Source organism: Enterobacter cloacae complex sp. 277I4, from assembly GCF_050031465.1.
GTDB lineage: Bacteria > Pseudomonadota > Gammaproteobacteria > Enterobacterales > Enterobacteriaceae > Enterobacter > Enterobacter cloacae.
The window spans coordinates 2,624,623-2,739,965 of record NZ_JBLGWC010000001.1 but is presented as its reverse complement, the minus strand read 5'-3'; the positions used below and the strand labels follow the sequence as shown (position 1 = coordinate 2,739,965).

The following is a 115,343-nucleotide window of genomic DNA, read 5'->3' as shown; positions in this document are numbered from 1 at the left end:
GTTGTGGTTATCGGATTAATGACGCTACGCGGTATTACTAGTTTTATCTCCAGCTATTGTGTCTCCTGGGTCTCGGGCAAAGTGGTGATGGATGTGCGCCGGAAATTGTTCCGCCATTTGATGGGCATGCCTGTGTCGTTTTTTGACAAACAGTCAACCGGGACGTTGCTGTCGCGGATTACCTATGATTCCGAACAAGTCGCATCTTCGTCATCAGGTACGCTGATAACGGTCATCCGTGAGGGCGCGTCAATCATCGGCTTGTTCGCAATGATGTTCTACTATAGCTGGCAGCTCTCAATCATCCTGATTGTACTGGCACCTGTTATATCCGTGACTATTCGTATGGTGTCCAAACGCTTTCGCACTATCAGTAAAAGCATGCAGAATACGATGGGGCAGGTCACGGCGAGTGCTGAGCAGATGCTTAAAGGCCATAAAGAAGTATTAATTTTCGGCGGTCAGGACGTTGAAACAAAACGCTTTGATAAGGTCAGCAATAAGATGCGTTTGCAGGGAATGAAAATGATGTCCGCATCGTCAATCTCCGATCCTGTTATTCAGCTTATTGCCTCCCTGGCACTCGCGTTTGTTCTTTATGCTGCCAGCTTCCCGAGTGTTATGGCGACCCTGACGGCGGGAACGATTAGCGTCGTTTTCACATCGATGATTGCATTGATGCGGCCTCTTAAATCCCTGACCAATGTGAACGCACAGTTCCAGCGCGGGATGGCCGCTTGCCAGACGCTGTTCACTATTCTTGATTCCGAACAGGAAAAAGATGAAGGTCAGCGCGTACTTGAACGCGCTAAAGCGGACGTTGCATTTCGCAATGTGACGTTTACCTATCCGGGACGTGAGGCCCCAGCGCTACGCAATATCAGCCTGAACATACCTGCCGGTAAGACTGTTGCCCTTGTCGGACGTTCCGGCTCGGGTAAATCAACCATCGCCAGCCTGATGACGCGATTTTATGATATTGATGAAGGTGAAATTCTGCTGGACGGCCACGACCTGCGAGAATATACCCTTCAGTCGCTTCGTAACCAGGTGGCGCTGGTGTCGCAAAATGTCCACCTGTTCAACGACACGGTAGCCAACAACATCGCCTACGGTCGTACGGAGCAGTACACCCGTGAACAGATCGAGAATGCCGCGCGTATGGCAAATGCGATGGACTTTATCAACAAGATGGATAACGGTCTTGATACCATCATCGGTGAAAACGGGGTACTGCTTTCTGGTGGGCAACGGCAACGTATCGCTATTGCACGCGCACTGTTGCGGGACAGTCCAATACTCATCCTTGATGAAGCAACGTCAGCCCTGGATACGGAATCGGAACGCGCTATACAGTCTGCGCTCGAGGAACTGCAAAAGAACCGTACGTCACTGGTGATTGCGCATCGTCTGTCGACTATCGAAAAAGCTGACGAAATCATTGTTGTTGAAGATGGCGTTATCGTTGAACGCGGAAGCCATGCGGAATTGGTGACTCACAATGGGGTATACGCACAGCTTCACAAAATGCAATTCGGTGCGTCAAACAGTTAAGTCACATTCACGCTTTTTACCCCGCTTGCAAAAGCGGGGTATCCCGTAATGTCACCCAAACCTGATTCATGCGCAAGATACCGTATAATGCCTTCTCTGAATACGCTTACATATCCTGCGAATGGACCTAACACATTGAATAAATTTTGTTTTTTTCTGCTGCTCTGTACTGCTATCGGCAGTCTCTTTTCCGCCTGGCCCGTAGCCATATGGTTCCTGCTCATTAACGTCCTGACTATGGTTATTTACGGCGCCGATAAAATGGCAGCACGGAAAGGAATGCGCAGAATACCTGAAGTAACCTTACTGGTCTTCGGCGTTGTGGGCGGGTGGCCCGGCGCCATTATGGGTCAACAGATCTTTCGCCATAAAACGCAAAAGCAGCCGTTCAAAACCTGGTTTTTGATGTCTGTGGTCGTGAGCATCTTGGCCACGTTGGCGCTGTATCATTTTGGTTTTGTTGTTCGCTATTGAGCATCATTACTGCCAATAGTAGTAGGCCAAATCCTGGTGGGTTGCTGTTTTTTGTCCGTTCTGAATAATACGTGCAACAACACGGATGACAGCATCTCATGAAAATAAAATGTATTACGCTGGCAGCGCTGATGTTTTATTCAGCGCCTGGCTGGTCGACGTTTCAGGAGCGGGAATATAATACCTGGTATATAAAAAATGCCGTTCTTTATGACATGACGCAGACGTCGGAAGGTTTTCCGGTAATGGTGAGCGTATCTCAGCCCGGGAAAAAATCCGCTAATCTGGTGGTTTCATACATCACCGAAGGGCAATGCGGAAAAAATACGCTGCCGCTTAATGTGAATGGTAAAGTGCTGCCCGCCAGCTATTACTGTGTTCAGGTTGGGTCGAACAGAATTGAACATTTTTCAGTGGTCGATGCAAACAGCGTCAATGCCCTGGTGACGCATCTGAATTCAGATTTCACCCTTCTCCTGCAAAACGATATCAAGATTTGGGCCGCAAATATCAAATCGCCGAAATACGGTCTGACACCGCGTTTTTAAAATCCTGCTACGCTTGTTTGTGGTATCAGGAGCATGAACATGAAGAACAAAGATGAACAAACCGGGTTAGTTGGGCTGGCGATTGGTGCTGCCGTTATCGGGCTTGTTTCGGCACAGAAACCGATCGATCGTAACAGCATTGTTGATGAACTGCTAAGACTCGGCAGGCAAAAGGGTGACGGCGTAGAGGATGAGGTGTTCGTCAAGGCCGCTGAACTGGTAAGAAAAGGGGTGTAAACGATGGCAGAAATCCGTCATGCCCGATGCCATTGTGGTGCAGTGGCATTCACCGTTGCGTTAACCGATGGGTTAAATACCGCCCGTCGCTGTAGCTGTTCTTTTTGTCGGATGAGAGGGGCGGTTGTGGTCTCTGCACCGTTAACCGGTATAACCGTCACCAAAGGCGAGGATAAACTTACGGAGTACCGCTTTAACACCGGTACAGCCCGGCATTTCTTCTGCTCGGTCTGCGGGATTTATACCTTCCATCAGCGGCGTTCTAATCCCAATGAATACGGTGTAAATGTCGCCTGTTTTGAAAACGTCTCTCCGTTCGATTTCCCGGAAGTGACGGTGATGGATGGGGTTAACCATCCTGCGGATGGCGAAAGTGGGGTCTTTGGCTATCTCTCTTTTCGCAAACGCGCGCCAACACAAGCGTCCTAGCCGCCTGGCCACATTGTGCTAACGCTGGCTATAGTGGGAAGTGGGTATCTTAAAGAGGAGACATTATGCTTAGTGTTGAAAAAGACGACCCACGTGAGGCGCCTGAATCAGGGGATAAAAAGCCTCAGCCCGTGAAAAAATAGCATTCACGAAGGGTATCACGGCCACCGGCACTGCTGGTGGCTTTTTGTTTTCAAAGGCTCACTGTTAATGCCTGTCGAGATGATTTAAGAGCGTGCCGAGGTGCCCAACAATATCTCGGAAATCGAAAATTAACGCCATCCACAAACACGCTAAAAGAGCCAGTAGGGCAAGGGATACACGACCAAACAACACAGTTATCCTTAATGATGAGGGGGATATCTGCGCAGTCTAACCCGCAGTCTTTCAACTTATCCTCAACAATCTCGCGATAGCGTGCTGTTGTGCGACTAACCTCAAAAAAGGTGAGCCCGCATGATGCTGCGGGCTCTGATCATCAGAACTGGTAAACCAGGCCTAATGCAACGACATCATCGGTACCGATACCGTTGTTTTTGTAGAAGCTGTCATCTTCATCCAGCAGGTTGATTTTATAATCCACATAGGTGGACATGTTTTTGTTGAAGTAATAGGTTGCGCCTACGTCGGCATATTTAACCAGGTCCTGATCGCCCTGACCGTTGCCCAGGTCTTTACCTTTCGACTGCAGGTAGGAAATTGCCGGACGCAGACCAAAATCGAACTGGTATTGTGCGGTTACTTCGAAGTTCTGGGTTTTATTCGCCACGGCGCTTTCGTTGTCGCCGTAAGGGGTCATATTGCGGGTTTCAGAATACATGGCCGCCAGATAGATATTGTTGGCGTCATATTTCAGACCCGCGGTCCAGGCATCCGCTTTATCCCCGCCCGCGGTGGTATTTCTCACCTGATCGTTGGTACGGTCAGAAGAGGTATAGGCCGCCCCCGCTGAAATTCCCATACCGAAATCATAGGTGGTAGAAATACCGAAGCCGTCACCGTTCTCATGACGCGTGTCGCGACCATTATTGGTCCCTTCCTGGTTATTGCTGGCATCTTCGTTATTACCCTGATACTGCAGAGCAAAGTTCAGACCCGGCACCAGGCCATAGAAATCGGTGTTGCGGTAGGTTGCTACGCCATTGGCACGACCGGTCATAAAGTTATCGGCATAGGTGTAAGAGTCGCCGCCGAACTCTGGCAGCATATCGGTCCAGCCTTCCACGTCGTACAGGACGCCATAGTTACGGCCGTAGTCAAAGGAACCGTAGTCACCCACTTTCACACCGGCGAAGGCCAGACGTGTCCAGGACTGGTTGTCAGACCCTTCGGTGTTATTTGCCTGAATGTTGTATTCCCACTGTGCGTAGCCGGTCATCATGTCGTTGATCTGGGTTTCGCCCTTGAAACCCAAACGCATATAGGTCTGATCGCCGTCTTTAGACGTGTCATCAGAGAAGTAGTGCAAACCATCTACTTTTCCGTACAGATCTAATTTATTGCCATCCTTATTATAAATCTCTGCTGCATGCGCAGCGCCAGCCATTAACAGAGCCGGAATCATCAGGGCCAGTACTTTTCTTTGCATTATGGTATTCCTTTGCGGTTGTTTTTATTTAATTACCTGTTGAACTTTCCTTTGCGGAGAGTTGTCACATGCTAAATCACTCCGCTGAAAGAGTAATAAATTATAATTGTTACGAAGTGAGTAAAATCTAAAGGGAATTGTTCTGCGGAAATGTTAATTTGTTTGATGAATGTTTTAGTGAAAAACATAATAAATTAAAATTATTAATCATGCGGTAAATCAGGTAATGTCTGCCCCGTTATATGCCTTTAAGATTATTATCCATAATTCCCATGAATATCATTTATTCATTTAACGTGATGCTCAGGGATTATTTGGTCTGGCCCGGTGTGAATACACCGGGCTTTTTTTATGGCATAAAAATGCCCGGACAAGCCGGGCATGGGGATTATTCGCTGGTGGATTTTTCCGCTTTCCCGGCCATTTGCGCCAGGAAGTCGTACCGTTTTTGCAGATCGGCGGCGGCATCTTTCCACAATTGCTCAGCCACTTCTGGCTGTTGCGCATTGAGGCGACGGAAGCGCTGCTCCTGCAGCAGTGTCTCAGCCAGGGCATCTGACGGAGGACGTGAATCGAGCGCCAGCGGCAGCTTGCCTTCCTCTGCCCGGCGAGGATCAAAGCGGTACAGCGGCCAGAAGCCCGTGGCGGTCAGCTGACGCATCTGGTCGTGGCTGAGCGCCAGATCGTAACCATGCTCTTCGCAAGGGCTGTAGGCGATGATAAGCGATGGGCCCGGATACGCTTCCGCCTCCTGAATCGCTTTCACCGTCTGGTTAAGCTGCGCGCCGAGCGAGATTTGCGCAACGTACACGTGTCCATACATCATCATGCTGACGCCGAGATCTTTACGCGCCTTGCGTTTCCCGTGCTCGCCAAATTTTGTTACCGCTCCTAACGGCGTGGCTTTTGACGCCTGTCCGCCGGTATTGGAATAACACTGGGTATCCAGCACCAGGATGTTCACGTTCTCGGTCAGGCTCAACACATGATCCAGCCCGCCAAAGCCAATGTCATACGCCCAGCCATCGCCGCCAATCAGCCAGATCGATTTTTCAACCAGGGCGTCAGCGTCGGTCACCAGTTGTTCTGCGCCGTCAACGCCCTGAAGGGCATTACGAAGCGCCGTAACCTGTTCGCGACGAACCTCAGGGGTGGCTTCAGCGTGCAGCGCAGCGTGCAGGTCGGCAGGGATGTTATCGGCAAACTGATCCAGCAGGCGCATCACGCGTGCGCGGTGCTGATCCACCGTTAAGCGGAAGCCAAGACCAAATTCGGCGTTATCCTCAAACAGCGAATTCGCCCATGCCGGGCCGCGGCCGTTGGCGTCGGTGGTGTATGGGGTGGACGGCAGGTTACCGCCATAGATAGACGAACAGCCGGTCGCGTTGGCGATCAGCATCCGGTCACCGTACAGTTGCGTCAGCAGTTTGATGTACGGTGTTTCCCCGCAGCCGGAGCAGGCACCAGAGTATTCGAACAGCGGCGTGATCAGCTGTGAGGTACGGATATCAATACGTTCCAGCTTGCTCCGATCGATTTCCGGCAGGTTCAGGAAGAAGTCATAATTCACTTTCTCTTCTTCCACGTGTTCCAGCCGCGACATCATATTGATGGCTTTGATATCCGGGTTCTGTCGGTCTTTGGCCGGGCAGACCTCGACGCAGAGGTTACAGCCGGTGCAATCTTCGGGTGCAACCTGCAGAACGTATTTCTGTCCGCGCATATCGCGGGATTTCACATCCAGCGAATGCAGGCTGGATGGGGCCGATTCCATCGCGTCCGGAGAAACGACTTTGGCCCGGATGGCAGAGTGCGGGCACGCTGCCACACAGTGATTGCACTGGGTACACAGCTCTTCCTTCCAGATTGGGATCTCTTCGGCGATGTTGCGTTTTTCCCAGCGGGTGGTGCCCATCGGCCAGGTGCCATCCGGCGGCAGGGCGGAGACGGGAAGGGCATCGCCCAGCCCCGCCAGCATGGCCGCCGTTACGGTTTTAACAAAATCTGGAGCCGCATCAGAAACCACCGGAGGACGGTTCGGGCTGCTGGCATTCACCGGCTGGAGCGGTACTTCAGACAGCGACTCGCGCGCCAGCGCCAGTGCCTGCCAGTTGCGTTCAACCAATTCCTGGCCTTTACTGCTGTAACTTTTGGCGATCGCGCCCTGCAGTTCCATTAAGGCGCTGTCGCCCGGCAGAATGTTTGTCAGGTGGAAGAACGCCATCTGCATGACGGTGTTGATGCGCGCGGCAAGACCACATTCGCGGGCAATCTTCGCTGCGTTGATGACAAAAAGCCGCGCTTTTTTCTGATTAAGCACTGCCTGCACTTCCTGCGGCAGGCGCGCCCAGACTTCATCCGCACTGTACGGTGTGTTGAGCAGGAAAATACCGCCAGGTTTGAGACGTTCGGCCATCTGGTATTTATCGATAAACTGCAGCTGGTGACAGCCGACAAAATCAGCCTGCGAAATGAGATACGCGGAGCGGATAGGGTGTTCGCTGACGCGCAGATGGGACACGGTCAGCCCGCCGGCTTTCTTGGAGTCATAGACGAAATAACCCTGTGCATACCACGGTGTGGAATTACCGATGATCTTGATGTTGTTCTTGGTTGCCGAAACGCTGCCGTCGCTGCCCAGACCGTAGAACAACGCCTCAAGTTTCGCGCCGGAGGGCAGGGTGTTTTCCGGCAAGGCCAGTGAGAGATGAGTGACATCGTCATAAATACCGACCGTAAAGCGAGGCTTCGGCTTCGTTTCACTCAGCTCATTAAACACCGCCAGCACGCAATCCGGACCGAACTCTTTGGACGACAAACCATAACGCCCGCCAATGACACGCGGCAGCGTTTCGCGCTCGCCGTTACTGAAGGCTTCCGCCAGTGCGGTCATGACGTCCAGATACAGCGGTTCTGCGTGTGCGCCTGGCTCTTTGGTACGATCGAGCACGGCCACGCTACGTGCGCTCTCCGGCAGCGCAGAGAGCAGATGTTTCGCTGAGAACGGGCGGAAAAGGCGAACTTTCAGCACCCCAACTTTCTCGCCGCGCGTCAGCAGTTCATCCACGACTTCTTCACAGGTGCCAATGGCTGAACCCATCAGCACAATCACGCGTTCCGGCTGTGGATGGCCATAATATTCAAACGGTTTATATTCCCGTCCGGTGGCGGCAGCGAAATCGTTCATCGCCTGTTCCACATGATCGTACACCGCGTTGTACCACGGGTTCGTTGCCTCGCGGGACTGGAAGTAAGTATCCGGGTTGGCCGATGTCCCGCGGATCACCGGATGTTCCGGGTTGAGTGCGCGGGCGCGATGGGCATCAATGTCCGCCTGCGGCAGAAGCGAGAGAAGGGTGTCATCTGCCAGGGGCACGATTTTGTTGATTTCGTGGGAGGTGCGGAAACCATCAAAGAAGTGAATAAACGGCACGCGGCTTTTCAGCGTCGCGATATGGGAAATTAACGCGAAATCCTGGGCCTCCTGGACGCTGCTGGCGCACAGCATGGCGCAGCCGGTCTGACGCACGGCCATCACGTCGGAGTGATCGCCAAAAATGGAGAGCGCGTGGGTAGCAACGGTTCGTGCCGCGACGTGCAGGACAAACGGGGTAAGTTGACCGGCCAGTTTGTACAGCGTCGGGATCATCAGCAGCAATCCCTGCGAGGAGGTGAACGATGTGGAGAGCGCCCCCGTCTGTAGCGCACCATGCACCGCGGCAATCGCACCCGCTTCGGACTGCATTTCGACGACTCTCGGGACATCGCCCCAGACATTTTTTAACCCGTTTCCTGCCCAGGCATCTGCCTGTTCGGCCATTGTAGAACTTGGCGTAATCGGGTAGATGGCGATAACTTCGCTGGTGCGAAACGCGACCGACGCGACTGCACCATTACCGTCAATAGTTTGCATAGGACGACACCCTTACATTGCGCAAAAAAAGAGGGGTCCGTAAACCTGGTCAGACCCTGAATATTATTCCCTTATTTTAGCAAAGGCCGGATTTTGCGATTTTCGCATTTGTGTCCTCGGTATTCTCACCATCAATGAGTAGATCAAACTTTTGGCGAAAAACCCTTCTAAATCTTAAATAATTCAGTTCCAGTATTCATAAGTCGCTGTCATGGCTGCTTTATGTTTGTACTCAAAAGCCTTGCCTTTGTCGTTATCTGGTGAGGAGATAGTGATGTCGATATCCGCCTGGATACATTCCCCGTTAGTGTCCCATTCCTTACAGGTATTCACCGTTTTTTCGATAGTGTAATAGGTCTCGGTGTTCGTCCAGGTCAGCTGGCGACCTGCATCATCGTAAACATACTCATCCACGACGTTAGGTGTATACCTTTTTGTCAGGCGATGATGCGTGTCGTACTCGTACTCCGTGCGGTAATTCTCAATCGCCAGGTTACTTTTGTTTTCTGAACGGGTAAGAGCCCCTGTTGTATTGAGGGTATACAGAATGGTGCCCATGCTGGTTCGATCTTTCTCCCCCGGCGTTGTGGCAGTAATGGTGCCGCGATTAACTGCTTTACTGATAATCCCTTTTTTGTTTAGCAAATACATACCTTCAACATTATGACGGAATAACAGTGTCGATTTTTGGTTGCGCTTGTCCGTTCCGATGCCTTTGCCATCGACAAGGATGCGCCAGCCGTAATCCGCTTTACTGAGTTTTATCGCACTGGTAATCACAAGAACAGATTGAGGATAGGTTGCTGTTTTTACCTCCAGCATACTGCCGCCAAGAAGTTCGCCACAGCGGTTGTAACTCGCATTTATTGTTGTACGGATGTAACCGTCCAGACTCTCAATCCTGGTCTCAATCGTTTTAGGTATTGCTCCATTAATTTGCTGTTGCAGTAGAATGAAATTATTGGTTTTATTTTTGTTTACGCTTTCGGGTGAGCACTGCTCAGCCCGGGCATGAAAAGAACACAGTGCGAGCACGGCTACGCAAAACGACTTATTGTAAATCGGCATTGATTATTATCCTTATGAACCAGCCTGTTAACGCAATCCCAAAGAGCAAAGCAGTAATATACTGCCAACAGCTTCAGGTTCAACAATATCCAAAAAAATTGCGAGAAATTGTTTCAGCAGCGCATAAATACGCACTTCCGCTCTCGACGGCACGGGATGTGATGCCTATTATGCATAGGTTTCGCATTATTCATGGGGGAGAGAGAGCATGCGTTCAGCGTTTTGGGTAGGGTGTGCCGCGTTATTGCTGTCGGCCTGTAGTAACGAACCTGTTCAGCAGGCCACGGCGGCACACGTAACGCCGGGAATGAAAGCCGCGATGTCCAGTTCTGGACAAGCCAACTGCGCGATGATTGGTGGCTCACTGTCGGTTGCCCGCCAGCTCGATGGCTCTGCGATCGGGATGTGCGCCTTGCCAAACGGCAAACGCTGCAGTGAACAGTCGCTTGCCGTTGGATCCTGCGGTAGCTACTGATTATTCAGCGCGTTTAAACATCAGCGTTTTGTCGGCTGTCGCCAGCGTTAACTGGTCTTCAGTCAGGTCGACCTGCGCTCCTTTGCGCAGCATGTCGCCGATGGCCTGATCCAGCTCGTTCAATTGTGGTTCGGTACAGAGTTTGCGCGTCATCGCCAGCCCTTTAACCTTAAGTTCCCCTTCGGACAATTTTCCCTGTCCGTTGAAGCGGTTACACATCACGCCGGAAATGCTGATGTTATTAACCAGGCTGATATCGGGCAACGCGCTAAAACTGATCTCAGGTTGCGTTGTCGTGGCCTTCACGGCTTTCCCGTCCACATTTTCCAGCACAAAGCGGTGGTTCTTAAGCTGCTCCGGCTGAACAGACGCTTTACCCGGATTAACGCAGCCGGAGAGGACAAGACTGATAACACTTAACGCAATGAGTTTTTTCATTTTTCTTCTCGAACTATAAATACTGTGAATCATTTACCAGTGTAACGATACGCTGGCGTGCGTTAATGGGGTTTATCTGAAAGTGCGGGAAGAAGACCGGGCAACGCAGCGGTTGCCCGGGACAAGATCAGTGAGATTTAAACCCGGCGGCCGTCATCAGCATGCGGAAGAACATACTGACAGCTGCCAGCGCCAGTACGCTGCCGCCCCAGATAATGGCCAGCCACAGCAATCGTTTCCAGACAGGCTGTTGCATCAGTGATAACCCTCCCCATGATGTACTTTTCCGCGAAATACGTAATAACTCCAGAAGGTGTAGACCAGAATCACGGGAATGATCAACAACGCACCTACCAGCATAAAGCCCTGACTTTGTGTCGGCGCGGCCGCCTGCCAGAGGGTGATCGACGGTGGAATAATATGCGGCCAGATGCTGATCCCAAGCCCGCTAAAGCCGAGAAAAATAAGCCCCAGCGTCAGGATAAATGGCCGGTTATGGCTTTGCCGATTATTCAGGCAGCGCCACAGATACAGACTCAGCAGGACGACCAGAGCCGGAACCGGCAACAGGTAAAACAGGTTCGGCAGCGTAAACCAGCGCGCGGCGATGGCCGGGTGCGCCAGCGGGGTCCAGAGACTGATCGCCGCGATAACGGCCAGCAGCACAATTAAGAGCGTTTTAGAAACTTCGCGCATCCGCTGTTGCAGGGCATTTTCACTTTTCATCACCAGCCAGGTGGCGCCCAGCAGCGCATAGGCCACCACCAGACCCGCGCCACAGAACAGGTTAAACGCGGTAAACCAGTCAAAGGGACCGCCGGTATAGGCACGCCCGGTGACGGCAAACCCGTTTATGACGGCACCCACCGTGATGCCCTGGGTAAACGTCGCCAGAAGTGAACCGCCAATAAAGGCTTTATCCCAGAACGGACGGTGCGCTGGCGTTGCTTTAAAACGAAACTCAAACGCCACGCCACGAAAAATAAGACCGATCAGCATTAATGTCAGCGGAATGGTGAGGGCATCGATAATCACCGCGTAGGCCAGCGGAAAGGCACCGAAGAGGGCAGCACCACCCAGCACCAGCCAGGTTTCATTCCCGTCCCAGACCGGGGCGACGCTGTTGACCATCACATCGCGATCGTCCGGGTTTTGCGTCATCGGGAACAGAATGCCGATCCCCAGATCAAAACCGTCCATCACGATATACATCAGCGTCGCGAAGACGATGATGACAAACCAGATAATGGAAAGATCGATACCCATTATGGCTGCTCCTTATTGCCAGTGGTAACTGCGGAAAGCGGGCGTGCCGGACGTCCATCGGCCTCGGTGGCGAACGATTCGTGAGGCTGAGGTCCTTTTTTAATCAGGCGCACCATATAGCTGTAACCGACGCCGAAGACCGAAGTGTAAACGACGAAGAAAGCCAGCAAACTGACGCTCATATGCAGATCGCCATGAGCGGATACCGCATCCCGGGTACGTTGAAGCCCATAGACGACCCACGGCTGGCGTCCCACCTCGGTGGTCACCCATCCGGCCAGTATGGCGATCAACCCTGAAGGCCCCATCAGCAGGGCAAACCACAGGAAGGGGCGCGAGGTGTAAACGCGCTTTTTATAGCGCAACCAGATCGCCACCACGCCGAGGAGCAGCATTAGCATGCCTAAGCCCGCCATAATGCGGAACGACCAGAAGACAATGGTGGAATTTGGACGATCTTCCTTCGGGAACTCCTTGAGCGCCGGAACCTGTTTATCCAGACTGTGCGTCAGGATAAGGCTGCCAATAGCGGGGATCTCCAGGCCAAAACGGGTGCGCTCCAGTTCCATATCCGGCCAGCCAAACAGCAGTAGCGGGGTAGGTTCCCCCGGTGGGTTTTCCCAGTGCCCCTCAATGGCGGCGATTTTGGCAGGCTGATGCTTTAAGGTATTCAGCCCATGCATATCACCGACCATTGCCTGGATGGGGGCCACAATCAGGGTCATCCACAGCGCCATAGAAAACATAGCGCGGATGGCAGGCGTATTGTTTCCGCGCAGCAGATGCCATGCCGCCGATGCGCCAACAAACAGGGCGCTACTGAGGAAGGCGGCTATCGACATATGCAGCAGACGATAAGGGAAGGAGGGGTTAAAGACCACGGCAAACCAGTCTACCGGGACGACCTGCCCGTTGACGATCTCATAGCCCTGTGGGGTCTGCATCCAGCTATTGGAAGAGAGGATCCAGAAGGTGGAGATAATTGTCCCCAGCGCCACCATACAGCTGGCGAAGAAGTGCAGCCCAGGTCCGACTTTATTCCAGCCGAACAGCATCACGCCGAGGAATCCGGCCTCAAGGAAAAAGGCGGTTAGCACTTCATAGGTCAGAAGTGGGCCGGTAATGCTGCCCGCAAACTGCGAAAATCCACTCCAGTTAGTGCCAAACTGATACGCCATCACCAGCCCGGAGACCACGCCCATGCCAAAGTTAACGGCAAAAATCCTGGACCAGAAGTGGTACAGCGATCGCCAGACCGGATTTTTTGTTTTCAGCCACAGCCCTTCAAGCACAGCAAGATAGCTTGCCAGGCCGATAGTGATTGCCGGGAAAATAATGTGAAAGGATACGGTAAAGGCAAACTGTATCCGTGCAAGGTGAAAAGCATCTAAACCAAACATGCACAGCCTCAATGTCAAACGGTGTGCTGTTATGGTACAGAGGCGCAGATCGGACTATCAGACGCAGAAACGCGAAATTTAACCATAACAGTTGGCAAAAAGCTCCCGCTTTTGCCATCTGATATACTTACTTATAGGGCATAAAAATATTTTTTTAATGAATTTTATGCATTAAACCGCTTGCTTTGTCGTCGGCACCGTGCGTTAATGGTCTTCTGGTTTTGAGTCCAAATAAATATCTGACGTAGTTTTATAAAGCAGTTCTCATCACGTTGTGCCTCTCCGCAGCCTCTCTTGGGTCTTTATCTACATTCCGATTAGTTTTGTTTCAAACCATTATCGCCTGATCGGCTCATGAGTAATTTACGTTTTTACGTTTACAGGAGAATCCTATGACTTCTTATATCCATTTTCGCTGCCCATGCTGTCATGGCTCGCAGTACCGTACTTCAGCCTTTGATGTGTCTGAGAAAAATCCCTTCGGCGCAAAATGCATCTTTTGCAAATCGCCAATGATTACACTCGACCATCTGGCCGCGGCGCGTCTCGCACACAATCATGTGACCGAGTACCGTAAGTAATTCATTTCATAAACCATAACAGTTAGCAAAATCTTCTCTTTTTCTCCTGCTGATATACACTGTCGGCAATAAGGAGAATCTGATGAAAAAATACCAGCGTCTGGCGCAACAAATTATCTCGCAGATTGAGCTTGGCGTATGGTTGCCGGGCGATAAGCTGCCTTCTCTGCGAGAGCAGGTGGCGAGCAGCGGCATGAGTTTTATGACCGTGGGCCACGCGTATCAGATGCTGGAAAGTCAGGGGCGCATTGTCGCCAGACCGCAGTCGGGCTATTACGTTGCCTCGCGCCCGACCGCACAACAGCCAGCGCCACCTGCACAGGTCATGCGCGACGAAGCGGTGGACATCAACACCTATATCTTCGACGTTCTGCAGGCCAGCCGCGACCCGTCGGTTGTTCCTTTCGCTTCCGCTTTTCCCGACCCGCGTCTTTTCCCGCTTCAGCAACTCAACCGCTCGCTGGCGAACGTCAGCAAAACCGCGACGGCGATGAGCGTGATTGAAAACCTGCCGCCGGGTAATGTCGATTTGCGCCACGCCATTGCCCGCCGCTATGCACAGCAGGGGATGAATATCTCACCGGAGGAGATCGTGATCACCGCAGGCGCGCTCGAAGCGCTGAACTTGAGTCTCCAGGCGGTGACCGAGCCGGGGGACTGGGTGATTGTTGAAAACCCCTGTTTCTACGGCGCGCTGCAGGCGCTGGAACGCCTGAAGTTGAAGGCCCTGTCGATTGCGACGGACGTGCGCGAGGGGATCGATCTCAATGCGCTTGAACAGGCGCTGAATGACTACCCGGTCAAGGCCTGCTGGATAATGACCAACAGTCAAAATCCGCTTGGCTTTACGCTCAGCCCGGAGAAAAAAGCGCAGCTTGTGGCGCTGCTGACGAGGCACAACGTCACGCTGATTGAAGATGATGTCTACAGCGAGCTCTATTTTGGCCGTGAAAAGCCGCTCCCGGCGAAAGCATGGGATCGTCAGGACATGACGCTGCACTGCTCCTCGTTTTCGAAATGTCTGGTGGCCGGTTTTCGTATCGGCTGGGTAGCGGCGGGTAAGCATGCGCGGCGCATTCAGCAGCTTCAGTTGATGAGCACGCTCTCTACCAGCTCCCCGATGCAGCTGGCGCTGGTGGATTACCTGGCGACCAAACGCTACGACGCCCATCTTCGCCGCCTGCGACGCACGCTGGCCGAGCGTAAACAGCAGGCGTGGCAGTCACTTTTGCGCCATATGCCGCCGGGCGTCAAAATCCATCATAACGACAGCGGCTACTTTTTGTGGCTGGAGCTTCCGGCACAGCTGGATGCAGGACTGTTAAGCGAACAGGCGTTACGCCATCACATCAGTATTGCCCCAGGCAAGATGTTTTCCACCTCAGATGTCTGGACACCTTTTTTCCGTTTTAATACCTCCTGGGCATGGGGAGAGCGGGAAGAGCAGGCCGTTATTCAGTTAGGGAAATTAATCAGCAGCATGTTGAAATAACGATTCCGGTCTCTCGCTAAATAATCATTGCTTATCTTTTTGCCGCCGCGGCGACCATTTTGCCGCGTCGCATCATACGAAATCTGCATACCACCTCTCACGCCTAACCCCTTGTCTATAATCCAGTTAACGGGGAATGCGCCCTCGGTCACACCTTGATGAAATTTCCTTAAGCCGCACGGTGCGGGGCATTTGCGCGGTCTACGTTTAATGAGGGAGATATTTTTACGGCACGGCTGCCGCTAAATTTTCATTGCGACTGGAGTAATGTTTATGAGCAAAAAATTTGCCCGCAGCAGCCTGTGTGCGCTTGGTATGGCCATAATGACCGCGCAAGCCGCCGAGCCACCGAAAGCGATTGGCGACGGAGAGGGTCGGCTGGATATTATTGCCTGGCCGGGTTACATCGAGCGGGGACAAACGGATAAAAATTATGACTGGGTAACCCAGTTTGAAAAAGAGACCGGCTGTGCGGTAAACGTCAAAACCGCCGCCACGTCGGACGAGATGGTGAGCCTGATGGCGAAAGGCGGGTATGACCTGGTCACCGCGTCCGGAGATGCGTCGCTCCGTCTGATTATGGGCAAACGCGTTCAGCCGATTAACCCGGAACTCATCCCCAACTGGAAAACCCTCGACCCGCGCCTCGTTAAAGGTGAATGGTTTAATGTGGGCGGCAGCGTCTACGGCACGCCGTATCAGTGGGGGCCAAACCTGCTGATGTACAACACCAAAACCTTCCCGACACCGCCGGACAGCTGGAGCGTGGTGTTTGTAAAACAGGACTTACCGGACGGTAAAACCAACCAGGGCCGCGTGCAGGCCTATGACGGGCCGATTTACATTGCCGATGCGGCGCTGTTTGTGAAGGCTACTCAACCCCAGTTGGGTATTAACGACCCCTACCAGCTGACGGAAGAACAGTACGCAGCGGTTCTGAAAGTGCTACGCGCTCAGCACGCCCTGATCCACCGCTACTGGCATGACACCACCGTACAGATGAGCGACTTTAAGAATGAAGGCGTGGTGGCGTCCAGCGCCTGGCCATACCAGGCGAATGCCCTGAAAGCCGAAAACCAGCCGATCGCGACCGTCTTCCCGAAAGAGGGCGTCACGGGCTGGGCAGACACCACTATGCTTCACGCGCAGGCAAAACACCCGATGTGTGCTTACAAATGGATGAACTGGTCGCTGACGCCAAAAGTGCAGGGCGATCTGGCGGCGTGGTTTGGCTCTCTGCCGGTGGTGGCGCAAGGGTGTAAGGCCAGTACGCTGCTGGGTGAGAAAGGCTGTGGAACCAACGGTTACGACGCCTTTGACAAAATCAAGTTCTGGAAAACCCCGATCGCCGAAGGCGGCAAATATGTGCCTTACAGCCGCTGGACGCAGGATTACATCGCCATCATGGGTGGCCGTTAATCATCCGGGAGCAGAACATGACGTACGCGGTAGAGTTTAATGACGTTTCCCGTCTGTACGGCGACGTACGGGCGGTGGATGGGGTGAGCATTGCCATTCGTGACGGGGAGTTTTTCTCCATGCTGGGGCCGTCGGGCTCCGGCAAAACCACCTGCCTGCGGCTGATCGCCGGTTTTGAACAACTCTCCGGCGGGACAATCACAATCTTCGGTAAAGAAGCGAGTGAGCTTCCTCCGTGGGAGCGAGACGTCAATACGGTGTTCCAGGACTACGCGCTGTTTCCGCATATGTCGATTCTCGATAACGTCGCTTACGGGCTGATGGTCAAAGGCATCGACAAGAAAAAACGCCATGCACTGGCGCAGGAGGCGCTGGAAAAGGTCGGGCTGAGCTTTGCCATTGCACGCAAGCCGTCGCAGCTTTCTGGCGGCCAGCGTCAGCGCGTTGCCATTGCGCGTGCGCTGGTCAATGAACCCCGCGTGCTGTTGCTGGATGAACCGCTGGGCGCGCTCGATCTGAAACTGCGTGAACAGATGCAGGTCGAGCTGAAAAAACTTCAACAGGCACTCGGGATCACCTTTATTTTTGTGACCCACGATCAGGGGGAAGCCCTGTCAATGTCCGACCGGGTCGCCGTTTTCAACAACGGACGCATTGAGCAGGTGGATACCCCGCGTGAGCTATACATGCGTCCGCATACGCCGTTCGTGGCCAGTTTTGTCGGCACCTCGAACGTTTTCGATGCGGCACTGGCGCAGAAAGTGTGCGGCATGGAGGGCGCTTATTCGCTTCGACCGGAACATATCCGACTCAATGAGAGCGGTGAGGTTCAGGTTGAAGGCGTGGTTCAGGCTGTCCAGTATCAGGGTGCGGCAACGCGCCTGGAGCTGAAACTTGCCGGGGGGGCAAAACTGCTGGTGAGCCAGGCCAATCTCAGCGCGGACACACTGAACACCGGCGTTGAGCCGGGGCAGGCGGTGCTGGCTTCATGGTCGCGCGACGCCATGATCCGCCTGCATGAGGAAGGGTGAAATGGCGATGAGCGTCTTACATCCTCCCGCACCGCGCGGTACCCTAAGCCGCATTACCGCGTATTTCTGGCGCCAACCGTCGCTGGGGATATTCCTGCTTCTGCTGGCACCGCTAATGTGGTTTGGCATCGTCTATCTGGGATCGCTCCTTACGCTGCTGTGGCAGGGCTTTTATACCTTTGATGACTTCACCATGTCGGTTACTCCGGACCTGACGCTGGCGAACATTCAGGCACTTTTTAACCCGGCAAACTACGACATTATTATCCGTACGCTGGTGATGGCGATTGCGGTCACCCTCGCCAGCGCCATTCTGGCCTTCCCGATGGCCTGGTACATGGCGCGTTACACCAGCGGCAAATGGAAAGCGTTCTTCTATATTGCCGTTATGCTACCGATGTGGGCGAGCTATATCGTCAAAGCGTACGCGTGGACGCTACTGCTGGCGAAAGATGGCGTGGCGCAGTGGTTTCTCAGCCATCTGGGGCTGGAGCCGATTCTGGTCTCTGTTCTGACGCTCCCGGCGATTGGCGGGAACACGTTATCGACCTCCGGGCTGGGGCGGTTTCTGGTCTTTGTCTACATTTGGCTGCCGTTTATGATCTTGCCCGTGCAGGCGGCGCTGGAACGGCTGCCTGCCTCGTTGTTGCAGGCCTCTGCCGATCTCGGTGCGCGTCCGCGTCAGACCTTTCGTTATGTTGTTCTGCCGCTGGCGATCCCGGGTATCGCGGCGGGCTCGATATTTACCTTCTCTCTGACGCTCGGTGATTTTATCGTGCCACAGCTGGTAGGGCCGCCTGGCTATTTCATTGGCAATATGGTCTATGCCCAGCAGGGGGCCATCGGCAATATGCCCATGGCCGCCGCCTTCACCCTGGTGCCGATTGTGCTTATCTCGCTTTATCTGGCGTTCGTGAAACGTCTGGGAGCATTCGATGCACTCTGAACGCGCACCGTTGTTCCTGAAAGTGGCCGCCTGGGGCGGGGTGATCTTCCTCCATTTCCCCCTGCTGATTATTGCCATCTACGCTTTTAATACTGAGGACGCGGCCTTCAGCTTCCCGCCGCAGGGGCTGACGTTGAAGTGGTTTAGCGTGGCGGCGGGGCGTGGCGACATCATCGATTCCGTGACGTTGTCACTTAAAATTGCGACGTTAGCGACGGCTATTGCTCTGGTACTTGGCACGCTTGCTGCGGCGGCGCTGTGGCGTAGCGCGTTTTTTGGCAAAAACGCCATTTCGCTGTTGCTGCTGTTACCGATAGCGCTGCCGGGCATCATCACCGGTCTGGCGCTGCTGACCGCTTTCAAAACCATCAATCTGGAGCCTGGTTTTTTTACCATCGTTGTCGGGCACGCCACGTTCTGCGTGGTGGTGGTGTTTAACAATGTGATTGCCCGGTTCCGACGCACCTCCTGGAGCCTGGTTGAAGCGTCGATGGATTTAGGGGCCGATGGCTGGCAAACCTTCCGTTACGTGGTCCTGGCCAATCTTGGGTCGGCGCTGCTGGCCGGGGGCATGCTGGCGTTTGCTCTGTCGTTTGACGAAATTATCGTCACAACCTTTACCGCGGGACACGAGCGCACGTTACCGCTGTGGTTGCTTAACCAGCTCGGACGTCCGCGTGACGTGCCGGTCACCAACGTGGTCGCACTGCTGGTGATGCTGGTGACAACCTTCCCCATTCTGGGAGCCTGGTGGCTAACCCGCGACGGCGAGAACAGCGCCGGGAGCGGGAAATAACATTGATTTCAACGGGACAATGCTATGCAAAAAAGACTGCTGATTAATGGTGAACTGGTGAGCGGCGAGGGGGAAAAACAGCCGGTCTATAACCCTGCCACCGGAGAGGTTCTGCTGGAGATTGCTGAAGCATCAGCCGCGCAGGTCGACGCGGCCGTGCAGGCAGCCGATCGGGCGTTCGCACAGTGGGGGCAAACCACGCCCAAAACGCGTGCCGAATGCCTGCTGAAACTGGCTGACGTTATTGAAGCGCATGCGGACGAGTTTGCCAGACTCGAATCCCTGAACTGCGGTAAGCCGCTGCACTGCGCGCTGGGCGATGAGATCCCCGCGGTGGTCGATGTGTTTCGGTTCTTTGCTGGCGCGGCCCGCTGCCTGAACGGACTGGCGGCGGGTGAGTATCTGGACGGGCATACCTCGATGATCCGTCGCGATCCGGTCGGGGTTGTCGCCTCCATCGCCCCCTGGAACTACCCGCTGATGATGGCGGCGTGGAAGCTGGCACCGGCGCTGGCCGCCGGGAACTGCGTGGTCATCAAGCCTTCTGAGATTACGCCGCTGACCGCCTTAAAACTGGCCGAACTGGCGAAGGATATTTTCCCGGCTGGCGTGCTGAACGTGCTGTTCGGGCGCGGAAAAACGGTAGGCGATCCGCTGACCGGGCATGAGAAAGTGCGCATGGTGTCACTCACCGGCTCAATTGCAACCGGGGAGCACATCATTGGCCATACCGCCTCATCCATAAAACGTACCCACATGGAGCTGGGCGGCAAGGCACCGGTTATCGTCTTTGATGACGCCGATCTGGATGCGGTCGTCGAGGGTGTGCGGACGTTTGGTTTCTACAATGCCGGGCAGGACTGCACTGCGGCCTGCCGAATTTATGCCCAGAAGGGCATTTATGCTGCGCTGGTGGAAAAACTGGGCGCAGCGGTGTCCAGCCTGAAGATGGGGGCGCCGGAAGAGGCCTCTACCGAGCTGGGGCCGCTGAGCTCGCAAGCGCATCTGTCGCGCGTCTGCCAGGCTGTGGAGGAGGCCAAAGCGCTCAGCCATATCCGCGTGGTGACGGGCGGCAGTAAAAAAGAGGGAGCGGGTTATTACTTCCAGCCAACCCTGCTGGCCGGAGCAAAACAGGAAGATGCCATTGTGCAACGTGAAGTCTTTGGCCCGGTGGTGAGCGTCACTGAATTTGACGACGAAGACCAGGTGCTGGCCTGGGCTAACGATTCACAATATGGCCTGGCCTCGTCCGTCTGGACCCAGGATGTGGGGCGCGCTCACCGGCTGAGTGCGCGTCTGCAATACGGCTGCACCTGGGTGAATACCCATTTTATGCTGGTAAGCGAAATGCCACACGGTGGCATGAAGTTATCCGGTTATGGGAAAGATATGTCGGTGTACGGGCTTGAGGATTATACCGTTGTCCGGCATGTGATGATAAAACACTAGGAAGTCATGCCCGGCAGCTTCTATTGCCGGGCGTTTTTTTACCAGCCACAAACGTCATGTTCATTTTCTGTATCGTATGCGCGAACGGTATTCACCAGATCTTTCACTACGTTTGCGGCGACATCGGGAATGAGCAACTCCATTGGGGTTTCTGTTTCATAATCCACCGAGACACCGTTACTGTTGTTGGTAACGGTCACGGTGTAAGTTGATTTGCCCACGCCGTTACTCCTTATGTGTATTGACCACTTTACCGATGCCTGCGCCCTGAAGCGTAACGTCGGGGTCGGCAAAAAAGTCGATATTGAAATACGTATCGTCAGTCAAAAGTTCAATACGGTGCCATTTTTCCGGCGGTGAGATACCAAACGATCCGGCTTCAATCACCAGCTCCAGATCCGGTTCGGTCGCGTCTGCGTCCGGGAAGCCAAAATAGCGCACCGCCCCCTGCATCACCGACAAACGGCCATATACGCTGGCTTTCGTATTATGGTGGGTGAAGAGGGCTTTGGGCGCGGTGTCTTTGTTCCAGAATGGCGTGGAGCGGGTATGAACAAAATTCTCAGGAATGCGTAGCATAATGGTTTCCTCTTAAGTGTCAGGTGCTTAAAGCGATTTCAGCACCTCTGGCTCGACGAAAAACTCGATATTAAACAGCGTGTCGTTGGTCATCACCTCGATGTGATGCCATTTCTCAGGCGGAAAAACACCGAAATGCCCGGCCTCGATAATCAATGTGCTGTCAGGCTCGGGAGTCAACGCATCGGCATAGCTTAAGTAACGCACGGCACCCTGCATCACGCTCAGCCGAGGATAAATGCCCGGACGGGTACCCGTGTCGAGATGACGCTGAAAAATTCCGGCGGGGGCGGTGTCTTTATTCCAGAATGGGGTGGAACGGGTATGAATACAGCGCTGTGGAATACGTAGCATGTTGCCTCCCATGAATATCTGTCTTTATTAGACTCCTAATCGTGAGAGGGAATTTGTCAAAATGTGCATTTAAAATACATCTTATTAATGAATGTTATTGCCAGACCTTATTGATTGTTATGTAAGATACTCATTTGTTATTAGCCTTAATATTTAAGTGGTTATTGTGTAACGAAAAAACTTGATCTGTATCAACATATGACGCATATTGCGTGCGGTTATTTTTTCGGCTCTGGAATACAGAATGACGTTGTATCAAAAGATGTTGGTTTTTTACGCAATCATGGCTTCTATCTGCGCATTAATCACCTGGTTCCTGTCTAAAGATCGTAAACGCATCCGCCTGCTCAGCGCGTTTCTGGTAGGGTCGACCTGGCCGATGAGCTTCCCCGTTGCGCTGCTGGTCTCGCTTTTCTGAAGCACGCTTCCATTTTTAAACGATGAACATGGCATTCCCGCTACGATAGCTGTATAAATAAACAGTGCATCGTAAAAGGAGTGCTTATGAACAGTTTTTACTCGCAACATGCGGGTTGCACCGTCCGCTGGCATGATTTGCCCGGCACCGGCGATCCCGTTGTCTTCATCCACGGATTGGGCTGCGCCTCGTCCTATGAATATCCCCGCGTCGTTCGTGACCCTCAGTTTGGCGGGGGCAGAACGATTCTCATCGATTTACCCGGCAGCGGTTACAGCGATAAGCCTGAGCACTACAGCTACAAAACTACCGATCAGGCCCGCGTTGTGGCTGAACTGATGGATCATCTCAAGCTCGATGCCTTCTGGCTGTACGGTCACAGCATGGGCGGCAGCATCGCCATTGAAGCGGCGGGGCTGCTGGCATCGCGTGTTAAAGGGCTGATGGTGTCGGAACCCAATTTTCATGCCGGGGGTGGGATGTTCAGCCGCTCGATTGCCGCACAAACGGAACAGCAGTTTCTGGAACAGGGATATCAGGCCATGCTCTGTGCAGAAAAAACGGCTTGGGCCGGGTGCCTCCAAAGTAATGCACCTTATGCTGTCTGGCGCGGCGCATCGAGCCTGGTGGCGGGCGTTGAGCCAGACTGGGAAACGCAATTTCTGTCGCTGCCTTGCCCGGTGACGTTGATTTTCGGCGAGCTCTCTTTGCCGGATGACGATGTGGAGCGCCTGAAGCAGAAGGGCGTTGAGGTCAAAATCATCCCTGCTGCGGGGCACTCGATGTCGTGGGAAAACCCGTCGGCACTGGCGCAGACGTTAGCGGAGTGTATGGCGGCGTGATTATCGTTGCGAAATGTTGGCCGGGTAAGCGCAGCGCCACCCGGCAACAAAGACTGCTACATGATTAAAGCCTGTAATGCCCGACGTGCGTCAGGCTGAACATCATGCGGGTGCTGATAATCAATGTTCTCTATTGCCCGGCTATAGAGGGCAACCAGCCAGTCGTATACGTATGCGGTGGCCGCATGGACAGGTTGTTCCCCCAGCTGCGTCAGGCGCGGCGCAGCGCTGCTAACCACGGGCGTAACAAAGATTGCCTGCCCCTTACGGATACGGCTTGCCGGACGTTCAGCAACAGGCGTCTGGTCGTAACCCAGCCAGCCAACGAAATTACCTATCACCGCATGCAGCTGTGCGGCGCTGCTCTTGTCGGTTTCGACAATACGCTGAAGCTGCTGAGGCAGGTTAAGACGGTAGCTGGCGACCACCAGAACCTCGGCAATTTGCTGTAACACCGCAGGCTCAAGACCCAGGCGTGTGGCCGCTGCGTCATTGCGACTCCACTGGCGCAAATGGTTCATCCACACTTTATGCGCCAGGCGCGCTTTATCTTTTGTCTGGAACGTGCTGGCACTTTCCTGCGCATTATCGGCAAACAGATCGATGGTATCCGTAAACAGACCGTTGACCTGCTCCTCGCGCGGTTGCTGGACGGCCAGAAGCGTTTCGAAGGCTTTAAGCGGAGGCAGAAGCCCTTCGAGCAATTCGCCGTGGCGGGCAGCGCTGCTTTGCAGGGTACGAACCATGTTCTCGGCCTGAGTTCGTCTTGCTGCAGGCTCCTCAACCAGTGGTGCCAGATAGCTGTGCATTAAAGCCGACAGATCCTGGCGCAGCGCCGTTTTCAGCGTGTTGAGACGTTTCTGTCGCTGGGCAGGTAACGTGGCCTGAGACAGCCACTCGATGACGCGCTGCATGCTGTGGCTGTCCAGCGCCTGCAGCGTGCCCCAGCGCAGGCCCGGTTTACCCAGCAGATGCTGGACCGCTTCATCGAGGTTTTGCCGGGTGGTAAAACGCGCGTCGTGAGGCGTAATCGCCCACACCAGACCCGGCAGGGCTGATTCCTCCGCAGGCTGCGTCTCTTTGACCCAGTTCATCAGTACCTTTGCTTTTTTTGCCGTCTGGTCGTGCTGCGCGGCCGCATTGCAGATAACCAGCACATCTGGCTGCAGCTGCTGGCGATAGTGTTCCAGCAGCCACTGACATTTGGCCTGGCTTAGCGGATCGGCGCTGTTGTCTGCAAAGACCGGGATATCAATAATATCGACGTTATCCAGCGCGCTGCTCTCGACAGGCAGTACCAGTTCACGCGTCAGGAATGCCAGTACATCGACGGGGAGGCTAATAGCATTAAGCATCTCGCCGTTGTTCAGGGGATGCAGCAGCGTCTCCTGAGCGTCCGGAAGGGTAAAGGTGCCATGGGTCAGGAAGCCTTCGCCAGGCAGACCAAAGTTATCCACCAGCAGGCTGAGCGGGGCGGCAAGTTCGCTGGCGTGGCTGGTCTGGTGCAGAACATGGGCGAGCTTTAACCACTGCTGGGTCAGTTCCTGTTGCTCACCCCATAAAAGCGACCAGACGCTGGCCCGGGTGGTGAGGTCAAGCGATGGCACCAGTTGCGCAAACTGATGCCACAGCACATCATCAATTTGCTGTCTGGCGGCAGGTACCGTGCTCTGCCAGAAGCGGGCAATCGCGCCCACTTCCTGCGCCGTTATGCCCGGTACACCCTGCGGCTGACGCAGGCCGCGCCACTTCTCAAGGCGCGTCTCGATAACGGCCTTATCCACGGCGCGGATCTGCGGGTGTAAGGTGGTGCGGGCAATAAACAGCTGCACCAGCTCGGCCTCGGTGACCAGGCTCAGACGTAGCGGGAAAGCCTCATCGTCCACTGCCGCGCTTTCAGTGGTGAAACGCAGTGCCATGTTGGTCAGGGCATGTCCCGGGTTGATATGTGAGAAGTAGTCGAACGTGCGTTGCCCGGGAATAACGTTCAGCCGCCCGTTACCGTTGCCGCACAGGGACAGCAACAGATGCGCTTTGGCGCTTTGGGAGTGGCCATACAGACCAATGCTGCTCCGCCGGGTCAGGGCCTGTTCAATGGCCTGCTCCCGCGCCTGCGCCGCATTGATACGGGCCAGCAGGGCGTCGGCATCGTTATCCAGCACCGGGGCGTGCAGGCGCGTCTCGTTAATCCACCCGATTAAGGCCTGCGTGGTGGTCATCGTTGCACTCATTTCAGGTATACACTCCCGCTGTCGATCCAGTAGTGGCTACCGCTATGACGGCGATCGGCCAGGGTATTCAGTTTGAAGGTTAAGGCGTCAGGTGGGACAGGGGTTCCATCCTGCAGCCAGGCGTCGCTCAGCTCGAAAGATTCCGGGCCTTCGTGCTTGCTGCCTCCGCAGAGCTTAAGCCGCACGTTCAGCACGCCGTCGCCAGCAATCGCTTTGGCCAGTTCCGCCGAGTTGATACTCAGGGTGTACAGCGGCGTCGCTGGCCAGCGTGCGTTCGCCAGCTGGCGGAAGCCAAGCGTGACGTTCCCACGCAGCGGGAAATGCAGGCGGGCGTCGAGTTTTGCGCCAGGTTTATCCAGGTCGATATCCTCATACCAGACGTTCTCCTCACGCAGCGTGTTAACGGTGTTATCCAGCACGCCCAGATAGCGCACGGTGGAATAAGCGCCAATATCGGCCGCCTTAAAGTTAAAGCGCGGCAGACGCAAATCGAGCGCCAGGCTGCAGAGCATGGCCCCCACGGCGGCGGTCGATTTCGGGTTGCCGATGCGACCCTGCTGGCTGAACGGATACCACTCATGAACCTGGTATTTATCCAGCCATACGATGCGATTAACCGGCACGGGCTGGAGATGGCGGATCAGCGCCTGCACGCCCGGCAGGCACCCCGGACGACCGGTGATCAGCAAAATATCGCAGCTGTAATGAGAGATCGCTTCGCATACCGCATGGAGCGGAGAGGCCAGGGTGAACTGACCTGCCAGCATCGCATCCTGCATTTCGCGGAAATTCACATGCAGCGGCACGGCAAACAGGTCGAAGGCTTCAGAGCCAGCAGGCAGAGCGTGGTCGACTGCCTGCTGCAGGTAGTTCATCACGTTGCGGGTCGGCTTCTGCTGCAGCAGATCGCCAAAGGTGGCATGCAAACCGGCCAGCGGATCGTCAATGTCGCTGGATTCCCACGCGGCAAGGATCGCATGACCGATCGGCATAAAGAGCTGAAGTGCGGTCTGCTGGCGCAATACCGCCTGGGTATCAATACGCCCGGAGTCACCGAACAACGACGCCATCAGCAGAGACGCGTCCGCAATGCCGGACTTCTGCAACTGCGTTTGCAGGGCTGGCAACACATAGCGCTGGATAACGTCCAGCAGCGTGTCGTCGCCGGCCACTTTAAACCCTTCGCGGAAGAGAAGCTGTGGCGTGATTTTGACGTTATTCCCGGAGCCGTCATCCAGCTGATAGTGGGTGATCGCCATATCTGTGGTGCCGCCGCCAATGTCGATAGAAGCGACGCGCAGCGCGCGACCCGGCTGGACACCAGGCTCAGGTTCACGATCCGGGCGGGCGAGGGAGGCGAAGAAGGCTTCCGTCTGACCACCAAAACGGGAGATCGCTTCGTTGTAAAGCCAGACCAGTTGCCCGCAGCTCGCTTCATCCCACTCCATCTGGATCTCAGGCACCGGCACCACGCTTTTATCCTGCTGCTTGCGGGTGGCAAAGTCTTCATCCTGCGGATGCCATCCCATCGCTTTCCAGACGATGGCAATAGCTTCAAACATGCGGCGACGGAAGATCTCGCGCTCCTGCTTCGGCATCGCCGAGGGCAGTGTGAGGATCAGCGTGCGCAGCTGGCGCGGAGACGCCGGGAAGCCCAGACGCAAGCGCGTGGCGACGCTGTTGATCTGGCCCAGCGCCTGTGCCAGCAGCTCGCACAGCATATGGGTCATCAGGGTGCTGCGGCTGTACTGCGGGGAGAAAACCGGCAGACGCTCGTCCTGGGGCAGCGTAAACAGCGGTTCGCCGTCATCATTCATCAGGTTCATCAGCGGGAACGCGGTCGCCAGCGGCTCGCGTTGGGTTTTGCTGTTCATCTGGCTGAAACGCCAGTCCTGCACCACCGGCGTCTCATCCCACAGGTAGCGACGCGGGCTGGAGATACCGCTGTTACCTTCGGTCCCCAGACGCTGCATGGCCAGCTTACGCGCCTCATCGCCAACCCGGACAATAGAAGGCCAGACGAAGGCATCCTCGCGACCGCTTTCAACCGAGAAGTGCTGTTTGCCAAAGCGAGCTTCCGAGAACTCCAGGCGGCTGGTAAACAGGGGCTCATTGAGGAACTGCGGCTCGCTTAAAGAGCGCACCTGCAACTCGGCCGTCTGGCGCAGACCGTCGTTGGCGTCGCCGTGATCTTCAATAATCACGCCGCAGGTATGGGTGTTGCCCACGTCGAGGATCAAATCGACCGGAATGGCAGGCGTGCTGAGCGTATGGGTGACAAATTTGACTTCCGGCACGGTGAGTTGTTCACCAAGCATGGTCAGCACATTCAGCCAGTGTGCCTGATACTCAAAGCTGCGCATGGCCTGCTGCAGATCGCGTTCTGAACGGTGTTCAACGTCCGAGGCGTACTGCGTGAACGCTTCGCGCAGCCAGCCGTCTATCCACGTCTGGTCGAGGAAATTTTCTACTTCGGCATCGCGCCAGGCCAGCGCGAAGCGGGTCCCGTTGAGGATGTCGTTTTCCACCGGCGACAGCGCGGAGGTGGCATGCTCCGCAATCTGGCTGTCGAGGGCGAGGGTGACGCGATGGGTGTTGCCTGCGGTGTCCGGCGTCTCCAGCTTGCGGACCTGAACGCGCGCCCAGTTGTCCGGGCCGTCAACAAAGGTACGCGGGGGATTGAAACGCAGGAACGGAACGGGGAGCCAGACGCCATCCAGCACGGCCAGGGACTGATGCAGCGCGATGGTTGTCTCAGGCTTGACCACCTCAGGCTGGCCGCCGTCCGTGCCGGGCAGGGTGTAACGCCCGTTAACCAGGTCGAAATCAAGGCGCAAAAGCGGGCCGTTCGCGGTTTTACGCACGAAACGTCCATTGCTGGCGGTGTCCTGCGGGGTCAGGCCGAAATCGAGGAACTGTACACCGCTGTTGGCAATAAGCGTAACGCTCTGTTTATAGTCGCAAAGATTTACCAGCATAGGATCAGGCACCTGCTTTCTTAAACGTCAGTGGAACGACGGTTTTTGCATCATAACGGGCATTGCATTCGGCGACATCGCTGGTGCCTGCTTTACAGGAGACTTCCGGCATCGGGTAGCGGGAACCGTCTGTGCAGCGTGCATTGCCGCGACTCTTAATCATCAGCTCGCCATTGCTGTGCAGGCCGGAGAAAACCTCTACGCGGCACACAACGTTATCGCCATACACAACACGGGCGAAGCCTTTGTTGTTCTGGATCTGATAGCGCAGTGACGGCGGTTTGCCGGTCACCGGATCTTTTACGTCAAGAATGGCGCGCCAGGTGCCGTTCAGGAAACGCGTCGAGCCCGCTTTGACCTGACCGGCCTCCATGACCATGGCATCTTTCGGGATCGCGGCAATCACCACCGGGGCAGACATCGGAGCGGGATCGGGTTCCTTCGCTTTACTCTCTACCACCTCAGCCTGATGCAGCGGCAGGTTCATCGCCAGTGGTTCAACCGCTTTAATCGGTTTTGGGGCAATCGCCACGGGTTGCGGTGCCGGGGCGGCGGCTGGCGCGGGCTCTGCCGAAGGGGCCTGTTTTGGCCACAGCAGCGGGGCGGCAATGGCGGCAACGATCACAGCGGCAACCGGCAGCGACCATAAGGGCACGCGACGCTTTTTCACGACGGGCGCAGGAGCAGGCTCTTCAACAGGCGGCGCAACGGCTGGCGCGGGCTCGGGCTCATACAGCGCTTCCGGCGTAATGCGCACAACCGTGGCCGGGGCGATCAAAGGTTCGTCAGCGTGTTCAAAGGTGACGGCCGGGGTCGGTTCAGGTTCCGGTTCAGGATCTTCAATCACCACCGGCGCGGGCTCAGGGATCAGCGATTCGCGCAGGCAGTCGAGTACGTCATCGCGTGCATTTTCGTTCAGGTTTACAAATCCCCAGAACGCAATGACCGGTTTACCGTCGACCAGATAAAGGAAATTTTCGCTCGGGAACTGGAAGGCTTTCGACAGCAAGGAGCCAAAAAGCTGTTGTGCGGTTTTAGGCGACTGGAGGCATTTCTTACTCAGCGATTCAACGCTGGCAAGGGTATTTTCCAGATAGCGCAGGGCACGAAAACGGTCATCTTCAGTGGCCGTTTTCCAGCTGGTGACGCTACCTTCCACCGGGGAGTACCAGTCCACGCGGTCACCGCCGTCGTTGACCTGCGGAATGGCCAGACAGTCGACAATGGCCTGCTGTTTGCGCAACCGGAGTGCTTCACGTATTTGCAACGCTGATTCAAAAACGGCTTGTCCGCCGCCGCCAACGGCCTGAAAATCATCCAGATTACCGCTGCGTAAAAGAGTTTTTGCCACGATTTGATCCCATATACTTCTTCACACCGTTACTTTAACGAAACCGGAAAGCAAACAAACGGAGGAAGAGACGCTAAAAGCGCCGATTTCTTGCGGCATAGATCGTGACGGTTGTGCTTGACGGATAATGGAACTTAAGACAAATCGCCTTTTTCGGCACTGGCTGTAAAACCAGCGAAAAACGCGGCTTTAGAATAACCTGATAGTGTTTCGTTATTTGCCAGCTTATAGCGGCTGTGCTGTTATTACTGTCCTATATAATAAAACTGTCAGGGTTATAACCATGTCTACAGGGAAAACACTGCTCGCCCTTGCGCTGAGCGCTATTTTACCAGCCGGTGCCGCATGGGCGGCAAACAACGACACCCTTATTTACTGTTCTGAAGCGTCCCCCGAGTCGTTCAACCCGCAAATTGCCAGCTCAGGCCCGTCATTCGTCGCCAGCTCTCAGGTACTCTATAACCGCCTGATCAATTTCGACCCGGTGAAAAACACCCCGGTTCCGTCTCTGGCGGAATCCTGGACGATTTCACCGGACGGCAAGACCTATACCTTTACGCTGCGTAAAGGGGTGAAGTTCAACAGCAACAAATATTTCAAACCTACGCGCGACTTTAATGCCGATGACGTTATTTTCTCGGTCATGCGTCAGAAAGACCCTAAACATCCGTATCACAATGTGTCGCAGGGCAATTACGAATACTTTAACGACGTCGGCCTCGATAAGCTGATCCAGGACGTTAAAAAGGTCGATGATTATCATGTTCAGTTCACCCTCAGTGAACCGAACGCCGCTTTCCTGGCCGACTGGGGCATGGATTTTGCCTCCATTTTGTCTGCCGAATATGCGGATGCGATGCTGAAAAAAGGCACGCCTGAGAACGTCGACACCTGGCCAATCGGAACCGGCCCCTATGTACTCCAGCAGTACAAGGTGGACTCTCTGATCCGCTATGTGGCTAACCCGAACTACTGGGAAGGCACGGTCCCGACCAAACACCTGATCTTCTCCATCACGCCAAACGTGGAGACCCGTCTGGCGAAACTGCAAACCAATGAGTGCCAGATCATTCCTGCGCCATCTCCGGTGCAGTTTGACGTCATTAAGAACAACAAAGACCTGACGCTGCACTCCGTCGATGCGCTGAACGTGGGGTATCTGGCGTTCAATACCGAGAAAAAACCGTTTGATAACGTGCTGGTGCGCCAGGCGCTGAACTACGCCACCGACAAAAAGGCCATCGTTAACGCCGTCTTTATGGGCTCCGGTACGGTCGCGAAATCTCCAATTCCGCCAAATATGATGGGCTTTAATAAAGATCTGAAGGATTACAGCTACGACCCGGAAAAAGCGAAAGCCCTGCTGACGCAGGCCGGACTGGAGAAGGGCGTGGAGGTCACGCTGTGGTCAATGCCGGTACAGCGTCCGTACAACCCGAACTCCCGCCGTATTGCCGAGATGATCCAGAGCGACTGGGCGAAAGTGGGCGTGAAGGCCAAAATCGTCTCTTACGAGTGGGGAGAGTATCTTTCCGGAATGCGTAAAGGCGAGCACGACTCCGCGCTGTTCGGCTGGATGTCGGATAACGGCGACCCGGATAACTTTGCCGATGTGCTGCTGGGCTGCAATAGCATCAAAACCGGCTCCAACGCTGCGCGCTGGTGTAATAAGGATTATGATGCCCTGGTGCAGAAAGCCAAACTGACCAGCAACCCGGACGATCGTGCGAAGCTGTATAGCCAGGCGCAGGAGATTTTCTATCAGCAGGCGCCGTGGATTGCGCTGGCAAACGGCAAAACGTTCTATGCAACCCGCAGCAACGTCACGGGTTACAGCGTGAGCCTGATGGGCAGTGATTTCTCAAAAGCGAAGCTGAACTGATTGTGTGCCCGGTAAGCGCAGCCGCCACCCGGCAACGGAAAAGGAGTGACAATGTCACATTTAAACGAAGTTATCGCCCGTGTGGATGCCGCGATTGACGAAAGCGTCATTGCGCATATGAACGAACTGCTGATTGAACTGAGCGATGATGCTGAGCTGAGCCGCGAAGAACGCTATACCCAGCAGCAGCGCCTGCGTACCGCGATTTCGCACCACGGTAAGCAACATAAAGAAGAGATGGAGGCGCGCCAGGAGCAGCTCACCAAAGGCGGCGTTATTCTGTAATGTTCAAAACTGGCGTCGGGCCACCAGCCACGCGCCCACCACCAGCATTACTGCACCGAACACCGGGCCGATCAGCGCCCGCAGCGGGATGCCATGGCTTTTTAGCACGTCCATTATCAGCCCGCCGATGAGCTGGCTTGCCACCAGCACGGCGATGGTTGTCGCCGCGCCAACATTCTGGTAACCGCTGATGCTGGCAAAAACAAAAAATGAACCCAGCAACCCGGGGATCAACGTCCACCAGCGCACCGTGGATGCCAGCTCACTAAACCCCGCGACCCCTTGTTTAAACAGCAGAATGCTGACAAACAACACAATGCCGACCAGCGAGTTCAGCAGCATCGCAATGAGTATGGTGGAGGAGGACTGGGTGATGCGCACCATCAGGGTATTTTGCACCACCAGGCCAATGCCCGCCGCCACCAGAAAAGCCAGCGTCAGTGATTGGTTCATTTAATCGCATCCGGATCGCTGCGCTCATCAAGCTGCAGCTGCATAAAGGTTAAGTCCAGCCAGCGGCCAAATTTGGTGCCCACCTGCGGCATCTGACCCGTTGTAACAAAGCCAAGCGTCTGATGAAGATGGATGGAGGCGTGGTTCTGCGCTTCAATCCCCGCCACCATCACATGCTTGCCGATGTCACGGGCTTCAATAATCAACGCCTTCATCAGCATACGGCCAATGCCTTTGCCCTGGTGATCCGGGTGGACGTAAACCGAGTGCTCTACTGTATGACGAAAACCGTCAAAGGCGCGCCAGTCGCCGAAGGAGGCATAGCCAGTGATGATGCCATTCTCTTCGCTTACCAGCACCGGATAACCTGCGAGGGTGCGGGCCTCAAACCATGCGATACGGTTATCAGTATCGACCGTGGTATCGTTCCAGATCGCGGCGGTGTGCAGCACCGCGTGGTTGTAAATTTCACCAATAGCGGCGCAGTCTTCTTTGCAGGCATGACGAACGATCATGATGGAACCCCTGAATGTGTTGTTTACTATGTTATTACGTTATTGCTACGATATTACACAACAACCCGGACAGATGGCTACGGTATAAGCCCGATTTTTTTGTTATTAAAACCTCATTGAAATACCGTTCATACACTATAGTATGACGTCATGAACACCATAACAGACACGATGAATCAACGGATTAGCGCAAGAATTCGCCTTGAACGCGAATCACGCGGATGGTCGCTGAGCGAACTCGCCGATCGGGCAGGCGTCTCGCGCGCCATGATCCACAAAATTGAGCGCGGCGACAGCAGCCCGACGGCAACGCTGCTTGCGCGCTTATCCGGCGCGTTCGGCATCAGCATGTCAACGCTGATAGCAAGAGCGGAGATGCAGGAGGGTAAACTGCTGCGCCTTGCTAACCAGCCCGTCTGGCGCGATCCGCAAACCCATTACCTGCGCCGCCACGTTTCACCGCGCACCGATCTGCCCATCGATCTTGTCCAGGTTGAACTGCCCGCCGGAAGCGATGTGCCGATGCCCGCATCGTCCTATGCGCTGGCCCGCCAGCTGATCTGGCTGCAGTCCGGGGAGCTGGTCTTTCAGGAAGGCGACACCCGCCACGAAATGCAGGCCGGGGATTGTCTGGAGCTCGGGCCGCCCAATGACTGTCGGTTCATTAACGAAACCAATGAACCCTGCGTCTATCTGGTGGTTCGTCTTAACCAGTCTGGCTCGTAATGTTAAGGCGCTCAGGCGGATCATGAGCCAGGATCAATGGACATCTGTACCATAAGGAGTCTCTGATGAATCAATCTGTTTCGCAAAATCGTCGCTGGGTACTGGCTTCGCGTCCACACGGCGCGCCGGTCGCGGATAACTTTCGTCTCGAAGAGCAGCCGGTTCCGGTACCGGCGGCAGGACAAGTTCTGCTGCGTACGATCTGGCTTTCGCTTGACCCGTACATGCGCGGCCGCATGAGCGATGCGCCATCCTATTCACCGCCGGTTGAAATTGGTGCGGTGATGGTCGGCGGAACGGTCAGCCGCGTTGAGCAGTCAAGTCATCCGGATTTTAAAGCAGGGGAATGGGTGCTGGGATACAGCGGCTGGCAGGAGTACGACCTCTCTGACGGCAGTGGTCTGGTCAAACTGGGCGAAAATCCCTCCCATCCTTCCTGGGCGCTGGGCGTTCTGGGAATGCCGGGCTTTACCGCCTATATGGGGCTGCTGGATATCGGGCAACCCAAAGCGGGTGAGACTCTGGTGGTTGCCGCGGCAACGGGGCCTGTAGGTGCGACGGTTGGGCAAATTGGTAAAATCAAAGGCTGCCGGGTCATCGGTGTGGCCGGAGGCGCAGAAAAATGCCGCCATGCCGTTGAGGTGCTGGGCTTTGACCAGTGTCTGGATCATCATGCCGATGATTTTGCCACGCAGCTTCAGAACGCCTGCCCGAACGGTATTGATGTCTATTATGAAAACGTTGGCGGTAAGGTCTTTGACGCCGTGCTCCCGCTGCTTAATACCTCCGCGCGGGTGCCGGTATGTGGTCTGGTGAGCGGCTACAATGCCACCGGTCTGCCTGAGGGGCCGGATCGTTTGCCGCTGTTAATGGGCACCATCCTGAAAAAACGCATTCGTATGCAGGGTTTTATCATCGGCCAGGATTACGGACACTGCATCAAAGAGTTCCAGGAAGAGATGGGGCGCTGGGTGCAGGAGGGTAAAATCCACTATCGTGAACAGGTGACCGACGGGCTGGAAAACGCACCGGATGCGCTGATTGGCCTTCTGGAAGGCAAAAACTTTGGCAAAGTCGTGATTCGCGTCGCGGCAGACAATAAATAAACAAGATTATGGCGGGGTAACCCGCCATATTTATTTGTGAAGATACGATATATTGTCTTTAATTAAACCTACACAGCTTTCGTGCCTTCCTTGCGGATGAGCCAAAGAGCGATAAAAAACCGTGTTTGTACTTTTTGATGTTTATACGCATTTCCCACCACCAGGCATGACGATACAGGATATATCGGACCAACGTCGTTTATTTAAACTGACGTTAATAAATAGCATTAAGTTTTAGCTACAGGAATTGAACATGCTTGATTTGGATCATTTAGAGAAAGCGCAAAGAATCAGTCTTACTATGCAAGTTGAAATCAGTTTGAAAGGGGCATTAATTACAGGCTCGTTGAAACCTGGCGCTCGACTGATTACCAAAGAGATTGCCGATAAATTAGGAACCAGTATCACACCGGTTCGTGAGGCACTTTTGCGTCTGGTCTCCTCAGGGGCGCTGCAGGCCACACCGGCGCAGGCGTTTCTGGTGCCAGAGGTCACGCTGGAACGCTATAACGAGATCACCGCTATCAGGAAACAACTGGAACCAATGGCGGTAGCGGCCGCCTGTCAGCATATGACGCCAGCTAAGCTTGAGACGTTGCGCAAAATGTCGGATGCCTTTCATGAGGCGATGCGCAACGGCAATGTTCAGCAGGCGCTGCACGCGAATCGCGTGTTTCGGTTCACCCTTTATCAGTATGCGGAGATGCCAACGCTCAGCGCATTAATTGAGCAGCTATGGATACGCATCGGGCCCTGTATTAACTATCTGCATCAGGAGCTCAACGACATCAAAGCGTCGGCGTATCACAACGAGGAGTTACTTGCGGCACTGGAAAGAGGGGATGTTGAAGCCAGCCAGAAAGCGTTGGATAAACTGATTGATGAAGCTAATTCACTTTTACAGCGTCAATATTTTAGCTGAGGAATTATTTAGTAGCCAATCTATATTTCCGTCGTAAAACATTCACTCCATGAATAAGTCCTGATGGCTCTACGCCATCAGGAACGATATTTAAGATTACGAAAGAGAAAAACAGGCAATAAAATGCCTGTTTTAGTCCTACTCGAAACGATAAGCAACCGACAGGCCAACGCCGTAGTTACGACCCGGAGCAGGTTCGTAATAACGTCCGTTGGATTCGTTGACAATCACCGAGCCGGCATACGTTTTGTCGAACAGGTTATCAACGCGACCAAAGAGATCCAGGCCCCAGTTGCCATAGTTGAACTTATACCCGGTATTCAGACCGACCACCGTGTAAGACGGAGCCTTTGCCGTGTTTTCGTCGTCGGCCATGATATCGCTCATGTAACGCACGTCGGTACCCGCATACCAGCCTTCCTCAGGCTGCCAGCCAAACGAGGCAAAGCCCATATTGCGGGCAATACCCGGCATCCGGTTGCCGTTACAGTTGTCATCACCGCAGACGTTGGTGCGGTAGGTGGCGTCCAGATATGTCCATGCCATTTTCAGCTTCCAGTTTTCAGCAAACTGCTGATCGAGTGAAACTTCCACCCCCTGACGACGGGTTTTACCGGCGTTTTTGTAGCTGGTACGTCCGCCAGAGCTGGCATCCACCACAATTTCATCGTCGGTGTCGGTGCGGAACAGGGCCGCGGTCAGCAGGCCATTGCCGATGCGGGTTTTGCTACCCACTTCATAAGTATTGTTGGTGGACGGTTTCAGGCCAATGTTCAGCCCACCCTGGTTATCCGCGCGGTAGGAGAGTTCATTGATGGTGGGGGTTTCAAATCCACGACCTGCCGCAGCGTAAAGGTTCCACGCGTCGGTCACGGCATACTTCACCGCCCCGGCCGGGAGCCACTTGTGATAGCTCGCGTCGCCGCTGTCGTCACCGTTGCCTGGCGTAACGTAATGATCGTTGGAATCAAACCAGACGGAGCTGTAACGCACCCCGGCATCCACAGAGAGTTTCTGGGTTAACTGCCAGCGGGTTTGCAGGTAAGGATCGACGTTCCACATCAGGTTACGTTCGTTGCGGCGCTTGTCGCCTTTTACGCCGTACTCCGGTACGCCGTTGTTCATCACGAAGTTCTCATACCCGCGACGATCTTCGCTCATGTTTTCGTAGTTCAGGCCGGTGGTAAAGGTCACCGGCACCAGCAGTTCGCCGCGGTGCGTCCAGCGTGTATCGATGCCCTGATAGTGACGTTGCATATCAATCACACCGCCAGAGTGGGAGGGGCGCAGCTGTGGCTGATAAGGGATCGACTGGTACTGGGTCATTTCACGCTCGCCGGCGTACATCATGACGCTGAGATCGTCCTGCGCGCTGAGCTGGCGGTCATAGCGCAGCCCGGCCTGGGTCTGCTTGATGGTTTTGCGCGTGTTGTACTGATCGCCACGCGGAGACTGGCGCGGGTTATCCTGCCACTCCTGGTAATTCAGTCCACCCGGATCGTTGGCTTTCATGTCCACGCTGTTCAAGATCAGCGTCAGCTTGCTGGCATCGTCAATCCGCACGCCCAGTTTGGCATTGGCGAGATTCTTCCGCGCACCGCTGTGATCGCGGTAGCCTTTGGTGGTGAAGCGGGTGGTGGATACGGTGTAATCCACATCGCCCGCGTGTGTGCCGTCGCCCATCGCGCCGGTGGCTTTCATCCCGTAGCGCCAGGTACCGTAACTGCCGTAATAGCTGCTGGCCTCAATGGTCGGCGGCTGTTGACCGGTCTGGGTGTTGATGTTGATCACGCCGCCGGAGGCGTTGCCATACAGGGCAGAGAAGGGGCCGCGCAGCACTTCCACGCTCTCAACGCTGGAGAGATCGATGTTAGAGGTCTGGCCCTGGCCGTCTGGCATGGTCGCCGGGATCCCATCCACGTACATTCGAATACCGCGCACCCCGAAGGTGGAGCGGGCACCAAAGCCACGCATCGACAGCTGCAGATCCTGGGCGTAGTTCTGGCGGTTCTGAATTTGCAGGCCCGGGACGCTACCAAGCGATTCCGAGAGGTTAATGCGTGGCGCGGCGTGACGCATATCATCGCCGTTCACGACGCTGACCGCCGCCGGGGTATCAAGCTCCGATACCGTTTGTGGGGTGGCGCTGACGATCAAGGTCTGTTCATCCGCGCCCATCGCGGTGAGGGGCGAAAAGATAACAGGAGCCAGCAGCAGTGGAAGCGTAGCCCTATGGGCAGAAATGATTTTCATGAAATAAACCGGTTAAGGATAAGAAACGTACCAAATGGAACATGTGCATATATGTTAAAACTTTTGTAAATGCTTTGAAAACTATAACCGCACATTGCGTTAAGGAAAGGCGAAACGGAAAAGAAAAACTCCACATTTTGCTGATTAATGATTACTATTCTCATTAACAAAACGGCAATGCCATGACGTTGCCGACCGGAAGTGATGTCAGCAGTACACCCCCTCTTGTGAAAAAGGAATTGTTATGTCTTTACGTCATCTGTGCTCGCCGCGTCTGCGTCGTTCTCTGTTGTGTAGCGCTTTACTGCTTGCCGGTACCTTCCAGGTGCATGCTGGCGAAGAGATGTTGCGCAAAGCGGTAGGCAAAGGCGCGTATGAAATGGCCGTGAGCCAGCAGGAGAATGCGCTGTGGGTTGCGACATCACAAAGCCGTAAAATGGATAAAGGCGGAATTGTGTATCGCCTCGATCCGGTCACACTGGACGTGACGCAGGTTATTCATAACGATCTTAAACCGTTTGGCGCCACCCTGGATTCGGCCTCCCAGACGCTGTGGTTGGGTAACACCATCAATGGCGCCGTAACCGCCATTGATGCCAAAACGGGCGAGGTGAAAGGGCGCCTGGTTCTGGACGACCGCAAACGCAGTGACACGGTCAAACCGCTGCAGCCACGCCAGCTGGTGGCGGATGATGCCACCCACACCGTGTACATCACCGGGGTCGGTAAAGAGAGCGTGATCTGGGTGGTGGATGGCACAACGCTGAAGCTGAAGGATACCATTGCCAATACCGGTACTTACGGCACCGGCCTGGCGCTGGATGCGCAGGCGAAACGACTCTATACCACCAACGCCGATGGCGAACTGGTGACAATTGATACCGCCAGCAACAAAATCATCAGCCGCAAAAAGGTGCAGGATGATGGCAAAGAGCACTTCTATCTGAACCTGAGTCTGGATACGGCCGGGCAGCGTGCCTTCCTGACCGATTCAAAACAGCCGGAAGTGCTGGTGGTGAGCCTGAAAGATGGCAGCGTGATTGAGAAGATTGCGACGCCAGAGTCGCTGGCGGTGCTCTTTAACCCGACGCGCAACGAAGCGTACGTGACGCATCGTGAAGCCGGAAAGGTGAGCGTGATTGACACCAAAACCTACAAAGTGACGAAAACCTTCGACACGCCGGTCTATCCAAACAGCCTGGCGCTCTCTGCCGATGGCAAAACGCTGTACGTGACGGTGAAACAGAAATCCACCCGTCAGCAGGAAGCGACCCAGCCTGACGATGTGGTACGTATCGCGCTCTAATGCGGGCTTTGCCCGGTGGCGCTGCGCTTACCGGGCCTACAAAACCCTGAAATGTAGGCCGGGTAAGGCGAAGCCGCCACCCGGCTTTTTTATTAACGCGAGGTCTCTTCCACCAGCGGGCCGTCGTGTTTTTCATCGTCATGATGAACCGGCGCGGTGCTGTGGATTTCATGCACGCGCTTACGCACGCCAAACCAGCCGGCAATCAGCAGAACGGCCAGCAGCGGAATGGTGGCGATGGTATAGGTGCCGTTCGGGTAGTCGAACGCCATCAGTACCAGCACGCTGAACAGGAACAGCAGGGTGAGCCATGAGGTCACCGGAGCACCCGGCATCTTGAAGCTCACGTCAGCCGCTTTGCCCTCTTTAATGGCTTTGCGCAGACGCATCTGGCAGACCACGATAAAGGCCCAGGAGGCGATAATCCCCAGTGCGGCCACGTTCAGCACGATCTCGAACACGCGGGACGGCACCAGGTAGTTCAGGAACACGCCAAACACGTAGACCACCAGCGTCGCCAGGATACCGGCATATGGTACCTGCTGCTTGCTCATCTTCGACATAAACTTCGGCGCAGAGCCGCCCATCGACATGGAGCGCAGAATACGGCCGGTAGAATAGAGGCCAGAGTTGAGGCTGGAGAGCGCCGCGGTCAGCACCACGATGTTCATGATACTGCCCACGTATGGCACGCCGAGCTTAGAGAAGAAGGTCACAAACGGGCTCTGACCCGCCTGGTAGGCGTTCCATGGCAGCAGCAGAACCAACAGCACCACAGAACCCACATAGAACAGACCGATACGCCAGATCACGCTGTTAATGGCTTTTGGCACCATGGTCTGCGGGTCTTTACATTCGCCTGCCGCCGTACCCACCAGTTCGATAGAGGCAAAGGCGAACACCACGCCCTGCACCAGAACCAGTGCCGGCAGCAGACCGTGCGGGAAGAAGCCGCCGTTATCGGTTATCAGATGGAAGCCGGTTGCATTGCCGTCCAGCGGCTTACCGCTGCCGAGGAAGACGGTACCGACGACCAGGAAAATCACAATCGCCAGCACTTTTACCAGTGCAAACCAGAACTCCATCTCGGCGAACCACTTCACGCCGATCATATTCATAGTGCCGACAATCGCCAGGGCGCCAAGCGCAAAGACCCACTGCGGGATATCGCCAAACGCGCCCCAGTAGTGCATATACAGCGCAACGGCAGTGATATCGACGATACCGGTCATCGCCCAGTTAACGAAGTACATCCAGCCAGCGACATAGGCGGCTTTTTCACCGAGAAATTCGCGGGCGTAAGAGACAAAGCTGCCGCTGGAAGGGCGATGCAGTACCAGTTCGCCCAGCGCGCGAAGAATGAAGAAGGAGAAGATCCCGCACACCAGATAGACGAGGGCGAGAGCCGGGCCAGCCATCTGCAGACGTGCACCAGCACCTAAAAACAGACCTGTACCGATAGCGCCGCCGATGGCGATCATTTGAACCTGACGGTTGCCCATCGCTTTGTGGTAGCCCTCTTCATGGGAGTTTAACCAGCGACGTTTAGCAGCATGATGATCGGCTGCGCTTTTATTGCTTGTTTTCATTGAGTTACCTGTTTGCCTGTCTGAACCATTATCGTGATAGTCCTGCCTGGCAGAGAGCATACAAACGATTGCTTCTGCGCAAACACATGTCGCCTTCCCAGTCATTCTGCGTATGGATAAGGCGAAACATGGCGAGGCATCCTACCTGCAATTGATAAGCGACGCAAAATATAACCGTGCCGAAAGTGATGCACGTCGAAGGAAATCGTGTGGTCAGAGCAGACGGGGATCACAACGCGCTGAATCGTGGTGAGTTTTTAGACAAAAGATTCGCGGATTGATGATTTAAACATCAGTGGTGCTTATCAGTTGCTCAGTGGAACTAGCGGAAGGTAAACGCTATGATCGGTTTGGTTTTTATTCTGCCAGAACGAGGCTAACGGTGAAAATTAATGTAATCGGCACCAGCGGAAGTGGAAAAACCACGCTGGCAAGACGGATCGCTGATGAGCTGGCTATTCCTTATATTGAGATGGACAGGCTTTACTGGCGCCCGAACTGGCAGGGCACAGCAGATGATGCGTTTCTGGAAAAACTGGAGCATGCATTAAGCGCTTCTCAAAACTGGGTGCTCGATGGCAACTATAACCGCACGCGCCCTGTTAAATGGCGCAATGTGGATCTGGTCGTCTGGGTGGACTATGGATTTGTCCGTACGCTGTATCAGGCCGTTATCCGGGCGATCAAGCGGGCCTGGCATCAACACGAACTCTGGCCGGGAACGGGCAATAAAGAGAGTTTCCGGCGCGCCTTCCTCAGCAGAGAGTCCATTATCATCTGGACGATTAAAACCTGGCGCAACAACCGCAGGCGTTATCAGGTCGATATGCAAAACCCGGACTACGCACACATACGCTTTATCCGTATTACCCGCCGCGCTCAGGCAGAAACGCTGATTTCCTCCCTAAAGTCTTATTCTTAACAGGGTTTTATATATCTGATTTCCGGCAAACCAAATGTAAATTAATTGTTTCTCAGCGGTGAAATACGCCTTTATTAATAACGACATGTTAAGTCAAACGAGAACGCAACATGTCCTGGCGAATCAGCATTCTGGATAAAAGCCCCATCGCTGAAAATGAAACAGCCGCCGATGCGCTGGCGCGAACCCTGGCGCTGGCGCAACAGGCGGAAACTCTCGGTTATCACCGTTTCTGGATTGCCGAACACCACAACACCCCGCAGCTGGCCAGCCCCTCGCCGGAGTTATTGATTGCCTGGATCCTCGGGCAGACGACGCGTATCCGGGTGGGATCGGGCGGTGTCATGCTGCAACACTACAGCCCGTATAAAGTTGCAGAAAATTTCAATCTCCTGGCTGCCCTGGCTCCCGGACGCGTGGATCTGGGCGTTGGAAAAGCGCCTGGCGGTCTGCCGCTCTCCACCCGCGCGTTGCAACGCGGTCTGAATCAGCAGGAAAAGGGCAGCTTTGCCGAACAGCTGGCGCAGCTCGATAGCTGGATCCGTCCTGAAAATCAGTCCGCGGAGGAGGCGGTGCGCGCCACGCCGTTGCCGCCGGTTCCGGCGCAGGGATTCCTGCTGGGAGCGAGTGTCGAAAGTGCTCTGCTGGCCGCAAAGCTCAACTGGCATTTTGTCTTTGCCGCTCACCTGAATGGCGATCCCGACCTGCTGCGCGAGGTCATCACCACCTGGCGGGAACACAGCGCCCGGGAGGTGATTGTGGCGGTGCAGGTCATTGTGGCGGACTCTCAGGCCCAGGCGCACTCGCTGGCACAAAAGGTTGAAGTCTGGGGCGTGGAGCTGGCAAACGGCCAGCGCGTTACGGTGGCCAGCGAAGAGCAAGCCTATGCGTTTGCGCGTCAGGCAGGCAGCGAGCCGCTGCGTATAGCGCGTCGCGCGCAGTCGCTGGTGGCCGGGACCGCTGAGTCGGTACTGGCACAACTGGACGCTCTGCATCACCAGTGGGGGATTGACGAATTCATTATCGACACACCGGTTGCGGACGGCGCCGCGCGCGTGCAGTCCCTGCGTCTGCTGGCGCAGGCGCGACTTAACAGGGAGGTCAACGTATGCGTTTTGGCGAACAACTGATTGCCTGGCGTCGTGAGCTACACGAGCACCCGGAGCTGTCGGGCCAGGAGGTGGAAACAACCGCCCGTTTGCACCAGTGGCTGACCCATGCCGGTATTACGCCGCTACCTTATGACTTGCCTACCGGGCTGGTGGCGGAGATCGGCAACGGCAACAAACTGATTGCCCTGCGGGCGGATATTGATGCCTTACCGATCGAAGAGCGCAGCGGGGTGGCGTTTAGCTCGCAGCGTGCAGGAGTGATGCACGCCTGCGGTCACGACATCCACACCAGCGTGATCCTCGGGGCGGCATTAAAACTAAAAGAACGTGAAGCGTTGCTCAACGGCCGCGTGCGGATCCTGTTCCAGCCTGCCGAAGAGAACTTTGGCGGTGCGAAGAGCATGGTGCGGGCCGGGGCGTTACGTGACGTCAGCGCCATCTTCGGGATGCACAACGAGCCGGGGTTGCCGGTAGGTGAGTTTGCCACCCGCGGCGGGCCGTTCTATGCCAACGTCGATCGGTTTGTGATCCGCATTACCGGCAAAGGTGCTCATGCCGCACGGCCTCATGAAGGCAACGACGCGATTGTGCTGGCAAGCCAGCTTGTTACCGCGTTGCAGAGCGTCGCCAGTCGCAACGTGAATACGCTGGACTCCGTTGTGCTGAGCGTAACGCGCATTGCGGGCGGCAATACCTGGAACGTCCTGCCGGAAAGCGTTGAGCTGGAAGGGACGCTGCGCACGCATCGCACGGAAGTTCAGCAGAACGTCAAAGCGCGCGTCGGTGAAATCGCTGCCGGATTCGCCAGCGCCTTCAGTGCCCGGATTGATATCACCTGGTATGCCGGGCCGACTGCGCTGGTCAATGACGAGCATTGGGCGGCGTTTGCCACCTCGGTTGCCCGGGAAGCGGGGTATGAAACGCAGCATGCCGAGTTGCATATGGGCGGAGAGGATTTTGCAGTCTATCTGCAGCAGATCCCCGGCGCGTTTGTCAGCATTGGCAGCAATAGCCCGTATGGTTTACATCACCCGGCCTTTAATCCGGACGAAGCATTAATTGAGCCGGCTGCCCGTTATTTTGCACAGCTTGCGGAAAAAGCCCTGCAACACGTTTAATTCAGAAGAGGTGAATATGTCTGCAACCCGACAATTGCGGCTGGGGACCATTTTGCACGGTGCTTCCGGGAATATGTCCGCCTGGCGCCATCCTGCGGCGGTGGCCGATGCCAGTATTAATTTTGATTTCGTCAAAGCGACGGCGTTAAAAGCAGAGGAGGGCAAGCTCGACTTTTTATTCGTAGCCGATGGCCTCTACATAAATGAGAAGTCGATCCCGCATTTTTTAAATCGCTTTGAGCCGTTAACGGTGCTCTCCGCGCTGGCGAGCATTACCTCGCGTCTGGGGCTGGTGGGCACGTTATCCACCTCCTACAGCGAACCCTTTACCGTGGCGCGCCAGTTTGCCAGCCTGGATCATCTCAGCAACGGCCGCGCGGGCTGGAACGTCGTGACCTCGCCGCTGGAGGGGTCGGCAAGGAACTTCTCGCGTGAAAAACACCCCGAGCACGCGCTGCGCTACCGCATTGCGGATGAGTATCTCGATGTGGTGAAAGGGCTGTGGGACTCGTGGGAAGGCGATGCCTTTGTGCGCAACAAAGAGAGTGGTCAGTTTTTTGACCCCGCCAAACTGCATACCCTGGATCACCGTGGTGATTTCTTCCAGGTCGCCGGGCCGCTCAATATTGGTCGCACGCCGCAGGGACGTCCGATAGTGTTCCAGGCGGGCGCATCGGACGACGGTAAAAAGCTGGCTGCGAAGCATGCCGATGCGATCTTCACCCACCATGAAACTCTCGAAGAAGCACAAGCGTTCTACCGCGATGTGAAGCAGCAGCTGGAAAACAACGGTCGTCGTGCTTCTGATTTGCACATCTTCCAGGGCGTGAGCGTGATTGTTGGAAAAGATGCCGAAGATGTGGAAAACCAGTACCAGACCACCGCGGCGCTGGTGTCGGTTAAGGATGCCCTCAATTATCTCGGACGCTATTTCGAACATCACGATTTCAGTCAGTATCCGCTCGACGAGCCGTTCCAGGACCTCGGCGATCTGGGGAAAAACAGCTTCCGCAGCACCACGGATGAGATAAAGCGTAATGCCCGCGAACGTCAGCTGACGCTGCGTCAGGTCGCGCTGGAAGCGGCCTCACCACGCCCCCGTTTTTCCGGTACGCCGGAGCAGGTGGCGGACGGCCTGCAGGCGTGGTTCGACGGCTATGCAGCCGACGGCTTCATCATCCAAGGCGGGACGCCAGATACCTTCCCGCGCTTTGTTGACCAGGTGGTGCCGGTGCTACAGGCCCGCGGCCTGTTTCGCACTGACTACCCCGGGACCACGCTGCGCGACAGCCTGGGCCTGGACGAACCCAAAAATCAGTTCACACAACAATAAAAGAGAACCCGCTATGCAGAAACCATCGCTTATTCTGGCGCTCGCTCTGGCCTTTACCCCTGCCGTCTGGGCAGAGAATGTGAACATTAACGGCACCGGCGTGAGTATTGAGGCCAACAAAACGCCGATCAATACCGCCAAAAACGGCGATGCCATCGCGCAGTTGCCGAAAGATTATCGCTTTGCCGTGCCGGGGAAATTCACCGTCGCGGTGGCGGGCCTCAATCAACCGCCGCTGACGGTTTTCTCGGATGACAACAAAACGCTTCTGGGAAGCGAAGTTGACGTGGCCCGTCTGGTGGCGGACAGCCTCGGGCTGGAGCTGAACGTGGTGCCAACCTCCTGGGAGGACTGGCCGCTGGGGGTGGCCTCCGGGAAATACGATGCGGCGATCAGCAACATCACCGTGACTAAAGCGCGTAAGGAGAAGTTTGATTTCGCCACCTACCGTAAGGATTCGCTCGGTTTCTATGTGAAATCAACCAGTCCAATCACATCCCTGCAGAAGGCGGAGGACATTGCCGGGCTGCGGATTATTGTCGGCTCAGGCACTAACCAGGAGGCCATCCTGCTGGCATGGAACGCCGAAAACCTTAAGAAGGGACTGAAACCGTTTACCCCGGTCTACACCAAAGATGACGCGGCACAAACGCTGGCGATCCAGTCCGGGCGTGCGGATGCGTATTTTGGCCCAAACGTGATTGGCGCGTGGAAAGCGGCGCTGACCGGTAAAACCAAACTGGTGGGAAGCGTTGACGGCGGCTGGCCGAAGGCGGCGCATATCGCGGTGACGCTGAAAAAAGGCAGCGGCCTGGTGGAACCGGTGCAGACCGCGCTTAATGGCGTGATCAAAAACGGCGATTACGACAAAGTGCTGAACCGCTGGGGAGAAGGGGTGGAACGCATCCCGCAGTCGGAAGTCAACCCGGCCGGTCTGGGTGATTAAGGAGGCGCTATGAGCGAACAATTTCGTGACGTTTCGCCGGACGATGCTGACCTTCAGCCCATCATCAATGGGCTGTTCGGTGAATACGCTGCCCGCTACGGTGACTATTTTTCGAAAGATGCCGAGGTCGAGCTCACCGAGTGGTATCTGGCGCCGCAGGGGCTGTTTATCGTCCTGGAGCGTGACGGGAAGATTATTGCCACCGGCGCGTACAAACCCTTCGACGAACGCACCGCAGAAATCAAACGCATCTGGACAGACAAAAGCCTGCGTCAGCAGGGGCTTGCCGGGCGCGTGGTGCAGGAGCTGGAGCGCCGGGCGGTGCTGGCAGGCTACAGCCAGATCTACCTGACCACCGGATTTCGCCAGCCGGAAGCGGTACGGCTCTATCTTAGCCAGGGTTACCAGCCGCAGTTCGATCTTAACCGCGATCCGGAAGAGTACAGCCAGCCCCCGTTTGATGGTCGGTTGCGTTTCACCAAAACGCTGGTTCGTGAAGCGTTAAGTAAAACCGCATGAGGTACGATGATGAGCAACGTTGAAACCATAAAAGTGGTCCCGGCGCGTTATCCGCTACGGGCCGTCGGTGCCGTGGTGGCGCTGTTTGTCCTGGCGGTCGTTGTCCAGTCCGTCGCCTTTAACCCGCGCTGGGAGTGGTCTGTGTTTGCCCGCTGGTTCTTCGACCCGGTGATCCTTGAAGGCGTCGGCCAGACATTACTGCTGACGCTGATCGGCACCGCGCTGAGCGTGATTTTGGGCGGTATGCTGGCGTTGGCGAGACTCTCGTCATCCTGGCTGCTAAGCAGCCTGGCCTGGGGCTATATCTGGCTGTTTCGCTCGCTGCCCCTGATTGTAGTGCTGATCATCCTTTATAACTTTTCCTATCTCTACGACACGCTCTCGCTCGGGGTGCCGTTCACCGGCATGACCTGGGGCAGCTTTGAAACCATCAATGTGCTGGGGCAATTCTCTACCGCCGTTGTCGGGCTAACGCTGGTGCAGAGCGCCTATACCGCGGAGATCATTCGCGGGGGCTTCCTCGGCGTGGATCATGGTCAGTATGAAGCGGCCGCTGCGCTGGGGCTACCGGCCTGGCGTCGTACGGTGCGGATCATTCTGCCGCAGGCACTGCGCACCATACTGCCGTCCGGGTTTAACGAAATCATCAGTCTCGCGAAGGGGACGGCGATGGTTTACGTGCTGGCCATGCCGGAGCTGTTCTACACCATCCAGATGATTTACAACCGCACGCAGGAGGTGATCCCGCTGCTGATGGTGGGTGCCGCCTGGTACCTGGTGATTACCACCGTGTTGTCCGCTATCCAGTATGGTGTTGAGCGGGGACTGGCCCGCAGCGAACGTCGCTCGGCGGTGAATCAGAACCGTACCCTCAGCCGTACCCGTTCCCGTTCCGTCACCACCACACCCGCACAGGAGCCCGTCCATGCAAGCCTCTCATGAAGGACATATTTCCATTACCGGCGTCAGTAAATTCTTTGGTCGCCATAAAGCGCTCGATAACGTGTCGCTTGAGATCCCACCGGGATCCGTCACGGTGATCCTCGGACCGTCCGGCTCCGGTAAATCGACCCTGCTGCGCACCATCAACCACCTTGAGCGCGTCGACGAAGGGTTTATTCAGATTGACGGGGATTACATCGGCTATCGCCGTCGGGGTGACAAACTCTACGAGTTAAAAGAGAAAGAGATCCTCAAACAGCGCGTCAATGTGGGTTATGTGTTCCAGAACTTTAATCTCTTCCCGCATCTCACGGTGCTGGAAAACCTGATTGAAGCGCCTGTCGCCCATAAAAAACTGAGCAAAAAAGAGGCCGTTGAGCAGGCGTATAGCCTGCTGGATGTGGTGGGGCTGCGTGATAAAGCGGATGCCTGGTCGCGCCATCTCTCCGGCGGGCAGCAGCAGCGCATCGCCATTGCCCGCGCGCTGGCGCTGCGTCCGCGCGTCATACTGTTTGATGAACCCACCTCGGCGCTAGACCCGGAGCTGGTGGGCGAAGTGCTGGATGTCATCAAGAAACTTGCCCGTTCCGGCACCACGCTGGTGGTGGTCACCCATGAGATCGGCTTCGCCAGAGAAGTGGCTGATCAGGTGGTGTTTATGGTCGACGGTAAAATTGTGGAGCAGGGCAGCAGCGACGAGGTGCTGAACCGGCCATCGCACGCGCGAACGCGTCAGTTCCTTTCACGAGTCCTGTAAGGAGTACCCATGAAATATGGACTTCTGGCAGGGCTGGCCTTTACCGCCGCCAGCCATGCCAGTATTGATTTAAAAGCCAACGAGCAGCCGCTGCCGGTGACGGTGGATCAGCAGGCGGTGGCGAAGATCCCCGCTCATTACAAATTTGTCGAGCCGGGAACCCTCACTGTGGCCATTTCTGCGCTTAACTCACCGCCGCTGGCCCTGCTTGCCAGCGACAACCGTACGCGAATCGGCAGCGATCCGGATATCGCCCGGCTGCTGGCAGGCAGCCTGGGGCTAAAACTGAAGCTCGTTCCCACCGCCTGGGAAGACTGGCCGCTGGGGATCACCTCCGGGCGCTATGACGTGGCGCTGGTGAACATTGCGGTGACCGAACAGCGCAAAGAGAAGTTTGATTTTGCGACCTATCGCGTCGATTCGCTGGCGTTTACGGTGAAATCCACCAGTCCGGTGCGGTCGATTAACGGTCCTGAAGATCTTGCGGGTAAAAAGGTTATTGTCGGATCCGGCACCAATCAGGAGCGCATCCTGTTAGGCTGGAACGAGGAGAATAAAAAGGCCGGGCGTGAGCCCGCGCTGCCGGTGTACCTGACGGATGATGCCTCGGGCAATCTTTATATTCAGTCCGGGCGGGCGGATGTGTTCTTTGGACCACAGTCGGTCGCGGCGTATAAAGCCGCGCTGACCGGTAAAACGCGCGTTGTCGGGCTGGGCCCGAAAAAAGCGTATGTCGCCACGACCACCAAAAAAGGCAATCAACTGGTCTACGCCCTGCAGGCCGCGCTGGACGGCGCGATCACGCGCGGGGAGTATCAGAAGGTGCTGGCGCGCTGGGGAGAGCAGGGCGAAGCGGTGACACACTCGGAGGTTAACCCGCCTGGGATCACGTATTAATTGTGCTCTACACTTAGGATTTTCACTCCTGAGAGGGCAACATGATCAAACTTTATGGTGCACCCGGCTGGGGCTCGGCAATCAGCGAAGTGATGCTGACTCTGGCAGACATCCCTTACGAGTTTATTGATGTGGACGGGTTTGATGCGCCCGGTCCGCAGCGCGAATTGCTGCAAAGACTCAATCCATTGTGTCAGGTGCCGACACTGGCGCTGGAAAATGGCGCGATCATGACCGAAACAGCCGCCATCGCCCTGATGGTGCTCGACAGGTGTCCCGATCTGGCGCCGCCCGTCGGACAGGCAGAACGTCAGCAATTTCAGCGCTTGCTTATCTGGTTTGTCGCGAACGTCTATCCGACCTTTACCTATGCCGATTATCCCGAACGCTGGGTGCCTGACGCACCGGAACAGTTGAAGAAAAATTGTATCGAATACCGCAAATCCCTCTATTTGTGGTTCGATAGCCAGCTCAAAGCGGCCCCGTTTGCGCTGGGTGAACAGCTTACGCTACTCGACGTCTATATTGCGGTCGCACGTACCTGGGGGCCACGGCATGCGTGGTTTGCCGAGAATACGCCAAAGATAACGGCCATTGCAGACGCCGTGTGTCAGCTTCCTGAACTGCACAAGGTGTTAAAGGCAAACGGCATTATCTGATAACGTGTAAACCTGATTCATAACAGGAAGCCTGCACATGCCACATGTAGATATCAAATGTTTTCCCCGGGATTTAAACGACGAACAAAAAAACGCGCTGGCGGCTGATATTGCCGAGGTGATAATTCGTCATTTCAACAGTAAAGACAGTTCAGTGTCGGTGGCGTTAAACCAGGTTAATCCTGAAGACTGGAAAGCGCAGGTCTGGGACAGCGAAATTGGCCCGAAGCTGGATTCGTTGATTAAAAAGCCCGGCTATTCGATGTAATTTTATTTGCCGGGCAGCGGCCTCGTTGACCCGGCATTTAAGTTTCTCCCGACATTTCGCAAAAATCGATAATACGATCCTGTGACGTTTCCGTTACACTTTCCCTCTCTAAAACTTTCACGAAATCATCTGGTAAGCACAGCAGTTGCGTTAAATTCAGTACAGGATAATTTTCTCATGACAAAATTACCTCAGTTCTCACTCGCCTTTTTTCATCCTCGTTACTGGCTCAGCTGGACAGGCATTGCAGCGCTCTGGTGCATTGTGCAGCTCCCGTATCCCCTTTTATTAAGAATCGGACACGGGCTTGGTCGTCTGGCCATGCGTTTGCTTCCCCGTCGTGTGGACATCGCTCGCCGCAACCTTGAGCTCTGTTTTCCCGACATGAAAAAGGATGAGCGCGAAAAGCTACTGCAGCGTAATTTTGAATCGGTTGGCATGGGCGTCATCGAAACCGGGATCGCCTGGTTCTGGCCTGACTGGCGTGTGCGTAAATGTTTCAGCGTCAGCGGATATGAACATATGGAAGAGGCCCGGGCGCGCGGAAATGGCGTGGTGCTCATCGGTATGCATTTTCTCACGCTTGAACTGGGGGCGAGGATCTTTGGCATGCTCAACCCGGGTGTCGGTGTTTATCGCCCTAACAATAATGCGCTGCTGGACTGGCTGCAGACGCGCGGCCGTCTGCGCTCAAATAAAACCATGCTGGATCGCTACGACCTGAAGGGCATGATCCGCGCCCTGAAGCAGAATGACATTCTCTGGTACGCCCCGGATCACGACTACGGCAAAACCAACAGCGTGTTTGTACCGTTCTTTGCGGTTCCTGATGCCGCGACAACCGCCGGAAGTTATATGCTGGTGAAGAGTGCCAGACCGGCGGTGATCCCGTTCGTTCCACGCAGAAAGGCAGACGGCAGCGGTTACGAACTGATTATTCTTGAAGATATCGGCGAAACGCTGCAGGGCGGTGATAAAGCGTCGGTAGCCACGCAAATGAACAGGGCGATTGAGCGCGCGGTGCTGATGGCGCCGGAGCAATATATGTGGTTGCACCGACGCTTCAAAACCCGTCCTGAAGGCCAGCCGGACAGATATGCGCGCAAAAAAAGCGTGGTCACTTCCAACAGTACTGTATCTACAGGCGACATGCCTGAACAGTCAGGCATTCAGCACTAAAGTATGCCCTCACCGTAACGTGAGGGCAGGCTGACGGCTACAGCGCAGCCCTGCGGTACGGCGCATAATCTGCTTGCCACCAGGTCTCTTCAATCCGCGCCAGCAATATCTCATCCTCCATGGCTGGCGCAACACCTTGCTCAATGGCCGCTCTGGCGACGGCAAACGCGATATGGCGTGACACCGTTTCTATATGATCCACCGGCGGCAATAATCCACCTTTTTCGGTTGTCACCAGCGGCGACTGCGCGGCCAGGCTGCGGCTTGCCGCCATCAGCATCTCCTCGGTGACCCGGCGTGCATGGCAGGCCAGAATACCCAGCCCCAGCCCGGGGAATACATAGGCGTTATTACACTGGGCAATATCGTACTGCTCGCCCTGCCAGAACACCGGCGCAAACGGGCTGCCGGTGGCGACGAGCGCGGCGCCCTGTGTCCAGGCAATGAGATCCTGCGGTTGCGCCTCCGCGCGGGATGTGGGGTTAGAAAGCGGCATAATCACCGGACGCGGGCAGTGGCGATGCATCTCTTTCACAATCTCTTCGCTGAAGAGGCCCGGCTGGCCTGAGACCCCAATCATTACCGTCGGATGCGCGTTTTTAACCACGTCCAGCAGCGAAATATTGTTCGACTCAACCTGCCAGTCGCGGATCGCCTCGCGCGCCGTGAGCAGGTTTTTCTGGAAGTCGAGGAGGTTGGTCATATCGTCAGTCAGCAGGCCAAAGCGATCGACCATAAAGACCCGACTGCGGGCTTCGGCTTCGGTTAGCCCGTCATCCATCATCAGCGCCACGATTTTTTCGGCAATGCCGCAACCGGCGGATCCGCTCCCCAGGAAGACCACGCGCTGATCGCGAACACGGGTCCCGGCAGCATGGGCGGCAGCAATCAGCGTGCCCGCGGTCACGGCGGCGGTACCCTGGATATCGTCGTTGAAACAGCACAGCTGGTCGCGGTAGCGCTGCAGCAGTCTAGTGGCGTTTTTCTGCGCGAAATCCTCAAACTGCAGCAATACATTGGGCCAGCGCTGCTTCACGGTACTGATAAACATGTCCATAAACTCGGCGTACTGATCGTCGCTGATGCGTGGGTGACGCCAGCCCATATACATGGGATCGTTCAGATGCTGCTGATTATTGGTACCGACATCGAGCATAATCGGCAGGGTAGACGCCGGGTGGATCCCACCACAGGCGGTATATAACGAGAGTTTTCCAATGGGTATTCCCATCCCACCAATTCCCTGATCGCCAAGCCCCAGAATACGCTCTCCGTCGGTCACGACGATGACGCGAATATCATTGCGTGAGAAGCTTTGCAGCATTTCATCAATACGGTGACGATTGGGCCAGGAAATAAACAGCCCACGCGCGCGGCGATAAATAGTCGAGAAGTGTTCGCACGCTTCTCCTACCGTGGGGGTATAGATAATGGGTAACGTCTCTTTCAGGTGCGAACGCAGCAGGTTGTAAAACAGCGTCTCATTAGTATCCTGGATATTACGCAGATAAACGTGGCGGGAAATATCGCTTTTAAAATGACAGAATTGTACCCAGGCGCGTTCGGTTTGTTCCTCGATGGTTTCAACGTTGTGTGGCAACAAACCGTGCAGATTAAAGTTATCACGTTCTTCTTTAATAAATGCGAGCCCTTTATTTAATAACGGATTTTCCAGTAATACGGCGCCGCTATAAGGGGTATACAGTACTTCTTTGCGAGACATGAATGACTCCTGAATTTCAATAATCGGATAAGGTTCAGTTGCAGGCGCAGGTTTATTTATGTCTTTGGTTTCGCGCTAATCTAGCGGTTAAGGATCATAGGCGTAGTGATAACGGTCACAGTCTTTCTGGTTTAATTAATTTCAAAACACCGACGCAGCGATTAAAAACTTTAGTTACGAAAAGATGAATTAAGTTATTTAAAAACAAATTCTCGTGCTGTTCACATTTCCGGCGAAATCGCCATGCTAATTTCTCGGTGTACCATTTTTATAAATGGCAATTTGAATACGATTAAATATTAAAGCTTTATTAAGTACAGGCCAATTACGATTTATTTCTGTTTATTGATATCCGAACCTACTAATCCGGTGATTATATGAAAAATAATTCTGTAACCACGTCTCCAGTCGCTTCACGTTTTGCTTTTGGGTTGAGCAATGCTGAAGTTGGCGCGGTCCCGTTGATGCTGTTTGTCGGGATCGCGGCCATTGTGGCCACCTCCGCGTGGGCGGAGCTGCTGCCGAAAAACATGATCGGTGGACTCGCGGTGATCATGACGCTCGGTTTCGCCTTTGCCAAAATTGGCCGACAGATCCCGCTGCTGAAAGATATTGGTGGCCCGGCAATATTGTGCCTGATGCTGCCCTCGGTGCTGGTCTATTTTGGCGTATTCGAGAAACACACCCTGGATACGGTTCACCTGCTGATGAAAGAGGCCAATTTGCTCTATTTCGTCATCGCCTGTCTGGTGGTGGGGAGCATTTTGGGGATGAACCGCGTGCTGTTGATTCAGGGGATGATCCGCATGTTCGTTCCGCTGGTGGTGGGTACCCTGATGGCCGTGCTGACCGGCTTACTCGTTGGTTCGCTGTTTGGCTATACGCCGTATCACACCTTCTTCTTCATCATCGTACCGATTATCGGCGGAGGGATTGGCGAGGGGATTTTACCGTTGTCGCTGGCCTATTCGGCGATACTGGGTCAGACACCTGACGTCTACGTGGCGCAACTGGCACCGGCCGCCGTAGTGGGGAATATCTTTGCCATTATTTGTGCGGGTACGCTGGCGCGCCTCGGGGCAAAACGTCCCTCGCTTTCAGGCAATGGCATGTTAACCCGCAGCAAAGATGACACAAGCCTGTTTGCCAGCGCGCAGAGCGTACAGCAGACGGATTTCCATCTGATGGGGGGCGGGTTGCTGATGGTGTGTGCGTTTTTTATCGTTGGCGGACTGTTTGAGAAGCTGGTGCATATTCCCGGCCCGGTGCTGATGATCCTCATCGCCGTGCTGTGCAAATACTTCAAGGTGATCCCGGCCTCCATGGAGCAGGGCGCGCACAGTTGCTATAAATTTGTCTCCGCTGCGCTGGTCTGGCCGTTGATGATTGGTCTCGGCATGCTGTACGTGCCGCTCGAGAGCGTGGTGTCGGTCTTTTCGGTGGGATACGTGGTGGTGTGCGGTTCGATCGTCATCGCAATGGCGCTGAGCGGCTATTTTATTGCGTCGCGCCTGAATATGTACCCGGTGGAAGCGGCGATTGTCACCTGCTGTCATAGCGGGCTGGGCGGGACAGGAGATGTGGCAATTCTTTCCGCGTCTAACCGCATGTCGCTGATGCCGTTTGCCCAGATTGCGACCCGCATTGGCGGTGCGTCGACGGTGATTTTCGCCACGCTTCTGATGGGCTGGTTAATGGCGCACTGATCCCGGATGTCAGAAGACTGAATCGCAACGACATTTTCAGCACGCCGCTGCGGTTCAGTTCTTTATAAATATCCCTGCGCTGGATAGAATTACCGCATTCACAGCGACGGGAAACCGCACGATGACCGGAAGAGTTGATTACCAGATTGAAAAATTTCTCTTTACCGAAGCCGCCGAACCGGAGCGTCTGACGCGCCAGTGGGCGGAGGTACTGGAAGAGTGTCGGGAGCAACAGGCCGGTGCAGAAGAACGCCTGCGACTTGCGCTGCTGAATGTGGATTACGTCACCAGCTTTGAGCTTCCTTTCCGGTTACTCCTCACCCGCGCCCCGCAGTTAATTGACGGCCTCAGAAAAGAGCTTCAACTCAGCCAAAAAAATGTGCTTTTTAACGGCAAGCGCTTCGGCTGTGTTTATAGCCTGAAAATGAATCTGGACGGGATCCCCGATGAATTTAACTACCACCTGAAAACGCGTATCCAGCGCAGTGATAGCGAAGGGGGGAGCGAAGTGCCGTACCGGCAAATCGCCCAGCAGGTGAAAGCGCCCCGTGAGCGATTAAAGTTAGCGCTGGAAAACGGGCTCGCGGTCACCGCACTCGACGGGCTTTTCTGGTTCGGCATTCAGCGCATCGCGGCCGATGTGCAACGGTTGCGCAAAACGGGGATGAGAATAACCACCTCCGGGACCGAGGTCTTTGATACCCTGACCAGGACCCGACGGCAGATCCCGGTCTATCGTCAGGAGAAAGCGTAGCGTTGCCACGGATATTAACGTAACCGCAGGGCTACTCAGTCCGCAGCAATATCGCCATCAGCCCAGGAAAACGGGCATCCAGATCGTCTCTTCGCAGTGAAATCATATTCTCTCGCCCCTGCGGGCGCTGCCAGATTACACCGCTGTCGCGCAGTACGCGCCAGTGGTGGGTCATGGTGGATTTCACCACATCGTCCGGGCGCAGCGCGTTGCAGCTCAGTTCACTGCCATCGGCCAGCCTGCGGATAATCGATAGCCGGAGCGGGTTGCCGAGAGCAAACAGCACATTTTCCAGCAGTATTTGTTCAGGTTCGGGGTGGTTTGGGATCATCGTTTTCCTGCGTCAACGTTCAGATTGAGCTATATCAACAATAGGTCAACCGTGAAAAAATAGTTCGATAATACTCGTACAATAGGACTATTATAGCAAACGAACGCACAGGCGACCATCCCGGTCGTCACAACTCAGTCTTACAGACTTAAGGAAATATTATGCCCCGACCCATCCCTCTCGAACGTTATCGCAACATCGGTATTTCCGCGCATATCGATGCCGGTAAAACGACAACCACCGAACGCATCCTGTTTTACACCGGGATGAGCCACAAGCTGGGTGAAGTACACGATGGCGCGGCAACAACCGACTGGATGGCGCAGGAGCAAGAGCGCGGGATCACCATTACCTCCGCGGCCGTCAGCTGCTTCTGGCCGGGTATGGACAGAGGGTTTGAACCGCACCGGATCAATATCATCGACACCCCGGGGCACGTGGATTTCACCATTGAGGTGGAACGTTCCATGCGCGTGCTGGACGGTGCCGTCATGGTGTACGACTCCGTGGGTGGCGTGCAGCCACAGTCAGAGACCGTCTGGCGTCAGGCGAATAAATATCATGTGCCGCGCCTGGCGTTCGTCAACAAAATGGACCGTCCGGGTGCCGATTTCTTCCGCGTCGTACGGATGATGCAGGAACGCCTGAAGGCGAATCCGGTGCCCATTGTGATCCCTGTGGGCGCGGAAGAGCATTTCACCGGCGTGGTGGATCTCATCAAGATGCGTACCATTGTGTGGGATGATGCCACGCAGGGCATGGTGTTTAACTATGCGCCGGTACCGGACGAATTGCTGAGCACCGCGCAGGAGTGGCGGGAAAAAATGGTCTCTGCGGCAGCAGAAGCCAGCGACGCGCTGATGGATAAATACCTGGAGACGGGCGACCTTGATGAGGCTGAGATCATCAAAGGGCTGCGTACTCGGACCATCTCCGGTGAAATCCAGCCGATGCTGTGCGGCAGCGCCTTTAAAAACAAAGGGGTACAGCGCATGCTCGATGCGGTGATTGAGCTGATGCCATCGCCGCTGGATGTACCGGCCATCGACGGTGTGGACGAAAAAGGGCAGCATGCGGAGCGTCATCCAAGTGATGAAGAACCGTTTTCTGCGCTGGCGTTCAAACTGATGAGCGATCCGTACGTCGGGCAGTTGACCTTTATTCGCGTTTACTCTGGCGTGTTGAGAAAAGGCGACGCGGTGTATAACCCGGTGAAGGGCAAGAAAGAGCGTATCGGACGCATCGTGCTGATGCATGCCAACGATCGTCACGAGGTGGACGAGCTGCGCGCCGGTGATATTGCGGCCTGTGTGGGTCTGAAGGATGTGACCACCGGGGACACGCTCACCGATCCGAATGCGATCATCACGCTTGAGCGAATGGAGTTCCCGGACCCGGTGATCTCCCTTGCCATCGAGCCAAAAACCAAGGGCGATCAGGAGAAGATGGGCATTGCCCTGCAACGCCTGGCGGCGGAAGATCCGTCGTTCCGTCTGCATACCGATGAAGAGTCCGGCCAGACGATTATCTCCGGTATGGGTGAGCTACATCTTGAGATTATCGTCGATCGCATGAAGCGTGAGTTTGGCGTCGAGGCGAACATCGGCCGTCCGCAGGTGACCTACCGCGAGACGCTGCGCAAAGCGGTGAAAGATATCGAAGGCAAATTTGTCCGGCAGTCCGGCGGTAAAGGGCAGTACGGGCATGTGGTCCTGAGCCTTGAGCCGTTAGAGCCTGGTAGTGGCTTCAAGTTTGAAGATGCCACGAAGGGTGGCGTGGTGCCGCGTGAGTATATTCCCTCTGTGGAAAAAGGGCTGCGCGAAGCCATGAACAGCGGCGTGCTGGCGGGGTATCCGGTTGTCGATGTAAAAGCGACCCTGACCTTTGGGTCGTATCACGACGTCGACTCCTCGGAAATGGCGTTCCGCATGGCGGCGATCCTCGGGTTTAAAGAGGGCGCTCGCAGAGCGGATCCGGTGATCCTTGAGCCGGTGATGCATGTCGAGGTGGAAACGCCGGAAGAGTACGCCGGTAATATTATGGGCGATCTCTCATCCCGTCGTGGCATGGTGCAGGGCATGGAAGAGCAGTACGGCAGCCAGATTATCCGCGCTGACGTGCCGCTGGCAGAGATGTTTGGATACGCCACCACGCTGCGCTCGATGTCGCAAGGCCGCGCGACCTACACGATGGAGTTCCACCATTTTGCGGAAGCGCCGCGCAATGTGGCGGATGAGATTATTGCTCGGCGAGCGAAGTAATACATTCACCCTCTCCCCGATGGGGGGAGGGTTTATCAATCCAGCGCCTTCACCATTTTCCCACTCGTCACAAACGTCCCGGCTCCCAGATGGTGCAGGGTATTCAGCTTATCCCCGTCAAACTGCCAGCGTCCGGCGACAAACGCGCGTTCATCGGCGGCGGCTGAAACCACTTCCCCGAACAGCGTATCGTACTTTTCTGCCGCGGATGTAACGGGTAATAACCGGCACTCCATCCACGCCAGACATTTCTCTTCAATGACGGGCAGGCCGAGTGCCGGACCGTTCACCACCGGGATGCCGTAGCAGTTGAATTTGTCTTCGTCGCGCCCGCTAACGCTACCCACCGCGTAGGTCCAGTTGGCGGCGGACACGCCGGGAATGACGATGCCAAATTGCCCACTGCGTTCAATCAGTTCACGCGACCAGGTGCTTTTATCCACCACAATGGCGATACGCGGTGGTTCAAACTCAACCGGCATCGACCACGCGGCAGCCATAACGTTACGCCTGTCCAGGGTTTCATCCCGACTGGTGATAAGCACGGTGGGACCATGGTTTAAAAGACGGCTGGCATGACGTAATTCAACAGGACGAAAGTGGTTCATAGGGTCTCCTCATCAATAACGATGAGTATGACGAAAAAGCACGGAAATCAAAGTGGACACGTAAAATTAGTTTATAAACAGAACATCACTGTTAAAGGAAACTGATGCATGTCCCCATTTCTGACTGCCTATTTCGCCCGCATCGGCTGGAAACAACCGGCTACTGTTGATATCGACACCTTGCGCGCGCTGCATTTACATCACAACTGTGCGATCCCGTTTGAGAATATCGATGTCGTTCTGCCGCGCGAAATACAGCTCGACGATCAAAGCCTTGTCAACAAACTGGTTAAGGCGCGTCGCGGGGGGTATTGCTTTGAACAAAATGGCTTGTTTGAGCGCGTGTTGCGCGAAGTTGGGTTTACGGTGCGCAGCGTGCTGGGACGTGTGGTATTAGCGAATCCACCGCAAATGCCGCCGCGCACGCATCGCCTGTTGCTCGTCGAACTAAACGGCGAACGCTGGATTGCCGACGTTGGGTTTGGCGGCCAGACGCTGACGGCATCGATTCGTCTGCTTGCCAACGAAGAGCAGGAGACGCCGCATGGGCTGTATCGTCTGCTGAGCGAGGGGAACGACTGGGTACTGCAATTCCGTCACCATGAGCACTGGCAGTCGATGTATCACTTTGACCTGACGACACAATATTTCAGTGATTACGTCATGGGGAATTTCTGGTCAGCGCACTGGCCGCAGTCCCATTTCCGCCATCATCTGCTGATGTGTCGCCATCTGCCTGACGGCGGCAAACTGACGCTGACCAACTTCAACTTTACCCATTGGCAAAAGGGCCATGTGGAGGAGCAAATCCATCTACCCGATGCTGCGGCGCTGTATCAGTTGATGCAGGAGCGCTTCGGGCTGGGTGTTGACGATCCGAAGCACGGTTTTTCCCTGGCAGAGTTGACGGCGGTGATGGCAGGGTTTGATACACATCCTCAGGCCGGGAAATAGCCCGGTGGCAGCTACGCCTTACCGGGCCGACAGGTGCTTGAACGTAGGTCGGGTAAGGCGCAGCCGCCACCCGACAAAATCAACGGCGCGATCTCACCACCTGATACCGACGGGTAAAATATTCAAACGGCGCGCTCCACACGTGTACCAGACGGGTGAACGGGAAGATAAGGAAGATTGTCATCCCCAGCACCAGATGAACGCGGAAGATGGGGGCAACGCCACTCAACATTTCCGATGAGCCGCCCTTAAACGTCACAATTCCCTGCGCCCAGCCGACCAGCTTCATCATCTCACTTCCGTCAGGATACTGGGCGGAGAAAGGAATAGTCGATAGCCCCAGAATGCACTGTATCAGCAGGATACTCATGATGATGATATCCGGCGTGGTGGAAGTGGCGCGCACCCGCTGGTTGAACAGGCGGCGAATCAGCAGCATGGACCCGCCAATCAACGTCAGCACGCCGCAAATCCCCCCTGCAATCATGGCTAACTGCTGCTTAACCGCGACGGGTAAAAACCAGGCATACATCCAGTGCGGGGTTAGCATGCCGAACAGGTGGCCGAAGAAAATCCCCAGGATCCCAATATGAAACAGGTTAGAGGCCCAGTTCATACCGCGTTTGCTGAGCATCTGGCTCGATGAGGCGCGCCAGGTGTATTGCCCGTAGTCGTAGCGCAACCAGCTGCCGAGGAAAAACACGGTGGCGCAGATGTAGGGGTAAATGTCATAGAAAAAGACGTTCAGGTAATGTGTCATTTTAGGCCTCCGGCGCTGACGTCCACATACTGCGGCGCGACGTCCTGGCTAAAGCGTCGTTGATAGTGCTGCATCGGCGAGCTGTCGCACGATGTGGCGTTGTCTTCGATAAACTTGACCTGTTCCTCTTCCCAGACGGCGTCCAGCGCCTGGCGGGTGTCATCGCGTTTCTCCGTGGCCACCTGTTTCGCCACGCTGTCGCTGGAAAGCCGCGTTCCGGCCAGCACCAGCAGGGCATCGAACAGCTGATAATGGGCCACGCCGCGCTGCTTCAAACGCCCGCCAATCAGCGCCAGGATAGGCGCGACGTTCTGCAATCCTTCGCGCGCCTCGTCGTCCGTAACGATACTGAGGTACTCCAGATAGAGCGGCAGATAGTCCGGCAGTTCGCGGCAGTCGAGCTGTAGCCCGGCTTTCTCATACTGGCCCATCAGGTCAACCATCGCCTGACCGCGATCGCGGGATTCAGCGTGAACATGCTCGAATAGCAGCAGCGACGTCGCGCGGCCACGCTCAAATACCTCGCACCACTCGGCCTGTTTATCCAGCAGCGGGGCGCTCAGGTGCTGACGGGCAAACGACAGCAGCATGGGTGCGTCCTGCTCAATGAGCGAAAGCGCTTCCTCGCGATTTTCCCACAGAGTCTCATCGGGATACTCAATCAGCAGCGCGATGATTTTGAGGATCTGCATTACTCTCCCTCCCCATGTTCGCGCACCTCGGTGATGTTGATGGCATCAATCCGGCTGCTGTTGAAGAGGTTAAATTTGGTGTCAGAGCCGTGGCAGCCGTCGCCAAAAGTGAAGCCGCAGCCGTTACGTTCCGGGAAGGCATCGCGCGCCATTTCACGGTGGCTGGTGGGGATCACGAAACGATCCTCATAGTTGGCGATGGCCAGATAGCGGTACATCTCTTCAACCTGTTCCACGGTAAGGCCTACCTCCTCAATCGCACGGGTGTCCGTGACGCCTTCTACCGTCTGGGAGCGCTTGTAGTGTCGCATCGCCATCATGCGTTTAAGGGCGCGCAGCACCGGGCCGGTATCCCCCGCGCTGAGCATGTTCGCCAGGTACTGCACCGGAATGCGCAAGCTCTCCACGGCAGGCAGGACGCCGTCGCTCTGTGGCAGGCCGCCTGCGTCAGCGTAGGACTGGATCGGTGACAGCGGCGGCACATACCAGACCATCGGCAGGGTGCGGTATTCCGGGTGCAGCGGCAGGGCCAGCTTCCAGTCCATCGCCATTTTGTAGACCGGGGAGCGCTGGGCCGCATCAATCACGTTCTGCGGAATACCCTGTTTCAGCGCTTCTTCAATCACCGCCGGGTCGTTCGGGTTGAGGAACACGTCGCACTGGCGTTCGTAGAGATCGGTTTCATGCTCGGTGCTGGCGGCCTCCTCAATACGGTCCGCGTCATACAGCAGCACGCCGAGATAGCGGATGCGCCCGACGCAGGTTTCCGAGCAGACGGTCGGCTGGCCGGATTCAATGCGCGGGTAGCAGAAGATGCATTTTTCTGACTTGCCGCTCTTCCAGTTGAAGTAGATCTTTTTGTACGGACAACCGCTGATGCACAGACGCCAGCCGCGGCATTTGTCCTGATCAATCAGCACAATGCCGTCCTCTTCGCGCTTGTAAATGGCGCCGCTCGGGCAGGTGGCGACGCAGCTTGGGTTCAGGCAGTGCTCGCACAGGCGCGGCAGGTACATCATGAAGGTGTTTTCAAACTGGCCGTACATCTCTTTCTGGATCTTCTGGAAGTTACGGTCGCGGGCGCGTTTTTCGAATTCGCCGCCCAGCAGCTCCTCCCAGTTGGGTCCCCAGACGATTTTATCCATCCGCTTGCCGTCAATCAGCGAGCGCGGGCGAGCGGTAGGGAGGTGATCCCCCTCCGGCGCGCGGTGCAGGTCCTGATAGTCAAAGGTAAAGGGCTCATAGTAATCGTCAATCTGCGGCATGACGGGGTTAGAAAATATTTTCGACAGCACCCCCATTTTGCCGCCGAGACGCGGCGTCAGCTTACCGTGAATACCGCGGATCCAGCCGCCTTGCCACTCTTCCTGATCTTCCCAGTTTTTCGGGTAGCCGATCCCCGGTTTGGTTTCGACGTTGTTAAACCATGCATACTCCATCCCTTCACGCCCGGTCCAGACGTTTTTACAGGTGACCGAGCAGGTGTGGCAGCCAATGCATTTATCGAGATTCAGTACCATGCCAACCTGTGAACGTATTTTCATTTTTTCGTCTCCTGTACCTGATCCCGACCTTCGCCATCCAGCCAGTTAATGTTTTTCATTTTGCGGATCATAATGAACTCGTCGCGGTTGGAGCCAACGGTGCCGTAATAGTTGAAGCCGTAAGCCAACTGCGCGTAACCGCCAATCATGTGCGTCGGTTTCGGGCAGACGCGGGTCACCGAGTTATGAATACCGCCGCGCCGTCCGGTCACCTCGGAACCCGGAATGTTAAGAATGCGCTCCTGGGCGTGGTACATCATGGTCATACCCGGCGGCACGCGCTGGCTGACCACCGCGCGGGCGGTGAGGGCGCCGTTGGCGTTGAAGGCTTCAATCCAGTCGTTGTCCTCAATGCCCAGCTCACGCGCGTCGGTTTCACTGATCCAGACAATCGGCCCGCCTCGCGACAGGGTCTGCATCAGCAGGTTTTCGCTGTAGGTAGAGTGGATGCCCCATTTCTGGTGCGGCGTCAGGAAGTTGAGCGCTTTTTCCGGGAAGCCGTTCGGCGGGATCTCGCGCATATGGCTGACGCTGCGGGTATCAATCGGCGGACGGTAAGCCACCAGACTTTCGCCGAAGGCGCGCATCCATGGGTGATCCTGATACAGCTGCTGACGGCCGGAGAGGGTGCGCCACGGGATCAGCTCGTGAACGTTGGTATAACCCGCGTTGTAGGAGACATGCTCGCTTTCCAGACCGGACCAGGTCGGGCTGGAGATGATTTTACGCGGCTGCGCCTGAATATCGCGGAAGCGGATTTTTTCATCTTCTTTATTCAGCGCCAGGTGGGTGTGGTCGCGTCCGGTCAGTTCGCCCAGCGCCTCCCACGCCTTCACTGCCACCTGACCGTTGGTTTCCGGTGCCAGCGCGAGGATCACTTCGGCGGCATCAATGGCCGTCTCGATACGCGGACGGCCTTTCGCCGGACCGTCGAGCTTGACGTAGTTCAGCTTGCCGAGGAACTCGACCTCGTTTTGCGTGTTCCACGAGATCCCTTTCCCGCCGTTGCCGAGCTTGTCCAGCAAGGGGCCGAGGGAGGTAAAGCGCTCCCAGGTTTCCGGGTAGTTACGCTCGACGACCGCAATGTTCGGCGCGGTTTTGCCGGGGATCAGATCGCATTCGCCTTTGCGCCAGTCCTGAATATCAAACGGCTGGGACAGTTCCGCCGGGGAGTCGTGCTGCAGAGGCTGCAACACGACGTCCGTTTCCGTACCAAGATGGCCGACGCACACGTCAGAGAAAACTTTGGCGATGCCTTTGTAAATCTCCCAGTCGCTGCGCGATTCCCACGCCGGGTCGACGGCGGCAGACAGCGGATGAATAAACGGATGCATGTCGGAGGTGTTCATGTCGTCCTTTTCATACCAGGTGGCGGTGGGCAGGACGATGTCAGAGAACAGGCAGGTGCTGGACATACGGAAATCGAGCGTTACCAGCAGGTCGAGTTTGCCCTCAATGGCGTTAGTCTGCCAGTCGACCTCTTCAGGCTTCACGTCATCGGTCGAGCCTAAATCTTCTCCCTGGATCCCGCTTTCGGTGCCGAGCAAATACTTGAGCATGTACTCGTGGCCTTTGCCGGAGGAGCCAAGCAGGTTCGAGCGCCAGACAAACAGATTGCGCGGGTGGTTTTTACCGCTGTCGGGCTGCTCGCAGGCGAAGCGGATATCGCCCGATTTCAACGCCTGAACGGTGTACTCCTGCGGCGACAGGCCTGCTGCCTCAGCGCGGGCTTTGATGTGCAGCGGGTTGAGGTTGAGCTGCGGCGCCGACGGCAGCCAGCCCATACGCTCGGCGCGGACGTTGAAGTCGATCAGGTGACCGGTGAATCGGGATGCATCCGCCAGCGGAGAAAGCAGCTCCTGCGCTGTCAGCTTCTCATAGCGCCACTGGCTGGCGTGGTTGTAAAAGAATGAGGTGCTGTTCATCTGGCGCGGCGGGCGGTTCCAGTCCAGCGCGAAGGCCAGCGGCAGCCAGCCGGTTTGCGGACGCAGCTTCTCCTGGCCCACGTAGTGCGACCAGCCACCGCCGCTTTGGCCTACGCAGCCGCAGAAGACCAGCATGTTGATCATGCCCCGGTAGTTCATGTCCATGTGGTACCAGTGGTTTACCCCGGCACCGAGAATGATCATCGAGCGTCCATGCGTTTTGTGCGCCGTGTCGGCAAACTCACGGGCAATTTTTTCAATCAGATACGCGGGGACACCGGTGATCTGTTCGCCCCAGGCCGGTGTATACGCTTTGATCTCACCATAATTTTCAGCCGCGTTACTGTCTTCCAGACCACGATCGAGACCGTAGTTGGCAAGCACCAGATCGTACACGCTGACCACATGTTTCTGGCTGCCATCGGCAAGCGTCAGGGTTTTACTTGGCACGCGGCGGGTCAGCACCGGCTCCTGCTTCACGCTGCGAAAATGCGGATTCTCATTGCCGCCAAAGTAGGGGAAGGCGACATCCGCCACGCTGTCGTGGGTGATCAGCAGGGAAAGGGTCAACTCCGTTTCCTGACCCGCAGCCAGCGATTCCAGGTTCCATTTGCCTTTTTCGCCCCAGCGGAAGCCAATGGAACCGTTAGGAACCACCAGATTACCGGCAATATCAAAGGCGACGGTTTTCCACTCCGGGTTGTTGGCTTCGCCCAGCCCGTCAACAAGGTCGGACGCCCGCAGCATGCGTCCCGGCACCAGACGACCATCGGCCTGCTCATCCAGCAGAACCAGCATCGGCATGTCGGTGTAGCGGCGGCAGTAGTTGAGGAAGTAGTCGCTTGGGTTATCGAGGTGGAACTCTTTGAGGATCACATGTCCCATGGCCATCGCCAGCGCGCTGTCGGTCCCCTGTTTGGGGGCGAGCCACTGGTCGCTCAGTTTGGCAACTTCTGAGAAGTCCGGCGTGATGGCAACGGTTTTGGTCCCTTTATAACGAACCTCGGTAAAGAAATGGGCGTCGGGGGTGCGCGTCTGGGGAACGTTAGAGCCCCAGGCGATGATATAGCTGGAGTTGTACCAGTCGGCGGACTCCGGCACGTCGGTCTGCTCGCCCCAGGTCATGGGCGAGGCGGGAGGCAGGTCGCAATACCAGTCATAGAAACTCAGGCAGGTACCGCCGAGCAGAGAGAGATAGCGGGTACCGGCAGCGTAAGAGACCATCGACATCGCCGGAATAGGCGAGAAACCGGCCACGCGGTCCGGGCCGTAATTTTTGATGGTCCAGACGTTGGCGGCGGCAATCAGCTGGTTCAGCTCTTTCCAGTTCGAGCGGATAAACCCGCCTTTACCGCGTGCCTGTCGGTAGCTCTGCGCTTTTTGCGGATCGTTTTGAATGGCATCCCAGGCGAGTACCGGGTCGCTGTGCTGCGTCAGCGCCTCGCGCCAGAGTTCAATCAGCCTGCGGCGCACCAGCGGATATTTGAGGCGGTTGGCGCTGTAGAGATACCAGGAGTAGCTTGCGCCGCGTGGGCAACCGCGTGGCTCATGGTTAGGCAGGTCCGGGCGAGTGCGGGGGTAATCGGTCTGCTGGGTTTCCCAGGTCACCAGTCCGTTTTTGACATAAATCTTCCAGCTGCAGGAGCCGGTACAGTTCACGCCGTGGGTGGAGCGCACAATCTTGTCGAACTGCCAGCGCTGGCGGTAGCTGTCTTCCCAGTCCCGGTTGGTGTGATACACCTGCCCGTGCCCATCGGCGAAACTGTCGCCTTTTGTTTTGAAGTAACGAAAGCGGTCCAGCAGTTTGCTCATGACATTTCTCCTGCTTCGATAGCATGGCCGGAGGGTGCTGCATCACGCTCCGGCGAAGATGTAGTTATTATTTTTGTGAGGATTTACGGCCGTACACCAGCCAGGTGACGAGCACGCAGACGATGTAAAACACGAGGAAGACTTTCATGGCGCCGACCGGCGATCCGGTCATTGCCAGCGAGGTGCCGAAGGCTTTAGGGATAAAAAATCCGCCTACTGCGCCAATGGCAGAGATAAAGCCCAGCGCGGCAGCGGTGTCCGTCACGGCTTCATGCTGCGCCTGTTCATCGGTGCCACCTTGCTTCCTCACCCGGTCGATGGTGATTTGGCGAAAGATAATCGCAATCATCTGGAAGGTTGAGCCGCTGCCCAGCCCGGCGGTGAGGAACAGCCCCATAAAGACCAGATAAAACGCGACAAAGCTGCCGGAGCCCGAGCCGGGCAGGGTCAGGAAGATCAGGGCGCTAAAGATGGCCATAAAGACAAAGTTGATGAGCGTGACGCGCACGCCGCCCAGCCTGTCGGAGATCATCCCGCCCGCTGAACGCGCCAGCGCACCAATCAGGGGGCCAAAGAAGGCAAGGTGAAGAATGTTAACGTCCGGAAACTGGGTTTTCGACAGCATGGCAAAGCCTGCCGAGAAACCGATAAACGAGCCGAAGGTCGCCAGATAGAGCAGGCTCAGCAGCCAGAGATGAAACCGCTTAAGCACAGGAAGCTGGCTGGCGATAGAGGCTTTTGAGCTGGCGATATCGTTCATGCCAATAAACGCCGCAATTGTTGCCAGCAGCAGAAGCGGAGCCCAGATCCAGGCGGCATTCGCCAGCCACATGGTGGACCCGTCCTCCAGAGGCACACCGTTTACCCCCAGAAAGGTGAACATCGGCAGAAAAATGACCAGTGGCGCAATCAACTGCATCACGCTGACGCCCAGGTTTCCCAGCCCGCCGTTGATTCCCAGCGCGCTACCCTGTCTGGATTTCGGGAAGAAAAAGCTGATATTCCCCATGCTGGAGGCAAAGTTAGCGCCCGCAAATCCGCAGAGCAGGGCAATGACGATAAAGACCCAATAAGGCGTCGCGGTGTTCTGAATGGCAATCCCCAGCCAGACGCAGGGGATAATCAGGATCACGGTGCTCAATACTGTCCAGTTACGTCCGCCAAATATCGGCACCATAAAAGAGTAGGGGACACGCAATATTGCGCCGGAGAGAGAAGGTAATGCCGTTAGCATAAAAAGCTGATCGGTAGTGAAATTAAATCCGACTTTATTGAGGTTAACCGCAATGGCACTAAATAACATCCAGACGCAAAAGGCCAATAGCAGGCAAGCCACAGAAATCCATAGGTTTCTTCGCGCGATATGTTTGCCTTTATTCTCCCAGAATTGCGGATTTTCCGGTTTCCAGTTACTTAAAAGATGGTGATGACTTTTCTCACTTTGTTGTGACATATCGCCCTCTTGCTTACCCAAATGAAGATAATAAATAAGTAAAAACAGCTAGATATGAGAAGGTCTGGTATTGTGGTTATTGGAAGTATTGAGATACATCTGAAAGGATAGATAAAAAAGCGAACCCCAGAGTTTGGAAATGAAATAGGGGTTCGCCTAATGTGTTACTAATTGTAACGGTGGGATTTAATTACTCAGAAGGGAGTATTAAAACAACTCCAGAGAAATTAATTTATCAAGATGATTATTAAACGCAGCGTCATCCATTTCAGGCATGTTTAATAGATATATGCCGTCAAGGCCACACACCAGGCCAATTAAACGCCAGGCAATACTTGCTGCCGGGTCTCCGGAACGGAATACGCCTGCATTCCTGCCAGCTTCAATAAGGGCAACCGTTTCCTGATGCCACATCTCCATTGTCAGCACATACGCGCCCTTGATCTCCGCGTCGCGGGTTGCGAGGATTTGCGCTTCTCGCCAGAGGCGAATGTAGGGTTCAAACCTGCCGTCATCGCTGCCGAGCATGGCATGTAAACGTGCCCGCCAGCTGGCGTGTTCCCCGAGCACATCCGCATCCAGCAGTTCGCGGATCAGCCGGATAAAGGCCAGCGATTTTAACTCACCGCCGGAGGTGAAATGGTGATGCACTTGCCCGGTAGCGACACCGGCTTCGGACGCGATGCGGCGCACCGTCATGGCGGAAAATCCCTCGGCCAGCGCCACGCGCATAGCGGCCTGTAAGATCTCTTCCCGTCTTTCATCCCTGGTCAGATAACCCATTTTCTCTCACTCTTAAATAGCAATGAAACGAGTGTAACAAAGAGCTGGACAAGTGTTCAACATTCCGTAGGATCGCATTCTGGACATGTGTCCATTTTTATATAAAAAGGAAATTTATGTTTCGTCAGTGGTTAGCGTTAGTGATTATCGTGCTGGTGTATATCCCGGTGGCGATTGACGCGACGGTGCTGCACGTGGCGGCGCCGACATTGAGCATGACGCTGGGCGCCAGCGGTAACGAATTATTGTGGATCATCGATATCTACTCGCTGGTGATGGCGGGTATGGTGTTGCCAATGGGCGCGCTCGGCGACCGCATCGGTTTTAAACGGCTGCTGATGCTTGGCAGCACGCTGTTTGGCCTGTCATCGCTGGCGGCGGCCTTTGCCCCCTCTGCGGGCTGGCTGATTGCCGCGCGCGCCTCGCTGGCAATTGGCGCGGCAATGATCATACCGGCAACCCTTGCGGGTATACGCACCTTGTTTATTAACGCGCGGGATCGCAACATCGCGCTTGGCGTCTGGGCCGCGGTCGGGTCCGGCGGGGCGGCGTTTGGCCCGCTGATGGGCGGTATGCTGCTGGAGCATTTTTACTGGGGATCGGTCTTTTTGATCAACGTGCCGATTGTGCTGGTGGTGGTGTCGCTGGCCGCGGTCTATGTTCCGCGTCAGCAAGGGCGCCCGGAGCAGCCGCTAAATATTAGCCATGCCGTCATGCTGATTGTGGCAATTTTGCTGCTGGTCTACAGCGCCAAAACCGCGCTGAAAGGCGGGCTTTCACCATGGCTGGTGGCCTGTACGCTGCTCACCGGCGCGGTATTGCTGTTTATCTTCGTGCGTATTCAGCTTCGCGCCCGTGTGCCGATGATCGACATGCGCCTGTTTTGCCATCGCATCATTTTAAGTGGGGTGGTGATGGCGATGACCGCCATGATCGCCCTGGTGGGGTATGAATTGTTGATGGCCCAGGAGCTGCAGTTTGTGCATGGCTTTACCCCGTTTGAAGCGGGCATGTTCATGCTGCCGCTCATGGTCGCCAGCGGGTTCAGCGGCCCGATTGCCGGGATACTGGTTGGTCGTCTGGGGCTGCGCATGGTAGCGGCAGGCGGAATGGGGCTGAGCGCCGTCAGCTTTATTGGCCTGTCGATGCTCGACTTCAGCACGCAGCAGTGGCAGGCGTGGTGCCTGATGGTGCTGCTTGGCTTCAGTGCGGCGAGTGCGCTGCTGGCCTCCACCTCGGCAATCATGGCGGCGGCGCCGAAAGAGAAAGCCGCCGCTGCCGGGGCGATTGAAACCATGTCCTACGAACTGGGCGCGGGCCTGGGGATCGCGATATTTGGTCTGTTGCTGACCCGCAGCTTCTCGGCGTCGATTGAACTACCGCAGGGCTTACCTTCAACGCTGGCTGATAAAGCCTCGTCATCCATTGGCGAAGCGATGAAGGTCGCGCAGGATCTCAGTCCGGCGCTCGGTGAAACCGTCATTGAGGCGGCAAAAACGGCGTTTATCACGTCGCACAGCGTGGCGTTAGGCAGCGCCGGTGGGATGTTATTGCTGCTGGCGATTGGGATTTGGTTTAGCCTGGCGAACGCGCCGCAACAGTAAATGCAAGCCCGAAGGCGCTGCACCTTCGGGCTTTTCACTTCTTCTTCAGCGGCGCGGTGTCGTTATCGCGTCAGCCGATAGTGCGATTGCACCAGACCCGACGGGAAGCTGCGGGTGGATAAAAGCATTAAATCGATATCCCGGGGCAGCGAGCCGAACAGTGGCTTGCCTGAGCCGATCAGGACAGGAACAGTGGTGATAACCATATCGGCCACCAGTCCTTCGCGCAGAAACGACTGGATCACCTGTCCGCCATCAATATAGACGCGGTGTGCGTTCTGCGCCGCCAGCTCAGCAAGCGCTTCCTTTGGGGTACAGCGGGAGAACTGCACTTTACCTTTCAGCGCCTCGGGCACCTCGGTGTCAGCCAGCTGACTGGAGAGCACCAGCACGGGTCGGTTATAGGGCCATTGGTCAAAGGTCAGCACTTTCTCATAGCTTCCCCGGCCCATCACAATCCAGTCTTTGTCGGCAATGAACGCATCATAACCATGATCTTCCGTTGGATCATCGCGCTGGAGTAGCCAGCCGATATCGCCATCCTGGCGGGCAATGTAGCCATCAAGACTGACAGCGATAAAAACGTGGGTGGTAATCATCGAGGGCTCCCTGTTCAGGCTGTGACGTTAGGACAGTGACGACAGAGCAGTATACCGGAACCAGGGGATGACGATCAGGGGAGCGGGCAGAGGGGCAAAAAAAAGCCAGCCGCAGGGGCTGGCTTTCTGGTGTGACAAATCTTAGAACTGGTAGGTCAGACCTACAGCAACGATATTGTCGGTAGCGATTTTAGCGTCTTTGGTGAACGCATTGTCGTCCAGCAGGTTGATTTTGTAATCAACATAGGTGGACATGTTTTTGTTGAAGTAGTAGCTCGCGCCAACGTCAACGTATTCCACCAGATCCTGGTCGCCGTAAGAACCGATGTCTTTACCTTTGGATTTCAGGTAAGCGATGGACGGACGCAGACCGAAGTCGAACTGGTACTGAGCCACAACTTCGAAGTTCTGTGCTTTGTTTGCAACGTGACCGTCACCGAAAGCTGTCATGTTACGGGTTTCAGAGTAGGTGGTTGCCAGGTAGATGTTGTTCGCATCGTACTTCAGACCGGCTGCCCATACTTCTGCGTTCTCGCCACCTGCGTTCAGGTCGCTTGCTGCACGAACCTGACGGTCAGTACGGTCAGATTTCGCGTAGGTTGCACCCGCTGCGAAGCCGTCGAATTCATAGGTAGAAGAGAGACCCCAGCCGTCACCGTTAGATTCGGTGATGTCGTTACGGTCGTTTTTACCCTGGTACTGAGCGGCAACGTTCAGACCGTCAACCAGACCGAAGAAGTCGGTGTTACGGTAAGTCGCGACGCCAGTTGTACGGCCAGTCATAAAGCCATCAGTCTGGGTCCAGGTATCGCCACCAAATTCTGGCAGAACGTCAGTCCATGCGCCGATGTCGTACGCCACGCCGTAGTTACGGCCGTAGTCGAAGGAACCGAATTCGTTGAATTTCAGACCTGCGAACGCCAGACGCGTTTTGTTACCGTCAGCACCCTGGGATTCAGAGCGGTTGCCCTTGAACTCATATTCCCACTGGCCATAACCGGTCATCTGGTCATTGATCTGAGTTTCGCCTTTGAAGCCCAGACGAACGTAGGTTTTGTCGCCGTCGTTGTCAGTATCATCAGAAAAATAGTGCAGACCTGTGACTTTACCGTACAGATCCAGCTTGTTACCGTCTTTGTTAAAAACTTCAGCCGCGTTTACAACGCCTGCTGCCAACATGGAAGTGACCGCCACTGCAACTAATTTAAGTTTCATCTTAAATATTCCTTATAATTTTCTTGGGTATTTCCTGAACCACTTCGAACGATTTCCAAACGAGGCTGTTCGTCAATGGCAAGCTATTTTTAAAAATCTTGTAGCCTGCTTTCAATAATAAGTTTCAAAATATTAAAGATAATTTCAATTAGTGTGATCGTGATCGGGTAAATTTCAGATTTAACGAATAAATTGCCTGAAAATTATGCATTTTGTGCGCGTTTTACCGCCATTTTCGTTGCGGGGAATATAATTATTACCATTTTTATTTCATGGCGTTAATTATCGTTTTTTTCGTGCTTTTGCAATCGTCGATGAAATTTATATGCATTAAAATCAGTGGCTTATAAGATTAATCGCACTTTGATTTCGATGTGTGAAGTGAATGTTTTGCAGTGAATTATATTATTTCATGCTTTTTCTGACGTGACTGTTTGCTATGCAGTTATTACGTTCCGGTGTCAGTTTATGTCAATTTGCGCGCCATATCTTTACGAACGAGAGTTAATATAAACAGAAACTAAACCGCTTTCTATTATTTTGCTAAAGAGTGAATGGGCGATCACATTTTAAATTTATGTTAATTATGTGGCCGGGTTGTAATTAACCCGGCATCAGGAAAAGATTATTTTCGTGTGGCGTACCAGCACAGCAAAGAACCCACACAGACCATGATGGCGCCTTGCCAGAAGGAGAAGGAAAGTGGGGCGCTCAACAACAGCGCCGCCAGCGCAGCGGATAAGACCGGGGTAAAATAGGACACGGCTGCCAGCACCGTGACGTTACCGTGAAGGATCCCAATATTCCACGACGCATAGCCCAGCCCCAGTGCGACGCCGCACATGAGTAATTTCACCACCACCGGAACGCTGAACACCATTTCCGGTTGATCGCTTAGGGTATATTTCACCCACAAACTCAGCGCGGTAAGCAACACAAAGAGCGTGATCCCGTTTTGTCCTTTGGCATATTTACTGGTTACCGTGCAGTACGCCGCCCAGATAAACGCGCCGGCAAATGCAAGGGCATAGCTGAGGGGGCTGGAGACAACATTGCGGATAATCTCATTCACCTGCAACCCCTGTTCGCCGCCCAATACCCAGCACACACCGAGTAAAGAGAGGGCTAATCCGGGGATCACCCACAGGGACGATTTCTGCCCGTTAAACAAAATGGCAAACACAATGGTCAGACTTGGCCAGAGATAATTCACCATGCCGACTTCAATCGCCTGTGAACGCGTAGCCGCATACCCTAACGACAGCGCCAGACAAATTTCGTAGCTCACAAACAGGAGGCTGCCGGCAATAAGATAGCCGGGAGTGAAGCGCCGGATTTGAGGAAATCCTACCGTCACCAGACAGAGTAAGCCGCTGACGGTATAGATCATGGCGGCACCCCCCACAGGCCCAAGCCCTTCACTCACGCTGCGAATGAGCCCCACCATGGTACTCCATAACAAGATTGCTGCCAGCCCAATCAGCGTTGCTCTTTTTCTGTCCATATCCTTGCCATTACTCTCAAAACCAAAGGCAAAACTTATAGCACCGATCGCGCCCCGGTCGCGAATTATTCTCTTAAGCCGTTAATCAAAAAGAGGTATTTAAATGCGAGATGGCTGACTATTAAGGGGGCGAACACCGGCGACCTTGATTTGACGCAAAAAAAACAGGGACTTTGCTGTTAGTTTGCGGCGCGAAGTCTTATCCGTAAATGAGGACAACAATGGACGTCAGCCGCAGACAATTTTTCAAAATCTGCGCGGGCGGTATGGCCGGAACAACAGCCGCGATGCTGGGATTCGCTCCCAAAATGGCGCTGGCTCAGGCGCGCAACTATAAACTGCTGCGTGCCAAAGAGATCCGTAACACCTGCACATACTGCTCCGTGGGTTGTGGGCTTTTAATGTATAGCCTGGGCGATGGCGCGAAGAACGCCCGAGAGGCCATTTATCATATTGAAGGGGATCCGGACCATCCGGTGAGCCGTGGGGCACTCTGCCCGAAAGGGGCGGGACTGCTGGACTACGTTCACAGCGATAACCGTCTGCGCTACCCGGAATACCGCGCGCCGGGTTCCGACAAATGGCAGCGTATTTCCTGGGATGAAGCCTTCTCCCGGATTGCCAGACTGATGAAAGCCGACCGCGACGCCAACTTCATTGAGAAGAACGCGCAGGGCGTGACGGTGAACCGTTGGCTCTCTACCGGCATGCTGTGCGCCTCGGCGGCCAGCAATGAAACCGGCATGCTAACGCAAAAATTTGTTCGCTCCCTCGGGATGCTGGCGGTTGATAACCAGGCGCGCGTCTGACACGGACCAACGGTAGCAAGTCTTGCTCCAACATTTGGTCGCGGTGCGATGACCAACCACTGGGTTGATATCAAAAACGCCAACGTCGTGATGGTGATGGGTGGCAACGCCGCTGAGGCCCATCCGGTGGGGTTCCGCTGGGCGATGGAAGCGAAAAACAATAACGATGCGACGCTTATCGTCGTCGATCCGCGCTTTACGCGTACGGCATCGGTGGCCGATATCTATGCACCGATCCGCTCCGGTACGGACATTACGTTCCTGTCGGGCGTGCTGCTCTATCTGATTGAAAACAATAAAATCAACGCGGAGTACGTAAAACACTACACCAACGCCAGCCTGCTGGTGCGGGATGATTTTGCCTTCGATGAGGGGCTGTTCAGCGGCTATGACGCGGACAAACGTCAGTACGATAAATCGTCCTGGAACTATCAGTTCGATGAAAACGGCTATGCCAGACGCGATGAAACCCTGAGTCATCCACGCTGCGTGTGGAACTTGCTGAAACAGCACGTTTCCCGCTATACGCCGGACGTAGTAGAAAACATCTGCGGTACGCCAAAAGCCGACTTCCTGAAAGTGTGTGAGGTGCTGGCCTCTACCAGTGCCGCCGACAGAACCACCACGTTCCTGTACGCGCTGGGCTGGACGCAGCACACCGTTGGTGCGCAGAACATCCGCACCATGGCGATGATTCAGCTGCTGCTCGGCAATATGGGTATGGCGGGAGGCGGGGTAAATGCCTTGCGCGGTCACTCCAACATCCAGGGCTTAACCGATCTGGGTTTACTCTCGACCAGCCTGCCAGGTTACCTGACGCTGCCGTCGGAAAAACAGGCCGATCTGCAAACCTATCTCACGGCGAATACGCCAAAAGCGACGCGTGCGGAGCAGGTGAACTACTGGAGCAACTATCCGAAGTTCTACGTCAGCCTGATGAAATCGTTTTATGGCGATGCGGCGCAGAAAGAGAACGACTGGGGCTTTGAGTGGCTGCCGAAATGGGACCAGGCCTACGACGTCATCAAGTATTTCAACATGATGGATAAGGGCAATGTCACGGGCTATATCTGCCAGGGCTTTAACCCGGTAGCGTCCTTCCCGGACAAAAACAAAGTGGTTCGCAGCCTGAGCAAGCTGAAGTACATGGTCGTTATCGATCCGCTGGTGACGGAAACGTCTAACTTCTGGCAGAACCACGGCGAGATGAACGATGTGGATCCCGCATCAATTCAGACCGAGGTCTTCCGCTTGCCGTCTACCTGTTTTGCCGAGGAAGACGGTTCGATCGCCAACTCCGGTCGCTGGTTACAGTGGCACTGGAAGGGGCAGGATGCGCCGGGTGAAGCGCGTAATGACGGTGAAATTCTGGCCGGGATTTACCATCGCCTGCGTGAGATGTACCGCACCGAAGGCGGCAAAGGCGCTGAACCGTTGCTGAAGATGAGCTGGAACTATAAGCAACCGGATCATCCAGAATCCGAAGAGGTGGCCAAAGAGAACAACGGCGTGGCGCTGGCCGATCTCTATGACGCCAACGGCAATCTGGTGGCGAAGAAAGGCCAGCTGCTGAACAGCTTTGCGCTCCTGCGCGATGATGGTTCCACCGCGTCGTCCTGCTGGATCTACACCGGCAGCTGGACCGAGCAGGGCAACCAGATGGCCAATCGCGATAACGCTGACCCGTCCGGGTTGGGCAATACGCTGGGCTGGGCCTGGGCATGGCCGCTAAACCGTCGGGTGCTGTACAACCGTGCGTCGGCGGATATCAACGGTAAACCGTGGGATCCGAAACGGATGCTGATCGCGTGGAACGGCGTGAAATGGGCGGGGAATGATATTCCTGACTTCAACACCGCGCCACCGGGCAGTGAGACCGGGCCGTTTATTATGCAGCCGGAGGGGCTGGGACGCCTGTTTGCCCTCGACAAGCTGGCAGAGGGGCCATTCCCGGAACACTACGAGCCGATGGAAACGCCGCTCGGCACGAATCCGCTACACCCAAATGTTATCTCCAGTCCGGTCGTGCGTATCTACGCTGACGACGTGTTGCGTTTAGGCAAAAAGGACAAATTCCCATATGTGGGAACCACCTATCGCCTGACGGAGCATTTCCACACCTGGACCAAGCACGCGCGGCTTAACGCCATCGCGCAGCCGGAACAGTTTGTGGAGATAAGCGAAACGCTGGCGAAAGCGAAAGGGATTGCCAATGGCGATCGCGTGACGGTGAGCAGCAAACGTGGCTTTATCCGTGCGGTTGCGGTGGTCACTCGTCGTCTGCAGACGTTGAACGTGAATGGTCAGCAGGTGGAAACCGTGGGTATCCCGCTGCACTGGGGCTTTGAAGGTGTGGCGCAGAAAGGCTATCTCGCCAATACCCTGACGCCAAACGTTGGCGATTCCAACTCGCAAACGCCGGAGTACAAGGCGTTTCTGGTCAACATCGAGAAAGCGTAAGGAGCGAGTAAATGGCGATGGAAACACAAGACATTATTAAACGCTCCGCGACCAACCCGATAACGCCCGCGCCGCGCGCGCGGGATTATAAGGCCGAAGTCGCCAAGCTTATCGATGTCTCTTCCTGCGTTGGCTGCAAAGCCTGCCAGGTGGCTTGTTCGGAGTGGAATGATATCCGCGATGAGGTAGGGCACTGCGTTGGCGTTTACGACAACCCGGCCGATCTGAGCGCCAAATCCTGGACGGTGATGCGTTTTAGCGAAACTGACCAGAACGGCAAGCTGGAGTGGCTGATTCGAAAAGATGGCTGTATGCACTGTGAAGATCCGGGCTGCCTCAAGGCCTGCCCGTCTGCAGGCGCCATCATCCAGTATGCGAACGGGATCGTCGACTTCCAGCAGGATAACTGTATCGGCTGCGGGTATTGCATTGCGGGTTGTCCGTTTAACATCCCGCGCCTCAATAAAGAGGATAACCGGGTATACAAATGCACCCTGTGCGTAGACCGCGTCAGCGTCGGGCAGGAGCCTGCCTGCGTCAAGACCTGTCCAACCGGGGCCATTCACTTCGGCACCAAGAAAGAGATGCTGGAGGTGGCGCAGCAGCGCGTGGACAAACTGAAAGCGCGCGGCTACGACAAGGCGGGCATTTACAACCCGCAGGGGGTGGGCGGTACGCACGTGATGTATGTTCTGCATCACAATGATCAGCCGGAGCTGTACCACAATCTGCCGAAAGATCCGGCGATCGATACCTCCATCAACCTGTGGAAAGGGGCGCTAAAACCGCTCTCGGCGGCGGGCTTTATCGCCACCTTTGCCGGGCTGATTTATCACTACATCGGTATCGGGCCGAATAAAGAGGTGGATGACGACGAGGAGGAGCATCATGAGTAAGTCGAAAATGATAGTGCGCACAAAGTTTGTCGATCGCGCCTGTCACTGGACGGTGGTGATCTGCTTCTTCCTGGTGGCCGTATCCGGAATTTCGTTCTTCTTCCCGACGCTGCAATGGCTGACGGAAACGTTCGGCACGCCGCAGATGGGGCGTATTCTGCACCCGTTTTTTGGCGTACTGATTTTTGTGGTGCTGATGTTTATGTTTGTGCGTTTCGTCCATCACAATATCCCGGACAAGCAGGATATTCCCTGGCTGAAGGGCATTATTGAGGTCCTGAAGGGGAACGAACATAAAGTCGCGAAGGTCGGTAAATACAATGCCGGACAGAAGATGATGTTCTGGAGCATCATGAGCATGATTTTCGTCCTGCTGGTGACCGGTGTGATCATCTGGCGTCCTTATTTTGCGCAGTACTTCCCGATGCAGGTCATCCGCTACGCGCTGCTGATCCACGCAACCTCAGCCATCATTCTGATCCATGCCATTTTGATCCATATGTATATGGCGTTCTGGGTTAAAGGGTCGATTAAAGGCATGATTGAAGGGAAGGTGAGCCGCCGCTGGGCGCAGAAACACCACCCACGCTGGTACCGGGAAGTGGAGCGACAGGAAGCGAAACAGGAGAGTACGGAAGGGATGAAGTAAAACGTCCTGCGCCGTCGGCTTTGCCCGGCGGCGCTTCGCTTGCGCGGGCCTACGTTATGTGTTCGTCACTAACGCATCTATCGCTGCAATGACGGTACTTCTTGCGCTGCGAAGATTACATACAAAATTTTTATTATTTAATTTCTTTTTCTCCACGTGTGTTATGCCAGCGGTGTTGAGAAAATATCTCTCAAATTCAATGTTTATTAATGGTGTGGCGGCGTTGTAATGCCCATGTAAGTAATTATGATAGCTTAAAGGAACAATCAGTCTTGTTGATAAATCATCATAATAGTCATGTTGAATTATCATAAAATAAGGCTGATATTCGCGCGTTTTGTCTGAGGGGTTACGATAAACATCGAACTGAAAGCACATTAAAGCCCTCCAAAATAAGGGTCATCTGATAATAATCCCGCTTTAGCAGTAAATTCATTCATGGCTTTTATGAATTCCTGATCCTGATGGTGTTGGCGTTTGCGTTCCTCTGGAGTCAAGGCCTGACGCGGTATTCTCTCTGTCCGGGGTGGTCTGCCACTGCAGTTTTCTGTTCGGTTTGGTTTCATTTTTAGCCTCCTTTGTTGGTGCGGTCATTATCAACCGCAGCCAACAAAAAACAATACCGTTTCCCCTGGTAATCTTCATTATGCGAGCCGTCTTCCAGCTTATCAGAATTTCTCCGCAATATATCGGAAAGGATATTTTGTCGGTTTGACTTTGCCAATTTTTCGCTTCGGTAAATCCACTTTTTCAACGTGAAGTTCTTTATACGGGATCTGCGAAAGCAGATGGGAGATAATATTCAACCGCACGCGTTTTTTATCTTCCGAGCGCGCCACAAACCACGGTGCCCAGGCAGTGTCCGTGGAGGCAAACATGGCATCCCGCGCTACGGTGTATTCATCCCATAAATTGAACGATTTAATATCCATAGGCGATAATTTCCAGATCTTGCGGCCATCGTTAATGCGATCGCGTAGCCTGCGTTCCTGCTCTTTCGGCGTCACTTCAAGCCAGTATTTCAGCAAAATGATCCCGGCATCGACCATCGCTTTTTCCATCACCGGTGCGCCATCAAGAAACTTTTCAACCTGTTCCGGCGTGCAGAACCCCATCACCCGTTCAACGCCTGCGCGGTTGTACCAGCTGCGGTCAAAAATAACGATTTCGCCGGCAGCGGGCAGGTGCGGAACATAACGCTGGAAATAAAGCTGCGTTTTCTCTTTCTCTGTAGGCGCAGGCAGCGCGACAACCCGGAATACGCGCGGGCTGACGCGTTCGGTTATCGCTTTTATGGTGCCGCCTTTACCGGCCCCGTCGCGTCCCTCAAACACGATGCAGACTTTCAATCCTTTGGCGACAACCCATTGCTGGAGTTTGACCAGTTCAACGTGAAGGCGACGAAGCTCTTTTTCATACTCTTTTGTTTTCAGAGGGGCATTTTTAACGACATCAACAGCGACGCTGGTTTTCTTGTTACTTGCCATGATTGTCATCCTCAGGTTGTCCGGTCGCGGGGAAGAAGCGAGGCCGCATTAAGAAGTGTAATTCACCTGAATTAATGGATTAACGTGTCAGTCTGCTGATTTGAACTGGCTCACCATACAAGATTATTCAATAATGCCCGCTGCGAATTTTCACTCGTGGTTGTGGTATGAAAAAGACAATTTTCTCGTTAGCCCTTAGCACGTTTGGCCTGGGCATGGCTGAATTTGGCATTATGGGTGTCCTGACGGAACTGGCGCATGATACCGGTATTTCCATTCCCTCCGCCGGAAATATGATTTCGTTTTACGCCTTTGGCGTGGTGATTGGCGCGCCGATTGTGGCGCTGTTTTCCAGTAAGTTCTCGTTAAAAACCACGCTGCTGTTTCTGGTTGCCCTGTGTGCGGTGGGTAACGCGATGTTTACCTTTTCCACATCCTATTTTTGGCTGGCGGCAGGGCGCTTAATCTCGGGGTTCCCGCACGGCGCAATTTTCGGCGTGGGGGCGATTATCCTCTCGAAAATAGCGCCACCGGGTAAGGTGACGGTGGCCGTGGCGGGGATGATCGCCGGGATGACCGTGGCGAATCTGGTGGGGGTTCCGTTTGGAACCTGGCTGGGGCATACATTCAACTGGCGTTATACCTTTTTCCTGATAGCCCTGTTTGACGCGCTGGTGATCCTCTCGGTGCTGGTGTGGGTACCAAACCTTCATGACGCATCAGAAATAAAACTCACCGAGCAGTTTCACTTCCTGAAAAAACCAGAACCGTGGCTGATCTTTGCCGCCACCATGTTTGGCAACGCTGGCGTTTTTGCGTGGTTCAGTTTTGTGAAGCCGTTTATGGTCAATGTCTCTGGCTTCTCCGAGGGGCTGATGACGATCATCATGATGTTGATGGGCCTCGGCATGGTGCTGGGTAACCTGCTGAGCGGGAAACTATCGGGTCGTTTCAGCCCGCTGCGTATTGCTGCCACCACCGATATGGTGATTGTCGCCTCACTGTTATTGCTTTTCGCCTTTGGTGAACAGAAAACCTCGTCGCTGGTGATGGGGTTCATCTGCTGTGCCGGGCTGTTCGCACTCTCTGCACCACTGCAAATTCTGCTGCTGCAAAATGCGAAAGGAGGGGAAATGCTTGGTGCCGCAGGCGGACAGATGGCGTTTAACCTGGGCAGTGCGATTGGCGCGTATTTTGGCGGAATGATGATTACGCTCGGTTTTAGCTGGAGCTATGTCACGCTACCGGCGGCGATATTATCCTTCCTGGCGATGAGCGCGCTGCTGGCGTATGGCTATCTGCGCGCCCGGCGGGCTCAGTCTGATGCTCGTGCGCTGGCCTGAGTGCCGGAATATGGTCATAAAAAACCGCCCCATAAACGGAGCGGTTAGTGGGTACGGACCGTTACGAGCGTAAATCAATCACCATACGGCCGCGGATCTGGCCCTGTTCCATCTCTTTGAAGATGGCGTTGATATCTTCCAGCGGGCGCATCGTCACTTTTGGCACCACTTTGCCTTCGGCAGCGAACTGGAACGCTTCCTGCAGATCCTGACGGGTACCAACCAGCGAGCCGACCACCTGGATACCGTCCAGCACCAGACGGGGGATATCAAGGCTCATGGCTTCCGGCGGCAGGCCAACGGCCACCACGCGGCCACCGGCACGCACCGCGTCCACCGCCGAGTTAAACGCTGCTTTCGCGACCGCCGTTACCACAGCCGCATGCGCGCCGCCGGTTTTTTCCTGCACGATTTTAGCGGCATCTTCGCTGCGGGAGTTGATGGTTAAGTCTGCCCCCATGCTCGCTGCCAGCTTCAGCTGTTCGTCGTTAACGTCAAGAGCGATGACTTTGGCGTTGAAGACGTTTTTCGCATACTGCAGCGCGAGGTTACCCAGTCCGCCCAGGCCGTAGATCGCAATCCACTGGCCCGGCTTGATATGGGAGACTTTTACCGCTTTGTAAGTGGTGACGCCGGCACAGGTTATGCTGCTGGCCGCAGCGGAATCCAGCCCGTCAGGCACTTTTACCGCGTAATCCGCGGTGACAATGCACTCTTCAGCCATGCCGCCATCAACGGAATAACCGGCGTTTTTCACATCGCGGCACAGGGTTTCGTTGCCGGTATTACAGTATTCACAGTGGCCGCAGCCCTCAAAGAACCACGCGACGCTTGCACGGTCGCCGACTTTCAGTGACGTCACGCCAGGCCCAACTTCTTTCACGATCCCAATCCCTTCGTGGCCCAGGATCACACCGGTTTTATCACCGAAATCGCCATTTTTGACGTGGAGGTCAGTATGGCAAACGCCACAGCACTCCATTTTGAGCAGGGCTTCGCCGTGCTTCAGTGGGCGTAAGGTTTTTTCGGTAACATTGACCTGATGATCCTGTGTAACAACAGCAGCCTTCATAGGTTTCTCCTTGTTTTTGATGGGTATGTGTATCGCAGGGGAATACTACTTAAGGATTAATAGTTTAGAAGAGTTATGCAAGGCGGCGGCAACATAATGTCACCAATTGATGCGATTTCAGATTAAGAATACAGCGATCCTCTAATAATTAGGGGGGAATTCACTGGCCCGGCGAGAAGCTCGCCGGGCACAGATCTACAGTTTTGCTTCTATCACCTCAATCTCTTTGCGCCATTGCACCTGCAGATGTGGTTTCTGATGCTTAGGCTTACGCGCCAGGTCTTCTGCGAGTAGCGTTTCCAGCGCGATCAGCCTTTCAAGCAGATCGTCCGAGGCTTGCGCTTTAACATCCGCGACTGCGGGTGACGCCGACGACGCCATCAGGCCTGTGCGTTCACGCAGCCGTTCGAACACCGCTTCGGCGTCATGCCATTCGCTCAGCAAACCGTCCTCAATCAGCCAGAAGCGATTGCAGCTTTGGGCGATCAGCTGCCGGTCATGGCTGACCAGCAGCACTCCGCCGTCAAACTGTTGCAGGGTAGTGGCCAGCGCCTCTTTGCCTTCCATGTCCAGGTGGTTGGTAGGCTCATCCAGCATCAGCAGGCTATAACGGGCAAGCGTCAGGCCGACAAACAGCAGGCGCGAACGCTCCCCGCCGCTGAGGGTGCTGACCTTTTGCCCGTGACGCGCCCACGGGAACCCGGCGCTGATAAGCGCCATCTTGCGATCCTGTGGCGCTGGCGCAAAAGGCTCCAGCGCGTCGAAGATCGTTGCCTCATCCGGAAGCTGATTCAGCGTCTGGTCGTAATAGCCTGGCGACACGCGAGGATGGAGTTTTAGCCCAGCCTCTGACGGTTCACCTGAGAAATGCCGCCAGATGAGCTTCATCAGCGATGATTTGCCGCAGCCGTTACGCCCGACGATAGCCACGCGATCGCCACTTTTAAGCCGCGCAATGTCGACGTGAAATAGATCGGGCAACCCAGGTGCAGGCGGTACGCCGAGGTTTTCCATCTCCAGCAGTCGGTCCGCCCGCAGGGCATCACCACGCAGGGTTAACGTCCACGGACTGCCTGCCGTGAGCTCTGTCTGGTTCTCCTTTAGCCGCTCGACCTGTTTTTCCATCTGTTTGGCTTTGCGGGCCAGATCTTCGTTATCGTAGACCTTGCCCCAAGTGGCCAGCCGTCTGGCACTGGCGGTTACGCGGTCGATCTCCTTTTGCTCCGCCTTATGCCGCAGCGCATCGCTTTCGTCTTTCGCCACCAGCGCCTGGCGCGCGGCGGTGCAGGGAAGGGCGAAGTAGTGCAACATCTTATCGCGCAGGATCCAGCTGCCGTTGGTGACGGCATCCAGCAACTGCCTGTCGTGCGAGACCAGTACAAAGCTGCCGGACCAGTTCTGTAAAAACTGCTCCAGCCAGAGCATGGTAGGCAAATCGAGGTGGTTGCTCGGCTCGTCCAGCAGTAACAGATCCGGCTCGCCGATCAACGCCCGCGCGAGCAGGAGACGCGTGTGTTGCCCGCCGCTCAGCGTCGCCGACGTTAAGGCCATGTCCTGCGGCGTAAAACCCATACCCGCCAGCAGCGTTTCTGCTTTCCAGCGCAGGCTCTCGCGCTCAGTCGTGGGCAGTTGCGCCAGTACGGCGTCCAGCATGGTCAGGGGATAAATGGCTTCTGGCAGATGTTGCTCAACGCGCGCCATCAGACAGTGTCCGGCCAGCGCGACGCTTCCGGCAGCGGGAGAGTCTGTGCCGTCCAGCACCTTCAGCAGCGTACTTTTGCCGCAGCCGTTGTCGCCCAGCAGGCCAATGCGGTCGCCTTTTTTCAGCGTAAAGGAGAGGGAGTCGAAGAGCGTGCCAAACGCCGTATCAACACGTAAAGATTGTGCAGTGAGTAAAGTGCTCATTGTTGCTTACCCAAGAGTTACAGGCATGTTTATGCCTCGTCAAACATCGCTGACGATAACTCAGTAAGCCCGAGAGAAGGGATTTCAGGGGTTGGTGTCTTCGCTCAAGCAGAAGTTATCGCAGCACGATACCGATAACGCTTGAGCTGGTGCGATCACCAAATGCATGTGAAACATTGAAAATTTCACAGTACAGCATAATTGGCCTCCTTATATATTCAGTGGGTTAATGGATGAAAGGAGTGTAGCGGGGGAAAGGCGGTTTGGCTAGGGGGGCGAATGTAATTCCCTCTCCCGGTGGGAGAGGGAACGGTCGGAACACAGTGTTAGATCGAAGTACGACGGTAGCTGCGGTATTCCGGCATCCAGAAGTTGTCGTCGATGGCCTGCTGCAGCGCGTCAGCAGAGGTTTTCACTGCCACACCCTGCTGCTGGGCCATTTTCCCGACCGCGAACGCAATTGCACGCGACACCTTGTGAATGTCTTTCAGCTCTGGCAGCACCAGTCCTTCGCCATCGTTCACCAGCGGCGAGTGGCCCGCCAGGGTTTCGCTTGCCGACATCAGCATCTCATCGGTAATGCGCGACGCGCCGGAGGCGATCACACCCAGACCAATGCCCGGGAAAATATAGGAGTTGTTGCACTGGGCAATAGGATAGGTTTTGTCCTTCCACACCACCGGATCGAACGGGCTGCCGGTTGCGACCAGCGCGTTCCCTTCGGTCCAGGCAATGATGTCCTGCGGCGTTGCTTCCACGCGCGAGGTCGGGTTGGAGAGCGGCATCACGATAGGGCGTTCGCAGTGCTTGTGCATCTCACGAATGATCTCTTCCGTGAACAGCCCCGTCTGACCGGAGACGCCAATCAGGATATCCGGCTTCACGTTGCGCACTACGTCCAGCAGAGAGAGCACTTCGTTGTCGGTGTCCCAGTTCTTCAGGTTCTCACGTTTCTGCACCAGTTTGGTCTGGAACGGCAGCAGGTTTGGCATGCCGTCGGTCAGCAGGCCGAAACGGTCGACCATGAACACGCGGGAGCGCGCCAGCTCTTCGCTTAGCCCTTCACGCTGCGTCTGGGCGATAATCTGCTCGGCGATACCACAACCCGCAGAGCCTGCGCCCAGGAAGACAATTTTCTGATAGCTCAGTTGGCTGCCTGCAGCGCGACTGGCGGCAATCAGCGTGCCGACGGTGACCGCGGCGGTGCCCTGAATATCATCGTTAAAAGAGCAGATCTCATCGCGATAGCGGTTCAGCAACGGCATCGCGTTTTTCTGCGCGAAGTCTTCAAACTGCAGCAGCACGTCCGGCCAGCGGTGCTTGACCGCCTGGATGAAATCATCAACAAACTGATAATACTCGTCGTCGGTAATACGCGGATGACGCCAGCCCATATACAGCGGGTCGTTAAGCAACTGCTGGTTGTTGGTGCCCACATCCAGCACCACCGGCAGGGTATACGCCGGGCTGATGCCGCCGCAGGCGGTATACAGAGAGAGCTTACCGATTGGGATCCCCATGCCGCCAATACCCTGGTCACCGAGACCCAGAATACGTTCGCCGTCGGTCACCACGATCACTTTGATATTGTGGTTCGGCACGTTCTGCAGAATATCGTCCATGTTGTGGCGGTTCTGATAAGAGATAAAGACGCCACGGGAGCGACGGTAGATCTCTGAGAAGCGTTCGCAGGCGGCACCCACCGTTGGGGTGTAGATCACCGGCATCATCTCTTCGAGATGATTTTGTACCAGACGATAGAAGAGGGTTTCGTTGGTGTCCTGAATGTTGCGCAGGTAAATATGTTTGTCGATTTCGGTTTTGAAACCCTGATACTGGATCCACGCGCGCTCTGCCTGTTCTTCAATGGTTTCCACCACTTCTGGCAGCAAACCGAGCAGGTTGAAGCTGCTGCGCTCTTCCATGCTGAAGGCGCTACCTTTGTTGAGCAGGGGGAATTCGAGTAATACCGGGCCGGCATAAGGGATATATAGGGAACGATGTTTTTTCAGTTTGTTGTCCATGTCACTCACTCTTTTTTGAAGATCCGTCCCTGACACTGCTGTTTGTCATCTTTCTGGCCTGTGCGATGGGGTGCGGTCAGGCGGTATTATAAAGGAGCTAAATATTAATTACCGCAACACATAAACAAAAACACCATCGGTTTTGCCGATGGTGTTGAGGATCTCTCCTGGGAACTTACTTGCCCGCGTGGCGTTTTCTGCCGGTGGCGTGAGTGACCTGTGTTTCACTGTCGCCTTCAATCACCACTTTACGTTGGTTAGAAAGCTTGTAGTTCAGTCCCAGTATATGGCGTGCCTGACGGTTCGATTTCATGTTAACTCCTCAATCCTGTTGATAGTTTTAAGGACCAGTTCGCTTACGCAAACGAAATGTAACCCCTTAGGTTGCAGATCCAGCTTAGCAGGTTTTTACAAAGGTGCGTTTTGCCCGCTGACGACGTAGTTAATGGTCTGCTGGTAGATGTCACTGAGGATGTCATTGTCTGTGGATTCCACCCACTTGGTCAGTTCCATCAAAATGTCATCTTCAGTCACAGCACCATGCTCGGCGTGAAGACCCTGAGCAATCGCGTTAACGAGTTCAGGTTGTGCTGCTGCAGTATTGGCCGGGTAATAAGTAAACATGCTGCCTCCGTGTCGTTGTCTGTTTAATGGTACGGCTCGCAAAAAATTTAATTCACAAACAGAATGGCAAATATTTTGGCCGCTGTGTCTAAGATTCATCTTAGAAATAAAAATGACATAAGTGCATGCTTTTATGCGCTTTTAGAGTGGGAGGATATATTGAGGGTTTGCCGCGAGGATATTTTGCAGGTGCTCCTGCTATCACTGAAATATAGCAGGAGCAGATTTTACATTACCACTTCATTTCGCCAGTATTCACTTTGGCGCTTAATTCCAGCGAGCTCTCTTCAGCCAGACCCGGATACTGTTTTTTCATGGCGTTGATCACGCCTGTCGATGTTTTATGTTCTGACAACGCCTGTTCGAAGTGCTGGAGATAATCACGGGTAAAGTCGATAGCACCGCTGCCTGCCGGTGGTGTTCCCAGATAGTGACCCGGGATCACGCGTTCAGGCTTATGTGCCGCCATGCTTTCCAGCGTCTGTTGCCACTCCTTGCGGCTGGCTGGCGTCTGGGTGTCTGCCGTCCAGACGTGGATACCCCAGGCGACACCGGTGCCACCGAGGATAGTTTTAGCCGAAGGGATCCAGACATAGGCGGCGTAGCTTTCTGGCTGCTCGATATCAATCTTCTCGCCGTCCACCATGAAGGTAGTGGATGCCAGCACCTGCGGAACGATAAGTTCGGTTGGCGCACCGTCTTTCATCTGCGGTCCCCAGAAGGCAAGCTTGGCGTCTTTGGTGGCCTTGATATGGTCAACCACCTGCTGTGTGGCCACCACTTTGGCATTCGGGAAGGCTTTCACCAGCGGTTGCAGTCCAAAATAGAAATCCGGATCGCCAGAGGTAATGACGATTTTGTTCAGGGTTTTCCCGCTTTTGCGAATTTTGTCGACCAGCGCTTCGCCATCTTTGACGCTGAACTGGGCGTCAAACAGCACGGCCTCTTTTGGACCAGAGACCAGCGTGGAGGAGACCGCAAACATCCCTTTGTCCTGCGGGTTATAGGTATCAATGGTTAATGGCGCAGCAAACACCGCGGGCGTGATAAGCGTGGAGAGAAGAGCAAGGTGAGTGAATTTCATTCTGATGTCTCTGTTGTTCAGGAAAGTCTTTATTGTACGGATATTCGCATTTGCCAGAATTCCTGAAACAAGACATGCTTTGTTTCATAAATCGAGCAAATGGGGTGTGATATGGATCGCGTTATTGCCGCTCAGGTCTATAACCGGATATGCGAGCTGGGAAGCCTGAGTGCAGCGGCCCGGGCGTTGGGTATCTCCCGTCCGATGGTGAGCCGCTATCTTGAGCAAATGGAGAAGTGGGCCGGTACGCGGCTGGTAAACCGCTCGACGCGCAAGCTGACGCTGACGGCGGCCGGAGAGAAGGTGCTGCTAAAAACGCGAACGCTGTCCCAGCTGTCGCAGGAAATTGAAGGCCAGTCGGAGAAAGATCTCCCTTCAGGCACGCTACGGGTGGCCTGCGCCCATTTTACCGCCATGCATCTGATTGCCCCTGTGCTGCCCGGCTTGCTTTCGCGCTACCCGCAGCTGCGCATTGAGCTGGATGTGAACAACCACCCGGTGAGCCTGGTAGGGGAACGCATTGATGTGGCGATCCGCATCACGGATAACCCAGAGCCCGGGATGATTGCCCGCAGGCTCGGGGAGTGTCGTTCCGTGCTGTGCGCGTCGCCGCAGTATCTTGCAACCCACGGCACGCCAGGGCAGGTGGAGGAGTTAGCGCAGCACAACTGTCTTCATTACAGCTTTTTCGCCGGTCAGGCGTGGCACTTCCTGACGCCGGAAGGGGAAAACGTCAGCGTCGCCGTGAGCGGCAACCTCAGCGCCAGCATCTCGTCATTGTTGATGGAGGCGGCGGTGAAGCATTGCGGCATTGCCATGCTACCGGAGCAGGAAGCACATGCCGCGATTGAACAGGGCACGCTGGTCCCGGTGCTGAGCAGCCTGACGCCCAAAGCGTTAGCCATTCACGGTATTTATCAGTCCCGGGAGTATCAGCCCGCGGCGTTGCGCGTGTTTCTTGATGAGATAGCGCACCATCTGTCAGGCGACGCGCAGCGGGAATAGGTTACAGAATTATCTGTGTTCCAGGGTGTGCCGAAACCATCGTCTATACTTATCCCTTTGTAAGCCAAAAGGAGAGCAAGAATGACGATTCATAAGCACGGTTCGGCACACTGGTCTGGTGATATCAAAAATGGCAAAGGGACGGTCTCAACGGAAAGTGGCGTCCTGAATCAACAACCTTACGGCTTTAACACCCGCTTCGAAGGCGCTAAAGGTACTAACCCGGAAGAGTTGATTGGCGCAGCCCACGCCGCCTGTTTCTCAATGGCGCTGTCGCTGATGATTGGTGAAGCGGGCTATACCGCAGATTCCATCGATACCACAGCGGATGTCTCGCTGGATAAAACCGATGGCGGTTTCGCAATCAGCAAAATTGCGCTAAACAGCAAGGTCACCGTACCGGGTATCGATCCGCAGAAATTCGACGGCATCATCCAGAAAGCGAAATCAGGATGCCCGGTGTCGCAGGTACTGAAAGCGGAAATCACGCTGGACTATAAACTTAACTAAGCCTGAGCCGGGCGAAGGCCCGGCTATCCCTTCAGCGCAGCAGGAAAAACCGCTGCCAGCCATGCAATAAACACCTTAAGGCGATGCGTCAGATGCCGGTTTTGCGGGTAAACCACGTGAAACGGATACGCCGCCGGGTGCCAGTCGCTTAAAATTTCTTGTAACGTACCCGCCTGAAGATATGTCTTTGCTGAATATGTAAACGTCTGAATGATCCCTAATCCTGCCACCGCCGCTGCCAGGTGCGCATTGCTTTCATTAACGCCGAGATAGTGCGAAATGCCGATCTCCTGCACCTCGCCGCCTTTCCTGAAGCGAAACGGAAAGGGCCGCCCGGTGACCGGGGAGAGATAGCTTATAAGTTTATGTCCGTTGCGCAACTCTTGCGGATAAGCCGGAACGCCGTGCTTTTTCAGATAGCCCGGCGTTGCGCAGGTCACCATGTCGGCGTCGCCCAGATGACGGGCGATAAGGGTGGAATCGTTCAGCGGACCGCCTCTGATCACACAATCCACGTTGCCGCTGATCAAATCAACAGGACGATCCGCCACGCCAAGATCGATGCGAATATCCGGGTAGCGCTGCATGAAATCCGGGAGCTGGGGGATGAGCACGTCGCGGGCAGTCGAACCGCCAATATCCACCCGCAGATGTCCTTTCGGTGTGGCGTGAGAGACGCGAAACGAGGTATCGATATCTTCGATATCAATGAGCACCCTGAGCGCTTTTTCATAATACTCCGCGCCTTCCGGCGTCGTGACCACCCGGCGGGTGGTACGGTGCAGCAGCCGTATTTCAAGATGCGCCTCAAGCGCTTTCACAAGCTTGCTCAGTGTGGCGATGGGCATGTTTAGCGAATCAGCCGCTCGGGTAAAGCTACCGGTTTCCACAACCCGCGTGAAGGCGCGCATCGCCATGAGCTGGTCCATCTTTTTCTCTCGATTATTTCTGTCTGTGAATAGTCATTTTCATTTTTGCTGGTTTTTCACTAATCCGGCAAGGGCTAATGTGTCTCCAGCGCAAGCAAAAACGCACAACGCAAACCCAACTAAAGGTAAATGACATGAACACAACGCTCTTCGAAAAAATCGCACTGGTCACTGGCGGCAGCACCGGTATTGGTCTTGCCACGGCGCAGGAGCTGGCGGCTCAGGGCGCCAAAGTTTATATCACCGGTCGTCGACAGGCCGAGCTGGATGCCGCCGTCGCACAAATTGATTCCCGTGCGGTGGGTATTCGTGCCGACGTCTCACAGCTCGCCGATCTGGATCGAGTCTATGCGCAGATAGCAAAAGAAGAAGGGCGTCTCGATATTTTGTTCGCCAATGCGGGTGGCGGAGATATGCTGCCGCTGGGAGCAATCACCGAGGAGCAGTTTGACCGTATTTTCGGCACAAACGTGCGCGGAGTGCTGTTTACAGTACAAAAAGCGCTGCCGCTGTTATCTGCCGGGTCGTCCATTATTCTGACCGGTTCAACGGTGTCGATAAAGGGAACGGCAAACTTTAGCGTCTACAGCGCCAGCAAAGCCGCCGTGCGCAACTTTGCCCGCTCCTGGGCGCTGGATCTGCAGGACCGTGGGATCCGTATCAACGTGGTCAGTCCTGGCCCCGTCAAAACCCCGGGACTCGGCGAACTGGTGCCAGAAGAACATCGTCAGGGATTGTTCGATGCGCTGGCTGCACAGGTTCCGTTAGGACGTTTAGGTGCGCCGGGCGAGGTGGGGAAAGTGGTGGCGTTTCTGGCCTCTGACGCGGCCAGCTTTATTAACGCCACCGAGCTGTTTGTTGATGGTGGGATGGCGCAAATTTAATCCACATTACGCCAGCAGCGCACGCTACGGCCCTCGTGTGAAGGCTGTAGCGGCTGCGGGCGTTCACACCCCTGCGTGGCCTGCGGACAACGGTCGCGGAAATAGCACCCCTCGGGCAGATGGCGGTTACCCGGGAGATCCGTTTTACGCAGCGCCAGGTTTTCATCCAGCGGCTCACCGGTTCTGGGAACGGAATCGAGCAGCAGCCTGGTGTAGGGATGACGCGGCGTAACCAGCACCTGTGCCGCCGTACCCAGTTCGACAATCTGCCCCAGATACATCACCGCCACGCGATCGCTCATGTGCCTGACAACCGAGACGTTATGGGATATCAGCACATAGGTCAGGTTGCGTTCCTGCTGCAGCTTCACCAGTAAATTGAGGATCTGCGCCTGTACGGAAATATCCAGCGCGCTGGTGGGCTCATCCAGCACGATGATGTCCGGGTCAAAGGAAAGAGCGCGGGCGATAGCAATACGCTGGCGCTGCCCGCCGGAAAAGGCGTGCGGCAGGCGGTCGAGATATTCCGGGCGGATACCGACCTGCTGCGCCAGGTTTTCAGCAAGCTGACGTCGTTCCCGTTCGCTGCTGCGTTTTTGCACCCACACCGGCTCGGTGATAATGCGCCAGACCGGCAGACGCGGGTCAAGCGACGAGAGCGGATCCTGGAACACCATCTGCATACCGCCCGCGTGGTTTGTCCGTGCACACAGGCCGGCACTGGGTTTGAGCATCCCCATTAAAAGCTGCGCCAGCGTGCTTTTACCACAGCCGGATTCGCCAACAATCCCCAGCGTTTCGCCGCGATGGATCTGAAGATCCAGCCCGTTAAGAGCATGCACCTGTTCCGTGACCCGCCCCAGCCAGTTTTTGCGTGCGGGAAAGTTAACGTGCACGCGATCCAGTTCCAGCAGTACGTCAGACATGGGTTTTCTCCTGTTGCGGATACCAGCAGGCCGCCCGCTGGCCTTCGGCCCCCTGAGGCAGTAAGCGCGGCGTTTCAGTGCATTTTACGCCCGCAGCAAAACAGCGCTCCCGAAAAGCACACCCGCGCGGAAGCTGGCTAAGATTGGGCACTGTACCGGGGATGGCAGGCAGCATCTCGCGCGGCTCGCCGTTTTCAGGCGCACACTGCAACAGGCCGATGGAATAGGGATGAACGGGATGGTGGATCAGCGTTTGCGTGGTGCCGCTTTCAATCACGCTCCCGGCGTACATGACATACATCCGATCGCAGAGCTGTGAAACCACCGCCATATCGTGACTGATAAACAGTACCGAGGTTCCGCTGGCCCGCGCTTTATGCTTCAGCAATCGCAGTACCTGTAGCTGGACGGTGACGTCCAGTGCGGTGGTCGGCTCATCGGCAATAATCAGTTCAGGCTCGCAGGAGAAGGCCAGCGCAATCATCACCCGCTGGCGCATGCCACCGGACAGCTCGAACGGATAACGTTCCATGACCTCCGCCGCATCCGGGATCTGCATCTCTTCCAGCAGGGTGATCGCTTTTTTTCCGGCATCACGCCGTGAAAGGGGCTGATGCTGGCGGATCACCTCCACCATCTGTTTGCCAATTCGTCGCGTTGGGTTCAGCGCTGTCATCGGCTCCTGAAAAATCATCGCCACTTTGGCACCGCGCCACTGGCGGAGTTGTTTCTCCGAAGCATTCAGGACATCTTCACCCAACAGTTTTACCTGCCCGCGATGGATCCGGTAACTGCCCTCCGGCAGCAGACGCATGGTCAGCATCGCCGTTACCGATTTTCCGGAGCCGGATTCGCCCACTACGCCAACAATCTCGCCGCGTTTGATCTCCAGCGATACGTGGTTCAGGGCGTGAACTTCACCGCGAAATATCGGGAAGCTCAGGTGTAAATCTTCAATGGTTAATACTGCTTCGCTCATGCCTGTTTTCCTCCCGATTTCGGATCCAGCAGGTCGCGAATGCCGTCACCAAACAGATTAAACCCGACGGCAGTGACCAGAATTGCCGCGCCAGGAAAGGCGCAGTACCACCACTGGTCGAGCACATAGTTGCGGCCCACGGCCACCATCGCTCCCCATTCGGCGGTGGGCTGCTGTGCCCCAAGGCCGATAAAGCCCAGCGTGGCGGCCATCAGAATGGCGCTGCCAATATCCAGCGAGGCCTGCACGATCAGCGGTGGCAGGGCGTTACGCAGAATGTGCCAGCTGATCAAATGCCAGCGCGACGCGCCAAATGTACGGGCGGCCTGCACATAGGTAAACTGGCGCACCACCAGGGTTTGCCCGCGCGCCAAGCGAACGTAAAACGGGATACGCACAATCGCAATCGCCAGCATGGCGTTAAACAGACTCGGCCCAAGCGCCGCCGCCAGCGCCATGGTCAGTACCAGGGAGGGAATGGAGAGCATAATGTCCATCACCCGCATAATGATGGCATCGCCGCGCCCGCCCAGCACGCCGGACAAACAGCCCAGCAGCGAGCCGATACTCCCGGCAATCACCACCACCGCCAGCCCGGCGGTAATGGATTGCTGGCTACCGACCAGCACGCGGCTGAACAGATCGCGTCCGACTTCATCGGTACCAAACCAGTGTTGCGCAGACGGGGCCTGCAACCGGGCAGTGAGATCCAGCGCGTTCGGATCATGGGGGACGATCCACGGTGAAGTTACCATCAGCAACAGCATCACCAGCATAATCACCCCGCCGATCAGCGTGAGCGGGCTTTGACGCAGCATCCAGAACAGCCTTGGCCAGTCGATGCCCGGTTTCGTTGCGTTTACGGGGACGGGCGTTTCCTCAGTCAACATCATTCGGCACCTCCGCGCCCGATACGAGGGTCAATCCACAGATAGAGCAGATCAACCACCAGATTGACGACCACATAGGCCAGTGAAACCACCACGGCGAAGCCCATGACGGCAGGGAAATCCAACGCCTGAATGGAGGTCACCACCCAGGCGCCCATGCCTGGCCAGGCAAAGACGGTTTCGGTCAGTACCGCACCATAAAGCAGATCGCCCAGCGCCAGCCCGAGTACGGTAATGGACGGGATCATCGCATTCGGCAGGGCATACCGCAGGACGATATACCAGCCCGGCAAGCCGCTGGCGCGGGCGGTGCGAATATAATCTTCGCTGAGCTGCTCCAGCATGGCGGAACGTACCTGACGCGCCACGATGCCAAGATGAACAAACGCCAGCGTCAGTGACGGTAAAATCAGGTGTTGCAGGGCGTTGAAAAAGACCTCGCCGTTACCCTCCAGCAGGGCATCCAGCAGATAAAAGCCCGTCACGTGGGCAGGCGGGTCGAGCCAGTCGTCCAGCCTGCCGCCGCCGGGCAGAAGCTGCAGATGGCCGTAGAACAAGACGATGACGCCCAGACCCAGCCAGAAGGCCGGTGTGGAGATCCCGGTCATCGCCATCAGCCGTACCAGATGATCCAGCCAGCGGTTACGGTAGACCGCCGATAAAATCCCCAGCGGAACGCCGATCACCAGCGCCAGCAGCAGGGAACAGAACGCCAGCTCCAGCGTGGCAGGGAAGAAGGCTTTTAAATCTTCCGCCACCGGCCGCCCGGTACGGATAGAGGTCCCTAAATCGCCGTGCGCCAGGGCGTCCACATAGCGGCCAAACTGGATATAGAGCGGCTGATCCAGTCCCAGTTGCTGGCGAATGTTTTGCACAATCTCGTCGCTGGCACGGTCACCGGCCAGCAGGCGGGCCGGATCGCCGGGGATCAGGTGTGAAATGATAAAGGTGATGATACAGACACCGGCTACTACCAGGATTAACCCCCAGCAGCGCTGGCGCACAATGCTCCAGAACGTCATACACTTTCCCCCGGCGAAACCGTTACTTGCTCATGGTGGCGATGTTGAACACCTGCTCGAGCATTGGATTAAAGGTGAAGCCTTTGACCTCTTTGTTCATTGCCAGCTGGTAATTCTTCTGGAACAGATAAACGTAGGCCGCTTCGTCAATCACAATCTTCTGCGCCTGCTGGTAATCGCGGGTGCGCTCCGCCTGGTCCGTGGTTTTCAGCGCCGCCTGCAGCAGGGAATCGACCTCTTTGTTCTCATAGAACGAGCGGTTGCCCGGCAGACCTTTTTTGTCCGGCTCAAACCAGTAGTTCATGAACATGTACGGGTCGGCAAAGTCCGGGCTCCAGTTGCCAATGGCAATGTCATAGTCGCCTTTACCCACGCGGTCGCGCATGGTGGCGTTAGCCAGTTTTTCCAGCTTGACGTTGATACCGAGCTTGCCCAGGCTGGCCTGAGTGGAGAGGGCGATAGGCTCCCAGTTCGGGTCGTTGTCCGAGTAGAGGAACGTCAGGCTGGCCGGTTTATCTTTGACTTTCTCCAGCGCCGCTTTCGCTTTGGCCTCGTCAAAGCTGTACTGCATGGCGGTGGCGTCAAAGCCCCACATGCCATCCGGGATCGGGCCGCGCATCTGCTTGCCGTTACCGCTGAGAATGCCTTTCACCATCCCCTGATAATCGGTTGCCCAGGAGACGGCCCGGCGCAAATCCACCTGATTCAGCGGCGCTTTGCTGTTGTTGAGATAGAGATAGGTCACGCGCAGGGACGGATACTCCGCCACGGCGACTTTGCCCTCCTGCTTGAGCGCCGAAAGCTGATCGACAGGCAGGGAGTCGGCAATATCCAGATCGCCACGGGAAAGCTGCAGGCGACGCGACGCGCTTTCACCGATAATTTTCACCGAGACGCGCTTAAAGTGGGGCTTATCTCCCGCCCAGTTCGGGTTAGGCACCAGCACCAGCTGCTGACCTTTTTGCCAGCTCTTCAGCATAAATGGCCCGGAACCGGCGGTGTTCTGCGCCAGATAAGCCCGCGCATCATCGGCGGCATTGGCCTTCAGTACGGCCGGGTTAATAATCGATGCACCGTCATTCGCCAGGGTATAGAGGAAGGGTGCAAACGGCTGGCTGAGGGTGAATTTCACCGTGTGGTCATCAACGGCGTCAATTTTGAGATCTTTCGGGAACGCTTCAGACGGCCCCTGGCTGAGCTTCAGCAGGCGCTCAAACGACAGTTTTACCGCTTCAGCGGTGACCGGCGTGCCGTCAGAGAATTTCGCGTTGTCCGTCAGGGTGAAGGTCCACTCTTTCTGATCCTCAGATGCCTTCCAGCCCGTGGACAGATCGCCTTCGACCTCCGTGGTGCCAGGCTTGTACTTCACCAGACGCTGATAGGACGGATAGGTGACGGTCCAGTCGTTGTTATCAATGGTGATTGCCGGATCGAGGGTTTGCGGGTCGGCGGCTTTACCTATCACCAGCATGTCTTTCGGAACGGCGGCCTGCGCAGCAGGCATGCTCAGGGCCAGCGTGGCGGCGATAAGCGTCGTGAGAAGCGTTGTTTTCATGGCAGTGCTCCAGGTTTAAAGAGGGGTGTGCGTCAACGGAAAACAGGCGAAACGATCGTCAAGAAGGGGATAACTGGCGGCGTTTGGCAACTCGAAGTGCCACCATTCGCTGCCGATCCCCACAAAGCCGCCGCCAAACATGATGGCGTTAAGCAGCAGGCGGTTGCGCTGGGCGTGCGGCGGCACGGAGGGATGATACGGATGAGAACGGTCATCCATCTCATCAAACCCGGCCCCCATATCCAGCACGTTGTTATGTTCATCCATCAGGGTGACGTCGATGGCCGTGCCGCGGCTGTGATTGGAGCCAATGGCCACATCCACCACATATTCCGGGTTCGGGCACGCATCCCACAGCTGCGCCTGGGCCTGCTGTGGGCGATAGGCGTCGTAGACCACCAGTTTCAGTCCGGCGAGCGTGGCGATGCCAATCGATTTCGCCAGCGCGGTGGCGGCATCGGTATGCAGCAAACACAGCGCCTCCTGATAAATGGGACGGCCAGTCAGGTTGTCGGCGGTGGCGTATTTCAGATCGATATGCAACTCAGGAAACATTCTGGCGACATCAATCAGTTCACTCTCTTCGGGCATAGCTCCGCTCCTTTAGCGTTCGAATTGTCCAAACTCTTGTTGTAATTCACGGTTTATCGTCAGACGGTCTGCAAGCGCATCACCCAGCGCCTGGACCACGCCTGACAGCAGCAGGTTGAAAAGACAGCTCACAGGGGCCAGCGAATCCCAGAAGTGGCCGGTATCGGTTTTAACCTGCAATAAATCAATAGGGTAATCCCGCGCCCACGGACACCAGATATCGGTGATCAGGGCCATCGGAATACTTTTCTCACTTGCGACACGACAGTACTGCCGGGCAATGGCGGAATAGGCGCGGGTATCGGTCAGCACCACATAAGGGTGGTCAAAACCGGAGTTGAGCGATTCAACCCAACTGCCGGATAACCCCTCGGAGTAGCTCACGCGCGGGCGCAGGTATTCCAGGTGGCTGAAGAAGGCGTTGGCAATCCCGCGCGTTGACTGAATACCCAACACAAACACCGCCTCAGCATGGGTGAGCTGATGGACGATTTGCTTAAAGACATCGGTTTGTGCCAGCTGATAAACATGGGTGATTGCATCCACCTCCAGCGAAAGGGAGTGCTGGAGGCGATCCGAGAGCGGGCGCTGCTGTTGCCAGGAGTCCAGACGTTCGTTCATTCCCCAGGGCTGATAAGGATCGCGCAGGCTTTTTTTGGCATCGTCCAGGTTGCGATACCCCAGCTTACGCAGGAAGCGCCCGACGGTGATCCCGCTGGTGCCGGTAGTCAGCGCCACGCTCTCTGCCGTCTCAAACGGTATCAGCGCGGCGTGCGCCAGCATCCAGCTTGCCACACGCTTTTCGCTGGGCGTCAGCTGGCTGAAGGTGGCTTCGATACGGTTCAGCATTTCAGGTTTGGTGGTCATTACCGCCTCGCTGTTAACCGGCTGTCAATGGCCGGAATTCTGTTACCTGGTTAACAATGCATGACGCGTGCCATGTTCACATGACGGCGAAAAGCCGCTGTGCTGTAAATTTCATGCAATATTTGATTAACCAATGATCAACATTTGTGCAGCGTAGTTCACTTTTGGTGCATTGTCGGATTCGACAGAGATGAATTTGGTGAATACGTCAGCCCCTTCACATTTTTGATAAGATACAAACACAGTGACTAAGAGAAGGAACCCGGCATGGCGAATTTGCCCTGGCGTGTCAGCGTGCGCCTGATGGCTCTCGCAAAGAAAGTGGCGATGGTCATAGGGATTATCGTGGTTGTGCTGCTGGCAGTGCGGGTATATCTCTCGCAGCAGGGGCCGGCGTTACATCTCTGGCATACCTGGCGTGCGGATGAAATGAGCGTAAGCGAGCTGGATAAGGCGAACTTTGCTGACTATCTCGACCGGGAAAAGGCCATCTTCACCGACCTGGATAACGCGGTCACGGCAAAAACGAAGGGGGAGGAGCGTACCGCCTTAAACCGCTACTACCGTCAGAGCCTGGTGTGGCCCGGAAAATTTACTCCGGATGCAAATCGCTCGTTTGTGCTGATGCCTGCCGGTAAACCGCGTGGTGCGGTGGTTTTACTGCACGGACTCACCGATTCGCCCTATAGCGTTAAGCACCTTGCCGTTGATTATCAGCAGCGCGGATTTGTGGCCGTGGTGCCGCGTCTGCCCGGACACGGGACGGCACCAGGGGCGCTGACAAATGTTGACTGGGAGATGTGGCTGGCGGCGACGCGTCTTGCCGTGCGCGAAGCCTCCCGTCTGGCGGGGGATAACGTTCCTTTGCATCTGGTGGGCTATTCCAACGGCGGGGCGCTGGCGATGAAATACACCCTGGACGCGCTGGAGTCGCCTTCGCTGCGAAAACCTCAGCAACTGGTGTTGTTGTCACCGATGATCGGCGTCACGGCGTTTGCCCGCTTTGCCGGATTCGCAGGCTTACCGGCACTGTTACCGGCGTTTGCGAAAGCGGCGTGGCTGAATATCGCGCCGGAGTATAACCCTTACAAATACAACTCTTTCCCGGTAAACGCGGCGCGTCAGTCGTGGCTGTTGACGAAGGCGCTGCAGGAGCAGATTGGCCGCGCTGCACAAAACCACACGCTGGATCGGTTGCCGCCGGTACTGGCCTTTCAGTCGGTGATGGATTCCACCGTCAGTACCCGTGCGGTTGTCACGGGGTTATTCGACCAGCTTCCGGCCAATGGCAGTGAACTGGTGGTGTTTGATATCAACCAGGCGGCGAGTTTCCGCCCGTTATTCCGGCCGTCGTCGTGGACGGCCCTCTCTGAGTTGTTGCCGTCTGCGCAAAGACGTTACAGTGTCACGATTGTAACCAACGCCAGTGCGGAGCGTTTCGCCACGGTCGCGAAGCACATCCCCGCAGGCAGCACAGAGGAGACCGTGGAGCCGCTGGCGCAGCAGTATCCGCCGGAGGTCTATTCGCTTTCGCATGTCGCCGTACCTTTCCCGCCTGATGACGATCTGTATGGCCGGCATCCTGCCGTGAAAAACCGCTATGGCATCAGCCTGGGCACCATTGCGTTGTGGGGAGAGACCTCCGTACTGAGCGTGGGTAAAGATGCCCTGATGCGGGTGACCTCAAATCCGTTTTACGACTACATGAAGATGCGGATCGACAACCGCATCGGGACGGAGGAAAAAGGGTGATCCCTTAAGCTGTTAATTTATTAGGTAGCGCTGGTGAAGTATGTTAAACAGTAACTTCCCCGGCGCCTCCCTTATTCTGGAACCCATTCCTGTGCTCACCACGCTGATTTATCGAAGCCATTTACATTTATCCTGCCGGTCCGCAGAATTAAGCGCGCTGGTAGAACGAGCACGAAGCCGCAATGCCAAACTGAACATCACGGGTGTCCTGCTCTCGAACGGCTGTGACGTCATGCAAATTCTTGAGGGCGCGGAAGAGAGCGTCGTGAAGTTGTTCCACAAAATTCGCGATGATGAGCGCCACAGTGGCGTCGTCGAACTGATGCGGGATTACGGCCCCCGCAGACGGTTTGACAATGTCGGCATGCTGCTGTTTGACCTGCAGGTCCAGTCCCCAAAAGAGGTGCTTGAGTCGGTTTTGCATTACAGCCAGCTGGAAAGCTATCTCATATCCGATGATCGGGTGTTCAAATTCATTCAGACCTTTATCACCGGGAAACATACCGGCCAGACGAGGAACCCGGTGGATGCGGGAAAATGGACGCTCGCATGTGAAAAAGCGCCCTTCGGTGAGGCCATGGGGTTGATAGCCGGTCAAATCTGTCAGTTTGCGCTGCAGCCGATAGTCGAGCCCTCGGAAGGGAAAATCAGTTCACTTGAAGCGCTTATTCGTGGCAACGATGGCGGGAGCCCGGAACATTTCTTCAAAACGCTCGATCAGGACAAGCTCTACGAAGTGGATCTGCAAACCAAAGCGTATGCCTTTGCGCTTGCGGAGAAACTGGGTATCGGCAGCCATAAAATTGCGGTGAATTTGCTTCCCATGTCGCTGGTCAAGGTGCCCGGGGCGGTCGAGTTTCTGGTGGAGCAAATCAGACAACACGGGCTTCAGCCGGAGCAGGTGGTCATAGAAGTAACTGAAAACGAGATGATTTCCGGCTTTAACAAATTCAACAGCGCGATCAAACAGCTTCGGGGGGAAGGTATTGGCCTGGCGATCGATGATTTCGGCTCCGGGTATGCGGGGCTTTCACTGCTTACCCGCTTCCAGCCGGATAAAATCAAGATCGATCGGGAAATTGTCAGCAATATTCATCTCAGCGGCCCAAAACAGGCGATTGTCCGATCGATAGTGAGCTGCTGCACCGACCTTGAGATCACGCTGGTGGCGGAAGGCATTGAGAAGCTGGAGGAGTGGTGCTGGCTGGAATCCGCCGGTATTCGCCGTTTTCAGGGGTTTCTGTTTGCCCGGCCGCAGCTTAACGGGGTGGGCGATATTCACTGGCCACACCTGGTACGATAACGCTTTTTCCTTCCTGATTATTTCCCCTTTGGTCAGCCTGTGTTTAAATAGCTAAAACGGTTTAATATAGTTTAGCTACGGGGATGACATGGATAAAATCTGGGTACTCGGTGATGCAGTGGTGGATTTACTGCCAGAGGGGGACGGCACATTGCTGCAATGTCCCGGCGGCGCACCGGCAAATGTGGCGGTCGGCATCGCCCGACTGGGCGGAAAAAGTGCCTTTATTGGCAGGGTTGGCGACGATCCGTTTGGCCGATTTATGCAGAAAACGCTGGCGGATGAGCAGGTTGATGTGCAGTGGATGCGCCTCGATCCGGCTCACCGCACCTCAACGGTGGTGGTTGATCTGGACGAACAGGGCGAACGCTCGTTTACGTTTATGGTTCGGCCGAGCGCCGATCTGTTTCTCGATTCCACCGATCTGCCGTCTTTCAGGGCCAAAGAGTGGCTGCACGTCTGCTCCATTGCGCTCAGCGCGGAGCCGAGTCGCTCTGCCACTTTTCAGGCGATGGATGCAATTAAAAAAGCCGGTGGTTTTGTCAGCTTCGATCCCAACATTCGCCCCGACCTCTGGCAGGATGAGGGCGATCTTCGCCGTTGCCTCGAACTGGCGCTACAGCGCGTGGACGTGGTGAAGCTCTCCGTTGAAGAGCTGACGTTTTTGACCGGCGAATCCCATATCGAAACCGGCCTGGCGGCGCTGATGCGCCATTGTCCGGCCCGACTGGTGCTGGTGACGCTGGGTAAAGAAGGGGTAATGGCCTGGCATGAGGGCATCACGACACACTATCCGGCCACACCTGTAGCGTGTGTTGATACCACCGGCGCAGGCGATGCGTTCGTCGCAGGGTTGCTGTTCGGCCTGGCCTCGTCAGGCCAGGATCTGGCAACAACCCTTGCACTGGCCCAGCGCTGTGGTGCACTGGCCACGACGGCCAAAGGGGCAATGACCGCGCTGCCGTACCGTCACAACCTGTAATTCCTTCCTGGCCGCCGACCGGCGGCCTGAATTGTCGCCTCGATCACACTTACTAAAACGGTTTAGCAAAAAGTATTGCCGATCCAAAATTCACGGGTTTAGTATCAGCAGCCTAAACCGGTTTAGCAATTTAGCATTATCAAAACACTTTTTTTAGGGATGCGACAAAATGTATAAAAAACGCAGACTTGCCGTGATGATTGGCATGCTGGCCGGTAGTACCTCTGTTTTTGCCCAGACCGATATGACAAGCATTGAATCGCGCCTGGCGGCGCTGGAACAGCGTCTTCAGGATGCGGAAATGCGCGCCCAGAATGCGGAGAAACGCGCGACGGCAGCAGAACAAAAAACGCAGCAGCTGGTTGCCGCCCAGCAGCAAACGCAGACCACCACCCAGGAGGTGGCCCAGCGTACCACGGTGCTGGAAAAGAAAGCCGATCAGAGCAGTGGCTTTGAATTTCACGGTTATGCTCGCTCAGGCCTGCTGATGAATGATGCGGCGTCCAGCAGCAAAAGCGGTCCGTATCTGACACCTGCCGGGGAAACCGGGGGCGCGGTCGGTCGTCTGGGTAACGAAGCGGATACCTACGTTGAGCTAAATGTGGAACACAAACAGACGCTGGAGAGTGGGGCGACCACGCGCTTTAAGGCCATGTTAGCCGACGGGCAGAAGACCTATAACGACTGGTCAGCCGATACCAGCGATCTTAACATTCGTCAGGCCTTTGCCGAGCTGGGCAATCTGCCTGATTTCACTGGCGCGCTGAAAGGGAGTACCTTCTGGGCCGGTAAACGCTTTGACCGCGATAACTTTGATATTCACTGGCTGGATTCTGACGTCGTGTTCCTCGCCGGTACCGGCGGCGGTGTCTATGACGTGAAGTGGAATGATACGCTGCGCAGCAACTTCTCGATTTACGGGCGCAACTTCGGCAGCGAAGAGCAGATCGACAACAACGTTCAGAACTATATCCTCAGCATGAATCACTTTGCCGGGCCATTCCAGCTGATGGTGAGCGGCCTGCGGGCGAAGGATAACGACGAACGCAAGGACAGCAATGGCGATCTGATTAAAACCGATGCGGCGAACACCGGCGTGCATGCCCTGGTGGGTCTGCACAATGACAGCTTCTACGGACTGCGGGAAGGCTCAGCGAAAACGGCGCTGCTGTATGGTCACGGCCTGGGGGCAGAAGTTAAAAGCATCGGCTCTGATGGCGCGCTGCTGTCAGAAGCCGATACCTGGCGCTTCGCAAGTTACGGTGTCACGCCGCTCGGCGGTGGCTGGCATATCGCGCCTGCGGTACTGGCTCAGAGCAGTAAAGACCGCTACGTCAAAGGCGACAGCTACGAGTGGGTTACGCTCAATACCCGCCTGATCAAAGAGGTTACGCAGAATTTCGCCCTGGCGTTTGAGGGCAGCTATCAGTACATGGATTTGAACCCGGAAGGCTACAAAGATCGCAACGCCGTTAACGGCAGCTTCTACAAGCTGACCTTCGCACCGACCTTAAAGGCGGGCAAAATTGGCGATTTCTTCAGCCGTCCTGAACTGCGCCTGTTTGCCACCTGGATGGACTGGAGCAGCAAACTGGATAACTACGCCAGCGATGACGCCTTTGGCAGCAGCGGCTTTAACGCTGGCGGGGAATGGAACTTTGGGGTCCAGATGGAAACCTGGTTTTAACCCTTCACGCTCCCGCCAGGCGGGAGCGTATCAAACATCATAAAAATGAAGTCAGGCAGAGGTAACTATGGATTTTGATAATATTTCCCGTGCGCTCATTCCGCTGCTCGGTGGCAAAGAGAACATCGCCAGTGCCGCGCACTGCGCAACGCGCCTTCGTCTGGTGCTGATCGACGATGCGCTTGCTGACCAGCAGGCCATCGGCAAGGTCGAGGGGGTGAAAGGCTGTTTTCGTAACGCGGGCCAGATGCAGGTGATTTTTGGCACCGGCGTGGTGAATAAGGTTTACGCGGCTTTTATTCAGGCGGCAGGGATTGGTGAATCCAGCAAGTCAGAAGCGGCAGATCTCGCGGCGCGTAAGCTCAACCCTTTCCAGCGCATTGCCCGCCTGCTTTCCAATATTTTCGTACCGATTATTCCCGCCATTGTTGCGTCCGGTTTGCTGATGGGCCTGCTCGGAATGGTGAAAACCTACGGCTGGGTGAATGCCGATAACGCCATCTACATCATGCTGGATATGTGCAGCTCGGCGGCGTTTATTATTTTACCGATCCTGATTGGTTTTACCGCCGCGCGTGAGTTTGGCGGTAATCCCTATTTAGGCGCCACGCTAGGTGGCATTCTGACCCACCCGGCGCTGACCAACGCCTGGGGCGTGGCGTCCGGCTTCCACACCATGAACTTTTTCGGCCTTGAGATTGCCATGATTGGCTATCAGGGAACGGTGTTCCCGGTGCTGCTGGCCGTCTGGTTTATGAGCATTGTGGAGAAAAACCTGCGCAAGGTCATCCCGGATGCGTTAGACCTGATCCTGACGCCGTTCCTGACCGTCATTCTCTCCGGTTTTATCGCGCTGCTGATTATCGGCCCGGCGGGACGCGCGTTAGGCGATGGCATCTCCTTTATTCTGAGCACGCTGATTACCCACGCGGGCTGGCTGGCCGGTTTGTTGTTCGGCGGGCTCTATTCGGTGATTGTTATTACCGGCATTCACCACAGCTTCCACGCGATTGAAGCCGGGCTGTTGGGGAATCCGTCGATTGGCGTTAATTTCCTGCTGCCCATCTGGGCCATGGCGAACGTGGCGCAGGGTGGTGCGTGCCTGGCGGTGTGGTTTAAAACCAAAGACGCAAAAATCAAAGCCATTACCTTACCGTCGGCGTTCTCGGCCATGCTCGGCATTACCGAAGCCGCTATCTTTGGTATCAACCTGCGTTTCGTGAAACCGTTTGTGGCCGCGCTGATTGGCGGTGCGGTGGGTGGCGCATGGGTGGTGTCGGTGCATGTCTACATGACGGCGGTAGGGCTGACGGCGCTGCCGGGGATGGCAATCGTGCAGGCCAGTTCGCTGCTCAACTATATTATCGGCATGGTGATTGCCTTTGGCGTAGCGTTTACCGTCTCGCTGCTGCTGAAATATAAAACGGACTCTGAATAATGACATTACCTTCCCGCTGGCCTGCCGTGCTGCAGGCCGTGATGAAAGGCCAACCGCACGCCCGTGCCGACCGCCACTACCCGCAGTGGCACCCGGCACCGGTGACGGGGCTGATGAACGATCCGAACGGTTTTATCTGGTTTGCCGGGCGCTACCATCTGTTTTATCAGTGGAACCCGCTGGGCTGCGATCACCGGTATAAATGCTGGGGGCACTGGAGTTCGCACGATCTGCTGCACTGGCAGCACGAGCCGATGGCGCTGATGCCAGATGAAGAGTACGACCGCAGCGGTTGCTATTCCGGCAGCGCCGTGGACAACAACGGGATGCTGACGCTGTGCTATACCGGCAACGTTAAGTTCGATGACGGTAGCCGCACCGCCTGGCAGTGCCTGGCGGTGGAACAACCGGACGGGACCTTTAAAAAAATGGGGCCGGTGCTGGCGCTGCCGGATGGCTACACCGGCCACGTGCGCGACCCGAAAGTGTGGCAGCAGGACGGGCAGTGGTACATGGTGCTCGGCGCGCAGGATGTGCAAAAGCGGGGTAAGGTGCTGCTGTTCAGGTCTGCCGATTTGCACACGTGGGAATCGTGCGGAGAAATTGCCGGTCACGGCGTCAACGGACTCACGGATGCGGGATACATGTGGGAGTGCCCGGACCTGTTTGCCCTCGACGGGACGCACGTTCTGATCTGCTGCCCGCAGGGGCTGGCACGTGAGCCGCATCGTTATCTCAACACCTATCCGGCAGCCTGGATGAGCGGGGTGTTTGACTATCAGCGCGGCGCATTTGAGCACGGTGCGTTACACGAACTGGATGCCGGTTTTGAATTCTATGCCCCGCAAACGACGCTGGCGGAAGATGGCCGGCGGATCCTGATTGGCTGGATGGGCGTGCCTGACGGGGAAGAGATGCTGCAGCCCACCCGGGCACAGGGCTGGATCCATCAGATGACCTGTCCGCGAGAGCTGCGCTACCGCGACGGCAAGCTCTGGCAGACTCCGGTGCGTGAGCTGGAAATGCTGCGTGAAGAGGAACTGCACTGGCAGGGCAACGCCTGCGATGCGCCGGAGCTTGATGCCTCGCGCCTTGAGTTCGAGCTGAGCGCTGCCTGCGCGAAACTGGATTTTGCCGGTGCGCTGCACCTCACGGTCGATGGCAATGGCCTGCGTCTGGAACGTGCCAGCCTGCAAACGGGTGAGACGTTAACCCGCTACTGGCTGGGTGAGGTTCACCATCTGCGCGTTCTGTGCGACCGCTCCAGCGTCGAAATTTTCATCAACCACGGCGAAGGGGTGATGAGCAGTCGCTATTTTCCTGACCAACCGGCCCGTGTGCGATTCGAAGGTGCGTCCGACATCACATTACGCTACTGGTCGCTGCGCGGCTGCATGGTAGAATAGCGGTTTTGGCAGCCGGATCTAAGTCGTTGTGAGAAAAACAAAACGCGTCACCATTAAAGACATCGCGGAGCTGGCGGGAGTGTCAAAAGCCACCGCCAGCCTGGTACTGAACGGACGCAGCAAAGAGCTGCGCGTGGCGGAAGAGACCCGTGAGCGCGTGCTGGCCATTGCGAAAGAGCATCACTACCAGCCCAGCATTCACGCCCGCTCGCTGCGCGATAACCGCAGTCACACCATTGGTCTGGTGGTCCCGGAGATCACCAACTACGGGTTTGCCGTGTTTTCTCACGAACTGGAGACGTTGTGCCGCGAGGCGGGCGTTCAGCTGCTCATCTCCTGTAGCGATGAAAATCCGGGGCAGGAGACCGTGGTGGTCAACAACATGGTGGCGCGTCAGGTCGACGGGCTGATTGTTGCCTCAAGCATGCTCAACGATGCGGATTACCAGAAACTGAGTGAGCAGCTGCCCGTAGTGCTCTTTGACCGCCACATGAATGACAGCTCGCTGCCGTTGGTGATCACCGATTCCATTACCCCGACAGCCAAACTGGTGGCCGACATTGCCCGCCAGCACCCCGATGAGTTTTATTTCCTCGGTGGGCAGCCACGGCTTTCCCCCACGCGCGACCGCCTTGAAGGGTTTAAACAGGGTCTGCGCGACGCGAACGTTACGCTGCGCCCGGAGTGGATCATTCACGGAAATTATCACCCGAGTTCCGGTTACGAGATGTTCGCCGAACTCTGTGCTCGCCTGGGGCGTCCGCCAAAAGCCCTGTTCACCGCCGCCTGCGGCCTGCTGGAAGGGGTGCTGCGCTACATGGGGCAGCACAATCTGTTGCAAAGTGACATCAGGTTAGCGAGCTTTGACGATCACTATCTTTACGATTCGCTCACGATCCCGGTGGATACCGTGCGCCAGGATAACCGTCAGCTTGCATGGCACTGCTTTGATCTGATTGGGAAATTGATCGACGGTGAAACGCCAGAGCCCGTGCAGCGGAAACTGGATGCCACCCTGCAGCGGCGCTATAAAGCGGCAGAATAGCCCTGCCGGACGACGGGATACATCAATAACTTTAATTAATTTAAGTTTTGGTTTAGCCGATAACCATAAGGAATAATTTTCTTTGAGGTATCGGTTCATGTCGTTAAAAAAATCATCCCTGATTGTCTTTTTCTCGCTGCTTTTCTTCTTTATCGCCAGCACCCTCACCAGCGTTGGCCTCATCATCAAAAGTAATAACTCCCTGGATAACGTGAACAAAGAGATCCAGGTGGTGCTGTCAATTATTGATCCCATCAACCATAGCCGCACGCTACGCGTTCGGGTGATGGAGTATGTGAAGATGGTAGAGGCGGGCGCATCAGCGGATGAATCTGCGAAGCTTGCCGCAGTAAAAGAGGCACTGACCAAAGCCGATCGCGCCTTTGCTGCCTTTATGGCGTCTCCCCGTCTGACGGATGAAGCGCCGCTGGTAAGCGCTTATCAGGATGCCTGGCAGAATTACCGTAACCAGGGGCTGGCACCGCTCATTGATGCTGCCGCCGCGCACGATATTGCCAAATTCAACGCCCTGATACCGGAAGTCTCGCGCCTCGATCGTCAGTATGAGATTGTCCTCGACCAGGTTCTGGCCGTACACCAGGCCTATGCCAAAAGCCTGAACGAAGATGCGAGCAGCAACTTTGTTTCTGGGCTGGCGATTATCGCCGCTATCGCACTGCTGTTTGTGCTGGTGATTGTCGCCGTCAGCCTGCTGATGAAACGCCTTGTTCTGGCACCGGTTAATCTGGCACGTGAACATTGCAGCCAGATTGCCGCAGGCAAACTCGATATTCCGGTGCCGGTGCAGGGGAATTCCGGCAATGAAATTGATCACCTGATGGGCTCTATGGAGCAGATGCGCCAGGCGCTGCTGGCAACCATCGCCCAGGTGCGTGACGCGAGTCATACCGTGACCCATGCTGCACAGGAGATTGCCTCCGGGAATATCGACCTGGCTTCGCGCACCGAACAGCAGGCTTCTGCGCTAACCCAGACGGCAGCCAGCATGGAAGAACTGAGCGCGACCGTCGCCAATAACACCGATAACGTCTATCAGGCCGGAAAACTGGTGCAGGACGCGGTGAAAAATGCCCACACCGGGGAGGCCGTCACGCGTGAAGTGATTGAAACGATGAATACCATCGCCGCAAACTCGAAGCGCATCGAGGACATCACCAGCGTGATCAACAGCATCGCTTTCCAGACCAACATTCTGGCGCTCAACGCGGCGGTAGAAGCGGCGCGCGCCGGAACCCAGGGGCGTGGTTTTGCCGTGGTAGCCAGCGAAGTTCGCACGCTGGCGCAGAAAAGCGCGGTGGCGGCCAAGGACATCGAAAGCCTGATTGCCCAGTCGGTTTCCAGCGTCAAAAACGGTGCCGAACTGGTGGAGCGCTCAGGGGAGGTCATTGACTCGATTATCAGTTCCGTCAATAAAGTGAACACGTTGATGGAGCAGATCTCTGTGGCCTCTGAAGAGCAAAGCCGCGGGATTAGTCAGGTCGGGCAGGCAGTGACGGAGATGGATGGCGTGACCCAGCAGAACGCCGCGCTGGTGCAACAGTCCGCCGCGGCGGCCGCGTCGCTGGAAGAGCAGGCCCAGCAGCTCACGCGGAGTATTTCGAGTTTTAGTTTGCCAGTGCAGGCTTGATATTATTGTGGATTGTAAGCCGGGTAAGCGTAGCGCCACCCGGCAATAAACGCGGCTAAATTGTTGGTTTCAGCTTAATTTTGCAAATTGTTTTGATTCAACAACCGGTGCGACGGGCATTATCTTTGGCGATGTTTCGCTGATAGCCGATGTAGCCGAAGGCATACCAGTAGCGCCGGGAATAAAAAGAAAATTAATCCTGTCAGGAATGCGTCATCCCCATGAAAATGCAGTATGGCATTAAAAAATACGCCAGCAGCCACGCCGACCACTAATAAAAATATAAACACCCAGACAGTGTGGTACCAGAGGATATAATTCGTCAGTCTGCCTATCATTACCGGATTGCTCCTTTTTAATGTGTCTGTTTCTATTTCCTGCTGCAGGGCATGACGCTATGAATAATAGACAGAGATGTAATGATTACAAACCTTTAACTAAAAATAGTTAATTAAGCCTCGCTTTAGATTATTGTTAAATAGAAGGTTTTTTGGATGATTATAGGAATAGTCTCAACAACAGGAATAGGGCATTTAAAAAGCATCAATATCAAACCTGCTGAATAAATAACCTGATTTAAGAGCGCGAATAGATCGGCATTATTACGGGTTCTAATTTTTATGCTGTTTCCATTCGTCAGTCGCGAAAAGTGTAAACCACATTGACTACGATGTTTTTATAAATTTTTAGCAATATTCTTGTTCCTCATCCGTCTACCTCATCACAAGCCATAATCAGTTACTGTAAACGAGGTCAACACCATGAGAGAGTTTGATATGCACGGCAGAGGTCACGGGCGCGGATTCGGTCGCCACCGTATGGGCAAGGGCTTAGTCATCGGCGCGGTCATTTTTATCGTGCTCGGCCTGCTGGTGATGTCCCTGTGGAACGCCTTACTCCCGGCGATCCTCGGCGTGAAAGCCATTGGCTTCTGGCAGGCGCTGGGCATTTTGATATTGAGCCGGATCCTGTTTGGTGGTCTGGGGTTCCGTCCGGGTATGTTTGGTGCGCACCGCCGGATGCACGAACGCTGGATGAACATGACGCCCGAACAGCGTGAAGCGTTCATGCAGCAGCGCCGGGAAGGATTTGGTCGCCATGGTCGCGGGCACTGTGGCTGGCACGGCCACCGTGACGACAAGCGTGAAGACAACGCGCCGAAAGCGCCGGACGCAGAGTGAGCGAGATGAAAACCGGGGAGGCGGGCGGATCCTTGCTGATGTCGGCGGTTAATGCCTGCCGCGCCCGGCTGAGAGCCTTTATTCGCGGAAGAACCCCGGTACGTGACGACGCCGACGATATTTTGCAGGAGATCACGTATCAGCTGATGAAGGTGGAACAGCCGGTCGAAAACGTTGCCGCGTGGCTGTTTCGCGCGGCGCGAAATGAGATGACCGACCGGGCGCGGAAAAAGCGTGAAGTGTCGCTCTCCGGTTATTTCAGCTTCACAGGCGAGGAGGATGACGATTTTCCGGAAGATGAGATCGCTGAAACCCTGTTCGGCGTTCCGCATACCCCGGAAGAGGAGTACCTCAAAACGCTGCTGTGGGAAGAGCTGGGGCAGGCGCTGGCTGAACTGCCCGCAGCGCAGCGCGAGGTCTTTGAGAAGACGGAGCTACAAGGCTACAGCATCAAATTGCTGGCCGGGGAAACCGGGGTTAGCGAGCAGGCATTATTATCGCGTAAGCATAAGGCCGTGTTGTTCCTGCGCACGCGATTGCGGGATGTGTATGACGCGCTGACAGGGGGATAATGTTCCCGGCAGACAAAACCTTACACTGTCGGGACTTGTAGATTCATCACTATCGTTTATGATCGGGGCGTCTTGTTATTTTGGAACGTTATGCGCAACCGTCAGCTTCTCGGTAAATGGCTTCTGATAATCACGTGTCTGGCAATGGCAATTTGCCTGGTTCAGCGTGCGGTTTATCTCAACCATTTTTTACAGGGGCTGGATCCTCAGGTGCAAACGCTCATGATGGCTGACCCCCCCGGTCAGGAGGCTGAACAGCCCGGCCCGTCGCCGTGTCAACTTGGCGCACAGTCTTTGCTTTGCGCCCAGCCGCTGTTTTTTGACGGTGCGCTACCGGCGATTATTATCTTCTTCGCTCTGCTGCAGTTATTTACCCAACGGCGCACATTTCTCTCCAGGGAGCAGCCTGTCCAGGCACCGCCTCCCCGAATACACCTCAAAAACTGCGTTTTCCGTGAATGAAAAACATCGTCACCACACGATAATTTTCACTATTCACGGAGTAAAACATGGTTAACCTTTTCAGGGGACTCGTCCTCCTGTTGCTGTCCTGCATGGGTATTGCTCATGCGGCAGATACGGGCTGGCTGGTGTCACCGCAAAACGATCACGCCCGCATCCGCTTTCAGGCTGAGCGGGATCACGACCGCATCATCGGCCTGCTCAGCGTGGAGCTGCAGCCCGGCTGGAAAACCTACTGGCGTTCGCCGGGCGAGGGCGGCGTGGCCCCGAAAATCAGCTGGCCACAGGGTGTTAAGGATACCTGGTACTGGCCGGTTCCTTCCCGCTTTGATATCTCGGGCCTGACGACCCAGGGCTACCACGATAGCGTTACGATCCCCATTACGATCGCCGGGACGGACGCGGATGTGCTCGACGCCACGCTTACGCTCTCAACCTGCAGCAACGTCTGTCTGTTGACGGACTACAAGCTGCATCTGGATTTCCGCGCGCCAGCGGATGCGGGCTTTCGTACGGCATTTGAAGACGCGATGCGCTCAGTACCCGGTGCGTCAGGCGTGTCGTCAGACTTCAGCGCCTGGTTATCAGACGGCAAGCTGATGATGACGGGCACGACGGAAGGCGAATGGGTTAATCCCGGGATCTATTTTGACCCGCTGGAGGGTGACATTCTGCCCGGCGAACCGGTGATTAAGCACACCGGAAACCGGCTTCAGGTCGCGGTTCCGGTCACCGATGAGTGGGGCGATAAACCCGCGACGCTTGCGGGGAAAACGCTGTCGTTTGTCGTCACCAACGGCGATAAAGCCCAGCAAACGCAACTGACCGTAGGCGCAGCCCCCGCAGACGTGGTGCAGAGTGCGCCAGCGGGAACAGTCAAAATGTTGGCCTTTGCACTGCTGGGCGGGCTGATCCTGAACCTGATGCCCTGCGTATTGCCGGTAATGGGCATGAAGCTCAGCAGCGTCCTGCAGGCGGGTACGGACACGCGGAAAATCCGGCTGCGTTTCCTGGCGACCAGTGCGGGTATTCTGACCTCCTTTATGCTGCTGGCCACAATGGTAACCGTTCTGAAACTCACCGGCGCGTCGCTGGGCTGGGGCATCCAGTTCCAGAACCCGTGGTTTATTGGGCTGATGGTTGCCGTGACCTTTATCTTCGCGCTGAACCTGTTTGGTGCGTTTGAGCTGTTTCTGCCTTCCGCCGCCACCGGACGACTCGCCACAACGGGCGGAACCGGACTGACGGGCAGCTTCTGCGAAGGCGTGTTTGCCACGCTGCTTGCCACGCCGTGTTCCGCGCCGTTCCTCGGTACGGCCGTGGCCTTTGCGCTGGGCGCACCGCTGCATTCCCTGTGGCTTATCTTCCTGATGCTCGGGGTGGGCATGAGCTTGCCGTGGCTGTTCGTGGCGCTGATCCCCAAAACCGCCTTGTTGCTGCCAAAACCTGGCCGCTGGATGAATACCCTGAAGGTGATTCTGGGGGGGATGATGCTGGCCTCCAGCCTGTGGCTGGTGACGTTGCTGAGTCTGCATCTGGGCGAGATGTTCAGCCACATCCTCATGCTGCTTCTGATTGTGGTCGCCATTGTGGTCTATGCCCTTCGCGGTCAGACATCATCGCCGCTGTTCTGGGTGGTGGTGATTGCGCTGGCCGTATTCGGGGGCTATCAGCTGCGCGGGATAGTGAACGCAACGCCGGTAACCATGGCTGAGAATAGCGAACAGACGATCCCGTGGCAGCCGCTCAGTGAGGAGGCAATCAGCGATGCGCTTGTGCAGGGGAAACGGGTGTTTGTGGATATCTCGGCGGACTGGTGTGTCACCTGCAAGGTGAATGAGCACCGGGTGCTGAATCAGCCGGAGGTTATCGCCGCGCTGCGCCAGCCGGATGTGGTGGCGCTACGCGGAGACTGGAGCCAGCCATCAGAGACGATTGCGGCGTTTCTGAAATCACGCAACCGCTATGCCATCCCGTTTAACCAGGTGTATGGCCCTGGAACGCCGGAGGGCGACATCCTCTCGCCATTGCTGGACAAACGCACCCTGATGACCACCCTGAACAAAGCAAAAGGCTAACGCTGTTATGAAAAAAATCCTTATTACGTTTCTGCTGTTTTTCGCGTCAGCCCAGGTGATGGCGGCGGACCCGATCACCCCGGATCAGGAGCAACGCGCTCAGAAGCTGATCTACGATTTTCTGTTTAACGACCCGGATTCGCCGCGTATCGGTGCCAAAAATCCAACGCTGACGCTGGTGGTGTTTACGGACTACAACTGTCCATACTGCAAAAAATTCGATCCGTATCTGGAGAAGATCGTTGAGAAACATCCGCAGGTGGCCGTGGTGTTTAAGTTTTTGCCGTTCCGTTCGGAAAGCTCGCTAACCGCCGCGCGCGACGCGTTAACCGTCTGGCGTTCACACCCTGAGCAGTTTATGAAGTTCAACGAAACCCTGATGGCGAAAAAAGGGTATCACGATGACGCCAGCATTCAGGAGGCGCAAAAGCGCGCGGGCGTGAATGTTTCAACGCCGGATGATACGAGCCTGGTCACGGTAACACGCAGCCTGATCATCGCCGAAAAACTGGGTATTCAGGGAACACCGGCCACGCTGATTGGCGAAGGGCTGTTACCCGGCTGGGTGCCTTTCGAACAGTTTGATGAAATGGTCACCGATGAACTGAAAAACCGCTAACCTGAAGGGGGCCTCAGGCCCCCGAACAAACCGGAGAGGGACATGAAAAAATTACTGTTACTTTCGCTGCTGACCGCGTCAGGGCTGGCGCAGGCTGCGGATGCTATACCTGATGTCGTGAAGACCTTTAGCGAGCAGCAGGAGATTAAGATCCTCAAGAAGATCGACGTACCCGGTGGCGCACCCGCCTGGCTGGGACAATATCAGGACATGGGAGTGACGCTCTTTCTGACACCTGACGGAAAGCACGTTATTTCGGGTTATCTCTATGACGAGAAGGGTAAAAACCTCAGCGAGGGTATTTTCCAGAAAGAGATCTACGCCCCGATGGGACGCGAAATGTGGAAACAACTTAACGCTGCGCACCCCCTGAAAGAGGGGGCGGATAACGCGCCACGCAAAGTGTTTGTCTTCGCCGACCCGTTCTGCCCGTACTGCAAGGCATTCTGGTCAGAAGCGCAGCCGTGGGTGACGGCGGGTAAGGTGCAGCTCAATACGCTGCTGGTGGCGTTCCTCAACCCAAACAGCGGCCGTAACGCATCTGCGATCCTGAATGCAAAAGATCCGGTTACGGCGTGGAAGGAGTATGAACTGTCCGGCGGTAAAAAACTGCCTAAACCGGAAGGCACCGCCTCGCGTGAAACCGTGGCGATACTGCAAAAACACCAGGCGTTAATGGACAGTCTGGGGGCGAATGCCACACCGGCCATTTATTATCTCAATGACCAGAATGAGCTCCAGCAGGTTGTCGGTATGCCGGACGCGAAGCAGCTTGAGGCGATGTTCGGGCCGAAGCCGTAAAAAATCAGGCAGAAACGGGGCGTTTCTGCCTGACTGTACTTAGCTTCCCCAGCGTCCTTTCAGGTAGTTTACCGCCTGCTGCGT

General features: G+C 55.5%; 105 protein-coding genes and 1 pseudogene (2 of these 106 only partly in view). 59 read left to right on the top strand and 47 right to left on the bottom strand.

The genetic code is table 11. The features are described from left to right. From msbA to ACQG19_RS13315, 6 genes are all read left to right on the top strand, one after another. Window positions 1-1,554 carry the 3' portion of a lipid A ABC transporter ATP-binding protein/permease MsbA gene (gene msbA / locus ACQG19_RS13340; protein WP_045903053.1) on the top strand. Its footprint begins 204 nt before the window's first position, so only the last 1,554 of its 1,758 coding nucleotides appear in the window; its start codon lies beyond the left edge, outside the window; it ends in the stop codon at window positions 1,552-1,554. An 87-nt stretch (window positions 1,555-1,641) separates the two neighbouring features. Then, on the top strand, window positions 1,642-2,028 hold the full coding sequence (locus ACQG19_RS13335) for a DUF1294 domain-containing protein (protein ID WP_052123616.1): 387 nt from the start codon (window positions 1,642-1,644) through the stop codon (window positions 2,026-2,028). 98 nt (window positions 2,029-2,126) lie between these two features. Further along, on the top strand, window positions 2,127-2,576 hold the full coding sequence (locus ACQG19_RS13330; RefSeq protein WP_058684635.1) for a hypothetical protein: 450 nt from the start codon (window positions 2,127-2,129) through the stop codon (window positions 2,574-2,576). A gap of 39 nt (window positions 2,577-2,615) precedes the next feature. Then, a complete protein-coding gene (locus ACQG19_RS13325) occupies window positions 2,616-2,813 on the top strand; it encodes a hypothetical protein (protein WP_013096459.1) in 198 nt (65 codons plus the stop codon). A gap of 3 nt (window positions 2,814-2,816) precedes the next feature. After that, window positions 2,817-3,242 carry a GFA family protein gene (locus ACQG19_RS13320; protein ID WP_045294236.1) on the top strand — a complete coding sequence of 142 codons (426 nt, stop codon included), beginning with the start codon at window positions 2,817-2,819 and terminating at the stop codon, window positions 3,240-3,242. A 65-nt stretch (window positions 3,243-3,307) separates the two neighbouring features. After that, a complete protein-coding gene (locus ACQG19_RS13315; RefSeq protein WP_223232805.1) occupies window positions 3,308-3,385 on the top strand; it encodes a hypothetical protein in 78 nt (25 codons plus the stop codon). 335 nt (window positions 3,386-3,720) lie between these two features. Here the strand turns inward: ACQG19_RS13315 and ompC (ACQG19_RS13310) are convergent, their stop codons facing one another. The 3 genes from ompC (ACQG19_RS13310) to ACQG19_RS13300 all read right to left on the bottom strand — a co-directional run bounded on the left by ompC (ACQG19_RS13310) (window position 3,721) and on the right by ACQG19_RS13300 (window position 9,811). Beyond that, entirely contained in the window at window positions 3,721-4,830 is a 1,110-nt protein-coding gene (ompC, locus tag ACQG19_RS13310) for a porin OmpC (protein ID WP_013096462.1), read from the bottom strand. 388 nt (window positions 4,831-5,218) lie between these two features. Beyond that, window positions 5,219-8,743 (bottom strand): pyruvate:ferredoxin (flavodoxin) oxidoreductase, encoded by a 3,525-nt coding sequence (gene nifJ, locus ACQG19_RS13305; protein ID WP_038985138.1) that lies wholly within the window; start codon window positions 8,741-8,743, stop codon window positions 5,219-5,221. Between the two features lie 183 nt (window positions 8,744-8,926). Continuing rightward, on the bottom strand, window positions 8,927-9,811 hold the full coding sequence (locus ACQG19_RS13300) for a hypothetical protein (protein ID WP_246931690.1): 885 nt from the start codon (window positions 9,809-9,811) through the stop codon (window positions 8,927-8,929). 208 nt (window positions 9,812-10,019) lie between these two features. Between ACQG19_RS13300 and ACQG19_RS13295 the strand changes: the two genes are divergently transcribed. After that, window positions 10,020-10,286, top strand: a complete 267-nt coding sequence (locus tag ACQG19_RS13295) for a putative hemolysin (RefSeq protein ID WP_013096465.1) — start codon at window positions 10,020-10,022, stop codon at window positions 10,284-10,286. Here ACQG19_RS13295 and hslJ read toward each other — a convergent pair whose 3' ends face one another. From hslJ to ACQG19_RS13275, 4 genes are all read right to left on the bottom strand, one after another. Continuing rightward, window positions 10,287-10,724, bottom strand: a complete 438-nt coding sequence (gene hslJ / locus ACQG19_RS13290; RefSeq protein WP_013096466.1) for a heat shock protein HslJ — start codon at window positions 10,722-10,724, stop codon at window positions 10,287-10,289. Between the two features lie 127 nt (window positions 10,725-10,851). Further along, entirely contained in the window at window positions 10,852-10,980 is a 129-nt protein-coding gene (locus ACQG19_RS13285; RefSeq protein ID WP_013096467.1) for a DUF2474 domain-containing protein, read from the bottom strand. Further along, window positions 10,980-11,990, bottom strand: coding sequence for a cytochrome d ubiquinol oxidase subunit II (gene cydB / locus ACQG19_RS13280; protein WP_013096468.1), 1,011 nt, complete (start codon window positions 11,988-11,990; stop codon window positions 10,980-10,982). Before cydB ends, ACQG19_RS13285 begins: the two co-directional genes overlap by 1 nt. Beyond that, a complete protein-coding gene (locus tag ACQG19_RS13275; protein WP_426725923.1) occupies window positions 11,990-13,390 on the bottom strand; it encodes a cytochrome ubiquinol oxidase subunit I in 1,401 nt (466 codons plus the stop codon). Before ACQG19_RS13275 ends, cydB begins: the two co-directional genes overlap by 1 nt. A gap of 392 nt (window positions 13,391-13,782) precedes the next feature. Here ACQG19_RS13275 and ACQG19_RS13270 point away from each other — a divergent pair, with 392 nt between their 5' ends. The 7 genes from ACQG19_RS13270 (at window position 13,783) to patD (ending at window position 21,104) form a co-directional block, all read left to right on the top strand. Continuing rightward, complete coding sequence (locus ACQG19_RS13270; protein WP_020689184.1) at window positions 13,783-13,971, top strand: hypothetical protein; 189 nt, start codon at window positions 13,783-13,785, stop codon at window positions 13,969-13,971. A gap of 82 nt (window positions 13,972-14,053) precedes the next feature. Then, window positions 14,054-15,463 (top strand): PLP-dependent aminotransferase family protein, encoded by a 1,410-nt coding sequence (locus ACQG19_RS13265; protein ID WP_020689183.1) that lies wholly within the window; start codon window positions 14,054-14,056, stop codon window positions 15,461-15,463. A 273-nt stretch (window positions 15,464-15,736) separates the two neighbouring features. After that, window positions 15,737-16,882 (top strand): putative ABC transporter substrate-binding protein YdcS, encoded by a 1,146-nt coding sequence (gene ydcS, locus ACQG19_RS13260; protein WP_246931692.1) that lies wholly within the window; start codon window positions 15,737-15,739, stop codon window positions 16,880-16,882. Window positions 16,883-16,899: 17 nt separating this feature from the next. Next, window positions 16,900-17,913, top strand: coding sequence for an ABC transporter ATP-binding protein (locus ACQG19_RS13255; RefSeq protein WP_246931695.1), 1,014 nt, complete (start codon window positions 16,900-16,902; stop codon window positions 17,911-17,913). A 1-nt stretch (window position 17,914) separates the two neighbouring features. Next, the gene (locus ACQG19_RS13250; protein ID WP_047351696.1) at window positions 17,915-18,859 is read left to right on the top strand and encodes an ABC transporter permease; all 945 of its coding nucleotides are present in this window, start codon (window positions 17,915-17,917) and stop codon (window positions 18,857-18,859) included. After that, a complete protein-coding gene (locus ACQG19_RS13245; RefSeq protein ID WP_246931697.1) occupies window positions 18,849-19,655 on the top strand; it encodes an ABC transporter permease in 807 nt (268 codons plus the stop codon). Before ACQG19_RS13250 ends, ACQG19_RS13245 begins: the two co-directional genes overlap by 11 nt. Before the next feature lie 24 nt (window positions 19,656-19,679). Further along, on the top strand, window positions 19,680-21,104 hold the full coding sequence (gene patD, locus ACQG19_RS13240) for an aminobutyraldehyde dehydrogenase (RefSeq protein WP_029882933.1): 1,425 nt from the start codon (window positions 19,680-19,682) through the stop codon (window positions 21,102-21,104). 38 nt (window positions 21,105-21,142) lie between these two features. Here the strand turns inward: patD and ACQG19_RS13235 are convergent, their stop codons facing one another. Genes ACQG19_RS13235 through ACQG19_RS13225 form a run of 3 tightly spaced genes read right to left on the bottom strand, consistent with a single transcriptional unit; the run spans window position 21,143 to window position 22,037 of the window. Next, window positions 21,143-21,325 carry a DUF1869 domain-containing protein gene (locus tag ACQG19_RS13235; protein ID WP_023621263.1) on the bottom strand — a complete coding sequence of 61 codons (183 nt, stop codon included), beginning with the start codon at window positions 21,323-21,325 and terminating at the stop codon, window positions 21,143-21,145. 4 nt (window positions 21,326-21,329) lie between these two features. Continuing rightward, window positions 21,330-21,683: a DUF1971 domain-containing protein gene (locus ACQG19_RS13230; protein WP_047023120.1), complete on the bottom strand. Its 354-nt coding sequence runs from the start codon at window positions 21,681-21,683 to the stop codon at window positions 21,330-21,332. Window positions 21,684-21,710: 27 nt separating this feature from the next. Further along, a complete protein-coding gene (locus ACQG19_RS13225; protein WP_222168431.1) occupies window positions 21,711-22,037 on the bottom strand; it encodes a DUF1971 domain-containing protein in 327 nt (108 codons plus the stop codon). Window positions 22,038-22,281: 244 nt separating this feature from the next. Between ACQG19_RS13225 and ACQG19_RS13220 the strand changes: the two genes are divergently transcribed. Continuing rightward, window positions 22,282-22,455, top strand: coding sequence for a GhoT/OrtT family toxin (locus tag ACQG19_RS13220; RefSeq protein ID WP_013096478.1), 174 nt, complete (start codon window positions 22,282-22,284; stop codon window positions 22,453-22,455). Between the two features lie 86 nt (window positions 22,456-22,541). Next, a complete protein-coding gene (locus ACQG19_RS13215; protein ID WP_219248256.1) occupies window positions 22,542-23,297 on the top strand; it encodes an alpha/beta fold hydrolase in 756 nt (251 codons plus the stop codon). A gap of 56 nt (window positions 23,298-23,353) precedes the next feature. On the opposite strand, the gene ACQG19_RS13210 is transcribed toward ACQG19_RS13215, so the two are convergent. From ACQG19_RS13210 to ACQG19_RS13200, 3 genes are read right to left on the bottom strand one after another with little or no spacing between them, the layout of a single operon-like run. Beyond that, window positions 23,354-25,528 carry a virulence factor SrfC family protein gene (locus ACQG19_RS13210; RefSeq protein WP_246931700.1) on the bottom strand — a complete coding sequence of 725 codons (2,175 nt, stop codon included), beginning with the start codon at window positions 25,526-25,528 and terminating at the stop codon, window positions 23,354-23,356. Continuing rightward, window positions 25,525-28,506, bottom strand: a complete 2,982-nt coding sequence (locus ACQG19_RS13205; protein WP_246931702.1) for a virulence factor SrfB — start codon at window positions 28,504-28,506, stop codon at window positions 25,525-25,527. The genes ACQG19_RS13210 and ACQG19_RS13205 overlap by 4 nt, the downstream gene beginning before the upstream one ends. A gap of 4 nt (window positions 28,507-28,510) precedes the next feature. After that, window positions 28,511-29,857: an SrfA family protein gene (locus tag ACQG19_RS13200; protein WP_246931706.1), complete on the bottom strand. Its 1,347-nt coding sequence runs from the start codon at window positions 29,855-29,857 to the stop codon at window positions 28,511-28,513. 283 nt (window positions 29,858-30,140) lie between these two features. On the opposite strand from ACQG19_RS13200, the gene ACQG19_RS13195 reads away from it, so the two are divergent. Both ACQG19_RS13195 and ACQG19_RS13190 read left to right on the top strand, forming a co-directional pair. Continuing rightward, entirely contained in the window at window positions 30,141-31,739 is a 1,599-nt protein-coding gene (locus ACQG19_RS13195) for an ABC transporter substrate-binding protein (RefSeq protein ID WP_246931708.1), read from the top strand. A 51-nt stretch (window positions 31,740-31,790) separates the two neighbouring features. Beyond that, window positions 31,791-32,024: a YdcY family protein gene (locus tag ACQG19_RS13190; protein ID WP_013096483.1), complete on the top strand. Its 234-nt coding sequence runs from the start codon at window positions 31,791-31,793 to the stop codon at window positions 32,022-32,024. Between the two features lie 3 nt (window positions 32,025-32,027). On the opposite strand, the gene ACQG19_RS13185 is transcribed toward ACQG19_RS13190, so the two are convergent. Together ACQG19_RS13185 and ACQG19_RS13180 are read right to left on the bottom strand one after the other, a co-directional pair. Then, a complete protein-coding gene (locus ACQG19_RS13185; RefSeq protein ID WP_246931710.1) occupies window positions 32,028-32,477 on the bottom strand; it encodes a DMT family transporter in 450 nt (149 codons plus the stop codon). Further along, the gene (locus ACQG19_RS13180; RefSeq protein ID WP_013096485.1) at window positions 32,474-32,992 is read right to left on the bottom strand and encodes a GNAT family N-acetyltransferase; all 519 of its coding nucleotides are present in this window, start codon (window positions 32,990-32,992) and stop codon (window positions 32,474-32,476) included. The genes ACQG19_RS13185 and ACQG19_RS13180 overlap by 4 nt, the downstream gene beginning before the upstream one ends. 150 nt (window positions 32,993-33,142) lie before the next feature. Here ACQG19_RS13180 and ACQG19_RS13175 point away from each other — a divergent pair, with 150 nt between their 5' ends. From ACQG19_RS13175 to ACQG19_RS13165, 3 genes are all read left to right on the top strand, one after another. Then, complete coding sequence (locus ACQG19_RS13175; RefSeq protein WP_013096486.1) at window positions 33,143-33,718, top strand: helix-turn-helix domain-containing protein; 576 nt, start codon at window positions 33,143-33,145, stop codon at window positions 33,716-33,718. 65 nt (window positions 33,719-33,783) lie between these two features. After that, window positions 33,784-34,824, top strand: coding sequence for an NADP-dependent oxidoreductase (locus ACQG19_RS13170; protein WP_246931712.1), 1,041 nt, complete (start codon window positions 33,784-33,786; stop codon window positions 34,822-34,824). Between the two features lie 253 nt (window positions 34,825-35,077). Then, window positions 35,078-35,746: a GntR family transcriptional regulator gene (locus ACQG19_RS13165; RefSeq protein ID WP_246931714.1), complete on the top strand. Its 669-nt coding sequence runs from the start codon at window positions 35,078-35,080 to the stop codon at window positions 35,744-35,746. Between the two features lie 138 nt (window positions 35,747-35,884). Here the strand turns inward: ACQG19_RS13165 and pqqU are convergent, their stop codons facing one another. Further along, window positions 35,885-37,999, bottom strand: coding sequence for a TonB-dependent receptor PqqU (gene pqqU, locus ACQG19_RS13160; protein WP_246931716.1), 2,115 nt, complete (start codon window positions 37,997-37,999; stop codon window positions 35,885-35,887). 244 nt (window positions 38,000-38,243) lie between these two features. Here pqqU and ACQG19_RS13155 point away from each other — a divergent pair, with 244 nt between their 5' ends. Continuing rightward, window positions 38,244-39,305, top strand: coding sequence for a YncE family protein (locus tag ACQG19_RS13155; RefSeq protein WP_020689165.1), 1,062 nt, complete (start codon window positions 38,244-38,246; stop codon window positions 39,303-39,305). Window positions 39,306-39,397: 92 nt separating this feature from the next. Here the strand turns inward: ACQG19_RS13155 and ansP are convergent, their stop codons facing one another. After that, a complete protein-coding gene (gene ansP / locus ACQG19_RS13150; RefSeq protein WP_020684770.1) occupies window positions 39,398-40,894 on the bottom strand; it encodes an L-asparagine permease in 1,497 nt (498 codons plus the stop codon). A 382-nt stretch (window positions 40,895-41,276) separates the two neighbouring features. Between ansP and ACQG19_RS13145 the strand changes: the two genes are divergently transcribed. The 11 genes and pseudogenes from ACQG19_RS13145 (at window position 41,277) to ACQG19_RS13095 (ending at window position 51,546) form a co-directional block, all read left to right on the top strand. After that, window positions 41,277-41,816, top strand: coding sequence for an AAA family ATPase (locus tag ACQG19_RS13145; protein ID WP_020684771.1), 540 nt, complete (start codon window positions 41,277-41,279; stop codon window positions 41,814-41,816). Between the two features lie 110 nt (window positions 41,817-41,926). Further along, window positions 41,927-42,946: an LLM class flavin-dependent oxidoreductase gene (locus ACQG19_RS13140; protein ID WP_013096493.1), complete on the top strand. Its 1,020-nt coding sequence runs from the start codon at window positions 41,927-41,929 to the stop codon at window positions 42,944-42,946. Beyond that, window positions 42,925-44,046, top strand: a complete 1,122-nt coding sequence (locus ACQG19_RS13135; protein WP_222168426.1) for an amidohydrolase — start codon at window positions 42,925-42,927, stop codon at window positions 44,044-44,046. Before ACQG19_RS13140 ends, ACQG19_RS13135 begins: the two co-directional genes overlap by 22 nt. A gap of 16 nt (window positions 44,047-44,062) precedes the next feature. Beyond that, window positions 44,063-46,325: pseudogene (locus ACQG19_RS13130) on the top strand (NtaA/DmoA family FMN-dependent monooxygenase). Window positions 46,326-46,334: 9 nt separating this feature from the next. Further along, the gene (locus ACQG19_RS13125) at window positions 46,335-46,844 is read left to right on the top strand and encodes a GNAT family N-acetyltransferase (protein ID WP_155022086.1); all 510 of its coding nucleotides are present in this window, start codon (window positions 46,335-46,337) and stop codon (window positions 46,842-46,844) included. A 9-nt stretch (window positions 46,845-46,853) separates the two neighbouring features. Beyond that, window positions 46,854-47,786, top strand: a complete 933-nt coding sequence (locus tag ACQG19_RS13120; RefSeq protein ID WP_023621243.1) for an amino acid ABC transporter permease — start codon at window positions 46,854-46,856, stop codon at window positions 47,784-47,786. Next, the gene (locus ACQG19_RS13115) at window positions 47,770-48,543 is read left to right on the top strand and encodes an amino acid ABC transporter ATP-binding protein (protein WP_040022655.1); all 774 of its coding nucleotides are present in this window, start codon (window positions 47,770-47,772) and stop codon (window positions 48,541-48,543) included. The genes ACQG19_RS13120 and ACQG19_RS13115 overlap by 17 nt, the downstream gene beginning before the upstream one ends. Before the next feature lie 9 nt (window positions 48,544-48,552). Then, window positions 48,553-49,440, top strand: a complete 888-nt coding sequence (locus tag ACQG19_RS13110) for an ABC transporter substrate-binding protein (RefSeq protein WP_048972823.1) — start codon at window positions 48,553-48,555, stop codon at window positions 49,438-49,440. 41 nt (window positions 49,441-49,481) lie between these two features. Then, window positions 49,482-50,099, top strand: coding sequence for a glutathione S-transferase family protein (locus tag ACQG19_RS13105; protein ID WP_130626154.1), 618 nt, complete (start codon window positions 49,482-49,484; stop codon window positions 50,097-50,099). A gap of 37 nt (window positions 50,100-50,136) precedes the next feature. Beyond that, window positions 50,137-50,367: a tautomerase PptA gene (gene pptA / locus ACQG19_RS13100; protein ID WP_013096502.1), complete on the top strand. Its 231-nt coding sequence runs from the start codon at window positions 50,137-50,139 to the stop codon at window positions 50,365-50,367. A 177-nt stretch (window positions 50,368-50,544) separates the two neighbouring features. Next, window positions 50,545-51,546, top strand: a complete 1,002-nt coding sequence (locus ACQG19_RS13095; protein ID WP_038981834.1) for a Kdo(2)-lipid IV(A) acyltransferase — start codon at window positions 50,545-50,547, stop codon at window positions 51,544-51,546. A 37-nt stretch (window positions 51,547-51,583) separates the two neighbouring features. Here ACQG19_RS13095 and ACQG19_RS13090 read toward each other — a convergent pair whose 3' ends face one another. Then, window positions 51,584-53,269, bottom strand: coding sequence for an NAD-dependent malic enzyme (locus ACQG19_RS13090; RefSeq protein WP_222168424.1), 1,686 nt, complete (start codon window positions 53,267-53,269; stop codon window positions 51,584-51,586). Window positions 53,270-53,646: 377 nt separating this feature from the next. Here ACQG19_RS13090 and ACQG19_RS13085 point away from each other — a divergent pair, with 377 nt between their 5' ends. Next, a complete protein-coding gene (locus ACQG19_RS13085; RefSeq protein WP_222168423.1) occupies window positions 53,647-54,975 on the top strand; it encodes a 2-hydroxycarboxylate transporter family protein in 1,329 nt (442 codons plus the stop codon). A 121-nt stretch (window positions 54,976-55,096) separates the two neighbouring features. Beyond that, entirely contained in the window at window positions 55,097-55,729 is a 633-nt protein-coding gene (locus tag ACQG19_RS13080; RefSeq protein WP_013096506.1) for a DNA-binding protein, read from the top strand. Window positions 55,730-55,760: 31 nt separating this feature from the next. Here the strand turns inward: ACQG19_RS13080 and ACQG19_RS13075 are convergent, their stop codons facing one another. Beyond that, on the bottom strand, window positions 55,761-56,060 hold the full coding sequence (locus ACQG19_RS13075) for an ArsR/SmtB family transcription factor (protein WP_062729502.1): 300 nt from the start codon (window positions 56,058-56,060) through the stop codon (window positions 55,761-55,763). A gap of 161 nt (window positions 56,061-56,221) precedes the next feature. On the opposite strand from ACQG19_RS13075, the gene fusA reads away from it, so the two are divergent. After that, window positions 56,222-58,321 carry an elongation factor G gene (gene fusA / locus ACQG19_RS13070; RefSeq protein ID WP_222168422.1) on the top strand — a complete coding sequence of 700 codons (2,100 nt, stop codon included), beginning with the start codon at window positions 56,222-56,224 and terminating at the stop codon, window positions 58,319-58,321. A gap of 35 nt (window positions 58,322-58,356) precedes the next feature. Here the strand turns inward: fusA and ACQG19_RS13065 are convergent, their stop codons facing one another. Beyond that, window positions 58,357-58,929 (bottom strand): flavin reductase family protein, encoded by a 573-nt coding sequence (locus ACQG19_RS13065; protein WP_029883348.1) that lies wholly within the window; start codon window positions 58,927-58,929, stop codon window positions 58,357-58,359. Between the two features lie 108 nt (window positions 58,930-59,037). Here ACQG19_RS13065 and nhoA point away from each other — a divergent pair, with 108 nt between their 5' ends. Beyond that, a complete protein-coding gene (gene nhoA, locus ACQG19_RS13060; protein ID WP_222168421.1) occupies window positions 59,038-59,883 on the top strand; it encodes an N-hydroxyarylamine O-acetyltransferase in 846 nt (281 codons plus the stop codon). 79 nt (window positions 59,884-59,962) lie between these two features. Here the strand turns inward: nhoA and narI are convergent, their stop codons facing one another. From narI to ACQG19_RS13030, 6 genes are all read right to left on the bottom strand, one after another. Continuing rightward, window positions 59,963-60,643, bottom strand: a complete 681-nt coding sequence (gene narI, locus ACQG19_RS13055) for a respiratory nitrate reductase subunit gamma (protein WP_014883923.1) — start codon at window positions 60,641-60,643, stop codon at window positions 59,963-59,965. Continuing rightward, window positions 60,640-61,335 carry a nitrate reductase molybdenum cofactor assembly chaperone gene (gene narW / locus ACQG19_RS13050; protein WP_222168420.1) on the bottom strand — a complete coding sequence of 232 codons (696 nt, stop codon included), beginning with the start codon at window positions 61,333-61,335 and terminating at the stop codon, window positions 60,640-60,642. The genes narI and narW overlap by 4 nt, the downstream gene beginning before the upstream one ends. Further along, window positions 61,335-62,879 carry a nitrate reductase subunit beta gene (gene narH / locus ACQG19_RS13045; RefSeq protein WP_048972815.1) on the bottom strand — a complete coding sequence of 515 codons (1,545 nt, stop codon included), beginning with the start codon at window positions 62,877-62,879 and terminating at the stop codon, window positions 61,335-61,337. Before narH ends, narW begins: the two co-directional genes overlap by 1 nt. Beyond that, a complete protein-coding gene (locus ACQG19_RS13040; protein ID WP_246931718.1) occupies window positions 62,876-66,616 on the bottom strand; it encodes a nitrate reductase subunit alpha in 3,741 nt (1,246 codons plus the stop codon). Before ACQG19_RS13040 ends, narH begins: the two co-directional genes overlap by 4 nt. Before the next feature lie 67 nt (window positions 66,617-66,683). Then, on the bottom strand, window positions 66,684-68,069 hold the full coding sequence (locus ACQG19_RS13035) for a NarK family nitrate/nitrite MFS transporter (RefSeq protein ID WP_029883341.1): 1,386 nt from the start codon (window positions 68,067-68,069) through the stop codon (window positions 66,684-66,686). A gap of 207 nt (window positions 68,070-68,276) precedes the next feature. Further along, window positions 68,277-68,852 carry a TetR family transcriptional regulator gene (locus ACQG19_RS13030; protein ID WP_045294179.1) on the bottom strand — a complete coding sequence of 192 codons (576 nt, stop codon included), beginning with the start codon at window positions 68,850-68,852 and terminating at the stop codon, window positions 68,277-68,279. A 116-nt stretch (window positions 68,853-68,968) separates the two neighbouring features. Here ACQG19_RS13030 and ACQG19_RS13025 point away from each other — a divergent pair, with 116 nt between their 5' ends. After that, a complete protein-coding gene (locus ACQG19_RS13025) occupies window positions 68,969-70,456 on the top strand; it encodes an MFS transporter (RefSeq protein WP_222168418.1) in 1,488 nt (495 codons plus the stop codon). A gap of 62 nt (window positions 70,457-70,518) precedes the next feature. On the opposite strand, the gene ACQG19_RS13020 is transcribed toward ACQG19_RS13025, so the two are convergent. From ACQG19_RS13020 to yddG, 3 genes are all read right to left on the bottom strand, one after another. Then, entirely contained in the window at window positions 70,519-71,055 is a 537-nt protein-coding gene (locus tag ACQG19_RS13020) for a dihydrofolate reductase family protein (protein ID WP_246931722.1), read from the bottom strand. Window positions 71,056-71,196: 141 nt separating this feature from the next. Further along, window positions 71,197-72,270: a porin OmpC gene (ompC, locus tag ACQG19_RS13015; protein WP_013096520.1), complete on the bottom strand. Its 1,074-nt coding sequence runs from the start codon at window positions 72,268-72,270 to the stop codon at window positions 71,197-71,199. A gap of 625 nt (window positions 72,271-72,895) precedes the next feature. Beyond that, window positions 72,896-73,774, bottom strand: a complete 879-nt coding sequence (yddG, locus tag ACQG19_RS13010) for an aromatic amino acid DMT transporter YddG (RefSeq protein WP_095427445.1) — start codon at window positions 73,772-73,774, stop codon at window positions 72,896-72,898. A 221-nt stretch (window positions 73,775-73,995) separates the two neighbouring features. On the opposite strand from yddG, the gene fdnG reads away from it, so the two are divergent. The 3 genes from fdnG to fdnI are packed head-to-tail and all read left to right on the top strand — an operon-like array spanning window position 73,996 to window position 78,588. Continuing rightward, the gene (gene fdnG / locus ACQG19_RS13005) at window positions 73,996-77,043 is read left to right on the top strand and encodes a formate dehydrogenase-N subunit alpha (protein WP_131638984.1); all 3,048 of its coding nucleotides are present in this window, start codon (window positions 73,996-73,998) and stop codon (window positions 77,041-77,043) included. A gap of 11 nt (window positions 77,044-77,054) precedes the next feature. Next, complete coding sequence (gene fdxH / locus ACQG19_RS13000; protein WP_003857048.1) at window positions 77,055-77,939, top strand: formate dehydrogenase subunit beta; 885 nt, start codon at window positions 77,055-77,057, stop codon at window positions 77,937-77,939. Next, entirely contained in the window at window positions 77,932-78,588 is a 657-nt protein-coding gene (gene fdnI / locus ACQG19_RS12995; protein WP_013096526.1) for a formate dehydrogenase-N subunit gamma, read from the top strand. Before fdxH ends, fdnI begins: the two co-directional genes overlap by 8 nt. 54 nt (window positions 78,589-78,642) lie before the next feature. Here the strand turns inward: fdnI and ACQG19_RS12990 are convergent, their stop codons facing one another. The 3 genes from ACQG19_RS12990 to ppk2 all read right to left on the bottom strand — a co-directional run bounded on the left by ACQG19_RS12990 (window position 78,643) and on the right by ppk2 (window position 80,075). Continuing rightward, window positions 78,643-78,966 (bottom strand): CcdB family protein, encoded by a 324-nt coding sequence (locus tag ACQG19_RS12990; RefSeq protein WP_222168416.1) that lies wholly within the window; start codon window positions 78,964-78,966, stop codon window positions 78,643-78,645. Then, window positions 78,966-79,154, bottom strand: a complete 189-nt coding sequence (locus ACQG19_RS12985; protein WP_072036492.1) for a type II toxin-antitoxin system CcdA family antitoxin — start codon at window positions 79,152-79,154, stop codon at window positions 78,966-78,968. Before ACQG19_RS12985 ends, ACQG19_RS12990 begins: the two co-directional genes overlap by 1 nt. Before the next feature lie 102 nt (window positions 79,155-79,256). After that, the gene (ppk2, locus tag ACQG19_RS12980) at window positions 79,257-80,075 is read right to left on the bottom strand and encodes a polyphosphate kinase 2 (RefSeq protein WP_013096528.1); all 819 of its coding nucleotides are present in this window, start codon (window positions 80,073-80,075) and stop codon (window positions 79,257-79,259) included. 167 nt (window positions 80,076-80,242) lie between these two features. Between ppk2 and araJ the strand changes: the two genes are divergently transcribed. After that, window positions 80,243-81,418 (top strand): MFS transporter AraJ, encoded by a 1,176-nt coding sequence (araJ, locus tag ACQG19_RS12975; protein ID WP_100168144.1) that lies wholly within the window; start codon window positions 80,243-80,245, stop codon window positions 81,416-81,418. 61 nt (window positions 81,419-81,479) lie between these two features. Here the strand turns inward: araJ and adhP are convergent, their stop codons facing one another. The 6 genes from adhP to ACQG19_RS12945 all read right to left on the bottom strand — a co-directional run bounded on the left by adhP (window position 81,480) and on the right by ACQG19_RS12945 (window position 88,127). Next, window positions 81,480-82,490 carry an alcohol dehydrogenase AdhP gene (adhP, locus tag ACQG19_RS12970; protein ID WP_013096530.1) on the bottom strand — a complete coding sequence of 337 codons (1,011 nt, stop codon included), beginning with the start codon at window positions 82,488-82,490 and terminating at the stop codon, window positions 81,480-81,482. Window positions 82,491-82,685: 195 nt separating this feature from the next. Then, window positions 82,686-84,395: an ABC-F family ATP-binding cassette domain-containing protein gene (locus tag ACQG19_RS12965; protein ID WP_222168415.1), complete on the bottom strand. Its 1,710-nt coding sequence runs from the start codon at window positions 84,393-84,395 to the stop codon at window positions 82,686-82,688. A 326-nt stretch (window positions 84,396-84,721) separates the two neighbouring features. Then, the gene (locus ACQG19_RS12960) at window positions 84,722-86,419 is read right to left on the bottom strand and encodes an NAD-dependent malic enzyme (protein ID WP_013096532.1); all 1,698 of its coding nucleotides are present in this window, start codon (window positions 86,417-86,419) and stop codon (window positions 84,722-84,724) included. Between the two features lie 175 nt (window positions 86,420-86,594). Continuing rightward, the gene (gene sra, locus ACQG19_RS12955) at window positions 86,595-86,732 is read right to left on the bottom strand and encodes a stationary-phase-induced ribosome-associated protein (protein ID WP_013096533.1); all 138 of its coding nucleotides are present in this window, start codon (window positions 86,730-86,732) and stop codon (window positions 86,595-86,597) included. A gap of 95 nt (window positions 86,733-86,827) precedes the next feature. Then, window positions 86,828-87,043: a biofilm-dependent modulation protein gene (gene bdm, locus ACQG19_RS12950; RefSeq protein ID WP_013096534.1), complete on the bottom strand. Its 216-nt coding sequence runs from the start codon at window positions 87,041-87,043 to the stop codon at window positions 86,828-86,830. Window positions 87,044-87,275: 232 nt separating this feature from the next. Then, complete coding sequence (locus tag ACQG19_RS12945; protein WP_102752233.1) at window positions 87,276-88,127, bottom strand: Vmh family MBL fold metallo-hydrolase; 852 nt, start codon at window positions 88,125-88,127, stop codon at window positions 87,276-87,278. Window positions 88,128-88,238: 111 nt separating this feature from the next. Between ACQG19_RS12945 and ACQG19_RS12940 the strand changes: the two genes are divergently transcribed. Both ACQG19_RS12940 and ACQG19_RS12935 read left to right on the top strand, forming a co-directional pair. After that, window positions 88,239-89,132: a LysR family transcriptional regulator gene (locus ACQG19_RS12940; RefSeq protein ID WP_072264523.1), complete on the top strand. Its 894-nt coding sequence runs from the start codon at window positions 88,239-88,241 to the stop codon at window positions 89,130-89,132. 81 nt (window positions 89,133-89,213) lie between these two features. Next, window positions 89,214-89,642, top strand: coding sequence for an OsmC family protein (locus tag ACQG19_RS12935; RefSeq protein ID WP_102752232.1), 429 nt, complete (start codon window positions 89,214-89,216; stop codon window positions 89,640-89,642). A 23-nt stretch (window positions 89,643-89,665) separates the two neighbouring features. On the opposite strand, the gene ACQG19_RS12930 is transcribed toward ACQG19_RS12935, so the two are convergent. Then, window positions 89,666-90,571 (bottom strand): LysR family transcriptional regulator, encoded by a 906-nt coding sequence (locus ACQG19_RS12930; protein ID WP_102752231.1) that lies wholly within the window; start codon window positions 90,569-90,571, stop codon window positions 89,666-89,668. Between the two features lie 134 nt (window positions 90,572-90,705). Between ACQG19_RS12930 and ACQG19_RS12925 the strand changes: the two genes are divergently transcribed. Beyond that, window positions 90,706-91,455 (top strand): SDR family NAD(P)-dependent oxidoreductase, encoded by a 750-nt coding sequence (locus ACQG19_RS12925; RefSeq protein WP_102752230.1) that lies wholly within the window; start codon window positions 90,706-90,708, stop codon window positions 91,453-91,455. Here ACQG19_RS12925 and ACQG19_RS12920 read toward each other — a convergent pair. From ACQG19_RS12920 to ACQG19_RS12890, 7 genes are read right to left on the bottom strand one after another with little or no spacing between them, the layout of a single operon-like run. Then, the gene (locus ACQG19_RS12920; RefSeq protein WP_426725922.1) at window positions 91,452-92,381 is read right to left on the bottom strand and encodes an ABC transporter ATP-binding protein; all 930 of its coding nucleotides are present in this window, start codon (window positions 92,379-92,381) and stop codon (window positions 91,452-91,454) included. The genes ACQG19_RS12925 and ACQG19_RS12920 overlap by 4 nt on opposite strands. Next, entirely contained in the window at window positions 92,374-93,360 is a 987-nt protein-coding gene (locus ACQG19_RS12915; protein WP_020688688.1) for an ABC transporter ATP-binding protein, read from the bottom strand. Before ACQG19_RS12915 ends, ACQG19_RS12920 begins: the two co-directional genes overlap by 8 nt. Continuing rightward, window positions 93,357-94,253 (bottom strand): D,D-dipeptide ABC transporter permease, encoded by an 897-nt coding sequence (gene ddpC / locus ACQG19_RS12910; protein ID WP_102752229.1) that lies wholly within the window; start codon window positions 94,251-94,253, stop codon window positions 93,357-93,359. Before ddpC ends, ACQG19_RS12915 begins: the two co-directional genes overlap by 4 nt. Then, window positions 94,250-95,272, bottom strand: a complete 1,023-nt coding sequence (locus ACQG19_RS12905; RefSeq protein ID WP_013096543.1) for an ABC transporter permease — start codon at window positions 95,270-95,272, stop codon at window positions 94,250-94,252. Before ACQG19_RS12905 ends, ddpC begins: the two co-directional genes overlap by 4 nt. Before the next feature lie 22 nt (window positions 95,273-95,294). Further along, on the bottom strand, window positions 95,295-96,827 hold the full coding sequence (locus tag ACQG19_RS12900; protein ID WP_246931725.1) for an ABC transporter substrate-binding protein: 1,533 nt from the start codon (window positions 96,825-96,827) through the stop codon (window positions 95,295-95,297). A gap of 15 nt (window positions 96,828-96,842) precedes the next feature. Beyond that, window positions 96,843-97,418: a D-alanyl-D-alanine dipeptidase gene (gene ddpX / locus ACQG19_RS12895; protein ID WP_013096545.1), complete on the bottom strand. Its 576-nt coding sequence runs from the start codon at window positions 97,416-97,418 to the stop codon at window positions 96,843-96,845. Between the two features lie 12 nt (window positions 97,419-97,430). Continuing rightward, entirely contained in the window at window positions 97,431-98,285 is an 855-nt protein-coding gene (locus ACQG19_RS12890; protein ID WP_013096546.1) for a MurR/RpiR family transcriptional regulator, read from the bottom strand. Between the two features lie 267 nt (window positions 98,286-98,552). On the opposite strand from ACQG19_RS12890, the gene ACQG19_RS12885 reads away from it, so the two are divergent. The 14 genes from ACQG19_RS12885 to dsbG all read left to right on the top strand — a co-directional run bounded on the left by ACQG19_RS12885 (window position 98,553) and on the right by dsbG (window position 115,259). Continuing rightward, complete coding sequence (locus tag ACQG19_RS12885) at window positions 98,553-100,037, top strand: alpha/beta hydrolase (protein ID WP_038419493.1); 1,485 nt, start codon at window positions 98,553-98,555, stop codon at window positions 100,035-100,037. A 91-nt stretch (window positions 100,038-100,128) separates the two neighbouring features. Further along, window positions 100,129-101,340: a diguanylate phosphodiesterase gene (locus tag ACQG19_RS12880; protein WP_246931908.1), complete on the top strand. Its 1,212-nt coding sequence runs from the start codon at window positions 100,129-100,131 to the stop codon at window positions 101,338-101,340. 88 nt (window positions 101,341-101,428) lie between these two features. Next, window positions 101,429-102,322, top strand: coding sequence for an aminoimidazole riboside kinase (locus ACQG19_RS12875; protein ID WP_246931726.1), 894 nt, complete (start codon window positions 101,429-101,431; stop codon window positions 102,320-102,322). A 169-nt stretch (window positions 102,323-102,491) separates the two neighbouring features. After that, a complete protein-coding gene (locus ACQG19_RS12870) occupies window positions 102,492-104,009 on the top strand; it encodes a carbohydrate porin (protein ID WP_013096550.1) in 1,518 nt (505 codons plus the stop codon). Window positions 104,010-104,076: 67 nt separating this feature from the next. Then, on the top strand, window positions 104,077-105,447 hold the full coding sequence (locus ACQG19_RS12865) for a sucrose-specific PTS transporter subunit IIBC (protein ID WP_045294154.1): 1,371 nt from the start codon (window positions 104,077-104,079) through the stop codon (window positions 105,445-105,447). Further along, window positions 105,447-106,853 carry a sucrose-6-phosphate hydrolase gene (locus ACQG19_RS12860; protein WP_038419490.1) on the top strand — a complete coding sequence of 469 codons (1,407 nt, stop codon included), beginning with the start codon at window positions 105,447-105,449 and terminating at the stop codon, window positions 106,851-106,853. Before ACQG19_RS12865 ends, ACQG19_RS12860 begins: the two co-directional genes overlap by 1 nt. Before the next feature lie 28 nt (window positions 106,854-106,881). Next, entirely contained in the window at window positions 106,882-107,898 is a 1,017-nt protein-coding gene (locus tag ACQG19_RS12855; RefSeq protein ID WP_020688679.1) for a LacI family DNA-binding transcriptional regulator, read from the top strand. Between the two features lie 97 nt (window positions 107,899-107,995). Next, window positions 107,996-109,546, top strand: coding sequence for a methyl-accepting chemotaxis protein (locus ACQG19_RS12850; protein WP_246931728.1), 1,551 nt, complete (start codon window positions 107,996-107,998; stop codon window positions 109,544-109,546). A gap of 761 nt (window positions 109,547-110,307) precedes the next feature. After that, entirely contained in the window at window positions 110,308-110,727 is a 420-nt protein-coding gene (locus tag ACQG19_RS12845) for a hypothetical protein (protein ID WP_013096556.1), read from the top strand. Between the two features lie 5 nt (window positions 110,728-110,732). Beyond that, window positions 110,733-111,299 (top strand): RNA polymerase sigma factor, encoded by a 567-nt coding sequence (locus ACQG19_RS12840; RefSeq protein ID WP_048972091.1) that lies wholly within the window; start codon window positions 110,733-110,735, stop codon window positions 111,297-111,299. A 90-nt stretch (window positions 111,300-111,389) separates the two neighbouring features. Continuing rightward, window positions 111,390-111,761 carry a hypothetical protein gene (locus ACQG19_RS12835; RefSeq protein ID WP_222168410.1) on the top strand — a complete coding sequence of 124 codons (372 nt, stop codon included), beginning with the start codon at window positions 111,390-111,392 and terminating at the stop codon, window positions 111,759-111,761. 47 nt (window positions 111,762-111,808) lie between these two features. After that, on the top strand, window positions 111,809-113,839 hold the full coding sequence (locus ACQG19_RS12830; RefSeq protein ID WP_246931730.1) for a protein-disulfide reductase DsbD family protein: 2,031 nt from the start codon (window positions 111,809-111,811) through the stop codon (window positions 113,837-113,839). 7 nt (window positions 113,840-113,846) lie between these two features. Further along, window positions 113,847-114,458 (top strand): DsbA family protein, encoded by a 612-nt coding sequence (locus ACQG19_RS12825; RefSeq protein ID WP_246931732.1) that lies wholly within the window; start codon window positions 113,847-113,849, stop codon window positions 114,456-114,458. A gap of 42 nt (window positions 114,459-114,500) precedes the next feature. Continuing rightward, complete coding sequence (gene dsbG / locus ACQG19_RS12820; RefSeq protein ID WP_020688674.1) at window positions 114,501-115,259, top strand: thiol:disulfide interchange protein DsbG; 759 nt, start codon at window positions 114,501-114,503, stop codon at window positions 115,257-115,259. A gap of 39 nt (window positions 115,260-115,298) precedes the next feature. On the opposite strand, the gene ACQG19_RS12815 is transcribed toward dsbG, so the two are convergent. Next, a protein-coding gene (locus tag ACQG19_RS12815; RefSeq protein ID WP_045294143.1) for a glycoside hydrolase family 10 protein crosses the window boundary here: on the bottom strand, window positions 115,299-115,343 show its end. Its footprint extends 1,248 nt past the window's final position; 45 of the gene's 1,293 nt are visible here — the last part of the coding sequence; the start codon falls outside the window, past its right edge — the gene reads right to left on this strand; its stop codon occupies window positions 115,299-115,301.

Coding starts and splice junctions, on each gene's coding strand:
- ddpC (WP_102752229.1), bottom strand. CDS start 94,253: ATGATGTTGACTGAGGAAACGCCCGTCCCCGTAAACGCAACGAAACCG.
- patD (WP_029882933.1), top strand. CDS start 19,680: ATGCAAAAAAGACTGCTGATTAATGGTGAACTGGTGAGCGGCGAGGGG.
- ACQG19_RS13230 (WP_047023120.1), bottom strand. CDS start 21,683: ATGCTACGCATTCCTGAGAATTTTGTTCATACCCGCTCCACGCCATTC.
- ACQG19_RS13030 (WP_045294179.1), bottom strand. CDS start 68,852: ATGGGTTATCTGACCAGGGATGAAAGACGGGAAGAGATCTTACAGGCC.
- adhP (WP_013096530.1), bottom strand. CDS start 82,490: ATGAAGGCTGCTGTTGTTACACAGGATCATCAGGTCAATGTTACCGAA.
- ACQG19_RS12825 (WP_246931732.1), top strand. CDS start 113,847: ATGAAAAAAATCCTTATTACGTTTCTGCTGTTTTTCGCGTCAGCCCAG.
- narH (WP_048972815.1), bottom strand. CDS start 62,879: ATGAAAATACGTTCACAGGTTGGCATGGTACTGAATCTCGATAAATGC.
- ACQG19_RS12890 (WP_013096546.1), bottom strand. CDS start 98,285: ATGACCACCAAACCTGAAATGCTGAACCGTATCGAAGCCACCTTCAGC.
- ACQG19_RS13165 (WP_246931714.1), top strand. CDS start 35,078: ATGCTTGATTTGGATCATTTAGAGAAAGCGCAAAGAATCAGTCTTACT.
- ACQG19_RS13300 (WP_246931690.1), bottom strand. CDS start 9,811: ATGCCGATTTACAATAAGTCGTTTTGCGTAGCCGTGCTCGCACTGTGT.
- ACQG19_RS13295 (WP_013096465.1), top strand. CDS start 10,020: ATGCGTTCAGCGTTTTGGGTAGGGTGTGCCGCGTTATTGCTGTCGGCC.
- ACQG19_RS13215 (WP_219248256.1), top strand. CDS start 22,542: ATGAACAGTTTTTACTCGCAACATGCGGGTTGCACCGTCCGCTGGCAT.
- ACQG19_RS12835 (WP_222168410.1), top strand. CDS start 111,390: ATGCGCAACCGTCAGCTTCTCGGTAAATGGCTTCTGATAATCACGTGT.
- ACQG19_RS13040 (WP_246931718.1), bottom strand. CDS start 66,616: ATGAGCAAACTGCTGGACCGCTTTCGTTACTTCAAAACAAAAGGCGAC.
- ACQG19_RS13175 (WP_013096486.1), top strand. CDS start 33,143: ATGAACACCATAACAGACACGATGAATCAACGGATTAGCGCAAGAATT.
- ACQG19_RS13320 (WP_045294236.1), top strand. CDS start 2,817: ATGGCAGAAATCCGTCATGCCCGATGCCATTGTGGTGCAGTGGCATTC.
- ACQG19_RS13325 (WP_013096459.1), top strand. CDS start 2,616: ATGAAGAACAAAGATGAACAAACCGGGTTAGTTGGGCTGGCGATTGGT.
- ACQG19_RS12935 (WP_102752232.1), top strand. CDS start 89,214: ATGACGATTCATAAGCACGGTTCGGCACACTGGTCTGGTGATATCAAA.
- ACQG19_RS12915 (WP_020688688.1), bottom strand. CDS start 93,360: ATGAGCGAAGCAGTATTAACCATTGAAGATTTACACCTGAGCTTCCCG.
- hslJ (WP_013096466.1), bottom strand. CDS start 10,724: ATGAAAAAACTCATTGCGTTAAGTGTTATCAGTCTTGTCCTCTCCGGC.
- ACQG19_RS13075 (WP_062729502.1), bottom strand. CDS start 56,060: ATGATCCCAAACCACCCCGAACCTGAACAAATACTGCTGGAAAATGTG.
- narW (WP_222168420.1), bottom strand. CDS start 61,335: ATGCAGATCCTCAAAATCATCGCGCTGCTGATTGAGTATCCCGATGAG.
- ACQG19_RS12885 (WP_038419493.1), top strand. CDS start 98,553: ATGGCGAATTTGCCCTGGCGTGTCAGCGTGCGCCTGATGGCTCTCGCA.
- yddG (WP_095427445.1), bottom strand. CDS start 73,774: ATGGACAGAAAAAGAGCAACGCTGATTGGGCTGGCAGCAATCTTGTTA.
- ACQG19_RS13080 (WP_013096506.1), top strand. CDS start 55,097: ATGACCGGAAGAGTTGATTACCAGATTGAAAAATTTCTCTTTACCGAA.
- ACQG19_RS12940 (WP_072264523.1), top strand. CDS start 88,239: ATGGATCGCGTTATTGCCGCTCAGGTCTATAACCGGATATGCGAGCTG.
- ACQG19_RS12960 (WP_013096532.1), bottom strand. CDS start 86,419: ATGGACAACAAACTGAAAAAACATCGTTCCCTATATATCCCTTATGCC.
- ACQG19_RS13065 (WP_029883348.1), bottom strand. CDS start 58,929: ATGAACCACTTTCGTCCTGTTGAATTACGTCATGCCAGCCGTCTTTTA.
- ACQG19_RS13085 (WP_222168423.1), top strand. CDS start 53,647: ATGAAAAATAATTCTGTAACCACGTCTCCAGTCGCTTCACGTTTTGCT.
- ACQG19_RS13035 (WP_029883341.1), bottom strand. CDS start 68,069: ATGTCACAACAAAGTGAGAAAAGTCATCACCATCTTTTAAGTAACTGG.
- pptA (WP_013096502.1), top strand. CDS start 50,137: ATGCCACATGTAGATATCAAATGTTTTCCCCGGGATTTAAACGACGAA.
- ACQG19_RS12925 (WP_102752230.1), top strand. CDS start 90,706: ATGAACACAACGCTCTTCGAAAAAATCGCACTGGTCACTGGCGGCAGC.
- ACQG19_RS12905 (WP_013096543.1), bottom strand. CDS start 95,272: ATGACGTTCTGGAGCATTGTGCGCCAGCGCTGCTGGGGGTTAATCCTG.
- dsbG (WP_020688674.1), top strand. CDS start 114,501: ATGAAAAAATTACTGTTACTTTCGCTGCTGACCGCGTCAGGGCTGGCG.
- fusA (WP_222168422.1), top strand. CDS start 56,222: ATGCCCCGACCCATCCCTCTCGAACGTTATCGCAACATCGGTATTTCC.
- narI (WP_014883923.1), bottom strand. CDS start 60,643: ATGACACATTACCTGAACGTCTTTTTCTATGACATTTACCCCTACATC.
- ACQG19_RS12870 (WP_013096550.1), top strand. CDS start 102,492: ATGTATAAAAAACGCAGACTTGCCGTGATGATTGGCATGCTGGCCGGT.
- ACQG19_RS12840 (WP_048972091.1), top strand. CDS start 110,733: ATGAAAACCGGGGAGGCGGGCGGATCCTTGCTGATGTCGGCGGTTAAT.
- ACQG19_RS13180 (WP_013096485.1), bottom strand. CDS start 32,992: ATGATCGTTCGTCATGCCTGCAAAGAAGACTGCGCCGCTATTGGTGAA.
- ACQG19_RS13190 (WP_013096483.1), top strand. CDS start 31,791: ATGTCACATTTAAACGAAGTTATCGCCCGTGTGGATGCCGCGATTGAC.
- nhoA (WP_222168421.1), top strand. CDS start 59,038: ATGTCCCCATTTCTGACTGCCTATTTCGCCCGCATCGGCTGGAAACAA.
- ACQG19_RS13105 (WP_130626154.1), top strand. CDS start 49,482: ATGATCAAACTTTATGGTGCACCCGGCTGGGGCTCGGCAATCAGCGAA.
- ACQG19_RS13285 (WP_013096467.1), bottom strand. CDS start 10,980: ATGCAACAGCCTGTCTGGAAACGATTGCTGTGGCTGGCCATTATCTGG.
- ACQG19_RS13275 (WP_426725923.1), bottom strand. CDS start 13,390: ATGTTTGGTTTAGATGCTTTTCACCTTGCACGGATACAGTTTGCCTTT.
- ACQG19_RS13245 (WP_246931697.1), top strand. CDS start 18,849: ATGCACTCTGAACGCGCACCGTTGTTCCTGAAAGTGGCCGCCTGGGGC.
- ompC (WP_013096520.1), bottom strand. CDS start 72,270: ATGAAACTTAAATTAGTTGCAGTGGCGGTCACTTCCATGTTGGCAGCA.
- ACQG19_RS12900 (WP_246931725.1), bottom strand. CDS start 96,827: ATGAAAACAACGCTTCTCACGACGCTTATCGCCGCCACGCTGGCCCTG.
- ACQG19_RS12845 (WP_013096556.1), top strand. CDS start 110,308: ATGAGAGAGTTTGATATGCACGGCAGAGGTCACGGGCGCGGATTCGGT.
- ACQG19_RS12985 (WP_072036492.1), bottom strand. CDS start 79,154: ATGAAACCAAACCGAACAGAAAACTGCAGTGGCAGACCACCCCGGACA.
- ompC (WP_013096462.1), bottom strand. CDS start 4,830: ATGCAAAGAAAAGTACTGGCCCTGATGATTCCGGCTCTGTTAATGGCT.
- ACQG19_RS13250 (WP_047351696.1), top strand. CDS start 17,915: ATGGCGATGAGCGTCTTACATCCTCCCGCACCGCGCGGTACCCTAAGC.
- ACQG19_RS13170 (WP_246931712.1), top strand. CDS start 33,784: ATGAATCAATCTGTTTCGCAAAATCGTCGCTGGGTACTGGCTTCGCGT.
- fdnI (WP_013096526.1), top strand. CDS start 77,932: ATGAGTAAGTCGAAAATGATAGTGCGCACAAAGTTTGTCGATCGCGCC.
- ACQG19_RS12865 (WP_045294154.1), top strand. CDS start 104,077: ATGGATTTTGATAATATTTCCCGTGCGCTCATTCCGCTGCTCGGTGGC.
- ddpX (WP_013096545.1), bottom strand. CDS start 97,418: ATGCCCGAAGAGAGTGAACTGATTGATGTCGCCAGAATGTTTCCTGAG.
- ACQG19_RS13140 (WP_013096493.1), top strand. CDS start 41,927: ATGTCCTGGCGAATCAGCATTCTGGATAAAAGCCCCATCGCTGAAAAT.
- ACQG19_RS13330 (WP_058684635.1), top strand. CDS start 2,127: ATGAAAATAAAATGTATTACGCTGGCAGCGCTGATGTTTTATTCAGCG.
- bdm (WP_013096534.1), bottom strand. CDS start 87,043: ATGTTTACTTATTACCCGGCCAATACTGCAGCAGCACAACCTGAACTC.
- ACQG19_RS12830 (WP_246931730.1), top strand. CDS start 111,809: ATGGTTAACCTTTTCAGGGGACTCGTCCTCCTGTTGCTGTCCTGCATG.
- ACQG19_RS13090 (WP_222168424.1), bottom strand. CDS start 53,269: ATGTCTCGCAAAGAAGTACTGTATACCCCTTATAGCGGCGCCGTATTA.
- araJ (WP_100168144.1), top strand. CDS start 80,243: ATGAAAAAGACAATTTTCTCGTTAGCCCTTAGCACGTTTGGCCTGGGC.
- fdxH (WP_003857048.1), top strand. CDS start 77,055: ATGGCGATGGAAACACAAGACATTATTAAACGCTCCGCGACCAACCCG.
- ACQG19_RS13195 (WP_246931708.1), top strand. CDS start 30,141: ATGTCTACAGGGAAAACACTGCTCGCCCTTGCGCTGAGCGCTATTTTA.
- pqqU (WP_246931716.1), bottom strand. CDS start 37,999: ATGAAAATCATTTCTGCCCATAGGGCTACGCTTCCACTGCTGCTGGCT.
- ACQG19_RS13265 (WP_020689183.1), top strand. CDS start 14,054: ATGAAAAAATACCAGCGTCTGGCGCAACAAATTATCTCGCAGATTGAG.
- ACQG19_RS13315 (WP_223232805.1), top strand. CDS start 3,308: ATGCTTAGTGTTGAAAAAGACGACCCACGTGAGGCGCCTGAATCAGGG.
- ACQG19_RS13125 (WP_155022086.1), top strand. CDS start 46,335: ATGAGCGAACAATTTCGTGACGTTTCGCCGGACGATGCTGACCTTCAG.
- ACQG19_RS13270 (WP_020689184.1), top strand. CDS start 13,783: ATGACTTCTTATATCCATTTTCGCTGCCCATGCTGTCATGGCTCGCAG.
- ACQG19_RS13210 (WP_246931700.1), bottom strand. CDS start 25,528: ATGAGTGCAACGATGACCACCACGCAGGCCTTAATCGGGTGGATTAAC.
- ydcS (WP_246931692.1), top strand. CDS start 15,737: ATGAGCAAAAAATTTGCCCGCAGCAGCCTGTGTGCGCTTGGTATGGCC.
- sra (WP_013096533.1), bottom strand. CDS start 86,732: ATGAAATCGAACCGTCAGGCACGCCATATACTGGGACTGAACTACAAG.
- ACQG19_RS13335 (WP_052123616.1), top strand. CDS start 1,642: ATGCCTTCTCTGAATACGCTTACATATCCTGCGAATGGACCTAACACA.
- ansP (WP_020684770.1), bottom strand. CDS start 40,894: ATGAAAACAAGCAATAAAAGCGCAGCCGATCATCATGCTGCTAAACGT.
- ACQG19_RS12965 (WP_222168415.1), bottom strand. CDS start 84,395: ATGAGCACTTTACTCACTGCACAATCTTTACGTGTTGATACGGCGTTT.
- ACQG19_RS13255 (WP_246931695.1), top strand. CDS start 16,900: ATGACGTACGCGGTAGAGTTTAATGACGTTTCCCGTCTGTACGGCGAC.
- ACQG19_RS12990 (WP_222168416.1), bottom strand. CDS start 78,966: ATGTGCTTTCAGTTCGATGTTTATCGTAACCCCTCAGACAAAACGCGC.
- ACQG19_RS12945 (WP_102752233.1), bottom strand. CDS start 88,127: ATGAAATTCACTCACCTTGCTCTTCTCTCCACGCTTATCACGCCCGCG.
- ACQG19_RS13155 (WP_020689165.1), top strand. CDS start 38,244: ATGTCTTTACGTCATCTGTGCTCGCCGCGTCTGCGTCGTTCTCTGTTG.
- ACQG19_RS13225 (WP_222168431.1), bottom strand. CDS start 22,037: ATGCTACGTATTCCACAGCGCTGTATTCATACCCGTTCCACCCCATTC.
- ACQG19_RS13185 (WP_246931710.1), bottom strand. CDS start 32,477: ATGAACCAATCACTGACGCTGGCTTTTCTGGTGGCGGCGGGCATTGGC.
- ACQG19_RS13025 (WP_222168418.1), top strand. CDS start 68,969: ATGTTTCGTCAGTGGTTAGCGTTAGTGATTATCGTGCTGGTGTATATC.
- ACQG19_RS13220 (WP_013096478.1), top strand. CDS start 22,282: ATGACGTTGTATCAAAAGATGTTGGTTTTTTACGCAATCATGGCTTCT.
- ACQG19_RS13115 (WP_040022655.1), top strand. CDS start 47,770: ATGCAAGCCTCTCATGAAGGACATATTTCCATTACCGGCGTCAGTAAA.
- ACQG19_RS12920 (WP_426725922.1), bottom strand. CDS start 92,381: ATGTCTGACGTACTGCTGGAACTGGATCGCGTGCACGTTAACTTTCCC.
- ACQG19_RS13110 (WP_048972823.1), top strand. CDS start 48,553: ATGAAATATGGACTTCTGGCAGGGCTGGCCTTTACCGCCGCCAGCCAT.
- cydB (WP_013096468.1), bottom strand. CDS start 11,990: ATGGGTATCGATCTTTCCATTATCTGGTTTGTCATCATCGTCTTCGCG.
- nifJ (WP_038985138.1), bottom strand. CDS start 8,743: ATGCAAACTATTGACGGTAATGGTGCAGTCGCGTCGGTCGCGTTTCGC.
- ACQG19_RS12850 (WP_246931728.1), top strand. CDS start 107,996: ATGTCGTTAAAAAAATCATCCCTGATTGTCTTTTTCTCGCTGCTTTTC.
- ACQG19_RS12930 (WP_102752231.1), bottom strand. CDS start 90,571: ATGGACCAGCTCATGGCGATGCGCGCCTTCACGCGGGTTGTGGAAACC.
- ACQG19_RS13020 (WP_246931722.1), bottom strand. CDS start 71,055: ATGATTACCACCCACGTTTTTATCGCTGTCAGTCTTGATGGCTACATT.
- ACQG19_RS13120 (WP_023621243.1), top strand. CDS start 46,854: ATGAGCAACGTTGAAACCATAAAAGTGGTCCCGGCGCGTTATCCGCTA.
- ACQG19_RS13135 (WP_222168426.1), top strand. CDS start 42,925: ATGCGTTTTGGCGAACAACTGATTGCCTGGCGTCGTGAGCTACACGAG.
- ACQG19_RS12860 (WP_038419490.1), top strand. CDS start 105,447: ATGACATTACCTTCCCGCTGGCCTGCCGTGCTGCAGGCCGTGATGAAA.
- ACQG19_RS13205 (WP_246931702.1), bottom strand. CDS start 28,506: ATGCTGGTAAATCTTTGCGACTATAAACAGAGCGTTACGCTTATTGCC.
- ACQG19_RS12875 (WP_246931726.1), top strand. CDS start 101,429: ATGGATAAAATCTGGGTACTCGGTGATGCAGTGGTGGATTTACTGCCA.
- ACQG19_RS13095 (WP_038981834.1), top strand. CDS start 50,545: ATGACAAAATTACCTCAGTTCTCACTCGCCTTTTTTCATCCTCGTTAC.
- ppk2 (WP_013096528.1), bottom strand. CDS start 80,075: ATGGCAAGTAACAAGAAAACCAGCGTCGCTGTTGATGTCGTTAAAAAT.